Below are 115,343 nucleotides of genomic sequence, written 5' to 3'. Positions count from 1 at the left end.
GGCTGTGAAGATCGCTTTACAGAAGAAATGATTTCGGCTTTTAAGATTTGGTCGACCAAAGGTAGCTGGACATCAAGGTCCGCAGCAATTGGCCCCCAACCTAGATCGAAACCACTGTAGAAACTCTTAGGGTCAACACTCGGAGCATCTAATTCGGGCGGAACATGTTCGATCAAAGTGCTAAGGTATCGCTGGAGAGATTCACTTTCTCGCTTGACAGGGTCTGTGACGAAGCGGCGAAAGCTCGTTCCGGAGGATTCTGTTAAAGTTCCCAATTTTCTTAGTTCATAAGGAATACTGACATCTAGAGTTTTGAGAAGATTCTCGAAGGTGGAGTCGATTGCGATGACTCTCCGCTCCCTCCAATAGTCGGCCTCGAGTTCAAGGACGCCCTTGTTAACTATGTAGTGCCTAGGACGATTATCGCCTTCTGCGATTATATCCTCAAGGAGGCCACGTAAGTTGCTATCGTCGAAACTGTACCCGGCAAATATTATAGTTTTTGATTTCGCCCACTCAAGGAAAGTACCGAATTGTCCTAACCTGCCATCATTGTAACGAATATACTGTTCGGTACTTGCTATCATAGGTGGTTTCGTTTCGGAATGCCTACTGATACATCCGTGTAACTTGACATAAAGAATTCCGTCTGTGCCCACACGGTCCGTCGCGCCGTCTCCGTCCTTGGTATTAACTTCTACCCGCTTGATGGCTTTGGGTTCCTGTTCGTATGCCTTCTCGATCACCTGATCGTAATTCGTGCCAAGAAGTCCCGCCCAAGGAAACGTGGCAATCAGTCGATGAAACTCTGCTGGCTGCAATGGGTCAAATAGGTCAAAGAGTATCTTTTGTACGGTACGGACGTCTCTCTGATTACAGCAGAGGTCATACACTCTTTTGAGGTTCAAACCCTTATACTGTGGCGGCAAAAGACGCTCAGCTAGGATGTCCGCAAGGCCTTGGCCATCAGGAACGTTCCCACTTTCGAAGCCTGTAGCCCCTCTTGAAGCTCCAGAACCCATGAACAAAGCGGCTCGTCCCTCCCTAACCGCAGAAATCAATTCGTCTGGAATAGTTTTTGTCATGTTCCCCCGCCCCATAATCTAATAACTTATGACTCTGATTTCGCTTATTATTTATTAGCATCATCGAATCAGCGTAGGCGGTCATTCAACCACAAGCTCAGCCAGCCAAAAAGATATCGATCAAGAGTTTTATTCAGTGGGTCTAAAAAAAGCAGACGTCCCCCCAAGTACACGGACTTGACTTTCATCCCTATTTATTAGTTGCAAATCGGTAGACAGTAGATCGAGCTACTCCAAAGCTTTTCGCAACCTCCACCGGCTTGCGGCCATCGGCTAACGCGGCCCTTATTTTGTCACCGTCAACGGTCACCGGACGGCCCTTATATCGACCCTCCTCTTTCGCCTTCGCGATACCCTCAAGTTGCCGCTCTTTCCTGAGGTCAGTCTCGAACTCGGCAATGGCACCCAGCATGTTGAACATGAGGCGTCCAGTGGGTGTCGTGGTGTCGATGTTTTGCTCCGTGGCGATAAGGTCCACGCCCTTTGCCTGTAGCTCCTGAGAGATCGCGTGTAGATCAGGCACAGAACGCGCTAGGCGGTCTAGACGAGTCACAACTATGGCATCGCCCTTACGTGCGAACCGGATGGCCTCAGCAAGCTTTGTGCGGCCTTCGCGAGTGGTCCCGCTGGCTTTATCGATGAATACCTCTTCGACACCGTGGCGGGTCAAGATATCCACCTGAGCGGTTTCGTTCTGGCCGGTGGAGGATACGCGAGCATAGCCGATTTTCATGAGACACCTTTTTGTCCGATAAGGTCTAAGATTAAATCGAAATAGTGTCTCATAATTTGAAAGTCAATCCATATCGGACATAATTCAATTCGTTTAGATCGTCCGATGTGGGTATACCTTATGGGACACAGCCATTATCTAGGCAGTATGAGCCGTTGAGCCAATTCCTTGCCAGCCTTGGTGAGACGTATCTCAGGCGACTTAGAGCCTGCTATACCACTCCGCTGCTGTATAAGGTCCAGCCCCGGCTTCCCATGTCGATCAAACTTACCGAGAGCGTGAATGTTTCGCGACACGGAAGACTGACTAAGGCCGGTAATCTCTGCAAGATCGCATTGGCGAACACCCGGCTTCATGGCCACTGCCAGAAAGACAGAGACCATCTGTATGGGCATATTAGCCCGAAACTCCCTCAACACCTCTATACGCCTGCTCAGGGTTTGCAGCCCATGCGCTCGCTCGGTTGGCTTCCGTCTCTCAATCAGCAGTTCCATATGGCATGCAGCGTCTCTTCCTGAGTGCGTCTGATGACTTTCTCGTGGGCATCATTGATGACAGCCGTGAGGATGTTAAGAATGGTCATGGTGGCTTCGGCGGACATTTGGATTTCCTGATTGATGGTGTTGGGAGCGCACGACAGATGACGTGATCTATGGTGGGTGGTAATCGACCGCCGCGCTTTTTCAGGCGCTATCCAAGGCACCCAGCGCATGGCCGAACGATTGATTTCGGAATAGCTGTTCTCTGCGGTCAACGCATCGAGCGCACAACGTAGGATGCTATGGGCTTCCTCAACATAAAAGCTCTTGGGGCGGCTCTGCTTTTTCCGAGGACCTTCTAGCAAGAGCTTTGCAGCCGGGTTATGTGCCACAAGTTTCCCGCCCTGCGCGGTCATCCCATAGGCATAGACGGTGCTAATCGCAGCCCTGTACGCTTTTATGAATGTGTCATGCGAAACCGTACCCGCTTCGATAAGCTCACTGTGCCATCTAACGATATCCGCATCAGTCAAGCGGTCAGCGTCATCGTGACCGAGATAAGTCACAAGCTGCGTTATGATGCCGGTGTAGCGGGTCACCGTCTGCGGCTTTGGTTGCTTCAGACGTCCCGACCATGTGGAAAGGAGGCCGGTGATTTTGGTCTTTCCGCTTTCATCGACCTTAGATTGAGCATCGCCCATGTCGAACGTAGGAAACCGAGAGCCCGTTGTATCAGGGCTGAAATCGCCTTTGGCACGTTTTTCCAAAAGGTTCGCAATGTCCGAGGCCGCACGGTCGAATTCTTGTAGGAGGCGCTCGTAGGTGTCCTGAGTGACCGAGAGATGATGTTGGGCAAGCGCACCGTCAACCCACGAACCCAATCGGCTGCGGAGGTCTGGCAGAGGTTTGATCATCAACCCATAGCGCTCTGACCGCTGTAACGCACGGTCGTTAGTCTCCCACTGGCGGCGGCGCTCGGCCCACTCTCCTGCTTCCTTCGGGTCGTCTTCGAGGGCCTTGCGGATGGTATGGTACATTTCACCGGCTAGGCCAACGATTTGCCGCAGTGTAAGGGTCACCGGGCCTTTTTCGAAGCTCAACCAAACGCGGTCAAACTCCGCTTGCACCTCCGGGGCCAACCTCTTCGCGTCTGCTGGTAGCTTGGTCCTGAGCGATACCTTGATATCGTCCCCAATGGTCGGGCAGGAAACATATCCGTCAATGGTGACCGTGACCGCCTTCCCCTTCGCGAGTGATTTGAGTCGGGCAGGTACGCGCTGCCGATACCAATAAACGCCGGTCGCAGGATGTTTATATGGGGAGGGCATAGAAAGGACCATGTGTGCTACCTTTGTGTATCAAAAGCAGCAGGAAACTAATCAGCAAAATCAGATTATTGTTGTCCATCAAAGAGATGGAATGGCGCACCCGAAGAGATTCGAACTCCTGACCCCCAGATTCGTAGTCTGGTGCTCTATCCAGCTGAGCTACGGGTGCGTGCCGCAGAAACATGTTCCGTTGGCGTGGCGATCCTCTAAAACGTCCTCAGTTTGAATGCAAGCGATTTCGCTGAGAAATTGTCATTTTCCTGCAATGAATTTTCCAGGCCGTTGAATTAACTCGTTTTTTGACCCGGTCAAAACAGAGGCGCATATTTAAGCGATGCTTATGCGCCGTTTTGTTGACGAGGCTCGGTGGCTGGCCGGTCGGCGATTTCGATGCGGAATTGCGTTCCCTGGCCGGACTTTTCCACTAGCGCAATCGTGCCCTTGTGGGAAAGGACCAGTTCACGGGCGATGACGAGACCGAGCCCGGTGCCGCCAGAGCGAGCGGAGCCTTTGAAGGCAGAGAACAGATTTTCTCTGGCCCTCTGCGGCATGCCCGGTCCGTTATCGTCAATGACGACACTGACAACGTCTGCATTGCGCTGAGCGGCGATCGTCAGCCGTTTATGGGCATAGTCATCGCCGGTCGCCTGCTGCAGCGCCTGCACGGCGTTTCGACAGAGATTGTAGAGGACTCTGAACAGTTGTTCCGCGTCGGCGTCGATGCGCAAATCTGTTGGAACGGTATCTATGAATTCTATGCCGCTCGCGGGATCGATAGCGAGGACATCCTTTACGTCCTGTACCAGTTCATCCAGTTCGATCAGGCGTCGTTTCGGTGCACCCTCGGTTGCTTGCCCGTAGGCAAGAACCTCGCTGGTATAGCCGACAGCGCGGTCTATCGTACGAAGCAGTTTTGGCGCGAAACTGCGCACCATCGGGTCTTCGACGTCTACAAGGCGGTCGGACATCAACTGAGCGGATGACAGGATGTTGCGCATATCGTGGTTGATCTTGGAAACGGCGAGGCCCAGATCGGCAAGGTTTTTCTGCTGCTTCAATGTTTTTTGCAGTTGCGTCTGCATATCGGCCAGATGTCGACCGGCCACGGCCAGTTCATCGCTGCCGTCTTCCGGCTTGAACACACGCGAGGGGTCATCCGGTTGCTCGGAAAATCCCCGCATGCCAAGGGTCAGGCGGCGGATGGGGCGGATGAGGATGCGGTTGATCGACACGAAAATCAGGCTGGCCGTGATCAATGACAGCGCCACTGAAATCAAGAGGACGTTGCCCGCATAGGCGATCATCGCCGCGCGTAGCTTATGCTCGCCGATGACGATCTCGATGATCATATTGCTGTCGTCGATGACATCGAACACGCGGATGACTCGGTTGCCGCCGAATAGAAGAACGGAAAACGCATCGCGCACCGCCGCGAGTTGGGACACGTCCGACAGGTCATATTGTTCATCGACGCTGGGTGGCACTTCCGTGGCGGCAAGAAGCGTGGACGTCCCGTCCTTTTTAAGAGCGATGAGCTTTGCGCCCGTCGCCAGCAGCGTGTCGTTCTGAACGGTTCTGGGCAGTTCGGTCTGCAAGCCATCGATGACGATGCCAGCTGCCGCTGCCGTGTTCAGCCGGTCACGCAGCCATGACAGGCGCATATTGGCGACGGACGGCACGAAAATCAGGACTTCGGCGATCATCACGAAAATGACTGTCAGCAACAGCAGCCGACCGGACAGGCCTTGTGTCAAGCCGGGCGCTTCGCTGTGCGCGTCCGCATCCTGACGGTCTGTCCTGTTTATGACGGTCGAAAACACCGGGCCGGTTCCTGTCGATGCGAGGGCCTTTGATTTCATATCGGTGCAAAGCCGCAATTCCAAGCGATATTAGGGTTTTCCGCTCGATTTTCAAATGCTGTGCACATGGGTCGGCTTAACGAGCAACCCAGCCGAGGACATCGGCAGGGTTGGTTTCAGTTAGGCGCTGTCATGATCCGTGACTGCGCTCCGACGGTGAAAACTAGCCGTGCTTCGCCAGTCCAGCCAATGTTTTTACAAGGCCCTGCGTCGAGCTGTCATGACCTTCAGCGCTTTCCTTGCCTTCCACGACAGGCAGCAGGCCGGTTGCCAGTTCCTTGCCCAGTTCCACGCCCCATTGGTCGAAGGAGTTGATGCGGAACAGAACGCCTTCTACAAAGACACGATGTTCGTAAAGGGCGATCAGGCGGCCCAGCGCGAACGGCGTCAGCGTGTCGTAGACGAAGGTGATCGACGAGCGGTTACCGGTGAAGACGCGGTGAGGGGCGATGAAGTCGGCCTTTTTGTCCTCCATGCCCTTGGATGTCAGCTGTTCTTTCGCTTCCGCCAATGTGCGGCCCTTCATCAAGGCTTCCGATTGCGCGAGGCAATTGGCGATCAGCAACTGATGTTGGTGGCGCAATTCCGGCTCGAAACCGTTGGCGGCAATCATGAACTCTGCAGGGATGACGCTCGTGCCCTGATGGATCAGCTGGTAAAAGGCATGCTGACCGTTGGTGCCGGGCTCGCCCCACACGACCGGGCCGGACTGACCTTCGACAGGTGTGCCATCGATGGTGACGCCCTTGCCGTTCGATTCCATATCCAGCTGTTGCAGATAGGCCGGGAAGCGCGAAAGTCGCTGATCGTAGGGGAGAATGGCGCGGGTCGAATAATCCAGTACGTTGCGGTGATAAAAGCCGATGAGGCCGAGCAGCATGGGCAGGTTCTGGCGAACCGGTGCCTGGCGGAAATGCGTATCCATGGCGTGAGCGCCATCCAGGAACTTGCCAAAATTGTCGGGGCCTATGGCCAGCATCAGTGGCAGGCCGATGGCCGACCAGATGGAGTAACGTCCACCCACCCAATCCCAGAAACCGAAAACGCGCTCGCTGTCGATACCGAAGCTTGCAACCTTGTCGAGAGCGGTGGAAACGGCACAGAAATGGTGCTTGACGGCGTCTTCACCGAGCTTGTCGGCAATGAATTTACGCGCCGTTGCGGCATTCGTCATGGTTTCAATGGTGGTGAAGGTCTTGGATGCGATGATGAAAAGCGTGGTTTCCGCATCGACCAGCTTCAACGTATCGGCAATGTGGGCGCCATCGATGTTGGAAACGAAGTGCGCACGCGGACCGTCATGAAAGGGAGCCAGCGCCAGCGTTGCCATGACGGGGCCAAGATCGGAGCCGCCAATGCCAATATTGACGATGTCGGTGATCTTTTTGCCCGTCGCACCCTTAAGCGCGCCGGAGCGAATGGCATCGGAAAACTTGCCCATGGCGGTAAGTACGCCATTGACGTCAGGCATGACATCCTTGCCATCGACCATGACAGGCGTGTTGGAGCGGTTGCGCAGCGCCGTATGCAGCACGGCACGTCCTTCGGTAAAGTTGATCTCCTTGCCGGAGAACATCTCCTCGCGCTTCGTTTCGACGCCGCCCTCGATGGCCAGCTTTTCGAGAAGCGCAAGCACCTCTTCATTTACCGCGCATTTGGAATAATCCATCACCAGATCGTCGAAGCGGGCGCTGAAACGCTCGAAACGGTTATCGTCGGCGGCAAAAGCGGCGCGAAGGTCGGTGGCAGCGGTCCTCGCTGCCGTGGATTTCAGGTTTTCGACGATGGCCTGCATGGAATGCTCCTCATGCTCCGGGAAAGGATGAGGAAACTATTCTTTTTCATCAGGCTAAATCAAGGCGCGTTCGTCAAAGCGATTGAATTATCGCAAATTACACCAATCAGTTAGTCGGCTTTCGAAGCTCACGGCGCAGGATCTTACCGACATTGGTCTTGGGCAATTCCGCGATGAACTCGATATGCTTGGGGCGCTTGTAGTTCGTGAGGCTTATGGCACAGAAGGCTTTCAGATCTTCGGCGGTCAGTGCGGGGTCTTTTTTCACCACGTAAAGCTTTACCGCTTCGCCGGAATGCTCATCTGCTACGCCAACGGCCGCACATTCCTGCACACCGGGGTGGCCAGCCGCCACTTCTTCGATTTCGTTGGGGTAGACGTTGAAGCCCGATACCAGGATCATGTCCTTCTTCCGGTCCACGATCTTGGTATAACCGGCTTCATCCATGAGCCCCATATCGCCGGATCGGAAGAAGCCGTCTGGCGTCATCACCTTGGCGGTTTCGTCGGGGCGCTGCCAGTAACCCGGCATGACCTGCGGTCCGCGAATACAAATTTCGCCGACTTCACCGAGGGGTAGGCTGTTGCCGTCATCGTCACGAATTTCGATGTCGGTCGAGGGCACGGGCAAGCCGATGGTGCCGCTGAAATCGCTCCGGCCCAGAGGGTTCACCGTGGCGACGGGCGAGGTTTCCGAAAGACCATAACCCTCGCAAATGTGTGTGCCTGTCACCGATGCCCAACGCTCTGCAACGGGGCGCTGCACGGACATGCCGCCGCCCATGACCAGAACCAGGGAGGAGAGGTCCAGTTTGCGAAAATCCTCATTGTTCAACAGCGCGTTGAACAGAGTGTTGATGGCGGGGAAAACATGCGGCGTGTAGCCGGACAGTTCTTTGACGAAGCCCGGAATATCACGCGGGTTTGCGATAAGCAGATTGTGGCCTCCAAGCGCGATGCCCATCAGCGAATTCACAGTCAACGCGAAGATATGGTACAGCGGTAGCGCGCAAACGAAATTGAGCACTTCCGGCCGTTTTTTGTTCAGGAAGGCGGCGTCCATCCAGAGCGAGATTTGCTGCTTGTTGGCCAGGAGGTTGGCGTGGGTCAGAATCGCACCTTTGGAAATGCCTGTCGTGCCGCCGGTGTATTGCAGAAAGGCTATATCTTCCCGGCCGATCTGCATCGGCTTCAGTTGGAGATCACGGGATTGCTTGAGCACGTCCTTGAAGCTGACGGCCTGCGGCAGTGAGTATGCCGGAACCATCTTTTTGACCTTGCGCACCACAAGGTTGACGATGTGACCCTTCAGTCCAAGCAGATCGCCCATCGTGGCGACCACCACGTGCTTGACATCTGTATGCGGCAGGGTCTGCTGAACCACATTTGCAAAATTTTCCAGCACGAACAGCGCCTTGGCACCGGAATCCTTGAGCTGATGCGCAAGCTCTCGCGGTGTGTAGAGCGGGTTGACGTTGACCACCGTCAGCCCTGCCCGAAGGATGGCATAGGTCGCAACCGGGTTTTGCAGAATGTTCGGCATCATGACCGCAACGCGGTCACCTTTTACCAGTCCGATCTGTTGAAGCCAAGCGCCTACCTTGCGTGTCTGCTCCTCAAGCTGGCGATAGGTCAGCGACTTGCCCATGCTGGAGAAGGCTTTGCGATCCGCGTAAAGCGAGCAGCTTTTTTCCAGAAGCTCTGCGAGGGAGGAGTAACCGAGATCGGGAAGCTCCGCAGGGACACCCTGCGGGTAGGATGCAAGCCATGGTCGCTGCACGCGCGTTTCCTCACGGCCCAAATTCATGTCGCTCATTGTATCCTCCCATGCCGGCATTTGCACAACTCTGCAATCCTATCTGCCAGCTCCTCAGCCAAACAGTCATGCATTTACGAATTTTGCAATCGTAGATGAAGCCTCCAAAACCACCTACTCACATCAGCGTATTTAACTTTGACGTAAACGTCAACTATCGCGATTCAAATCTCGCATCGTCGCTTATCCGCGCGGATTGCCGCCAAAAAGATTGGCTTTTGACTTTAATCCTGAATTGAGCAATCAACAAACCGCACCAAAAAAATATGGAAATGACAATGTCTGGTATCGCCGCACTACAGCTGAACTCGATCGGAAAGCGCTTCGGTGACGTGGACGTGCTGACGGATATCCAGCTGACGGTCATGCCTGGTGAAATCATATGTCTGGTCGGTCGTTCCGGCTGTGGCAAATCCACGCTGCTGCGGATCATCGCGGGTGTCGAAACGCCGGATGCCGGTGCTGTCATGATGAATGGTCGCGAAATCGCAGGGCCGACGACTTTCATGGAGCCGGAAAAGCGACGCATTGGTTTCGTGTTTCAGGATTACGCGCTGTTTCCGCATCTGACGGTCGAGCAAAACGTACTGTTCGGTCTGAAAGGATTGCCGAGAGCCGAGGCGAAAGCACGGGTGGCAGACATGATCCAGCATGTGCGTCTGGCGGAACTTGCAACTCGCTATCCGCACACGCTTTCGGGCGGAGAGCAGCAGCGCGTGGCACTGGCGCGGGCGCTGGCGCCCAAACCGGACATTCTTCTGATGGATGAGCCCTTCTCCAATCTGGATCGCGGCCTTCGCGACAGTGTGCGCGAGGAAACGCTGCACCTGCTGAGAGGCTTGAAAACCACTGCCATCATGGTGACGCATGACCCGGAAGAAGCGCTCTCGGCGGGTGACCGCGTGGTTCTCATGCAAAATGGTCGTGTCGTGCAGAGCGGCACTGGCTATGACGTGCACGACAACCCCGTCAGTCGTTATGCGGCAGATTTTTTCTGTGCCTTCAACAAGGTCGAAGGTACGGTTAAAAACGGACATCTGGAAACACCGATCGGCACGTTTCCGCACGAAGGCGATCTTCGTGAAGGGTCGAGGGCTTTGGCTTATATCCGCCCCAGTGCGATAACGCTTTGCGAGGCTGACTCAGGTGCTCATATCGCCGGACGCATTACGAGCAGGATGTTCATGGGCGAGATTGAACAGGTTTCTGTCAGTGTTGTAGGTCTTGCACAGGACCTGCGCGTTCGCAGCATGCGGCGCAGCTCTGCAGACATGCAGGACGTACGCCTTTTGGTCGCTCCTGATCGTGTTCTGATATTTACCCTTGATTGAATATTAGAATTTTCTGCTTAAAAATGGCCCATTGTTCAACTCAAAGTGAGGCCTTTGCTCTAAAAACTAAGTCAGTATAACTTGATTTGTTGCGTCATGTATGATCATGCATCCGGATATTGTTTTCACGTTACCGGGGGATAGACATGACAATATCGACCTTTACCAAAATCGCACTTTTTTCCAGCACTGCGGCATTTGCCGCTGGCGCTGCAAATGCCGCAGAACTGAGCATCTACACAACGCGCGAACCTGCGCTGATCCAGCCCCTGCTCGAAGCTTTCACCAAGGAAAGCGGCGTCAAGGTCAACACCGTGTTCCTGAAGGACGGTCTGGCTGAACGCGTTCTGAGCGAAGGCGCAAGCTCGCCTGCTGATGTCTTGATGACAGTGGATGCTGGCAATCTGGTCGATCTGGCTGAAAAGGGTGTCACGCAGCCCATCGAATCCGAAGTTTTGACCAAGGCTATTCCAGCCAGCCTTCGTGATGCCAAGGGCAACTGGTTTGCTCTGTCCATGCGCGCGCGCGTTCTCTACGCTGCGAAGGACGTGGACGTTTCTTCGTTCAATTACGAGGATCTCGCTGACGCCAAGTGGAAGGGCAAGGTCTGCATTCGCGCTGGCCAGCATCCCTACAACACGGCTCTTTTTGCCGATTACATCGCCCACCATGGCGCTGAGGCAACCGAAAAGTGGTTGGCAGGCGTGAAGGATAATCTGGCGCGCAAGGCTGGCGGTGGCGACCGTGATGTTGCCAAGGACATCCTCGGCGGCATTTGCGATATCGGTATCGCGAACTCCTATTATGTCGGCCTGATGCGTTCCGGCAAGGGTGGCGAAGATCAGGTCAAATGGGGTGAGGCAATCAAGGTCGTTCTGCCGACCTTCAAGGATGGCGGCACGCAGGTGAACGTCTCCGGCGCGGCCGTCGCCAAGAACGCACCTAACAAGGCCGAAGCGGTAAAGCTTCTCGAATATCTGGTTTCCGATGAAGCGCAGAAGATTTATGCCGAAGCCAACTATGAATACCCCGTCAAGCAGGGCGCTGGCCTTGACAAGATCGTGGCATCTTTTGGTGATCTGAAAATCGACAGCAAGCCGCTGACGGAAATCGTTTCCCATCGCAAGGAAGCAAGCCAACTGGTCGATAAAGTCGGCTTCGACAACTAAGGACGCTTGCCTGTGAGGATACGGTTCCTCACATTCCGTCACCTCCGCTCGAAGTCGGAATGATGGAGCAGGACGTTTCCTGCCAAGTGGCTTACGCCATCTCAGGCACCCGTTTTCGAGCGGGTGCCTTGACTGTTTCCAGAGCCCCGTATTGTCAATCGGTCAAAACCTCAAGATCAGCATGGTATCCAGCATCGCTACCGCAACTCTTCTAAAACCAAGGCTGCGGATCAACCCGGCATTCTGGTGGCTGGTGGCATCCTGCGTGGTTGCGCTGCTGGCCATGTTGCCGGTTCTGGCGTTGCTGTCGCAGGCGGTTCAAGGGTCTGAAGGGTTGTGGGCGCATTTGCGTGACACTGTTCTGGCCTCGGCCCTTCCTGAAACATTGATTTTGTTGCTTGGCGTCGGTCTGCTGGCAGGCATCCTCGGTACGACGAGCGCATGGCTGGTCAGCGCTTATGATTTTCATGGTCGCAGGCTTTTGGAATGGGCGTTGCTGCTTCCGCTGGCCATGCCGACCTACATCGTCGCTTACGCCTATCTCGATATTCTGCATCCTCTGGGTCCGGTGCAGGGGGCGGTGCGCTTTGCCCTCGGCTACTCCAGCCCCCGCGAATTTCGTCTGCCAGATATCCGCTCAATGACAGGCTGCATCATTCTGCTCGGCTTCGTGCTTTACCCTTACGTCTATATCCCTGTCAGGGCCATGTTTCTGACGCAGGCAGGAAGTCTGCTGGATGCCGCGCGCATGCTTGGAACTTCGAGACACGGGCTTTTTGTAAAGGTCGCAGTACCGCTTGCCAGGCCTGCTATCGCTGTGGGTGTGAGCCTGGCGTTGATGGAGGCGCTGAACGATATCGGTGCCTCGGAGTTTCTGGGCGTCCGCACGCTGACGGTCTCCATCTATACCACCTGGGTCACGAAATCGGATTTGCCGGGGGCATCGCAGATTGCCCTGTGCATGCTACTTCTGGTCGTCGCACTTGTTGCGATGGAGCGATGGGCGCGCCGCAGGCAACGCTATTCCACGTCAGCCCAGAAAAGTTCAGTTATGGTCCCGCTTCGGATGCGTGGGTGGCGCGGGGAGCTGGCGTTCGGGCTTGGGGTCGTTCCAATCCTGATTGGTTTTGTCGCACCTGCCATCTATCTGGTTGTTGAGGCTTGGAAACGATTTCAGTTCAGCGGACTGTCATCGCGCTTTGCAGGTGAAGCCCTCAACACGATTACCTTTGCCGGAATTGCCACGCTTGCCACCGTTGGCGCTGGGTTGGTCGTCGCTTACGCCCTACGCCTTTTGCCGGGCAAGGCTTCACTATGGTCGTTTCGTCTGGCGACGATGGGGTATGCTGCACCGGGAACGGTCATCGCTATCGGCGTGTTGATCGTGCTGGGTGGTTTCGACCGGTTTCTCGACCAGACGATGCAGCAATGGTTCGGTCTGTCGACGGGCCTGTTGCTGATCGGCAGTGGATCGGCCTTGGTCTTTGCCTATGTGGCGCGCTTCCTCACCATTGCGGGCGGTGGCATCGATGCTGGTTTAAGCCGTATCCCGCTCTCCTTCGATCAGGCATCCCGCACGCTAGGTCGCACACCGACGGAGACATTTCGCGCCGTCCACCTGCCGTTGTCAAAGGCGACAATGGCCGCCGCGGCGCTGCTGGTTTTCGTGGATTGTGTTAAGGAGCTACCCGCAACGCTGCTGCTGCGCCCGATGAATTTTGAAACTTTCGCCACCCATCTTTATGGAGAGGCGGCACGCGGAACCTATGAAGAAGCTTCCCTCGCAGCACTTGCTATCGTGCTGATTGGCGTATTGCCTGTGGTGGTTCTTGCCCGTGTGGGGCGTATCAGGGCATAGGCGCGGACAGATTTTATCGGAACGATTTTTTGACCTCTGGGTTTACTAACCACAACCAATAAAAACCCAAGGAGGAATTATCCGATGGTACATCATGCACCCCAGGCTGGCCAGGACCCTTATGTCAAGGATACCCCAAGCTTCATTGCAAGTGATAAGGTTGAGGGCACCAGTGTGTACGGCGCCGATAGCAAAAAGATTGGCTCCGTCCAGCGCATCATTCTCGAAAAGCGCGGCGGCCGCGTTGCCTACGCAGTTCTAAGCTTCGGCGGTTTCTTGGGAATCGGTGACGATTACTACCCACTACCATGGGAAAAACTGCACTATGACGAAGAACTGGACGGTTACCGCATCGACCTGACGAAAGAGCAGATCGAAAATGGCCCGAAATATGCCAACCGCGACGATGACAGCTTGTTTGGAAACGACGACCGGAAAATCTACGATTATTACGGTGTCCCGCCATATTGGATGTAAGAGATAATGCAAGATGGCCCCTTTTGGGGCCATCATTGCGTTTGGTGACGCGCACTGGGGTTGTAGATAGTGTTCTCGACAAGACGCTGACATACCACAACAAACGGCCCCGTATGGGGCCATTCTCTACACTCAATATCTAAATCGTTTTGGATTTAATGTGGCTTTTGACGCCGTGCTTCCGACACCGCATCCTCGAAGCACTTGCGCGCCTCTTCGGGTGACTTACGTCCGTCAAGTGCTGCGCGGCATGCGCTGCGAGCACGGACGAAGTTAAGCCCGCGCGTATGCGGCCAGTCTTCGGTCAACAATGCCAAGGCATCGAAAGGCCCGGCAATGACGTTCTTGTTCGTCGTGTCGAAATTCACTTCGACTGGCTCTGTCCATCTTGTCAGTTTCATCGGACGCCTCCCTAACAGCCCACGTCAACGTTCTAAACATCGACATGGTTCCCGTTAGGGAGGATATTTCACTTTCGTAAAATTACAACGTTAAAGTTGTTATTAGCGGAAGCCGAAGAAAGAGAGAATGGCCAGGACGATAACGACGAGGCCAACAATGTAGATAATCTGGTTCATGGGAATATTCTCCGCGTTACGCGCTCGAGCTTACCGAGAAATTGTCTCGGTAGAGCGCAATGCTTTGATAAAAGACACTCACCGTAACGTGAGTATCTTTCCGAAGTTCCATGAACCTTCTATTTTTCGTTGTGCACGAGCATATTGCGTGCTCCGGGCGGTGCCAGATACTGCCGTCAAGATGCTTTCAACTGAAACTGCACGACATCGATTGTACCCTCCCGAAAACCCGCAGCGCAGTAGTGCAGATAATATTGCCACATCCTGCGGAAGCGCTCGTCGAAGCCAAGTGGCTCTATGCGCTGCCAGTTGTTGATAAAGGCGCGGTCCCACAGCATCAGCGTGCGATCATAGTCTTTTCCAAAGCGCAGCATGTCTGGAACCGTGAAGCCCTCGACGGCCGCCGCCTTGCGAAACGCGGTGACGGTTGGCAGCATTCCGCCAGGGAAAATGTATGTCTGGATGAAGTCGGCGTTGCGACGATAATCTTCGAAACGCGTTTCATCGATGGTGATGACCTGCACCATGGCATCACCGCCGGGGGCGAGCAATTCACGCACACGGCGGAAGTATGTCGGCCAGTTTTCCTCACCCACGGCCTCGAACATTTCGATCGAGACGATCTTGGAGTAGGGACCCGCGCAATCGCGGTAGTCCTCGAGACGAATGTCGGTTCGATCTGTCATGCCGGCGTTGGACAGGCGCGCCTTGGCGAAGTCCGCCTGTTCGCGCGAAAGCGTGAGGCCCGTCACGCGGCAACCCGTCTTACGCACGGCATATTCGGCAAAGCCGCCCCAGCCACAGCCGATTTCAAGCACGTGATCGTCAGGACCGATCTTCAACTGCTCTACGATACGGTCATATTTGGCATTTTGCGCATCTGCGAGGCTCTGACCCGGCGTCTCGAAAAGAGCCGAGGAGTAGGTCATCGTTTCGTCCAGCCAAGCCGAGTAAAAATTGTTTCCCAGATCGTAATGAAAGGAAATGTTGCGGCGGCTGCCGGATTTCGAATTGCGCCGCAGGCGGTGGCGAAGATAGGCGAATGCGGAAAATAGCTTGGATGGCTCCGACACCGACGACCAGTTCTTCTCATTGGCGATGGCGACTTCAAGAAGCGCCGCGATATCGGGAGTATCCCAGTCGCCATCGATATAGGCCTGTGCAAAACCGAGGCTTCCGCCCATCAACAACCGGCGCACGACGCGGCCACGGTTGAGCGATATCACACCGTGCGCACCAGGCTCCTGTCCCTTGACGACGTATTCGTAGCCACCCGGAAAAATGACGGTCAGGCGGCCCTGCGTGATGTTGTTTAGACGGCGGCAGATCATACGCTGCCAGAGAGGTGCATCTTTCATGGGAAACGGCGTCGTCTCCTGCTCAGCGTGGCTCATTTTTCAGGTCTCCCATGGTTCCACCGTTTTGCGCAGCTATCGAGCTGGCAACGCGGTTTTTCGCAGCCTTATGGCGATAAATTGGGTTGCCTTTTGCCCACAGCAAAAGTGCTTCCCAGTGAATGGCGCCCATGATTTTGAGCGTCATCAGCGGGTAAGATAAAAGTGCGCGCATGAGTGCGCCGCTGGTCAAGGGACGGCGCTCTCCGGCAAAGGAAGCAAACAGCAAATCGCCCTGTTGATCGCGCTCGTTGATGGCGACCAGAACCTTTTCGGAAGGTGGCAGAATGCGGAAATCATAGGTGCATTCCATCGGGACGAAGGGTGAAACATACATCTCTTTCGCGCAGGAATGACGGATCGTATTGTCTAAGCTCTGACCAGTCGGAATGATGTAGGTATGGCGCTCGTGAAAGGTGTTTCTGACCTCGTAGAGAATGGCCACCAAGCGGTCGCCATCATGGCAGAAATAGACGGTCAGCGGGTTGAAGACGTAGCCGAAAATGCGCGGGTAACAGAGCATATCAACACGCAAACCACCCTTGGGGACCTCGATATCCGCGTCTGACAGGTGCTTTGATACCCAGTCTTTCAAGCCACCCTTTTCGCCAACCCCGTGATCGGTATCGTGAAAGCTGAATAGCGCCCTGCGGTTGTGGCCGAAAAATCGCAGACCCTTGTCCAGGAGCGGCAGTTCGTCCAGATCCAGCAGCAGCGAGAATACACGATAGCGCATCTTGTGGGCATGCGGACGGTGTCGCGCATGCACGACATGTCCGGCATAGATCGAGGAGCGGAAGGTCATGGAGCCAGCGCCTTTTCAGGGGCAAGGAAAATACGACCGGATTCCTGTTGAACGTTCCAAGGGCGCTTTATCCCGCCCAGCGCTTCCGCTACCGCGAGACCCGATTGCAAACCATCTTCGTGGAAACCGCTGCCGAAATGCGCGCCGCAGAACCACGTGTTTCGCCGACCCTGCAAGCTCCACAGTTGCTTTTGCGCGTCGAGTGCTTTGGTGTCGAACAGCGGGTGGGCATAATCGAAAGCGCGGATCAGCTTGGCCGGATCAATGGCGCGAGACGGATTGAGCGTGACGAACAACGGTGTCTTCTCGTCGATGTTCTGCAGCCGGTTCATCCAGTAGGTCACGCACAACTGTTCGGCGCCGGTCGAGTTCGGTTCGCTGAGGTAGTTCCAGCTTGACCAGACATTGTGGCGCTTCGGCATCAGGCTGGCGTCGGAATGCAGCACAGCAGCGTTGCGGGTATATTCAAAAGCACCCAGCAGCGAGCGCTCCTGCACATCAGCATCCGACAGCAAAGTCAAAGCCTGATCGGCATGGGTCGCGATGACAATATCGTCGAAGCCCGAAAGCTGACCTGAACGGTCCAGAACCTTCACGCCGTCTTCGCTGCGTTGCAGGCCCGCTATCTGGCTGTTCAGGACAACGGTACCTTTGAACTGCGACATCAGCCGCGAAACATATTCGCGACTTCCACCCTTGACCGTGCGCCATTGCGGGCGATCTGCCAATTGGACAAGACCGTGGTTGACGAAAAACCGGATGAAAGCCTGCAACGGATAGGCGCGCATGTCGGCTGCCGTCGTAGACCAGATTGCTGCACCCATCGGTAACAGATGGTCGTCAACGAAGCTCAGCGAATAGCCGTTCGCGTCGAGATATTCACCAAGGCTGATCGTCTGTAGCGAAGGATCGTCCAAAAGGTCGGGGGCTTTTTTGTAAAACCGCATGACATCACGCACCATGTGCCAGAAGCGCGGGCGAAGAAGGTTGGACCGTTGGCCAAAAAGACCATTGATGCTGGTGCCGGAATATTCCAGTTGCCCACCGCGCAGGGACGCGGCGAAGGACATGTCTGACGCGGAAGTCTCGACGCCGAGGTGATCCAGCAGCGCGACGAGGTTTGGATAATTGCGCTCGTTATAGACGATAAAGCCGGTATCGACGGCAATTGTTGCCTCGCCCGGCTGTTCCACGAACGCAGTGTTGGCATGGCCGCCAAGCCGGCCCTCTGCTTCAAACAGCGTGACATCTGCCGACTTGTCCAGCAGCCACGCCGCCGAGAGGCCGGAGATGCCCGAACCGATGACGGCAATCCGGCGTCTTGCAGGCTTGTTGCTGGCAACTGTCGTGAAATCCATAATGTCGGTTCCGCATTTATTATGTTAGTCAATACGAGCGGTGCGGGGCAGTGGATTGCTGATCTCGCATTTTTTTGTTCGCGGTGATCCGCTCATGAGCCGATGGCGTAATCCGTTTCATGACAATAAACGTTTCCATAGCTGCCCCTGCATGGCAATATATGACAAGCAAGCGGAACAGTCCGGTTGCGGGCAAGCTATTTGGAAGCGGAGTGAAGCCGATCCGCATGAATGACGTCGACAGGAACACTATCGAAAGCGAATGTCCGGCCCTGATCAGGGCAGTTGCTTCTGAGCGAAGCGTCGAGGCTTTCGAGACGCTTTTCCGTTATTACGGACCGCGCGTGCGGACCTATATGTTACGGCAGGTGCGCGATGCACAGGCCGCCGAGGAACTGATGCAGGAAACCATGATAACGGTCTGGAACAAGGCTGCCTTGTTCGATCCCGCCCGAGGCAATGTTTCGGCGTGGATATTCAGAATTGCCAGAAATCTGCGCATAGACGCACACCGTAAGAACAAGCGTCCGGAATTCGATTTCAACGATCCGGCATTCGTTAAGGACGATGCACCCGCCGCCGATTTGCAGCTGGAAGAAATTCAGGATGCCGAGCGTCTTCACCGCGCCTTGGCGCAATTGCCGCAGGAACAGCTTGATCTGCTGAAGCGGTCTTTCTTCGATGAAGTGTCCCACAGCGCGATTGCCCAGCAGCTTGGTCTCCCCGTGGGTACCGTTAAATCGCGCATTCGGCTCGCCTTCGCCAAGTTGCGCGCGGCTCTGGAGTCACGCACATGAGTGTACGGCACCAGGTTAGCGATGAATTGCTGCTGGATTACGCTTCGGGAAGCCTTGGCGAAAGTTGGAGCCTCGCTGTTTCGACCCATCTGGCTCTTTGTCCCGAGAGCCGCCGGCGACTTTCCGCTATGGAAATGGCAGGTGGCGCCCTTTTAAATGATATCGAGCCGATGCAGGATACGTCTGGCGCTGATTGGCAGAAGATACGAGCACTGCTGCAGCCCGGCGCGCAGGTTTCACCGCCTGAAGCCGCAGCGAGGCCGTCTCTGAAAGCTGTGTTGCCGGAACCATTGCGCTCCTACGCCGGTGGCGATGTGGATGACATTAAGTGGAAGCAACTCGGCCCCGGCGCTTACCAGTTCCCGATCCGCACCAATGATGGTGAAGCCATCGTCCGGTTGCTGCGTATACCGGCCGGAAAGCCGGTGCCGGAACACAGCCATGGCGGGCGGGAGCTGACGGTCGTTCTGGCCGGATGCTTCATGGATGGCAAGGACGTGTTTCGTCGTGGCGATTTCGAAGAGACAGATGAAGACATCACACATCAACCGATTGCGGGTGAGGGTGAAGACTGCATTTGTCTTGCCGTGACCGACGCGCCCCTCAAGTTCAAAAGCTGGTTGGTTCGCCTGTTGCAGCCGGTTCTCGGTATTTAAGGAAATGAGACGATGGAAGTGATAACCGCCTATATCGGCACGGCCATCGTCTTTTTCGGTCTGGATTTCATCTGGTTGTCGAAGGCGGCAGGCTTTTACAAGCGCGAGATCGGCCCGCTCTTGTTGCCAAAACCCAATTTCGTCGCAGCTGGCATTTTCTATCTATTTTATGTTGCCGGTATCGTCTATTTCGCCGTCCTCCCGGCCTTCAATGGTGGCGATTGGCATGAGGCGTTAACGTCCGGTGCAGTCCTCGGCTTCATAGCTTATGCCACCTATGACATGACCAATCTCTCCACGCTGAAGGGCTGGTCGTGGCGCATATGTGTGGTCGATATCCTTTGGGGAACCTTTCTGACGGGCATCGCTGCCGTCGGCGGTCTCTGGCTGGTTCAGGCCATCTCTTAATCGGTGTCAACGATCTGCCGCCATTTGTCGTCGTAATCAGAGATGCCGTTCAGCGCTTGCACGGTGTGATAGGATTGACGAGGCGCGTTGCGGATGGCGAGCAGTGCCGCGCCAAGGGCCGTGCCTGAAGGGCTGTTGCTATCGGTGACCAGCACATCCGAGCCGGTGATTGCGGCCAGGGCCTGGGTGTAGATGCCGTTGCTGCCGAACGGACCCTCCACGATGGTTGTTTTGGCGTTACCGACCAGCGAGAGGCAGGAGGCCGTCATCATCGCAGCATAGAGGCTTGCGGCAACATGACGTTCCGTGTCACTGCGCGGTTCGTTCAGCCAGTGACCTTTGCGACCGGGGTACGGGCCGGACCCATCCACCGCATTTGGCAGATAAAGAATTTCCTCAGCCAAAACGTTATTCAGCGCCACCTCAAGCTCAGCGCCGGTCGGCGGCTTTATGCCTGCCGTCAACATTTCAAATTCCCGCCCACCCATGAAGCGCGCCGAGGGAACCGGCTTTCCGAAGGCATCGACATTGACCAGTGTATCACGCGTAGCGTCGAGCGTTTCCAGCTGTGCGCCGACGCCGAAACAGATGATCCATGTGCCACTGGAGACGACGGAAAACGGTCCCTTGCGCAACATCAGATGCGGGAGCAGCGACGCATTGGAATCATGCAGACCGCAATAGACCGGCATGTCGCCATCGACACCGATTTTGGCTGCGATATCAGGCAGGACCGGTCCCAGCGCATCGAAGGCGGAGCGCACCGGCGAGAGGATTCCAGCGATGCCGAGTGCTTCCGGTAGGCTCGAGACTGTAGCTTTGCCCGGTTGCCAGAGATCGGTGTGACAGCCCAGCGATGTTGCCTCGTTCGCCTTTACGCCCGTCAGCCGGAAGGCCCAATATTGCGGATAGGTTATGATGTCGGTGACATCAACGAAGGCCTCTGGGAAAGCAGTCTTCTGATAATGCAGTTGCGCCCCGACATTCAGCCCCATGGGCAGAGCAGGCGAAAAGGTTTCCTCGAAAGGCGGACGCAGAGCGGCATAGGCTTTTTGAATGTCCTCGGGATAGCTGTGTTCGTAATCCAGAACCGGCAGCGCTAGATCACCTTGGCCGTTCAGAAGCGCGGCACTCGCCCCGTGAGTGGTGATGGAAATGGCCTGATATCCGGGCTGCTCACGAAATGCCGCCAGCCCCTCGATGATGAAACTCCACAGCGTCTCGATATCGTAGTGAGGGTAGGGCGCCCCGGCCAAAACCCTGTTGGCAATCTTCCGCGACGCAATTTCCTCGCCGCTCTCGCCATCGACCACGATCAGCTTCGCATGGGTTTTGCCGATATCGATGACGGCGACATTCTTGATGGTCATGGCAGATGAAACAATGTGATGAGGTCGGTCGCAACCGGGGAGTCATCCGGGTTGGTATCCATCATGTCGGCCATATGCGCCCACCAGCGTTTCATCACCGGGTGGTCAGGTAGCGATGCTATGCCGTGTGTTTTCGGGCGGGTCAGAACGCCGAAGAGAATGTTGGTTTCAGGGTCGAGATGAATGGAATAATCGCTGATGCCTGCCTTGTGCAGCAGCGCGACCAGCTCCGGCCAGATTTCATCGTGGCGCTTCCGGTATTCGGCCTCCATGCCCGGAAAGAGCTTCATCTTGAAGGCGTGTTTTTCGAGTTCTGGCATGGTCTACCTCATGGCTCGCAGACGGCGCACGACGATGGGAATGGCAATGGTGATGATCAGGAGAAGGCCAACGAAAATCGACATGACGATGCCGGGCACGTTGAGAAGGCCAAGCCCGAAGGTGACGAGGCCCATGACGAAAGCCGCAATCACCACGCCGCCAATGGTGCCGGAGCCGCCCAGAATGGAAACACCGCCCAGCACCACCATGGTCACCACTTCCAGCTCCCAGCCTTGCGCGATGGAGGGGCGGGTGGAGCCGAGGCGCGAGGTGAGGCAGACGGCGGCGATACCGCTCATCAGGCCGGTCAGCAGAAACAGGATGAACTTCACCCGCTCGACCGGGATGCCGGAGAAGCGCGCGGCAAAGGGGTTTGTGCCGATAACGAAGACCTGGCGGCCGAAATTCGTCGCATGCAGCAGAATGGCGAAGATGACGGCCATGACCACGAACAATACGAATTCAAACGAGATGACCCAGAACACATAGCCCTGTCCGAAATAGGCAAAGCTTTCAGGATATTTACCAAAGGCCTGATCGCCCAAAACCAGATAGGAGATACCGCGAAACAGGCTCATTGTGCCGATGGTGACGACGATGGAGGGCAGTTTCAGCCCAGCGACCAGAAAGCCGTTGAAAGCACCGCAAACAAGACCGGTGCCGATGCCGATGGCAACGATAACAGGCGTGCCGACGCCCATCTGCACCGCATAGCCCATGGCGGTGGAGGCGAGCGCGATGATCGCGGCAACAGAAAGATCGATTTCACCGGCGATGATGAGAAGCGCCATGGCGAATGCGATCATCGCCTTTTCGGTAAAATTGAAGGTGGCGTCGGAGAGGTTATAGGCATCGAGGAAATAGGGTGACGCAAAGGAATTGACGATGAAGATGAGGATCGCAACGCCTAAAAGCAACACTTCCCAGCTGGCAATGATGCGTTTGAACGGCGTGCCGAGCTTGTCTGGAATGACGCGGGTTTCGGGTACGGTCGCGCTCATGCCGAAGCCTCCTTGGTAATTTCGGTCTTGGCCCTGTCACGCAGGATGATGCGGCCCTTCTTGGCTTCGGCGCGGGCGTTGAAGACCACTGCGAGAACGATGACGACGCCAGAAATCGCCATCTGCGCGAAGGGCGAGATGCCGATGACGGGCAGCGCGTTCTTGATGACGCCTAGAAACAGCGCCCCCAGCACAGCCCCTGCCACCGAACCGATGCCACCGGCAATCGAAATGCCGCCGATGACATTGGCCGCAACGCTGTCCAGTTCGAAACCCGAGGCTATATCAACATAAGCGACGGCATAGCGCGACACCCAGAGATAACTCGCCAGCCCCGCCAGAGCCCCTGATAGCACGAAGGCCAGAAAGCGGGTGCGTCCGACATCAATCCCCGCGTAAACCGCGGCGCCCGGATTGCCGCCGGAGGCATAGGCGGAACGTCCGAAGGAGGTGCGCGTCAAGACCAGCCATGCGCCTGCAATGATCAGGATCGCGACCCAGGACAAAACCGGCATGCCCAGGACGGGCGTGCGTGGAACGTTGAGAAACGTCGATGACATCTGATGCGCGTTGATCCATGCCCCACCCGAGAGAACAAAGGCCATACCGCGATAAATCGTCAGCGTTCCCAATGTGACCACGATGGAAGGCAGACCAAGCCACCAGACGAGAATGCCGTTGATCGAGCCCAGAAACGCGCCGATCACGACTGCCATCGCAATGAGGAAGGGCAGGGGAATACCGGGAAAGGCCGCATTGATCATGGCCACCGCCATGCCTGTGAAGGCGAGATTGGCAGCGACCGAGAGGTCGATAGATTTCGTCAGGATCACCGCCATCTGGCCCAGCGCCAGAATGATCAGGATCGACGTGTCATTGAAGATGTTGACGAGATTGGCCGGGCGCTCGAAGCCAGGGGAGCGCAGCGAGAAACCTGCGATCAACAGGATGATAATGCCTGCTAGCAGCCATTCGCGGTTTTTGAGCAGTCTTTTCATGGTGTGGCTCCTCTCACGCATTACCTGTGGCGGCGCGCACCAGCTTTTCGGCTGAAAATTCCGAGCGCTCGAAGGTGCCAGCCATCAGTCCTTCCCGCATGACGATGGCGCGGTCGGACATGCCGAGAATCTCGGGCAGTTCGGATGAAATCATGATGATCGACAGGCCCTCGGCCGCCAGCTCGCTGATGAAACCGTGCACGGCGGCCTTGGAACCTATATCGATACCCTTGGTCGGCTCGTCCAAAATGATGACCTTTGGCTGTGTTGCCAGCCATTTGCCGATGACCACCTTCTGCTGATTGCCGCCCGAGAGCGTGCCGACCGGCACGGAGAGCGCAGCGGCGCGCAAATCCAGCCGCGACGCATATTTGCGGGCCAGTGCAAATTCATTGGCCGCCGCCAAAAAGCCCTTGCGCGATGTGCGTGACAGAGATGGCAGCGACATGTTCTGATAGATCGGCAAATCGAGCGCCAGCCCGTGCCGCCCGCGTTCTTCCGGTACATAGACGATGCCAGAGCGGATCGCGTCTTCCGGCGAGCGGATGGAGAGCGGCTTGCCATTGAGCATGAGTGTGCCGGAGGCGGGGCGGGTGATGCCGAACAGGGATTGGCACAGCTCCGAGCGCCCCGCGCCGATCAAGCCGTAAAGGCCAAGAATTTCGCCCTTGCGCAGATCGAAGGAAATGTCGCGAAATTCGGTATCGTGGCAATAGCGCTGTACCGAAAGTGTGGTTTCGCCAATGTTGACCGCCTGTTTCGGGAATGCATCCTTCACATCGCGCCCCACCATCAGACGCACGATTTCATCCTGCGGTGTCTGTGCCAGATCGCCTGAACCGACCATCTTGCCATCGCGGAACACCGCATAGCTTTCGGCGATTTCGTAGACCTCATCGAATTTGTGGCTGATGAACAGGATGGCTTTTCCCTGCCGTTTCAGGTTTTCCACGATGCGGAAGAGGTCATCAATTTCCTTGCGCGACAAAGCCGCCGTCGGCTCGTCCATGATGACGATGCGGGCTTCGACGGAAAGCGCCCGCGCAATCGCCACCAGATGCCGCTGCGCAATCGACAGGTCTTTCAGCCGAATGGTCGGATCAATCTTGCTTTCCAGCCGCTCCAGCAGCGTGCGCGATTGTTCATTGATCGTTTTCCAGTCGATCAGCCAAAAACGCCCCTTTGGTGCGTGGCCGAGAAAGATGTTTTCACCCACCGACAGCTCATCAAACAGCACGGTTTCTTGATGAATTGCCGTGACGCCCGCATCGATGGCATCCTGCGCGCTTTGGAAGGTGACGGGCTGGCTATCCAGCAGGATTTCGCCTTCGTTGGGGCGGTAGATGCCGGTCAGGATTTTAACGAGCGTCGATTTACCCGCACCGTTCTCACCGATGAGGGCGGTAACCTTGCCGGGGTAGAGCGCAATGTTGACGCCATCCAAGGCTTTGACGCCGGGGAATATCTGGCTGATGCCGCGCATTTCGAGAATGGGAGCTGAACTTCCCATGGCTTGTGCGTGTGACGCTGTCGCGTCGGTGATTTTCTCTACAGCCATTGTCATTGTCAGAAGTCCGAACGCTCCTTGTGGAGCAGGGGCGACCCACACCCTCGACGTCATCCTCGGGCTTGTCCCGAGGATCTAACCACGTTGAAAGTCCGAGACGTCGCAGATCCTCGGGACAAGCCCGAGGATGACGTCGAGGGTGTGGATGCGACTTGAAATCCCCGGCAGCGATCATCGACCAATGCCGCCGGGAGAATCATTAAAGATCAGAAAATCTTCGAGAACTGATCGATATTGGACGAGTTGTACACAAACGGATCGGCCATCGCAGCCTCACTATTCTCACCAACCTTGATCTTGCCCATGCGTCCGGCTTCGATCTCTGTGCCTGGCTTGCCATCCGCATCACCCTTCACAAGGTGATAGGCGATTTGGGTGGCGGAATAGCCGAGGTCGATGGGGTTCCAGATGGCGAATTCCTTGGTGGCACCGGACTTGATGGCACCTGCCATTTCGGATGGAAGGCCAAGGCCTGTCACGAAGACCTGGCCGATCTTGCCTGCATCCTTCACCGCCTGCGATGCGGCCAGCACGCCGACCGTAGTCGGGGCGACGATGACCTTCACATTCGGCTGCGATGTGAGGAGGCCCTGAGCTTCGCGGTAGCTCTTGTCGGCCAGATCGTCACCGTAGACTGTGGTGACGAGGTTGAGGCCGGGGAAGTCCTTCAACTGCTTCTTCATCTCGTCGATCCAGATGTTCTGGTTCGTGGAGGTGGTGGTGGCAGAGAGGATAGCGAAGTCGCCCTTGCCGCCATCCAGATGGGCCGCAGCCAGCTGCAGGCACATCTTGCCGATCAGCGCGTTGGATGATGGATTCAGCTGGAGAATACGGCCTGCCGGTGCAACACCGCTATCCCAGGAGATAACCTTGATGCCGCGCTGTGCTGCCTTCTTGAGGGCTGGCACCACCGCGTCAGGATCGTTGGCGGAAATGGCGATCGCATCCACGCCCTGCGCGATCAGCGAGTTGATGACTTCGATCTGGCCTTCAGCCGTGGTCGTCGTAGGGCCGGTATAGATGATCTCGACACCGCCGAGTTCCTTGGCCGCTTCCTGCGCACCCTTATTGGCGGCTTCAAAGAAGCCGTTTCCGAGCGATTTCACGACCAGCGCGATCTTGATGTCTTTGGCCTGCGCCATACCGCCAAATCCGGCAACGCCGATGGCGACGCTAAGGGCCAATGCCTGGCTGAGTTTTCTGCGTGTCAGTTTCATGTTGGTTCTCCTCCCGATTAAACCTTATTCCCGCGGCGGTGCTCTTCAAGCGACCGAAACGGAATCCTCCTCGTCCGGTGGTCGCGTCTGCGCTGCAGCCGTTCCAGCCACGATCAACGTCACGCCCGCTGCCTCCACCATCCGTGCCGCCTCATCGGAAATGCCCTCATCGGTAATGATGGTGGAGACATTTTCCAGCGGGCAGAGAATGAGGCTCGAACGTTTGCGGAATTTGGACGAGTCGATCATCACGATCAGCTCTTCCGCTTGCCGCATCAATTTCTGTTCGCTCTGAATGACCAGCGCATCCGATTCCATGATGCCGAGCGCGCCAACACCCTGCGCGCCGATGAAAATTCTGCGCGCATAAAAATTGCGAATCGCGTCATTTTCGAAGGGCGACAATATCAGGCTCTGGTCGCGGTAGATCGCGCCGCCGGGCACACTGACATTGCACTTGGAATGCTTGACCAGATGCTCGGCAATCGCAAAGGAATTCGTCATGACCTGCAAACGTCGTGCCGAGAGATAATGGACCATCTGAAAGGTCGTGGTGCCGCCATTGATGATGATGGCGTCACCTTCTTCACAGAGATCCACCGCCTTGCGCGCAATTGCGCGTTTCTTGTCGATATTGACCGATTCAGACACGCGAAACGGCCGCGCTGCCAGGTTGCCCAGCTGTGGTGGATGCACCGCCTCAGCCCCGCCGCGCACCCGCCGCAACTTTCCCTGAACGTGCAGAGAGGCGATATCGCGCCGGATGGTCGCTTCGGAAGCGTCCGTCAACTCGGCAATATCCTGCACCGTCACCACAGGCTTTTCCTGTATAGCGCTCAAGATGATGCGATGGCGTTCGCTTTCGTGCATGGGGTCCTCCTGATGGTCAGTTATTCGTAAAGATCTGACGTTGTCAATCAAGTTCAATCAAAATAAACAATGGTGCGAATGCAGCATGAAAATATATGATCGTTTGTGATTGACATTGCCGTTTTGAATGCGCGATACCTGCCTGCATCGGGAGGCGGGCCGGTTCGATGGCCTGCAGATAAACGACATGGGAGGATATTGCGATGGGCCAGACGGGTCTTCTCGACAACCGCTGGGATGATGCCTATGCGGCAACACTCGATGAGCCGGGCAAGCTGCTGTATCGCTCCAATCTTTTGGGTGCAGACAAGCGCATCACCAACTACGGCGGCGGCAACACCTCCGCAAAAGTGCTGGAAACCGACCCGCTGACGGGCGAAAAAGTCCGCGTCATGTGGGTCAAGGGTTCGGGCGGAGATGTCGGCACCATCAAGCTGGATGGCTTTGCCACGCTTTATCTCGACAAGCTGGAAGCGCTGAAAAGCATCTATAAGGGTGTGGAAGACGAAGACCGCATGGTCGGTTTCCTGCCCCATTGCACCTTCAATCTCAACCCGCGCGCCGCCTCCATCGATACACCCCTGCATGGTTTCGTGCCGTTCGATCATGTCGATCACATGCACCCAGATGCTATCATCGCCATTGCGGCTTCCAAGAATTCCAAAGAGCTGACGCAACAGATTTTCGGGGCTGATATCGGCTGGCTGCCATGGCGCCGGCCCGGCTTTCAGCTCGGTCTGGACCTTGAAGCCTTCGTCAAGGCCAACCCCACGGCCAAGGGCGTCGTGCTGGAAAGCCATGGTCTGTTTACCTGGGATAATGATGCCAAGGCCTGCTACGAGCTGACGCTGGAGATTATCAACAAGGCCATCACCTGGTTTGCCAAGGAAACCGAGGGCAAGACAATTTTCGGTGGCGCTATCGCCAAAAGCCTGTCCGTTGAAGAGCGCCGCGCCATCGCTGCCCGTCTGATGCCGGAAATTCGTGGTCATATCGGTCGCGATGAGCGCAAGCTCGGCCATTTCGATGATCAGGAAGCCGTGCTCGAATTCGTCAATTCCAAGGATTTAAAGCCGCTGGGCGCGCTCGGCACGTCTTGCCCCGACCATTTCCTGCGCACCAAAATCCGCCCGCTGATCCTCGATCTAGACACCGCAAATCCTGATGTGGATGCGCTGCTTGCCGGGCTTGATCAGGCGCTTGCCGATTACCGCGCTGATTACGTCCGGTATTACGAAGCCTGCAAGCACGATAATTCACCGAAAATCAGAGACCCCAATCCGGTGATTTTCCTCATTCCCGGCGTCGGTCTGCTGTCCTTTGCCAAGGATAAGGCGACGGCGCGCATTGCCGGTGAGTTTTACGTCAACGCCATCAATGTCATGCGCGGCGCTTCCACGGTTTCCGAATATCAGGGCCTGCCGGAGCAGGAAGCTTTCGATATCGAATACTGGCTTTTGGAAGAGGCAAAGCTACAGCGCATGCCAAAGCCAAAGAGCTTGGCGGGCCGTGTGGCCTTCATCACCGGCGGCGCGGGCGGTATTGGCCGTGCCACAGCGGAGCGCTTGGCAAATGAAGGTGCCTGCGTCGTGCTGGCGGATATCGATGAAGCTGCGTTGGAAGTCACAAAAGGCGATTTCGAAAAGCGTTTCAGCGCGGATGCCGTGCGTAGTGTCAAGCTGGATGTGACGAAGGAAGACACAGTTCTCTCGGCCTTCACGCAGGCCAGCGTCGAATTTGGCGGTGTCGATATTCTGGTGTCGAATGCGGGCATCGCGTCCTCCGCACCCGTCGAAGAAACGACGCTCGCCATGTGGAACAAGAATATCGACATTCTTGCGACCGGCTATTTCCTCGTCTCGCGGGAAGCCTTCCGTCTGTTCCGTCGCCAGAATATCGGCGGCAACGTCGTCTTCGTCGCCTCCAAGAACGGCCTCGCCTCATCGCCCAATGCATCGGCCTATTGCACGGCGAAGGCCGCGGAAATCCATCTGGCTCGTTGCTTGGCGCTTGAAGGTGCCGACGCCGGAATCCGCGTCAATACGGTCAACCCGGATGCCGTGCTTCGTGGTTCGAAAATCTGGAATGGCGAATGGCGTGAGCAGCGTGCAGCGTCTTCCAAGATCGAAGTCACCGATCTGGAAGAACATTATCGCAAGCGCTCAATGCTCAAACTGAATGTTTTGCCTGAGGACATTGCCGAAGCGATTTACTTTCTCACTTCGGATGCCTCGGCAAAATCGACTGGCAACATCATCAATGTCGACGCTGGTAACGCGCAGAGTTTCACCCGCTAGGCGCGGGTGAAATAACGTTTATCTGCGCAGGATGACCCATATGGCGTGAATGATGCCAGGGATGTAACCGCAGAGCGTCAAAAGAATATTGAGCCAGAACTGAAGCCCAAGGCCGACCTGAAGAAAGACGCCGACTGGCGGCAGGAAGATGGCAAGAATAATACGAACAATGTCCACGATTGAATATCCCGTCTGTTTGTTTCCAAGCACATAACGTGGGGAGCACGGAATTGGTTCAATTGCGGGAGGCGAGGAACGGGAGGACAGCATGACCGAACTGAAAATAGCGGCAGAGATCGTTGACGGCGAAAATGAAAAGCGCGCGAGCGCCCATCATGCGGATTACGAGGCGCTGGGTACTAATCTAGCGCGTCGCGACATCGATATCGAGGCCATCACCGCGCAGGTGTCTAAATTCTTCGTCGCTGTTCCTTCCTGGGGCGTCGGTACCGGTGGCACGCGCTTTGCCCGCTTTCCCGGGAAGGGAGAGCCGCGTGGCATCTTCGACAAGCTGGACGATTGCGCCGTCATCAACCAGCTGACAGCTGCTACCCCCAATGTTTCCCTGCACATTCCATGGGACAGCCAAGACCCAAAAATGCTGAAAGCCCATGCCGATGCTCTTGGCCTCGGCTTCGATGCGATGAACTCCAATACGTTTTCGGATGCCGAGGGACAGCAGCATTCCTACAAATACGGCTCGCTGAGCCATGCAGACGCAGCAACCCGGCAACAGGCGGTGGACCACAACATCGAATGCATCGAAATCGGTAATGCCCTCGGCTCCAAAGCGCTGACGGTGTGGGTGGGCGATGGCTCCAACTTCCCCGGCCAGAGCAATTTCACCAAGAGCTTCGAGCGCTATCTCTCCGCTATGGCGGAGATTTATAAGGCTCTGCCGGATGACTGGCGCATCTTTTCCGAACACAAGATGTACGAGCCGGCCTTCTATTCCACAGTGGTGCAGGACTGGGGCACGAACTACCTCATCGCCAACACTCTGGGCGAAAAGGCCTTCTGCCTTGTGGATCTCGGCCACCATGCGCCCAACACCAACATCGAAATGATCGTCGCTCGCCTCATCCAGTTCGGCAAGCTCGGCGGCTTCCATTTCAACGACAGCAAATATGGCGATGACGATCTGGATGCAGGCTCTATCGATCCCTACCGCCTCTTCCTCGTCTTCAACGAACTGGTTGATGCCGACCATCGCGGCGTCAAAGACTTCCACCCGGCCCATATGATCGACCAGTCGCACAATGTGACCGATCCTATCGAAAGCCTCATCTCCAGCGCCAACGAAATCCGTCGTTCCTATGCGCAGGCGCTGCTTGTGGACCGCACGGCACTCGATGGTTTCCAACAGGAGAACGACGCGCTTATGGCATCCGACACACTGAAGCGAGCCTACCGCACGGATGTGGAACCCATTCTGGCTGAAGCGCGCAGAAGATCTAGCGGTGCCCTCGACCCCATCGCCACGTACCGCGCCAGTGGCTACCGCGCCAAGGTGGCAGCCGAACGCCCGGAATCCAGAAGCGGCAGCGGCGGCATCATTTGACGCCATTCTCGAGAGCCGCAAACACTAATAAATGAAGGCACGCGACGGCGTGCCTTCATTTATTTGTAACCAAATATGTCCAGCGTTAAAGAAATGTGTTTTCCGCCCCATCATCTTCACATTCACGTTTATGTTAGGGACGCATGAAGCAACCAATAGACAAATCAGGCCTGATTTTCGTAGCGCTTTTACTAGTGCTCGTGGGCATCGTGCTGAGCATCGCATTCCTCAACGGCGATAGGCAGCTTTCACCGCAAAGCCAGGACGGGACGTTGATACCCAGGACGACCACCCAGCCTCAGCAATGATTTCACTCGCATGTGAAAGTTTTTTGCGGTTCTGGGAGCGGTGAATGAATAAATGGTGTAGATGCCTGCCAAATATGGAAGGTGCCTAACCGCAATCAATCTCGCAGTATCCAATTGAACAACACGGGAAAATGGTGCCGCTTGCAGGACTCGAACCTGCGACCCCATCATTACGAATGATGTGCTCTACCACCTGAGCTAAAGCGGCTTACCAGGCGCCGATAGTTCCGGCGCCGTGGGATATGGCGGGCTGATACAAGCATTGAACCCGGATTTCAAGTCTTGAATGTCGCTTGACTTAAAAATCCGCAACGGTTCGCACCGCCTTCGTCAATGTCAGTTGCAAAGCCGCGCCTTGGCTGCGGTGTATTCGGAGGCGAGGCGGTCGACCAGAGCGGAGACTGGTTCGATGGCTTTGACGGCGCCCACGCCTTGGCCAGCCCCCCAGATGTCTTTCCATGCTTTTGCGCCGCTCGTCGCCACTCCGAAATCCATCTTTGACGGGTCGGCCACTGGCAGATTATCGGGGTCCATGCCAGCGGCAATGATCGAGGCTTTCATGTAGTTGCCGTGAATGCCGGTGAAATAGTTGGAATACACGATGTCGCTGGCCTGGGCGTCGACGATGGCCTGTTTGTACGCATCGCTTGCCCTCGCTTCGGTCGTGGCGATGAAGGGGGAGCCGACATAGGCCATGTCAGCGCCCATGGCCTGGGCGGCAAGGATTGCTCCGCCATTGGCGATTGCGCCTGCCAGAAGCAGGGGGCCGTCGAACCATTCGCGGATTTCCTGAACCAGTGCGAAGGGGGAGAGCGTGCCTGCGTGGCCGCCTGCACCTGTCGCAACGGCAATCAGGCCGTCAGCTCCCTTGCGAATGGCGGAACTGGCGTGGCGGTTGTTGATCACGTCATGCAGCACGATACCGCCGTAGGAATGAATGGCGGCGTTGACTTCAGGCACGGCTCCCAGCGATGAGATGACGATCGGCACCTTGTATTTGACGCACAGACCGAGATCATGCTCCAGACGCTTGTTTGAGGTGTGAACAATCTGGTTCACCGCAAAGGGCGCCGCCGGTCTCTCGGGGTTTGCCGCGTTATAGCTGGCAAGGTCGTCGGTCATCATCGCCAGCCATTCGTCAAGCTGGCTTTCCGGGCGGGCGTTCAAAGCTGGAAATGCGCCGACGACGCCAGCCTTACATTGCGCCAGCGTCAATTCGGGATGGGAGATTATGAACAGCGGCGAGGCAATCACCGGCAGTCGAAGATTATCGTTGAGTACGGCCGGCAGCATGTTTCCTCCCACGAATTACGTTTACGCACACGTAAGATGTAGCGAAGCTAACGCGGTCTGAAAAGCGAAAAAGAATGCAAAATGCTATCGTAAGATCACCCTGTGCATTCCACAGCCGGCTATCAGGGGTAGGAGCCGAGAAGACGGAAAAGGCTGCATTACGAGCCATTTCGAGTGCTTTTCCCCAAGCCATTGCGCTGTTTGTGAAATACATCGCTTGCGATTGCGCAAGCTAGTCGTTACCGAATCGTAAACAACATGGCGCAAGGCCGCAGACGCCTTTTGCATGGCAAGGTAAGGACGGGTCGTGAGCGGACTGGAAACGGCAATTAGGAATGCCCTCGAAAAATCGGACAGATCAAGCGCCGAAGTGCGCGCGCGGATCTACCAGTCGTCGCGGCAAGCGCTGGAAGCGGGTTTGCGCAAGCAGGGCATAGAAGACCCCGATGTGGTGGCGCAGCAGCGCCAGCGGCTTGAAATGCTGGTCCATGCTATCGAGAGTGAAGAACGCAACCGGCTGCTCAATGTCGTGGAAGATCATGTTCGGCGTGAAGCAGCCAGGGCGCCTGCTGCTGCGCCACAGGTTCCTTCGGTCACGCCATCTGTCTCGCCTGCGCAGTGGGAAGAGGAAGCAAACGACCTGCCGGTCGATGCGGAGGTGAGGGGTGAAACTCCGAATGCCGATCCCGCGGGTCACGATATAGAGGATTTTCGTGCCGAGCGCGGCGTGGTCGCGCCAGATGCCAGGTCTGCATCGGATTCGGATATGGGGTCTCTAGCATTCACGCCACAGCGCGCCGCAAAAGCGCGCCGTAAAAAGCGGCTGGTCGCGCGGTTGTTCATTTATTTTACCCTGTTGGCATTCCTGGGTTTTGGCGCATGGTGGGTCTACAGTTCCGGCCTGCTGCTTAGCCCTGCCGAACGTGACACCAGCGTCCCAAATCCGCCGCCGGAAGTGCAGTCGGAAGATTTCACGGGCACGGAGACCAAGCCGGAGCCGAGCCTTGAAGCAGGGCGTGGATTTTCTGATGCCTGGAACGAGATTTTCAATGCTGATCGTGGCAATTCAGGTCTTCAAGCAGGTTCTCTCGCCGCCATCGAGGACATCTCTACACCTGCTGGAAAAGCCGTGCGGCTGACATCACGCGTGGCGGAGGCTGATGGTAACGTCAGCATTGCCGTGCCGACAGAAGTGCTGCGCGAGATGGCCGGTAAATCCTCGACCATTGCCATAACACTACAATCCTCCAGCGACCGCCAGACGCAGCTGTCCATCAGCTGTGATTTCGGTAGCCTTGGAAATTGCGCCCGCCACCGTTTCACGGCAACGCCTGAGCGTGCGGACATGCTGATCAATGTGACGTTCGACCGGACGCTTGCTCCCAACAGTCCGGGCCGCATTGTCATCAACAGCGATGTCGATGGCAACGGTCGCCCGGTCAATCTCTACTCTGTCAGGATTCTGCCGGGCGAGTGATGCGAGGTGCTTTCTACTTCAAGAAATCCGGACCAAACCCCAGAATCTTGCCGTCGATATCGCCAATCGCCTTCTTGTCCTTGCCGTCATAGTCCAGCGACGCCAGGATGTGTTTGATCAGGTTAATGCGGGCGCGGCGCTTGTCATTGGCACGGATGACCGTCCATGGCGCTTCATCATTATGGGTTTTTTCGAGCATCAGGTCACGCATGGCCGTGTAGTCGTCCCACTTGGTCAGAGCGGCGATGTCCATGTCGGACAATTTCCAGGATTTCAATGGGCTATGACGTCGATCGTGAAAGCGGTCAAGCTGGGTTTCCCGGCCCGTGTCCAGCCAGAACTTGAACAGGTAGGTGCCTTCATGGACCACCATCTTTTCGAGGCGCGGCGTTTCCTTGAGGAAGCGCTTGTGTTCCTCCGGAGTACAGAAACCCATGATAGGTTCGACGCCTGCGCGGTTATACCAGGAACGGTCGAACATCACGAATTCTCCAGCGGTTGGAAAATGCGAGATGTAGCGCTGGAAATACCACTGTCCGCGTTCGGTTTCCGTTGGTTTGGTAAGCGCAACGACGCGCGCAGTTCGGGGGTTGAGATATTCCTTGATGACCGAAATGACCCCGCCTTTTCCGGCGGCATCGCGCCCTTCGAAAACCGACATCACGCGCTGGCCGGTGGCCTGCAACCAGTTTTGAACTTTCACTAGCTCGATCTGTAGCGCTTCCAGCGTCTTGTCATACTCGTCGCGGTTCATCTTCTTGTCGTAGGGGAACCCACCGGCGGAAAGTTTTTTATCTTCGACCCACTCCGGCAGAACGGGATCGTCGATGTTGAAGATTCGGGTTTTGCCTTCGATTTGAAGTTCAACCGAACGGTCCTTGGCGTTTTCGCTCATCATGGCTCCCTGGATGTGATGTTTGAGGTCGGCGTCTTGTCATTGCGTTGATACAGGCTGTGGAAAAGACATAGTGATGAATCTTTGTCATGAAAGAGGGATAAGAGGTTTCGATGCGCCGATTTCGGCGTAGAAGAAAAGTGGAAGACTATGGCAATCATGGAAGGTGGAGACGCAGTGGGGCGATATTTGCAGAAGCTTCGCAGAAGCTGGCTACCCATTATTGTCGTCACCTTGCTCGCCGCGGTCGCCCTGTCGGAGTTGCGCTCGCCCTATGTCCCGCTAGCACTCTGGTTGGGGGCGGTCTTGGCCATTCTGGCGATCAGCTCTGGTGTTGTCGCAAGATTGCCCCGGGAAAATACCGCCGAGGCAGAAAGAGAAGAGGAACAAGGTGTCAGCGAAAGCCTGATTGCCGGTGTTCGTTCCGGGCTTGCGGTTCTCGACACCCCGGTTTTCATTCTGGACCGTAATGCCAGCGTTCTCTTCGAAAACAGCGCCGCAGAAAAGGCGTTCGGAACACTTGCTGTCGGCTCGCACATTTCCGGACGACTGCGCTCTCCGGGTCTGCTGGATGTCATTCGCGAAACCATCGCCACAGGACAGCCCAATCAGGTCGAGCATTCGGAGCGATTGCCTTCCGAGCGTGTCTTCATCGTCCGCATTGCGCTGGCTGAAATGCAGGGGCAGGCAAGTGCGCCGCTTTACATTCTGTCTTTCCGGGATGTTTCGGAATTGCGCCGGATAGACCGGATGCGGAGCGACTTCGTCGCCAATGCCAGCCATGAACTGCGCACCCCACTGGCATCGCTTCGAGGCTTTATCGAAACCATGCAGGGCCCGGCCCGTGACGATCCAAAGGCGCGGGAGCGGTTTCTGGGCATCATGCTGGATCAGGCCACACGCATGAGCCGCCTTGTGGATGACCTGATGTCGCTGTCGCGGCTGGAGTTGCGCGCCAATATCGCACCCGATCAAAAGGTTGATCTGGTGCCGTTGCTGGGTCATGTCAGGGACTCGCTGCTTCCATTGGCGCAAGATCTCGACATCGAAATCAATCTTCATATGCCTGCGGAAAAGGTCGAGGTCATCGGCGACCGTGACGAGTTGGTTCAGGTGTTTCAGAACCTTGTCGAAAATGCCTGCAAATACGGTCAGGATGGCAAGGTGGTGGACGTGTTTTTGCGTGCCAATCCTGGAAAACCCGTTGAGGTCGGCGTTGTGGATAAGGGGCCGGGAATTCCGGCGGAACATGTCCCACGCCTTACGGAAAGATTTTACCGTGTCAGCGTGGCCGATAGCCGCTCGAAAAAAGGCACGGGTCTCGGGCTTGCCATCGTCAAGCACATCCTCACCCGCCACCGCGCCAGGTTGATTATCCGGTCGGAACTGGATGTCGGAACCGACTTCACCGTGAGATTTTGACATAAAACGCATATCGCGGATTCTATGAAGAAAAAAAATTTATAATAATCAGATATTTAGATTGTCACAAATACTTCATCGAAGTGACATAAAAGGGTGTGGCAAGACTGGTTATGAAGAGGTCGCCGGGGCAGCCCATAGTTGGGCAAGAGGGTAAAACTCCTGCCGGCAGCGTCCACAAATGCCCACCGCGGGCACCCTACGGGAGATTCACATGAATATCGTTAAATTGTCCGCAGCAGCCTTGGTGGCTTCAGTTGCCTTCGCAGGCGCCGCCTCTGCTCGCGACCAGATCCAGGTTGCTGGTTCGTCCACCGTTCTGCCTTACGCAAAGATCGTTGCTGAATCCTTCTCCGAAACATTCCCTGACTTCAAGGCTCCAGTTGTTGAGTCCGGCGGCACAGGCGGTGGTCTGAAGGCATTCTGCTCTGGCGTTGGTGAAGGCACAATCGACATTGCCAACGCTTCGCGCGCTATCAAGGCTGACGAACTTGCAGCTTGTAAGGCTGCTGGCGTTACCGACGTTCAGGAAGTGAAGATCGGTTACGATGGTATCGTCTTTGCGATGGACAAGTCCAACGCCGACGTCAAGCTTGAGGCAAAGGACGTGTACCTCGCTCTGGCCGCTGAAATCGTCAAGGACGGCAAGCTCGTTGCCAATCCTTACAAGAAGTGGTCGGAAGTCAACAAGGAGCTGCCAGACGTAGCGATCGCCGCTTACATTCCTGGCTCCAAGCACGGCACACGCGAAGTCTTCGAAGAGAAGATCATGGCTGATGGCTGCAAGGAAGCTAAAGCAACTGACGCTCTCAAGACCCTCGTTCCCGACGCCAAGCAGGCTGCTGCAAAGTGCATCGCAGTTCGTAAAGACGGCGCTGCTGTCGATATCGACGGCGACTACACGGAAACGCTGGCTCGCATCGCTGCAAACAAGACCGGCGTTGGCGTATTCGGCCTCGCATTCTACGAAAACAACATGGACAAGCTGAAGGTTGCAACCGTCGGCGGCATCGTTCCGACCACGGAATCCGTTGCAAGCGGCAAGTATCCAGTGTCTCGTCCACTGTACTTCTACGTCAAGAAGGCCCACCTCGGCGTTATTCCTGGCCTCAAGGAATATGTTGAGTTCTTCGTTTCTGACGAGATGATCGGTCCAGAATCTCCTCTGGCAAACTACGGCCTGGTTGCTGCTCCTGAAGCAGAACGCAAGGAAATCCGCGCCCAGTTCGAAACCGGTAAGGTCATGTAAATCCTGACGGAAGGCGCGGCACCACTGCCGCGCCTTTCATCTATCTGTCTGCCAAGGCACCCATGGGCTGACAGGCCCTATTTACCGGACGCTCAGACCCGATGAATAGGATCTATCAATCTGGAAAGTCGAAGCCGAGCAGGGGATACAGCGCCTGTCACGAAACCGTACGACCTCAAGGTCAGTCCGGTCTTCGGACGATCCGATGTGCAAATTACAAAGCTGCCTGATACCGCATCCACTTTTCTGATGCGCCGAGGAAAGTCTCCATGAACACATCCATACTTTTGCTTATATTGGCGCTGATCGGCACAGCCAGCTATTTGCTTGGCACACGTCGCGCAGTCGCAATGGTGGGCGCCAGCGCCACAAAGATGCATTCGCGGCCGGGTTATCACGGCTCCTATGTTCTCGTCTGGGCGGTTCTTCCTGCAGCGTTCATTCTCGCGCTTTGGCTGGTTATCAGCCCCTTCGTTATCACCTCTTCGGTGCGCGCCGCGTTTCCAGAAGATATCCGGGCGCAATCGGAAGCTCAGCAGAGCCTCAATTACGGCATGGTCGGCTCAATTGCGCGTGGCCTCGAGCGCCTGACACCGGAAGAATTTGCTGCGGCCAAGGCCGATCCGGCCACATTGCGGCCGCTGCTGGGGTCAAAGGGCGTTGCCATTGCCGGAGATCCGCAGCCTTACATGGTCGAAGCAGCTGAAACGCTGAATACCATGTCCGCGGCCAGTCAGGTCGGCATGGTTCTCGTCGTGCTCGTCGTGGCGATTGGCGGTGCAGTCTACGCCATGCGCGGCATTGCTCCACGGTTCAGGGCGCGTAACAATGTCGAGAAGGTCATTCTTGCCGCTCTGGTGCTGGCGTCGTCCATCGCCATTCTCACAACCATCGGCATTGTCTTGTCGATGCTGACGGAAGCCATTCAGTTCTTCAACATGGTGCCCGCCCATCAGTTCTTCTTCGGAACGGTGTGGGACCCACGTTTTGCCGCTGCCGGTTCTACCGATAGTGCAGGTCAATTCGGCCTTATTCCCCTTCTGGCCGGCACGCTCTATATCGGCTTCGTCGCCATGCTGGTTGCGGTCCCGGTCGGTTTGTTTTCAGCCATCTACATGGCCGAATATGCAAGCCCTCGTTTCCGCTCGGTCGCAAAGCCGCTTCTGGAAGTGCTGGCGGGTATCCCTACCATCGTCTACGGCTTCTTCGCGCTGACAACCGTCGGCCCGTTCCTGCGCGACATTTCCTCGCAGATCAACGGACTGGCGACTGGCGACTACACGAACTTCATCCAGGCGCAGAGCGTCATCACCGCTGGCTTCGTCATGGGCATCATGCTGATCCCCTATGTGTCTTCGCTGTCGGATGACATCATTACCGCAGTACCCGGCACAATGCGTGACGGTTCACTCGGCCTGGGCGCCACCCGTTCTGAAACGGTCAAGAAGGTCATCCTTCCGGCAGCCCTTCCGGGCATTGTCGGTGCGATCCTGATGACGGCCTCGCGTGCGATCGGTGAAACCATGATCGTCGTGCTGGCCGCAGGTGTGGCAGCACGCCTGCAACTCAACCCGTTCGAGCCGATGACCACCGTCACCGTCAAGATCGTCAGCCAGTTGACCGGTGACCTTGAGTTCACCTCGCCGCAGACACTGGTTGCCTTCGCGCTTGGCATTACCCTCTTTGCCATCACGCTTTGCCTCAATATCTACGCGCTCTACATAGTGCGCAAATACCGGGAGCAGTACGAATGACCGACGTCGTTACTCCGGGCACTATTGCCCCAGCCGCAACGAAGAAGGTCCGGCGCGATATCGGCATCAAACGCCGCTACGCCTCCGAGCGCCGCTTCCGCGCCTACGGTCTCGCAGCCATCACCTTTGGTTTGCTGTTCCTGTTTCTTCTGCTCTGGTCGGTCGTTGGCAAGGGTTACACAGCGTTCCAGCAGACCATGATTACCGTCCCGGTCGAGTTTTCTGAACAGATCATCGATCCGGATAATGTGCGTGCTCAGAACCCGGCCAAGCTCGTTACGGCCAACTATCCTCTCGTGGCCCGCAATGCGGTGGCCAAGGCACTTGGCGTTTCGCTGGATGACCGCACGGCTCTGCGCGGTGTCTCTGCGATGATTTCGGATGGTATCCGCGTTCAGCTCCGGGATGTCGTCGTCAATGATCCAAGCATCATCGGCACAACACGCACCGTCTCCCTTCTGGCGTCGGGCGATCTCGACAGCGCCTTCAAGGGCCAGGTCGATCTGACTGTCAATGAACAGAACCGTCGGATATCCGATCAGCAACTCGCCTGGGTCAAGCAACTCACCGATGCTGGCCAGATTGCCAAGCAGTTCAACACCGGCATCTTCTTCAACGGCGCATCCAGCCGTCCGGAAGCCTCTGGCGTTGGCGTTGCTCTCATCGGCTCGTTCTACATGATGCTGATCGTGCTGGTTCTGTCTCTGCCCATCGGTGTCGCAGCGTCCATCTATCTGGAAGAGTTTGCGCCAAAGAACCGCCTGACGGATCTCATCGAGGTCAACATCAACAACCTGGCTGCCGTTCCCTCGATTGTTTACGGTCTGCTTGGTCTGTCGGTCTTCATCAACTTCATGGGCTTTCCACGCTCGGCCTCGCTGGTTGGCGGTCTGGTTCTGACCCTGATGACTCTGCCAACCATCATCATCGCCACCCGCGCGGCGCTGAAGGCAGTGCCACCCTCCATCCGTGCCGCGGCTCTTGGCCTTGGCGCGTCGAAAATGCAGACCATTTTCCACCATGTCCTGCCGCTTGCCATGCCCGGCATTCTGACCGGCACGATCATCGGCCTGGCGCATGCTCTCGGTGAAACCGCGCCATTGCTTCTGATCGGCATGGTCGCCTTCGTCACGAACTATCCGACAACACCCATGGACCCGTCTACGGCCCTGCCGGTGCAGATTTACATGTGGGCGAACGAAGCAGAACGTGCCTTTGTCGAAAGAACATCCGGCGCTATTATCATCCTGCTTATGTTCCTCATCGTCATGAATGTTGGCGCAATTCTGTTGCGTCGCCGCTTTGAACGGCGCTGGTAGAGGAGCTTGAAAGCTATGAACATGTTGTCGGAAGCAGCAGTTGAAAAGGCGCTGGACAAGAAAATGAATGAAGTTTCGTACAAGATGATCGGCAAGGACGTTTCTGTCTATTATAGCGAGAAACGCGCCCTTTACGATGTGAACCTCAACGTTCGCGAAAACACGGTAACAGCTTTGATCGGGCCATCCGGTTGTGGAAAGTCTACTTTCCTGCGGACGCTGAACCGCATGAACGACACGATCGACGGTTGCCGCGTCACCGGCAAGATCACGCTCGATGAGGACGATGTCTACGATCCCGCGATCGACGTAGTTGAGTTGCGCGCGCGCGTCGGCATGGTGTTCCAGAAGCCGAACCCATTCCCGAAGACGATCTATGAAAACATCGCCTACGGCCCACGCATCCACGGTCTTGCCCGCAGCAAGGCTGATATGGACCAGATCGTCGAAGCCAGCCTGCAAAAGGCCGGCCTGTGGAACGAAGCAAAGGATCGCCTGCACGAATCCGGTACCGGTCTTTCCGGTGGCCAGCAGCAACGTCTTTGCATCGCCCGCGCCATTGCCGTTTCGCCTGAAGTCATCCTGATGGATGAGCCATGCTCGGCGCTGGACCCGATTGCGACTGCCAAGGTCGAGGAATTGATCCACGAGCTGCGCGCCAACTATACGATCGTTATCGTGACGCACTCTATGCAGCAGGCCGCCCGCGTATCTCAGCGCACGGCCATGTTCCACCTCGGCCATCTGGTGGAAGAAAATGACACCGACAAGATGTTCACCAACCCGGATGACCAGCGTACGCAGGACTACATCATGGGCCGCTTCGGCTGATCTGCCGTTGGTTCACAACATCAGCGCAAACCGCTTGAGCCCGGCTGGGCTTGCGGAATCGCACCGAAACTGGAGAGTAGAACATGCCGACCCACTCGCATATCATGTCCGCTTACGATGAAGAGCTGAAGTTCCTGACCCGCCGTATCGCCGAAATGGGCGGTCTGGCGGAGCAGATGTGCGCGGATGCCGTGCGCGCCCTCGTCAATTCCGACGCAGCCCTGGCCCAGAAGGTCATCTCGGATGACACGATCCTTGACAACGCCGAACGCGAAATCGGCGACAAGGCCATCGTCACCATTGCCAAGCGCCAGCCTATGGCAGCCGACCTTCGCGAAATCATTGGCTCGCTGCGCATCGCTGCCGATCTGGAGCGCGTCGGCGACCTCGGCAAGAACACGGCCAAGCGCGTTATAGCGGTTGCCGGAACCGGCGTTCCTCGCAAGCTGGCGCGCGGTCTCGAGCATCTGTCCGAACTGGCGCTGGTGCAGCTGAAAGACGTTCTGGACGTCTATTCCACCCGTTCGGCGGAAAAGGCACAGACCATCCGCGAGCGCGACGAGGAAATCGACGCGATGTACACCTCGCTGTTTCGCGAGTTGCTGACATATATGATGGAAGATCCGCGCAACATTACCACCTGCACGCATCTTCTGTTCTGTGCCAAGAACATAGAGCGTGTTGGCGATCATGCCACGAACATCGCGGAGACCATCTACTACATGGCCACCGGTAGCCAGCCGGAAGGCGAGCGTCCCAAGGACGACAGTTCCAACACGCTCGGTGCAGTAACCGAGTGAATTCCCTATAAGACTGGCGGAGTCCCTTAGCCATGGTGCCGAAAATAGCAGTTGTCGAAGATGAAGAGGCGTTGAGCGTTCTTCTTCGCTACAATCTGGAATCCGAAGGTTACGACGTGGACACGATCCCGCGTGGCGACGAAGCGGAAATCCGCTTGCAGGAGCGCACGCCGGATCTTTTGATCCTGGACTGGATGCTGCCGGGCGTTTCCGGCATCGAGCTTTGCCGCCGTCTGAGAATGCGTCCTGAAACCGAACGCCTCCCGATCATCATGTTGACGGCACGTGGTGAGGAAAGCGAACGTGTGCGTGGTCTGGCCACCGGTGCCGACGACTATGTGGTCAAGCCATTTTCAACGCCGGAACTGATGGCCCGCGTCAAGGCCATGCTGCGCCGCGCTCGTCCCGAAGTCCTGTCTTCGGTGCTGAAATGCGGGGATATCGAGTTGGACCGGGAAACCCACCGGGTTCACCGCAAGACCCGTGAAGTGCGGCTCGGACCAACCGAATTCCGCCTGCTGGAATTCCTGATGGTGTCTCCCGGTCGTGTTTTCTCGCGCTCTCAGCTTCTCGACGGCGTCTGGGGTCACGACATCTATGTGGATGAACGCACCGTGGACGTCCACGTCGGCCGCCTGCGCAAGGCGCTCAACTTCTCCAATATGCAGGATGTTATCCGCACCGTGCGCGGCGCGGGATACTCTATGGAAGCCTGATAGATATCAGACTTCCAGATTGATTGGGTAGCGCGCGTAAAGTCTTTCTTCTTGGCTCAGGCGCGCGCGCTGCAAAACTTCGACGTAGCGCTGTTTTGCTCGAATTCCATAACTCGTTTTCATCGCGCCCATCATTTCGATGTCCAGGTACATCCAGTTCCAACGAGATGGTAGGACACTTTTGCGGGACGTAAAGAGCGCTCCTTTTTGATTGCGTGCATCATAAGTTCTGTCGAATTCAACTCGAATGCGGCATCATCGATGTCCTCGGCTTCCCTGCGCCAGTATTCCTTGCCGCGCTCTTCACAGATGAGCCAATAGTGATTATTGGCCCACTCAACGTATACCCTTCCATCTCCACAAGACCGACGGGAGATGGATAGAAAAGGAGCTTCAATAACTTTGGACCATATGTCTGAGATATATTTTTCCAAGACGTCGATTGGGTCCAGGGGCACCTCTTTCTGATATAAAAGCCAACTGCCAGCATGCACCAAACGTACCCTTCGAGCAGCGCCATCGGTAGTCGATGTCATTATCTCAAAATTAAAGTTTGACTATCCGACGATAAACGTCTATCAATGTCATATCGATATTTTGCTTGCTGAGCTTTGGTTGCCGCGCGATTAGCACCGCGTTTTGAACTAACCCTTTCCTTCAAAAAAATCGCTATAATCGCACGCGGGACGCAAGTTCTGCGATCTATCTCTTATGCTTTGAAAGGGTTCATTATGACCACAGGCACAGTAAAATGGTTTAACTCCACCAAGGGCTTCGGCTTCATTCAGCCTGACAACGGCGGCACAGACGCATTCGTACACATCTCCGCTGTAGAGCGTGCAGGTATGCGCGAAATCGTTGAAGGCCAGAAGCTGAGCTACGACCTTGAGCGCGACAACAAGTCGGGCAAAATGTCTGCTTGCAACCTGCAGGCTGTATAATACGGACTCTGCTTTCCATTGACCACGGATGTACTGGCATTGTTGAAAGCATGAGACCAATCGAGGTCAGGCAGGTTGCCTGGCCTTTTTTTGTGCCGCTCGACGGCCAAACGCTTGAACGTATTGCATCGTCGAGATGCACGAATACGCTTCGAGCAATAAATCTGCGTATCGTCCTTTTTAAAAAATCGATTCCGATTTTCAGTGCGATGCGATAGGAAGGGAACTCCATGTCTGACGCTCACAGCAAATCTCGCAAGCAGGCCGAAATCGCTTTCGGCGCTACGCAATCGCAGTTTTTTGCACGCGGTCGTGCGGTTGATGAACTCAACTCCATTGCCCAGGCTCGCGACGAAAAGACCATCAGGCTGCGTGAAGCGCGCCTTGCGAAAGAACTTGACGACAGCATGAAACCCGCAGTCATCCCAACGAAACGCGCCAAAAAATCCTGACCCCGGTCGGCATGACGCATCAACTGGAATAGAGATTTGAGAAACACTAGAAATATCAAGAACAACGAAGTTTCCGAACGTCGCGGCGCCGCGGCCGACGCGAAGGCCGCTCTTTTGAAGGCCTATCGTGAAGCAAAGGAAGCTGCCGCACCGACACTCGAAGCCAAGCAGGCAGAGCAGATTGCTGTTGCCGAAGCACGCAGAGCGCGTCAGGCCGAAAGAGATGCGCAGAAGCGTGAAGAAAAACTTCGCCTCGAAGCTGAAGCTGCGCAACGCGAAGCCGAACTCGAAGCTGCCGCAAACGCTGAAGAAGACGCCCGCAAGGCGGCTGAAAAAAATCGTATTGCTCGCGTTGTCGAAGACGAAGCGGCCCGCAAGGCAGAACGCGATCGTCGTTATGCCAACCGCAAAGCCCGCCAAGGCTGATCCATTCGCCAAGATCCAGCAGCCGTTCAATCGAAGGGCTGCGATCTGGCGAGATGGATATAATCCAAAATCGTGCCTCCAAAGCACGTGACGCCCGCGGCTGAGTATCAGCAAGCAGGCTTGCGCCTTGCGCAAATCGTATTGGTGTTGCGCAGAAATTTCCCTCCATAAGTGGTCCGAACCATTCGCAAAGCATCCAATGTTTATGAGAGCTTTTGCAATCAAGATGTGAACGGCGGGGCGTGCGTTTAGCCGAGCGCAGAGATGTAGGTGCTGTTGGTGCGCTGAACTGCGGTGTCGACCATTCCGAAAATTCCAGGCAACAAAAAAGCGGGCCAATGACCCGCTTTTTTATATTCAGCAATGTGCGTGCGGCCTTTTAGGCTCTGCGACGCTCGCTCACTGGCTGGTAGGCCATCTTGGCGTGGAACTTGCAGTAAGGCGAGGACTCGTGGGACTCGCAACCGCAGAAGTGAAAATCATCCTTTAGCGGATCGCCCACTGGCCACTTGCATGTGCGCTCCGTTAGCTCAGTCAAGGTCAGACGAAGAGAGGTTGGCAGCGATGCGTTGCTGACGGGAACATACTCAAGAACCCGCGCTGTATCGGTGTCCATGTCGTCTTTCAACGCGGTCGAACCTGCAGTGCGGACGTTAGGGCGGGCAGCGGTTGGACGTGCCTGAAAATTTGCTGGACGCGGAGCTGTCGAGGCTGCTGGGCGCTTGGCTGCTGGACGTGTGGTTGCTACTGTCCCGCCAGCTTTCGCACGGCCTGGGAGATTCAAACGGTGCACTTTACCGATGACGGCGTTGCGGCTGACGCCACCGAGCTGCGCTGCGATCTGGCTGGCGCTCAGTCCTTCGGACCACAGGCGTTTCAGTCTTTCGACTCGTTCATCAGTCCAGTTCATGCCGTTTCTCCGCTCGTAGCGCAGGCAGAATCATCCCCGATGCCGTGGAGTGAACCACGCGCAGAGTATCCGCCAGATTGTAGGTGACTAGTTCCGCCGCTTGCAGTCTAGTAATTGAGAGTTAACCTAATCGTCGGCAGACTCCGTGACAAGAGTCGGGGGAATCATCTGGAATCGATTTCCCGGTTTTCCCCAACTTGCTTCGTTTCTGAGTCAGAAAGGCAACACTTTGTAGGTTGATAAAACGATTCTACCATCGCTTGAGAAAGCCAGCATATGTGGACATTTGTTGACATCGTCAAGGGAAGTGACAATAGTGCGCTCGACCTACCGAGAATATCCCAAGCCGCCGCGAGGCGGCATTTTTGATTTTCAGGCACGGGATGACCGATAAGCCCTATTGATAGCGCGTTTGCGCGGGAGTGCTGCAGCCATGGCCGACACCACGCCATTGTTCGATACGTTTTCCAGAGCCCCTTTGCGCTTCGAGCGCGGTGAGGGTGTATGGCTCGTGACGGAAAGCGGCGAGCGATATCTGGATTTCGGCGCAGGCGTTGCGGTGACCTCGGTCGGCCACAGCCATCCGCATATGGTGGAGGCTCTCAAAGGCCAGGCCGAGAAGGTCTGGCATCTCTCCAATCTTTATGAAGTGCCGGGTCAGGAAACGCTGGCCAAGCGGCTGACCGATGCAACTTTTGCGGATAAGGTGTTTTTTACCAATTCGGGTGCTGAGGCCTTGGAATGCGCGATCAAAACGGCGCGTCGTTACCATTATACCCACGGCAACCCGGAGAAGTTCCGTATCATTACCTTTGAAGGCGCGTTTCACGGGCGCACACTGGCCACCATTGCTGCCGGTGGCCAGCCGAAATACATCGAAGGTTTCGGCCCGAAGGTCGAAGGTTTCGATCAGGTACCATTCAATGATCTGGAAGCGCTGAAAGCGGCAATCGTTCCGGAAACTGCGGCGTTGCTCATAGAGCCTATTCAGGGTGAGGGCGGCGTTCGTCCGGTTGCACCAGAATTTCTGCGCGCACTTCGAGACCTTTGTGAAGAGCATGGCCTACTGTTGATTTTTGACGAAGTGCAAACGGGTGTCGGCCGTACGGGCAAGTTCTTTGCCTATGAATGGTCGGGCGTTACGCCAGATATCATGGCGGTGGCCAAGGGTATTGGTGGCGGTTTTCCGTTTGGCGCCTGCCTTGCAACGGCAGAGGCCGCATCCGGTATGACGGCTGGCGTTCACGGGACGACCTATGGCGGCAATCCGCTGGCCATGGCCTGCGGCAATGCAGTGCTGGATATCGTTCTGGCCGACGGATTTCTTCAGCAGGTACGTGATGTCACACTGGTGTTCCGCCAGGGCCTCGCTTCCCTGAAGGATCGTTATCCCGATGTGATCGAGGAGATCAGAGGTGAAGGTCTTCTGATCGGCGTCAAGGCAAAGGTTCCCTCCGCCGATCTGCTTCATGCCATCCGTGCCGAGCATCTTCTGGGTGTTCCAGCAGGTGATAACGTTATTCGTTTGCTGCCGCCGCTTGTTGTAACGGCAGAAGAAGCGCGCGAAGGCTTGGCGCGGCTTGAAAGAGCTGCGGAAGCCGTCACGACGAAAATGGCAAAAAGCGCCTAAACGCGCAATGGTTAGGCCAGCGCGCCGCGTGGCCTGCATCAATGGGACTATATTGAAATGGCATCAGCAAAGCATTTTCTAGATCTTTCGGCCGTTGGCTCGGATGACCTGCGGGTTATTATGGACGACGCCCGCGCACGCAAGATTGCGACCGAGAACGGGACAGCGGAAAAGCCACTGGCTGGCAAGATGCTGGCGATGATTTTCGAAAAGCCGTCTACACGCACCCGCGTCTCCTTCGATGTCGGCATGCGCCAACTCGGCGGCGAGACGCTGTTTTTATCAGGCACGGAAATGCAGCTTGGCCGTGCTGAAACCATCGGCGATACGGCCAAGGTTCTGTCGCGTTATGTGGACGCAATCATGATCCGCACGACAGACCACTCACGCCTGCTGGAGCTTGCAGAACACGCGACCGTGCCTGTGATCAATGGCCTGACGGATGATACGCATCCTTGCCAGATCATGGCAGATATTCTGACATTCGAAGAGCATCGCGGACCGATCAAGGGCAAGACGATTGCCTGGACCGGGGATGGCAACAATGTGCTGCATTCGCTGGTCGAAGGTTCTGCACGCTTCGGTTACCGCATGAACATGGCGGTGCCGATGGGGTCCGAGCCGCATGACCGGTTCCTGAACTGGGCGCGCAACAATGGCGGCGAAGTCATGCTGTATCACGATGCAGAACGTGCCGTTGAAGGTGCCGATTGCGTGGTAACCGACACTTGGGTGTCCATGAACCAGGAACACAAGGCGCGTGGCCACAATATCTTCCAGCCTTACCAGGTCAATGCTGGCTTGATGGCCAAGGCAAACAAGGACGCGCTGTTCATGCACTGCCTGCCTGCGCATCGCGGTGAAGAAGTGACGGATGATGTAATCGACGGACCACAATCCGTCGTTTTTGACGAGGCGGAAAACCGCCTGCATGCGCAAAAGTCCATCATCGCATGGTGCATGGGCGTCATCTGACGTCTGGGGCATGTTGCTAACGCAACGTGCCGTACCGAACGCTTGAATTTTCGGCAGGGCTACCCATTTGTAGCCCAAGTCGATGCTGCCATACAATTTGATGGCGGCTTTTCATCAACTATTCGCCGCATACTTCCCCGGACGGTGGTTCCGTTTTCACCTCCGCCGGTTTATCTATGCGAGAACGAATATCAGGCCCGTCGATCAATGCTGCTTGCGGCGCAGATCATGTGGCGCGGCAACGTGCACGGCGGGCATCAAGGAGTTAGTGAGATGGCAGATGTGACGGTAAATCTCGACACACTCGATTTTGCAGGTGACGACAAGGTCATTCCTTTTCAGGTAGAAGGACTGGACGTGCGCGGTCGTGCCGTGCAGGTCGGGCCGCTGCTGAATGCTATTCTCGAAAGACACGAGTATCCGCCGGTTGTCGCCCGCCTTCTGGCGGAAGCGGTTGTTCTGACTGCGCTAATCGGCACGTCGCTCAAGTTTTCCGGCAAATTGACACTTCAGACCAAGAGTGACGGCCCCGTGGATTTGCTGGTCGCAGATTTTTCAGCGCCTGAGAATATGCGCGCCTATGCGCGTTTCGACGAGGAGCGGTTGGCGGAAGCCACGGCTGCCGGCACCACGTCGCCAGAGCAGTTGCTTGGTGCTGGCATTCTGGCCTTTACGATCGATCAAGGCGTTGGCATGCAGCCCTATCAAGGCATCGTGCCACTGGATGGCTCCACGCTGGAAGATATTGCGGGCGTCTATTTTCGCCAGTCGGAACAACTGCCCACGCGTGTGCGGCTTGGCGTTGCCGAACTGTTCGACCGGGACGAAGACGGCAAACCACGCCATGGCTGGCGGGCCGGTGGGCTTATCGCGCAGTTTCTGCCGCAGGCGCCGGAACGGCTCCGTCAGCGGGATTTGCATGGCGGCGACGGTGACGAAAATAGCCTCGACGTGGCGGACGACGACGCCTGGAATGAAGCCGTCGCCTTGATCGACACTGTCGATACGGATGAGCTGACGGATCCACAAGTTCCAGCCGAGAAGCTGCTGTATCGTCTGTTCCACGAACAGGGCGTGCGCGTCTACGAACCGCAATTGATCCTTGATCGCTGCAATTGCTCGCGTGATAAGATCAAAGGCGTGCTTTCCGGTTTTTCCGCCGAGGAAATCCGCGAGAGTCAGGAAAACGAAGTTGTTTCCGTTACCTGCGAATTCTGCTCGACGACCTATCATTATCAGGTCGAAGAGTTGCCAGTCGCGGGCTGATATCGTGGGCGGGGTGATGCCCCGCCTGCTTTAGTTCAAGACGCGCAGCAGTCCCGGGCTATCTAAGGAAAACGCCGGAATGTCCACCGTGAACACTTCTCCGGTTTCCGCCTGCATCTCATAATGACCGAACATCAGGCCCGATGGCGTATCCAGCGGGCAGCCGGAAGAATATTCGTAGGAATCGCCGGGCTTGAGATGTGGCTGTTCGCCGATCACGCCAGGACCGGAAACCTCGTCCACCTGGCCGTTTTCATCGGTAATATGCCAATAGCGATTGACCAGAGTTACGGCAAGGTCGGAGTTGTTGGAGATGACAACCGTGTAGCCCCAGACATAACGGCTGTCATCCGGGTCGGACTGCTCGTCAAGATAATAGGGGTCGACTGTGACCTCGATATCTCTTGTCATTGCACGGTACATTACGGGACCCTAAGTATTGCTTCTCTTGGCACTATACACGAATAGCGCTGTATATCGTCAATAAAGCGCGTTTACATTAGCAGGTGTTCACGGATCTTTGCGCATTTCTGAAAGCTGACGGTCACTCTGGTTCCACGAACCCGGAATCAACGCCGAGGCGAGGCGTTAAATGTGGCCTGGGTGATCGGGCCACATCTGTTTCATCAGGCCGAGACTTTAGCCACTGCAGCAGCAAAGTCTTCCAGCAGATCGTCAGTATCTTCGATGCCGCAGGAGAGACGTAGCGTACCACCGGAAATGCCCAGTTCCGCACGCGCCTCATCGGTCAGGTTCTTGTGCGTTGTGGTGCCGGGATGCGTGATCAGGCTTTTGGCATCGCCGAGATTGTTGGAAATCTTGACGATCTCCAGCGCGTTCTGCAGCTTGAATGCCGCTTCCTTGCCACCCTTCAGCTCGAAGCAAACCAGCGTCGAGCCGCCCGTCATCTGCTTGGCGATGATATCGGCCTGCGGATGGTCGGCACGGCCGGGATAGATCACCTTGGCGACCTTGCCTTGGTCGGCAAGAAAATCGGCAATCCTGGCGGCGTTGGCCGTCTGCTGGCGCACGCGTAGCGGCAATGTCTCTATGCCTTTCAGCAGCGTCCAGGCGTTGAAGGGCGACATGGCGGGCCCCGTATGACGGAAGTAATCCTGAAGCTCTTCCTCGATCCATTTCTTGTCGGAGAGAACGACGCCGCCCAGGCAGCGGCCCTGACCGTCGATGTGCTTGGTCGCGGAATAGACGACGATATGCGCACCCAGTTCCAACGGCTTCTGGAAAAGCGGTGTCGCAAACACGTTATCGACCACCAGCTTCGCACCGATCTGGTTGGCAAGCTTGGCAACGCCAGCGATATCCACCACTTCCAGCGTCGGGTTCGTCGGGCTTTCAAGAAAGAACAGCTTTGTGTTCGGCTGGATGGCCTTTTCCCAATTTGCGAGATCGCGGCCATCGACCAAAGTGCATTCGATGCCGTATTTCGGAGCGAGCGTCTCGACAACCCAACGGCAGGAACCAAACAGAGCGCGGGCGGCAACTATGTGATCGCCTGCCTTCAACTGGCACAGAATGGCAGCGCTGACAGCGGCCATGCCGGATGCCGTAGCGCGCGCGTCTTCGGCGCCTTCCAGCAGGCACATGCGCTTTTCAAACATGTCATTGGTCGGGCTTGCATAACGGGCGTAAATGAAGCCTTCCGTTTCGCCTTTGAAGCGGGCTTCAGCCGCCTCAGAACTGTCATAGACAAAGCCCTGCGTAAGGTAGATTGCCTCGGACGTTTCGCCGTACGCAGACCGTAGTGTTCCACCATGTACCAGCTGTGTTGCCGGGCGCCATTTCTTGCTCATGTCATCACCTTACAAACAAAAAAACCGGTCGCAAAAAGCAGACCGGTTACAAGCGCACCCGGTCTTTTTAGCCACTTATTTAACGTGGCTGCAAGCCGACCGGCCAAATCACCACGGGATAAGATTGCCTTAACTCCGTTAACGACTTGCGTCAATGCCTTGCTTTTGGTTTTGTCGCCGTGAAAAGGGATGATGAAAAGATGACGAGAACAACGGGCATATTGGCGGATGGCGCAATCCGGGGGCTGTTCGGTTCTGGGCAGTTAAAGAGCGAACGCGCGCTGGATGTGGACCAGATTCAGCCAGCCAGCCTCGACCTGCGTCTGGGTGCCAAAGCCTACCGCGTGCGCGCCAGCTTTATGCCCGGCCCATCGACAAAAGTCATCGAGAAGCTCACGCGTCTCAGCCTGCACGAGATCGATCTGAGCGAAGGTGCGGTTCTTGAAACCGGTTGCGTCTACATCGTTCCGTTGATGGAGGCGCTTGCCCTGCCTGTGGATATGTCCGCTTCCGCCAACCCGAAAAGCTCGACGGGTCGCCTCGACATCTTTACCCGCGTCATCACCGACAATGCGCAGGAATTCGACAAGATACCCGCAGGCTATAACGGCCCGCTCTATCTTGAGATCAGCCCGCGCACTTTCCCCATCGTCGTGCGCCAGGGTTCGCGCCTGTCACAAATTCGCTTTCGCATCGGTCACTCCGTCCTTGCCGATGCTGAAATGCTGATTTTGCACGAAAAGGAAACGCTGGTCGCGAGCGAAACGCCCAATGTCTCCGGCGGTGGCATTGCATTATCGATCGATCTTCAAGGCTTTGGTGAAAAGGGCCTGATCGGCTATCGCGGCAAACATCATACCGCGGTGGTCGATGTCGACCAGAAAGCCGCTCACGACGTGCTGGACTTCTGGGAGCCGATCTACGCAAGGGGCCGTGCCGAACTCATCCTCGACCCGGACGAGTTCTACATCCTGGTCTCGCAGGAGGCCGTCCACGTCCCACCTCTCTATGCTGCCGAGATGACACCGTTCGATCCGCTGGTCGGCGAATTTCGCGTCCATTACGCTGGTTTCTTTGACCCCGGTTTCGGCCATGCCAGCGCCGGCGGCACCGGCAGCCGCGCTGTCCTCGAAGTCAGAAGCCACGAAGTCCCCTTCATTCTGGAGCACGGCCAAATCGTCGGTCGCCTGGTCTACGAGCACATGCTGACCAAGCCGGAAGGCCTCTATGGATCAGGACTAGGATCCAACTATCAGGCTCAGGGCTTGAAACTTTCAAAACACTTCCGCCCGGAATAACTCCTATCGCCAAGCTTGACAGTCTGTCGCAACTATCAGATTTTGATTTCCGCGCGGGTGTAGCTCAATGGCAGAGCAGCAGCTTCCCAAGCTGAATACGAGGGTTCGATTCCCTTCACCCGCTCCATTGACCTTTCCAACAAGATCAATGACGTCAAATAAATGCTGATGTTTCAGCGTTTTCGCCTCACGCGCGCGTATAAACGTGCAACAGTATGCAGTGACATCCAGCAATTTTGATGGTCGGGAACCGATGCCGGAAAATGAAACTGACAGGCATTCAGAACAAGAATGTGATCAAGCGTAGAAGTTTCACCTGATGAAGCGAATAGCGCCGACCCTCGGTCTTACGAATTAACGTTACGTCATCTTTTGCTACTTTCCAATGTGCTTTAGGATAAAACGGCTCAGCGTAAACACAACTCAAATCTACCGCCGAAATTCGGTGGATTTTTTGGAGAGCAAAAATCTGAGACCGTCTTTCATTTTTTTGGCGCTGCAACACCCGATGGTGTTGTCAACACCAAATTTTAACAATCTTGTATTTTCTGGAACAAAAGCTACTCAAGTCACGTTGGTTTTCCGAATAGAAAAAAAGGAATTACCAATGTCTAGGATGGTAAAACTCATTTCTCTCGTCGTTCTCAGCGTCGGTTTATCTGCGACTACTTCGATTCCTGCCCATGCACTTAGCATCATTGCTCCTGCATACGAGGGTCAGGCAGGCACGCAAGGCACCTACGATCACCCACCGGTCGCATTTACCGGAGGCTCATCAGATGCCGGGAATTCAAGTGGTTTATCGCTGTCTTCGCATGAAATCCTGCATGTGAAATGGTGCGCGCAGAACTACCCGTCATACCACGCCACCGACAATACGTATCAAATCAAGCATGGCGCGCGTACGGAATGCCGCTCACCTTATTGAATGACACCCTATCTGCTCTTCATCCTATATTTTGAAGAGCATGAGTTTTAATTAAAATTTCACTCAATTGTTCTTTGAGACCGGTTTGTGCGGCGTTTTATTCCAGACGAATGGTTTATAGCGCAGTTCAAAGACGGCACGCCAAGCGGCGGCAGACAGCAAGAGCCAATAAAGTGGTGTAGCGAGCCATCTTTTCCCGATCATACCCCGCTCATGCTTGATCATCGCTCGAGTCCCCATCAGCAGGAAGATGGCGTAACTCGCTACAATATTAACTGTGTCGATGCCGATAAGCGCGAGTTGCGTGGTGGAAAATACGCTTGGACCTTCCGTCCAGATTGTGTGACCAACGACCATCAAGTAGACGATAAAAAGCGGATGAGTCAGCGATGAAAGCAACATGCCACCGATCAACAGGTGGAAGACCAGATAGGCTTTCCATCCCATTTCCTTTGCGACACTGACTGGCGATCGCATCATCACCAGCCAGCTTTGCAGCCAGCCTTTGAACCAGCGGCTGCGCTGGGCAAGCCAGACGAATATGTCTGTCGGGGCATCTTCCAATGTCTGATAACTGATGACATCCGAGTAGTAGCCGAGCCGGTACAGGCGCATGCCAAGATCGGCATCTTCCGTGACGTTGTAGGGATCCCAGGCTCCGGCATGGCGCAGGATCGATGCGCGGAAATGGTTTGATGTGCCGCCCAGCGGAAGAGGCATTTGCATGCGTGCCAGCATGGGCAACATGCGCCTGAACAGCGCGGAATATTCCAGCGAAAAAGACGATGTCATCCAAGAAATATTGGCATTGCTGATAATCAGTGGTGCTTGCAGGCAGGCCAGTTTTTCACAACCACTGCGAAAACGAGTATGGGCCTCGCGCAATTGTTTGGGATGCGGCCTGTCCTCGGCATCATATACCGCGATGAACTCTCCACGCGCGCCGTATAGCGCATAGGTCAAAGCCTTCGGTTTCGTGCGCGGCAAGGAAGGCGGCACATGAACGATCTCGAAGTGCGAGCCGGGGTTAAGGCGTTCGATTGCAACGATAGTCGATGCATCATCCGCCTCGCAAACTAGCTTGATATCCAGCCTAGATTTCGGCCAGTCGAGCCTGTTCAGCGCGGTGACGAGTTGCTCCACGATTGCCTCTTCGCGGTAGAGCGCGACAAGAATGGTATAGACCGGTAGCTGATCTTCCTTCGATTGCTCCACCAGTGCCAGTGTTCGCCGGTCCGGTTTTAAGCGCAACGGTACAAGACGAAACAGGATGGCGGCCATGTAGAGCGCAGCGGTCAGGATATGCAGAAGATGAAAGGTCAACGACGGCGAAAGAAGCATCGAGCCTATGATTATGGTAAAACCGACGCCGAGCAGAAATCCCTGCTTTCCGTGCAAGGTAATGCGCGCCGAATAAAGCGGTGTCGCATCGAATAATGAATTCACAGTCTGTCGTGTTCGCCTTTCCGCACCTGCCTGCCAGACGGCGGTGCGAAGCGCCGATGGCGTCGTGACAACAAGATCTGCAGCAATGCCGGGCGTGCTTTCCAGCGCATGTTTCAGCCTTTCGATGCTGCTAATATCAGGAACGATGGCTATATAGGGTTTGGTATCCTTTGGAGAGAGGCGGACCATTCGCGTTTCCAGGAGCTGGATATCAAGCGACGGTGTATCGACCACGATGGCCCCATCCAGCTCAGCCACGAATGGCAGCCGCAGAAAGCGGGCAAAAGCGCCAAAATACGCGGTTTCCGTTACGGTTTCGCTCGCTAGAAGCTCCGCTTCGAAGGTCGATCCGTTGCGAAGCGCACGTGCCGTAAACTCCTCGATATAGGGTTTTCCCAATCCGAGGGTCTTGAGAAAAGCAGCTTCGTCACTCTCTGCCACCGAGCTATCGAGGAAAGAAAATGGATCGTCTTCGAGCGGATCGAATGAGACGATTTCACCCTGTACAAGCATCGCTTTTCGCGATTCTTGTGTATACTCGTCAATACGCGACATACATATACCAGCCACCGAACCGGTGGTGCCCCAACAATTCCCCAGCGGATCATATACATGCGTCCTTTAGTTGCACCCTTCAAATTAATGGGTATTTTAGGTTATTTTGTCTGCGCGAGTATTTTTTTGGCGTCGCAGCCAGTCCGTGCGGAAAATCTTGTCGAAAATGGCGGACTGCCTGTTTTGTTCGATAAGCAGGAGCGGTTGCCGGGTGCAGACCTTTCGACGGTCTCGCGCGTGCGGTTTCTGATGTCGGTCGATTTTCCTCCATTCAATTTTACCGATCAAAACGGACGGCTGGTCGGGTTCCATGTTGATCTGGCTCGCGAGATTTGCGCTCAGTTGAAAATCGAAAGTAAATGCCAGGTCCAGGCGCTTCCTTTCGATGAGCTGGAGGCCGCGGTGGAAATGGGTGAGGGCGAAGCCGTCATGTCGGGCATCGCCTCCAGCCCAGACCTTCGGAAAAGTTTCAGCTTTACAAGGCCGTATATACTTCTGCCCGCCCGCTTTGCCATCAACAAGACAACCAAGCTGGAGGGGCAGTCAGCGAGCGCACTTTCCGGCAAGAAAGTGGGCGTGATCAGCAATTCCCGTCATCAGGCGATGCTGAAAGCATTTTTTCCGACCGTCGCCATCAACGGCTTCGATGGTTACGAGCCGATGTATGAAGCGCTGAGGACCGGCAAGATCGACGCCATCTTCGCCGATGGCTTACGCTTGCCGTTTTGGGTCTCGGGAACTGCATCCGATGGCTGTTGCGCCATGTTCGATGGTCCCTATATGTCCGATCGTTTTCTAGGCGAGGGTCTGTCCATCATGACGGTCGATCCGGAAGACAAGCTCGTGCCTGCTTTCGATCAGGCCCTTGCCGCTCTGTCACGTAACGGCCGACTGGAGGAAATCTATCGCCGCTATTTTCCTTACGGAATGTTTTGAACCTATCGGATTATTGGCTGGCCCAGATGATGCGGGCCACCCACTCGACGTCCGCCAGATCAAAGCTGCGATTGGGATGTTCCGGGTTCAGTGAGAACAATTCGATAGTCTTGGCGGTTTGGCGTGCCAAGACTTTCGCCATGACCTCTCCATCCTTGCTTTTGACGACAACGCGGTCCCCGCGACGAACCTGCGCACCGGGCTCTACGATCAGCATATCGCCATCGCGATAAAGCGGCATCATGCTGTCGCCTTGCACTTCCAATGCATAGACACCAGCCTTGTTAGCGGGGGAGGCGGGAAAATCTACGACATCCCAACCTTGGCCAGCGGGGAAACCACCATCATCAAAAAAGCCGCCTGACCCCGCCTGGGCAAAGCCGAGCAGAGGAATGGCGCCCGTCTGTGGCGGAAAATTGCCGTCGGGTAAGGTGTTTTTGCTGGCATGGCCAAGGGCGTAACCGAAAAACTGGTCGATCGTCGCCCCGGTTGCATCCAGCACTTTGGACACCGATTCGGTGGAAGGCCAGCGTTGGCGACCATCAGGGCCTACCCGTTTGGATTTGTTGAACGATGTCGGGTCAAGTCCCGCTTTCCGTGCCAGACCGGAAGGCGTCAGCTGGTTACGGTCCGCGAGAGTATCGATCGCACTCCAGATATTATCGTGTGATAGCATAATTTACGGCCCGGATGGAGCGGCGTCGTCACGCGGCTCGCTTCAGTATCTGACGAAATTTAGCCAAACACGAAGAAAGAGTAAAGTAAAAAAGGAATAAAATCCTTATTGATTATGCGACCAATGTGGACATGTTGATCTTGGAAAGCTGGATGACGGCCTGGGTGCGACTATCCACCTTCAGTTTCAACAATATTGCCGAAACATGCGCCTTGATCGTGGCTTCGGAAACGCTGAGTTCATAGGCAATCTGCTTGTTGAGCAGGCCTTCGCCCAACATGCCCAGCACACGGTTTTGCTGCGGTGTCAGAGTGCGCAGCCGGTTGATGAGGTCTGCCATATCCGGGTCGTGATCCTGGCCGGACTGACAGGATGCCGGTATCCAGACATCACCCTCCAGCACTGCGCGGATACCGGCGCGCATATCTTCAATGCCTGAGGATTTGGAAATGAAGCCGGAGGCGCCAAGCTCGATGGCGCGGCGCATGGTGGCCGGATCGTCCGTAGCTGAAACGATGACGATGGGCAGGCTGGAAAACTCTGCCCGTAAAGCCATCAGCCCTGAAAAACCGCTGACACCGGGCATGGCGAGGTCCAGCAGCATGAGATCGGCATCGGGTTGGTAAGCGGCGGCCGTTTTCGCCGCTTCGAAGTCACCCGCCTCGATGATCGTGTTGTCGCCTTCAAGCCCTGTAACCGCCTGGCGCAAAGCGCCGCGGAACAACGGATGGTCATCTGCGATGATAATGGTGAGTTGTGACATGCAGCGCCCCCTCCCAAGAGCATTTCATGTGCGTCTCATTTTGGCGGAGTTCAACTTCACGTCAAGCATCCGCCAAATAAGGATTGCGTGAATACGGCTGCAATACAAGCTTTAGATTGCAGGTAATGCCTTGCGGGTGTCGTCCTGGGGCAAAAATCTGTGTGAGGCGGTGGACAAGCACCGGCATTTGCGGCAAACCGCCCGCAGTGAAGGAGACGCCGCATGAGTGAAACGCCCCCCGTCATCAACAATCTCGTCATCTACAAGATTGTCCCGACAGCCCTTTGGCAAAGGGCTAGAGACGCCGGTATTTTCCAAGGCGCGGCCATCGACCTTACGGATGGTTACATCCATTTCTCAACCGCAGCCCAAGTCAAGGAAACTGCACAGAAGCATTTCGCCGGTCAGGACGATCTTCTGCTGGTGGCCGTCGATGGTGGCGCGCTGGGAGACAAGCTGGTGTTTGAAACATCCCGTGGCGGCGATCAGTTCCCGCATCTCTATGCGCACCTGCCCTTGAGCGCGGTTTTGTGGGAAACACCTTTGACGATGGATGATGACGGCGCACACCAGTTTCCGGAGATTTCATGATGAGCGGATTTTTTTCCTCACTCGGTCGGCGCGGCCTGTTTCTGATGGACCCGGAAGTGGCGCATGGCATGTCGATCGCCGCGCTACGCAGTGGTTTCATGCCCACCTGCATGGTGCCGCACGATCCACGCCTGCAACAGACGGTGGCTGGCCTTGTTTTCCCCAACCCACTCGGCATGGCAGCGGGTTACGACAAAAATGCGGAAGTGCCCGGTCCGCTGCTGAAGCTGGGCTTCGGTTTTACCGAAATCGGCACGGTCACGCCGCTCCCGCAATCGGGCAATCCGAAACCACGCATTTTCCGGCTCTTGGAAAACGACGCCGTCATCAACCGTCTGGGGTTCAACAATGAAGGTCATGCGGTGGCGCTTGCGCGCCTTATCGCTGCTGGCCTGCGCGGCCTCGTCGGCGTCAATATCGGTGCGAACAAGGATAGCGAAGATCGTATCTCGGATTACGTGAAGGGCATCGAAACATTCGCTTCGGTCGCGTCTTATTTCACTGCCAACATCTCCTCGCCCAATACGCCGGGCCTGCGCGATTTGCAGGCGCGTGAGAGCCTGTCAGCCCTGTTGAAAGCCGTGCTGGAAAAGCGCGATGCCGAGGCACAGAAGCTGAACCGCCTCATTCCGGTATTCCTGAAGATCGCACCCGATCTGACGGAAGAGGGGCTGGATGATATCGCTGCCGAAGTGCTGGCCCATAATCTTGATGGCCTGATCGTCTCCAACACGACACTGTCACGTGATGGTCTGCGCCCCGGCCCGAACAATAACGAGACGGGCGGCCTGTCAGGCAAGCCGCTCTTTGATCTCTCCACGACCGTGCTTGCCAAAATGCGCAAACGCGTCGGCCCCGCTCTGCCCATCATCGGCGTCGGCGGCGTCTCGTCTGCCGAAACCGCGCTGGAAAAAATCCGTGCCGGTGCTGATCTGGTGCAGCTGTATTCCTGCATGGTCTATGAGGGGCCGGCTCTGCCCGGCCGCATCGTGCGAGGGCTTTCCACATTGGTCGCACGCGAGCAGGTTGGCAATATTCGGGAACTGCGTGATAGCGCGGTGGATCGTTGGGCCGAGCGTAAAATTTAAAGTCGCAACGGATTCATATACGTCTGTCATCCTGTACTTGATGCGGGGGTGACGGAGAGTTGTGGCTGCGGCCTTTACCCAAGCTCGTCACTTGCAAAGCACCATCGCCCAATAAGGCCTATTCTTAGCCGTTGCATCATAAGCAACCGCCACACCCAGGCCGCCGTAATTGCCCAGCATATTTTCCAGATGATGTGGCGAACTGATCCAGGCTTTTACCACGCGCTCGACCGTATCCTGTCCAGCTGCCACGTTTTCAGCCGCAGGCAGAGGCACGCCGCCGTCCCTCATGCGAATGAGAAAACTGTCGGTGAGGCCGATGAGATGCGCCATTTTTTGCGCTTTCACCATGCGGTTGGCCTGATAGGCGGCCGCCTGTTGAGCGGCGCTGTTGGCGGACAGCGTTGGGAGCCCCTTGGAGCGGCGAAGCTCGTTGACCATGGGAAGGGCTGATGCGGTCTCATCGCGCGTGCCGGAGGCGATACCCTTGTTGGTGCGCGTGGAAACGCAGGCGGAAAGTGCTGCACTTGCAGAAACCAGCACGAAGCCGCGCCGTGAAAACGTGAGCAGGGAATGTTGAGTCATATCAGCGGCGGAAGCTCAACAGGCGAAGGATGATGAAGACGGGGATGACGATGACCGCACCCGCCAGCAAATAATCTCCGATGCTGCCCAAGGCGCGGAAACCGCTGTGCCAGATGTCGAGCACGAAATCTCTGATGCCATAGATGATGTTCCACGGCGTCAAGCCGAAGACAGCCATGACGAAACCGACGATCAGTGACACGACAAGCAATTTGACGATTGTTCGCGCGACACTATCACCCAGCACCTTATCGACCTCACCCGCCATCAGCATATCTCCTAAATTCAGCCAAGACATAGAAAGCATGGCGCCTCTATGCAAGCCAAGACACATTCTAAGCGCTATATTTGCCGCTGCCATGAAATAGGAGTTGAGTTTTTTTATGGCCTGATGAAAGACAGTCCACCTCTTTCAGGAAAGCGTGCATGGCCCCACACCAGTTTTCTTCCGGCGACGCCATCGCAGACCGGCGCGCCGATTATGCCCGCATGCTGGCAGAGAGCGGAGATCCTGCGGCGGCCGCTGAACTGATGGAGCAGGCGCTGGAGCTAACGCCGTCATGGGCCGCAGGCTGGGTACAGCTGGGAGACTATTGTGACAAGGCGGGGCTGACCGAGAAGGCCATAGCCGCCTACGAGACCGTCAACAGGCTGGACCCGGAGGGAATTTTTGCTGCCCCCCTCAAACTCGCGGTGCTGGGCGCCGCCGAAACGCCGGAACAGCCGCCCAGCGCCTATGTCGAAGGCCTGTTCGATGATTACGCCGACCGTTTCGAAACCTCGCTGGTGGAAAAGCTGGAATACAGCGTCCCGCAAAAGCTGGCAGCGCTGATCGAAACCGCAAGACCGGCCACCGGCCAATTCACCTGCACGGTCGATATCGGCTGCGGCACTGGCTTGCTGGGTGCGGAAATCCACGGCTGGACACACCGCCTTGAAGGCTTCGACATTTCCACCAACATGCTGGCCAAGGCGCAGGAAAAGGCCATCTACCACCATCTGGCCCAAGCCGATCTTTCGATGCCAGCAGAAACATCCGGTCTCTTTGCCGATGACCTTCCCCGTCACCGCGCCGATCTGGTCGCAGCCGCCGATGTCATGATGTATCTCGGCAGTCTCGAAACCGTCATGCCGCTTGTCATGGCGCTGATGGCACCGGGTGGAACCTTCGCCTTTTCGGTGGAGGATGCAGGTGACGAGGGAGGCTTCATCCTCCTGCCATCCCTGCGCTACGCCCATTCGGAAGCCTATGTCCGCGCCTTGTTGGAGGCATCCGGCCTGCAAATGCTGGAAATACGTAAAACCACCATTCGCAAAGACGCTGGAAAACCCCTCGCTGGCATTCTGTTTCTTGCCAGAAAGCCCGCCTGATCTTTTCGTTTCTTGCCTTTTGATCGATAGGTCAGCCTTGCTTACATATCGATGTTGAAACCTGGCCTTTTGCAGTGCAAAATAGGCGCAATCGAGCGATCCATCCCGGCGGATGCGTGATGCGGCGATGCACATTCACACAGCATTGACAGTTCCATTTCGGGGTAGCGCGCATGGCATTCACGAGAAGCGTTTATGGCATGTGGAGTGCTGATCCGGCCAAGCATGCGCCGCTGGAAGACATTCAGGGCATCGTCACCGGCAGCATCGTCTCGGCGCTCGGTTTCTACCTCCTAGCGAAAGTCGGCCTGCTCACCGGCGGCACGGCAGGCGTGGCCTTCCTCCTGCATTACGCTTTCGGCATCAGCTTCGGCCTGTTGTTTTTTCTCGTCAATCTGCCCTTCTATTACCTGTCCTTCCGTCGCTTGGGTCTTGCCTTCTCCCTCAAAACCTTCATCGCTATCGGCTTTGTTTCGGTGCTGACGGAACTGGAAAGCCGCTGGATGGTGGTGGAAAGCATCAACCCACTCTGGGCGGCACTGCTCGGCGGTCTTCTCTTGGGCTACGGCCTTCTGGCGCTGTACCGCCACCGCGCCAGCCTCGGCGGTATCGGCATTCTCGCTATCTATATTCAGGATCGTTTCGGCATCCGCGCCGGTCTCATCCAGCTTGCCTTTGATAGCTGCGTCATGATCGCCGCCTTTGCCGTCATCAATCCAGAAACGGTGCTCTACTCCATCGTCGGCGCCTTCGTGCTCAACCTGTTCCTGGCTATCAATCACCGTTCCGACCGCTACATCGTCGTGCGCTGAACGCTTGAATTTTTGTCCTTCGCGGCGCAAAGAGTTAGACTGCAACGCGGGGACGATCATGAGCGACATAGCAGAGCGCAAGCGCAACAGGTTTTGGGCATCGACGTCTGATAAGCATTCTCTCGTGGAAGATGCGCAGGCCGTCATCGCAGGCAGCATGCTCGTATCGCTCGGCGTCGTGCTTCTGTCCGGCGGTGGCCTGCTGATCGGCGGTGTCGTCGGCGTCGCCTTTCTGCTGCATTACGCGACTGGTCTCAGCTTCGGCCTTCTGTTCTTCCTCGCCAACCTGCCATTTTATTACATCGCCCTGCGCCGCCTCGGCCTGGCCTTTACAGTCAAGACCTTTTGCGCCGTCGCACTGACATCGGTCCTGTCGGAATATCTGCCGCACCTCATCGTGCTGCAAAATGTCAATCCCGTCATTGCTGCCCTCTTCGGCGGGCTCACGGTCGCCGCTGGCATGCTGGCTCTGTTTCGCCACCGCGCAAGCCTCGGCGGTTTCGGCATTTTGGCGCTTTACCTGCAAGACCGTTTCGGCATCCGCGCCGGGCTGGCGCAACTGGCGTTCGATTGTACGGTCCTCATCTGCGCATTCTTTGTCGCCACCCCCTTCATCATTCTCTGCTCCATCCTCGGCGCGCTCGTCATGAACCTCGTCATCGCCGTCAATCATCGAAACGACCGCTATATCGCGATGTGAGGCCCTTCTTTTTCCGGCTGCTTTCCCTATTTTAGGGTTGTGAAACACACAGAGCCCCCCATCTCCGGCATAGACGTCGGCACCTTGCCTTTATCCTTCCAGAAATGGTTTGGGGAAAAGGGCTGGAGCCCGCGCGCGCATCAGCTGGAATTATCCGCCCGCGCTAGATCTGGCGAAAACATGCTGCTGATTGCGCCCACCGGGGCGGGCAAGACGCTCGGTGGCTTCATGGCATCGCTCACCGATCTCGCAGAACGCGGCAAGGTACCACCCGGTTCGGCCTTCGTCGGTGTCCACACGCTTTACATCTCGCCGCTGAAAGCGCTGGCTGTCGATATCGAGCGCAACCTGATGAAGCCGGTATCGGAGATGGGCCTGCCCATTTCGGTGGAAACCCGCACTGGCGATACGCCGCAATCCAAGCGCCAGCGCCAGAAACTGAAACCGCCGGATATCTTGCTGACGACGCCGGAGCAGGTTTCGCTGCTGCTCGCCAACAAGGAAGCCGAGCGCTTCTTCAAGGATTTGAAATATGTGGTGCTGGACGAGTTGCATTCGCTCGTCACCTCCAAGCGCGGTCATCTGTTCTCTCTGGCCTTGGCGCGTGTGCGCAAGCATGCTCCCGGCATGCGCACCATCGGCCTGTCTGCAACCGTGGCCGACCCGATGGATTTGCAACGCTATCTCAGCCCGCAGGCGCAAGGCGAACCCACCGCCGGTCTCATCACCGTGGATGGCGGCGCAAAGCCCGATATTGCGATTCTCGGCACGGAAGAGCGCATTCCCTGGTCCGGTCATTCAGCCCGCTATGCCATGCAGGATCTCTACCCGGCTTTGAAAGCGCACAAGACGACGCTCATCTTCGTCAACACCCGTTCTCAGGCAGAGCGCATCTTTCAGGAACTCTGGACCATCAACGACGACAATCTGCCGATTGCTTTGCATCACGGCTCGCTGGATGCGGGCCAACGCCGCAAGGTGGAAGCAGCGATGGCCGATAACAAGCTGCGCGCTGTCGTTGCCACCTCCACGCTTGATCTCGGCATCGATTGGGGCGATGTCGATCTCGTCGTGCATGTCGGTGCACCGAAGGGGGCGAGCCGCCTTGCTCAGCGCATCGGTCGTGCCAATCACCGCATGGACGAGCCCTCCAAGGCCATCCTCGTGCCCGCCAACCGTTTCGAGGTCATGGAATGCCGCGCAGCGCTCGATGCCAACTATGTTGGCGCACAGGATACGCCGCCGATTGCCGAGGGAGCACTGGATGTGCTGGCCCAGCATGTGCTCGGCATGGCCTGCGCCGAACCCTTCGATGCGGATGACCTCTATCGCGAAGTCACCACCGCCTCACCCTACGCAGACCTGCCGCGCGAAACCTTCGACCGTATCGTCGATTTCACCGCCACCGGCGGCTATGCCCTGCGCACCTATGAGCGTTACGCCCGCATCCGTCAGACCAAGGATGGCCTGTGGCGCGTCTCCAACCCGCAGGTCGCCATGCAATACCGCCTCAACCTCGGCACCATCGTCGAGGCGGCGGAACTCAATGTCCGTATGGTCAAACGCAATGCCAAGGGCACCATCGGGCGCGGCGGCATGACGCTCGGCAAGGTCGAGGAGTATTTCCTCGAACAGCTGGTGCAGGGCGATACATTCCTCTTCGCTGGAAAGGTGCTGCGCTTCGAAGGCATCCGCGAAAGTGAATGCCTCGTCAGCCAGGCGTTTTCCATGGACCCGAAAATCCCGTCCTATGCGGGCGGTAGGTTTCCGCTCTCCACCTATCTGGCAGACCAGGTGCGCTCCATGCTGGCCGATCCTGCCCGCTGGAACGCCCTGCCGGATCAGGTGCGAGACTGGCTCGCCATCCAGAAGGAGAAATCCATCATCCCCAAACGGGATGAGCTGCTGGTCGAGACCTTCCCCTTCCGCAAGCGCTTCTTCATGGTCATGTATCCCTTCGAGGGTCGCTTGGCGCACCAGACGCTCGGCATGCTCTTGACCCGGCGTCTGGAGCGGGCAGGGGCCAAGCCAATGGGCTTCGTCGCCACCGATTATTCGCTAGCCATCTGGGCGCTGGAAGATATCGGCATGCGCCTGCAATCCGACCGTCTGTCGCTGCCGGATTTGCTGGATGAGGATATGCTGGGCGATGATCTGGAAGCATGGCTGGACGAATCCTTCATGCTGAAGCGCACCTTCCGCAACTGCGCAATCATTTCCGGCCTCATAGAGCGCCGCCATCCCGGCAAGGAAAAAACCGGGCGGCAGGTCACTGTCTCGGCCGATCTTATTTATGACGTTCTTCGCAGCCATGAGCCGGATCACATCCTGCTGGAAGCCACGCGGCGCGATGCCGCATCGGGGCTTTTGGACATTGGCCGTCTTGGCGATATGCTGAGGCGAATCAAGGGCCACACCACCCATTGCGCTCTGGAGCATGTCTCGCCGCTGGCCGTACCGGTCATGATGGAAATCGGGCGCGAGACGGTGCCGGGTCAGGCCATGGACGATGTGCTGGCCGAAGCCGCCGATGAACTGATTGCGGATGCGATGTCATGATGCATCGACCCGCCGGACAAGAAGGACAAAACCGAAACGTGCTGAGCCGACTTGCCCTGAGCGACAAATTTGCCACCGGCTTCGAATGCCTCGGCTCGGAGACCGCCATCAACGGCGTTGCTGGCTGGTGCGATCCGCTGGGCGGACTTTATCTGCCTGATCTGTCGCTGCTGGTCGTCTCGGATTTGCACCTGGAAAAGGGCGCCGCCTTCGCCCGCCGCGGCCGCCTGCTACCGCCCTACGACACCATCGCCACGCTTAAAATCCTGTCCTCTCTGATTACCCGCTATGATCCTAAAATCGTCGTCAGCCTCGGTGATAATTTTCATGATCGCATCGGCTCGCAGCATCTGCCGTTGCCTTTGCGCGATCTCATCAAGGAAATGGCCCGGGGACGCGAATGGATCTGGATCAACGGCAACCACGATCCCGATGGCACGGTGGATTTGCCGGGCTCATCGTCGGATGAAATGTTCTACGGCAACCTCGCCTTCCGGCATGAACCAAAACCGGGCGCATCGCCGGGCGAAATCGCCGGCCACCTCCACCCCGCCGCCACCGTGAGACGCCGCGACAAATCGGTGCGACGCCCATGTTTTGCAACCGATGGCACCCGCATGTTGATGCCAGCCTTTGGCGTGCTCAGCGGCGGTCTGGATTTGCGTCACAAGGCGATGCATGGCCTGTTCGACCATCCGGCGCTGATTGCCCACCTGCTGGGTCGTGACCGGATTTACTCGGTACGATTCAGCAATCTTCTCGGCTAACTAATCCCTGCGGAACAGTAAGCTCGCGCCCCAGCCGGTGACGACCGCCAGCAATACGCATAAAAAGCCATAGACCACAGGCGTCTGGTGCGCTGCATCGGTTATTGCCTGTTCCATACCGGTTTTGACGACGCGAAGACGCAGTTCCTTTTGCGCAATCGGCAGGCCGCTTTTGAAGAGGAAGGCGCGGGCGGTGTGCACGCCATTCGGTACATTGGCGGGCAGACGAAGAGTGGCCCAGAACAGGCCCGTGCGCTCCAGCCGAACGCCCGTCGTGTCGTTGCGATAAATGCCGCTAGAAAGCTTCAGTCGGCGATAGGCATCCTGAAAATCATAGACATTGTCGGGCACGCCGGAAAACACGGCGCTGCGCAACGGTAGATGTTCGACCCCCAGACCCATGGCCTTCAACGTTCCAGCCGTGGCGATGTTGTCGATATTACGGGTGCTGGCCATGGAGTAGGATTCCGGCAGCGGCGCAAAGGTTATGGCGCTGGTGTTGATCCAGATACCTCCGACCCGACTTTTCTTACGCACGGTGGAATAGTCGTTTGGACCTTCCAGCGTCACGACGATGTCGTACTGTCCGATGGCCAGCAGCAACTGGTCGGCATTGTTCAACGCGCCGAACATGGTGAAATCCGCGCCGCGAAAATCGGACGCAATGGAGATTTCGGTCGTCGATGCGCCGATCTCGATGTTTTCCTGAAGGGTGCGGGTCTGGCCGTTCGCATCTGGTAAAATAGCCAGTGGCGGCGTTTGCGCCAGTGCGGTGCCGCACCAGGTGCCGAAGACGGTGGCAATGAAGGCTGTGCGCATCAATAGCCCAACCCTCCGACTGCCACTGAAAACAGGTCTTCCGGTTTTACGATCAGCCCGATGGCTAGTCGTATGCCGACGGCCAGCACCAGAAGCGCCAGCAAGGCTCGCAACTGTTCGCCGCGCAACTTCTGGCCCACGCGCACGCCGTATTGTGCGCCGATCACGCCCGCCAGCATCAGAATGAAGGCGAGCACGATATCGACCGAAAAGTTCGTCGCCGCCTGCACGATGGTCGTGTAGGCGGTGACGAAAATGATCTGGAACAGCGAGGTGCCGACAACGACATTGGTGGGAACGCGCAAGAGGTAGATCATGGCAGGAACCATGATGAAGCCACCACCCACACCCATGATGGAAGTGAGCACGCCGACGCCGAAGCCCAGTGCGATGATCGGAATGACGCTGAGATAGAGCTTCGACTTCTTGAAGCGCATTTTCAGTGGCAGACGGTGCACCCAGTTGTGATGGCCAGGGCGGCGAAGCGTCACGGTTTCATTTCGTGCGGAGCGGCGGATAGCCGAAATGCTTTCCTTCAGCATCAGTGCGCCCACGGTGGAAAGCAGGATCACGTAAAGCAACGAGATGATCAGGTCCAGTTGGCCGATGCTGCGCAGGAGCGTAAACAGCCAAACGCCAACCGTTGCCCCGCACAGGCCACCGATCAGCAGCACCCCTCCGAGCCGCACATCCAAAGTGCCACGCCTGAAGTGGGTGATGGAGCCGGAAACGGAGGAGGCAACAACCTGGTTTGCGCCAGTTGCCACGGCAACGACAGGGGGGATGTTGTAGAAGATCAACAATGGCGTGATGAGAAAACCGCCACCCACGCCGAACATGCCGGACAAAAAGCCCACAGCCGCGCCCATGCCGAGAATGATGAAAATATTCACCGAAAGTTCTGCGATGGGCAGATAGACAGTCACATCAGGACCTCGGGCATGGTTCCGTGCAAAACGGCAAAACCGCCGTTAGGCGGGCTTTTGCCACGAAGGGTGGTATCTCTGTCTGAATGGCGAAGGCAGGAAGCCTTGCGACCTTCATCGGTCATGCCCGTGGTGGGCATACCTGTCAATTACTCAACGGCAAATACGTTGATAATTTGAAAAGATCGGCAAAGAACCCACTTACTTGTTGCGAGCGAGCAATGCGGTGACCAGTTCGTCGGTAATGCGACCATCCGGCGCCTGCCCGATGGACTTCTGAAAGTCCTTGATGGCTGCTACCGTCGTGCGACCAAGCTTGCCGTCCGGTTCACCCGCTTTGAAGCCATTATTGTTGAGAATGGCCTGAATGTTGCGGATCGCCTTCTGCATGTCGACCGAAGACGTCTTGACCTCTTCACCGCCGGCCCATTCGGCTGGCGTGTTGACGGAATTGGATTCGTCATTCAGCGGCGTAACCTGCCATGCATCGACCTTCGCCTTGGCGCTGGCCAGTTGTTCAGGCCGCATGGCCTTTGCCACATCGTCGCGCTTCTGGCCTGCATCAGCATCGCCGTCCCGGGCGGCAATCGCAAACCACTTGTAGGATTCTTCCAGGCTTTGCGAAACGCCGCTGCCACGTGCGTAAAGAATAGCAAGATTGAACTGGCTGTCACGGACGCCGAGGTTCGATGCCTTGATGAACCAGTCGCCCGCCGCCTTGAAATCCGGTGCGCCTGCAGCGTCCGAAGCCAGCAGAACGGCGAGATTGTGCATGGCGCCAGCGTTACCCTGGTCCGCAGCCATCTGATAGTAGCGTTTTGCTTCTGAAAGATTGCGCTCTACGCCGTTTGCTTTCTCGTACATGTTGCCGAGACGGTATTGCGCGGGTGCCAGGCCACGGTCTGCGGCCAGCTTGTACCACTTGGCAGCTTCCGTGCGGTCGGCGGGAACGCCGCGACCATCGGTGTAGCGAGCGCCGATTTCAAACAATGCCTGACGGTCACCCTTGGCCGCTGCATCCGCCAATGACGGCGGTGCAATGCCGGCGGGAACGGTGATGGCCTCTGCCACCCGCAAATCCTGTTGGGTAAATACGGGCGCCTGGACGTCAGCGGGTGAGGCTGCTGGCTGCAAACGTTCAGCGGCACCAGAACTCCGCGATGCAGTTGGCGCAACGATGGTCGGTGTTTCCTGGGGAAGGCGGGCGCCACCGATCGGTCTGGTGTCGATCAAATGTTCACCCTTGTCCGCATCCACTTGCATGCGTTCCCCGGCAGCCTTCGCACTTTCGTCGATCGGGCTTTCGGACGGAATTGTCACCGCTGGTGGTTCGATGCTGGCCAGCTTTGGCTCTGCTGGCAGAGACGGTAGCGCGGATGTCTCTGCGCTCTTAGGCTCTGCGACGACAGGAGTAGGCGTCGTTTCGCCGCCGACCAGGGACTTGATGGCGGGCATCGCCATCATCGCCAGCAGAATGGCACCAATACCCAGCAGCAGCGGACGGCGGTAACGGGAAAGCGCAGAGCCTTCCTGTTCGGCGGCGGCTTTATTGCGCTGGGGGCGGGAGGTAGAGCTTCTGTCCGGCACGCTTTCCTGTGCTGCGGCCTGCGCCGCGCGGCGTGCTGCGGCGATGAAATCGGCACGGTTGTCGCTTTCGCCTGCACCGCTACGGGCCGCTGTCGTCTGGCTGGCGCGCACCCGCTCCAGAATTTTCTTGATATCAGGCGCGCCGGAGCCGGGCTCCAGCAGTTCTGTTTCTATATCGCCCTGCAACACATCCACAGGGTCAAGCGCTGGCGCGGGATCGACCTGCGTCCGTACCTGGACTTCGGTCGTTTTTGCCTCTTCGGTCTTTGCGGCGCTGGACTTGAAGCGACGTGTCAGGCCAGACAGAAGGCCACGTTTTTCCTGCGGTGCAGGTCTTTCGGCTTCCGGTGGCACAAGCATGTCGGTGCCGGATTGGTGGCCTGTCTCGCCTTCGAAAGCGCTATGTTCGTCCTTGGCGATCAATCCACCTTCTGGAAAGGTCGCCGTGGGCATGCGGGCGCCACTGTCATAATCTGCCCACTCACGGTCGGCATCCGGCGTTTGCGAAGAGCGCGATCCGTTGCGGCTATCCAGATTGTCGAGACGTCCGGCAATCTGAACCAGCGTTTCGTGCAGAGCTTCGAACGTGCGGTGCGTGCGTTCTTCGGTGTTGCGGCTCAAACCTTCGAGCTTACGCAGATCATTAGCAAGTTCAGTCAGAATGACCATGTCGGCGCTGTTTGCGGTCTGCGCCAGGTTGTTGCGCGAATGCGCTTCGAGAACGGCCTCCGCCGCCTGCCGGGCCGCTTCGATAATGTATTCGTCGCTTGACGCCATGTATTCTTCGATAGCGGACATGCGCTGGTCGAGTTCCGGAGACATGCCGACACTGTCGGCCGCGACTGGAGCCTTCGTCTCATCCAGCTTTGTGGCAATGTCACTCAAACGGTCTTCAAGTCGCTTGAAAGCCGTATCGTATGACAAAGCCTTTGCAGGCTTGGCTTCGATCTCTTCAATCCGACGCGCGATTTTTTCCAGCCGTTCGGCCAGTTTGTCGTTGACGGCGCCTGTACCGAGTCCATCGATCTTGCGCGAGATATCGGTGAGAAACGATGTCAGTTCAGGTTGGCTGGATGGGCGCTGGGAACGCTCCAGCAGCAGCGAAAGCTGATCGAGGCGTTCACCGAGTTGCGACACGCCACGCTCCGCAGAAAGCTCTTCGATACGGCTCGTCAGTGCATCCAGACGCGCACCCAGGGCATCCGTCGGCTTTTCCGAGGCGTCGTCCTTCAACGTATCGATTTGCGCAGAGAGCGTGTTCAAGCGATTTTCCAAGCGCTCGCCGAGTGCTGGATCGAAGGCGGCAGGGCGGTTTCCGGCAGCAGCGATGGCGCGGCTGATTTCGTCCAGACGCTGATCTAGGCCTGAAAAATGCTCGCTGTAAGCCTGATCATTGGGCTGCATGTGCCTGCCCATATGCTCGACAGCGCTGGCGATGGTCAGCAGCTTTTCTTCGAGAGCACGCACGGTCGTGTTGCCGCTCATGGAGCCAAGCTGGCCTTTGATGTCGTCCAGCCGGTAAGCGAGCGCGACGATTTCTTCCTGAAGCGGGGCCGTGTCGAAACCGCGCAACGTATTGTCCATGGTGTCGAAGCGCTGCTCCATACGGTGCATGCTGTCTTCGCGTGCAACCTGATCCATCAGGTTGCGCAATTCGTCAAATTCGATGCGTAGCGCTTCAGCGTCGGGCGACGTGGCGCCACCCATGCGCTCTATGCTGGCGGCAAGCCGTGCCACGTCCTCGCGAATATCCTCGGCAAAATCCTGATCTTCAGCAAAGGACCTGATGTTGCGCAGTTCAGAGCGCACGCCCTGCATTTCGCGGGCAACGCCTTCTGAAATCTCATGCTTCAGTTCCTGTCGCAGGCTGACAAGCGCCTCGGCCACTTCGCGCAAGGCAGCATCGCTTTGCACGGGTTCTGGGGCTGGGCGCTCGATGCGCGCTGTCGGGCGGGGGCGGGCTGCAGGAATGGCGGTCGAAGCGCGGTAATCGCGTTCGACATAACGGCGGTCCATCTCGCGTTCCGCAGCAAGGTCTGTGCCACGCGGTACATCCGCCTGTTGTCTTTCCCAGCGGGCATCCAGTGCCTGCTGACGTTGGCGAATTTCGTTGACGGGGTCGAAACGGGGTTTGAGGGGAGGTCTCAAGGGGGCAGTTTCGGAGCCTCCGCGACCATTTTCAGGCCGAGCAGGTTTCGCACCCAGCAAATCCTCGATCCGGGCTTCCAGACCTTCGATGGTGCGGTTGAGCGCATCCAGAGACGATCTGTCGTTTTGACGATGGGAATTCGATCGCAATCCGTTCATCTGCCTGCCCGCTTCATCGTTGCCCGGTTGTTTGCTCCACCGGGGACCAAAATGGTCTGGTGAAGCAAAGGTCTTCTGTGTTGATAGTGACTCCACGATTCGACGCGGTCCCTGAACAGGAACAATTGACCAAATGTGGTTAACAAATAGTTAATTAGCGACTTCTGTTTTAATACTTTCTTTAATATTTAGCTTGTGCGAGGCTTGCCCGCTACACGTTAAAATCGTGATAAATGTCGTTTGACGTTTACGCGCACGTCAAATATTGTGGCGTCATGTTAAAGCCGGAGCGGTCCGGCAAACGATGCGGAGGATCATCGGTAATGCCTGTTTACAAGGCCCCAGTACAAGACACACTTTTCATTCTGAATGACGTGCTCGGCATCGAGCGCTATAACAATCTACCCGGCTTCGAAGATGCAACGCCCGATATGATCGAGGCGATCACCGGCGAAGCGGCAAAGCTTGCCGAAGAACAGCTGTTCCCGCTGAACCTGTCTGGCGATCAACAGGGCTGCAAGCGCGCCGAAGACGGTTCGGTGTCGGTGCCGGATGGTTTCAAGCAGGCTTACGACGCCTATTGCGAAGGCGGCTGGACCGGCTTGGCCGTACCGCCGGAATATGGCGGGCAGGGGCTTCCCTACACGCTGCACGCGGCCATCGGCGAATATATGTCGTCGGCCAACCTGTCGCTGATGATGTATCCCGGCCTGACGCAGGGCGCGATTGCCGCTGTTCTGGCGCATGGTTCCGAAGAGCAGAAGCAGACCTATCTGCCGAATATGATTGAGGGAACATGGTCCGGCACCATGAACCTGACCGAGCCACATTGCGGCACCGATCTTGGTCTTCTGCGCACCAAAGCCGTGCCGCAGGGCGATGGTTCCTATAAGATTTCCGGCCAGAAGATTTTCATCTCGGCTGGCGAACACTCCATGACCAGCAACATCATCCATCTGGTTCTCGCCCGCATCGAAGGCGCACCAGAGGGGACCAAGGGAATTTCGCTGTTCATCGTGCCGAAGTTTCTCGTCAATGACGATGGTTCTGTGGGCGCCCGCAACGGCGTTATCTGCGGCGCGCTCGAACACAAGATGGGCATTCACGGTAACTCCACCTGCGTCATGAATTACGATGACGCAACCGGCTACCTCATCGGCGCGGAGAACAAGGGCCTTTCGGCCATGTTCGTGATGATGAACGAAGCCCGCCTCGGCGTTGGCCTGCAAGGCCTCTCGGTCGGTGAAATCGCCTATCAGAACGCCGTGGAATATGCTCGCGAACGCATTCAGGGCCGTTCTCTCTCTGGCGCCAAGGCTCCTGAGAAGAAGGCGGACCCGATCATCGTGCACCCGGATATCCGTCGCACGCTGATGACCATCAAAGCCTACAATGAAGCAGGCCGCGCCTTCCTTCTCTGGACCGCGCTCCAATCGGACATCGCCCACCGCGCAACCGACGAGAAGGAACGTCAGGCAGCAAACGATCTGCTCGGCCTCGTCACGCCAATCCTCAAGGGAGTGCTGACCGACAAGGGCTTCGACCACGCCGTCATGGCGCAGCAGGTCTTCGGCGGCCACGGCTATATCGAAGAACACGGCATGAGTCAGTATGTTCGCGATGCCCGCATCACCATGATCTATGAGGGTGCCAACGGTATTCAGGCGCTGGATCTCGTCGGTCGCAAGCTGGGCCTCAATGGTGGTCGTGCCGTGATGGCACTCTTCAAGGAAATCGGTGATTTCTGCGAGGAAAATCGCGCCGATGAAAGCCTCACGCTTTACACCAAGGGCCTCAAGAAAGGCCTGAACGACCTGCAGGCCGCGACCATGTGGTTCATGCAGCATGCGATGGCCAAACCTGACAATGCCGGTGCCGGTTCGACCGATTACATGCACCTCTTCGGCCTTGTCGTCCTGGGTTACATGCAGGCCCGCATGGCAAAGGCTGCACAGGCTGCGTTGTCTTCGGGTAGTGCGTCGGATGAGCAGTACCTCAAAACCAAGCTGGTCACGGCCAAGTTCTTCATGGAGCGTATTCTGCCGGAGACGGCACTGCGCAAGACCCGCATCGAAGCAGGTGCCGATACGATGATGGAACTGGCTGCGGAAGCGTTTTAATGTCGCAGCAAGAGGTAACCCCTCACCTAGAAAATCTACGACTTAGCAAAAGCTAATATGGTGATTTTCTTACCTCTCCCACAAGGGGAGAGGTAACCCGGAGCGGGCGCGGCACCCTTATCTCTCCCCTTGTGGGAGAGAAAGCGATTTCGAAATCTTAGCCGCAGGCTAAGTTTCAGAAATCGCAAGTGAGGGGTCGCCTTGCGCCACCCGAAAGTTTCAAGGCGCCAAAACGCCGACAGGGAGATGAGAAATGACTGACGTTTATATCTATGATCACGTCCGCACCCCGCGCGGGCGCGGCAAGAAGGATGGTTCGCTGCACGAAGTGCCGTCCGTTCGCTTGGCCGCCAAGACGCTGGAAGCGATCCGTGATCGCAATGGGCTTGATACCGCAACCGTCGACGACATCATCATGGGTTGCGTCGATCCTGTCATGGATGCCGGTGCCGTCATCGCCAAGGGTGCCGCCTTCGAGGCCGGTTATTCCACCAAGGCACCAGGCATGCAGATTTCTCGCTTCTGCGCCTCGGGTTTGGACGCCATCAATTTCGCAGCCGGAAAGATCGCAGCCGGTGCTGATGAGATCGTCATCGCTGGCGGTGTGGAAAGCATGTCGCGCGTTGGCATGGGCATGTCCGGCGGTGCATGGTACATGGACCCGTCCGTCAGCTTCCCGGCCTATTTCATGCCGCAGGGCGTATCTGCCGACCTCATTGCCACCAAATACGGCTTTACCCGTGATGACGTGGACGCCTTCGCTGTCGAAAGCCAGAAGCGCGCCGCCCACGCCTGGGAAAACGGCTACTTCAAGAATTCCGTCATTCCGGTAAAGGACCAAAACGGTATCACCATTCTTGACCGTGATGAACATATGCGCCCCGGCACGGATATGCAGGCGCTGGCCTCGCTCAACGCATCCTTCCAGATGCCGGGCGAAATGGGCGGCTTCGAAGCCGTCGGCATCATGGCGCATCCAGAGATTGAACGCATCAATTACGTCCACCATGCGGGCAACTCATCCGGCATCGTTGATGGTGCCGCTGCCGTACTTGTTGGCTCCAAGGCTGGCGGCGAGAGCATGGGCCTGAAACCTCGCGCCCGCATCCGCTTCTTCGCCAATATCGGCTCCGACCCGGCGCTAATGCTGACCGGCCCCGTGGACGTCACCGAAAAGCTTCTGGCCAAGACCGGTATGTCGATTGCCGATATCGACCTCTTCGAACTCAACGAAGCCTTCGCCGCCGTCGTGCTGCGCTACCTTCAGGCCTTCGACATCAGCCACGACAAGATGAACGTCAATGGCGGCGCGATTGCCATGGGCCACCCGTTGGGTGCCACCGGCGCGATGATCCTTGGCACGGTTCTGGACGAGCTGGAACGCCGCGATCTCAACACCGCGCTGGTCACGCTCTGCATTGGTGCAGGCATGGGTACGGCGACGGTTATCGAGCGGGTTTGATTGAGGCGACGAGCATGGCGGGCTATCAAAACGAGACGAAGCGCCACTTCCAGACGAGGCAACTCGACAAGGACATGGCCGAGGCTGCTGAAGCAGCCGGTCACGTTACGCCTGCCGAAAGCCACGCACGGATGAAAGCAGAGGGGCGAGGACTGATTATCGTTCTTGCTCTGCTTTTCGTTCTGCTTTGCTACCTGCTCGGCGTCTTCGGTTAGCACAAGAAATTCAGGGAAGAGGAATCCCAATATGAGCACTTACACCAATTTTACCATCCAAACAGACGCAGACGGCATTGCCCTCGTCACTTGGGATATGCCGGAAAAATCCATGAACGTCTTTACGGCGGAGGTCATGGAAGAGCTGAACGCTATTGTTGACGCGACGGTGGCGGATGCTGTGGTCAAGGGCGTTGTCTTCACGTCAGGCAAGAGCAGCTTTTCCGGCGGCGCGGATTTGTCGATGATCAAGTCCATGTTCTCTTTCTACAATGAAGAGAAAGCGAAGAACCCGGATGAAGCGTCCAAGAAGCTGTTCGATCTCGTCGGCAAGATGAACGGTCTTTTCCGCAAGATCGAGACCAACGGCAAGCCTTGGGTTTCCGCCATCAACGGCACCTGCATGGGCGGCGCGCTGGAACTGTCTCTGGCTTGCCATGGCCGTGTGGCTTCCAACGCAAAGAGTGTCAAGCTGGCGCTGCCGGAAATCAAGGTCGGCATCTTCCCCGGTGCCGGTGGCACGCAGCGCGTTTCGCGCCTCACAGATGCACAATCCGCGCTTCAGATGATGACGACCGGCCAGTCGCTGACGGCCAGTCGCGCCAAGTCCATGAACCTCGTCCATCAGGTGGTGGAGCCGGATCAGCTGATCTCCGCCGCCAAGCAGATGATCAAGGACGGCCTGAAACCCGTTGCCCCCTGGGATGAAAAGGGCTTCAAGGCCCCCGGCGGCGGCATCTGGACACCGGCTGCCGCCCAGCTTTGGCCCGCAGCCCCGGCAATCCTGCGTCGCGAAAGCGCTGGCAATTATCCGGCAGCCCTCGCCATTCTCAAATGCGTCTACGAAGGCCTGCAATTGCCTTTCGACACCGCCCTGAAGGTTGAGCAGCGCTATTTCACGGAAATCCTTCGCTCGAAAGAAGCGTTTGCGATGATCCGCTCGCTGTTCATTTCCATGCAGGAACTGGGCAAGGGTGCCCGCCGTCCGGCTGGTCAGCCGAAGAGTGATCTGAAACATGTCGGCATCGTCGGAGCGGGCTTCATGGGCGCGTCCATCGCTTACGTCACCGCCGTTGCTGGTCTCGATGTGACCCTCATCGATCGTGATGACGAAGCCGCCGCCAAGGGCAAGACCACCTGCGAAGGTCTGGTCAAGGACAGCGTCGGCAAGGGCCGCATGACGCAGGAAGAGGGTGCCGCCATCCTCGCCCGCATCACCCCAAGCTCCGATTATGCCTCGCTGAAAACCGCAAACCTCGTCATCGAAGCCGTGTTCGAAGACCGCGATGTGAAGAAGGCCGTGATCGAGGCTGTCGAAGCCGTGCTACCCGAAGGTGCCATCTTCGCCTCCAACACCTCCACTTTGCCCATCACCGGTCTTGCGCAGAATTCCAAGCGCCCATCCGATTTCATCGGCATCCACTTCTTCTCGCCAGTCGAAAAGATGATGCTGACGGAAGTCATTCTCGGCGAGGAAACGGGTGACAAGGCGCTGGCCGTGGCGCTTGATTATGTCGCGAAAATCAAGAAGACACCAATCGTCGTCAACGACACGCGCGGCTTCTTCGTCAATCGCTGCGTACTGCGCTACATGGCCGAAAGCTATGACATGCTGATCGAAGGCGTGCCTGCGCCCATGATTGAAAATGCCGCGAAATTCGCCGGCATGCCGGTGGGACCACTGGCGCTGAACGACGAAGTCGCCATCGACCTATCCTACAAGATCCTCAAGGCCACCGTCGCCGATCTCGGTGAGAAATCTGTCGATCCGCGGCATATGGAACTGGTCAAGAAGCTGGTGGAAGGCGAGGGCCGCTTTGGCCGCAAGAACGCCAAGGGCTTTTACGATTATCCGGCAAAGCCTGCGAAGAAGTCTCTCTGGCCCGGCCTCAAAGACCTCTACCCGCAGAAGAAGCCTGAAGATGTGGATATGGACGTACTGAAACAGCGCTTCCTCGTCACCATCGCTCTGGAGGCAGCCCGCACGGTCGAAGAAGGCATCGTCACCGATCCGCGCGAAGCCGATGTCGGCTCCATCCTCGGCTTCGGTTTTGCGCCCTACACCGGCGGTGCGCTGTCCTACATCGACGGCATGGGCGTGAAGACGTTCGTTGAACTGGCGGAAAAACTGAGCCAGAGCTACGGCCCGCACTTCGCACCGACACCATTGCTCAAAGATATGGCCGCCAAGGGTGAAACCTTCTACGGCAGGTTCGATCCTTATGGGGTTGCTGCAAAAGCTGCGTGAGATCAAAATCAATAAACCGACAACAGGCCCTCCGTGGCCTGTTTTTTTAATGCTTTATTTCCGCAATAATTGATAATTGTTGGACGATGTATAATTCGAGAAATTTTTACATGGATGAACGGCGTATGGCCTGTTAACTCTGGTCATCGCATTCTTCATTACTTGGGATTATTTGGGTGACAGAATAACGACTTTTCCTCTATACCAAATTTGGCAACGGGTGAGGCACCATTGCTACCCCGATAGTGCGCGCCTCGACCCTAGAGGACTTCCCAATGAAAAGAACCATTCTGGCTGCGGCCATCGTCCTGGCGCCGTTTTTTGCTCAGGCCGAAACACTCAAGTTTCCCAGTGATGCGCCTATCGCATCAGTAAAAATCCCTGATGACTGGGAGCCGAAGGAAACTGAATCCGGCATTGACGCCACATCGCCTGATGCCGCGATCTACTTTTCCATCGATGTTGCCAGCGACAAGACGATGGACAAAGTCATCGACGACGCCATCAAGTTTCTTACGGACAATGGCGTCGAGATTGATGCGAATTCGCAATCCGACTCTGGGGATGTCGAAATCAACGGCATGAAGTTCGGTAGCATCGAGTTCGACGGCAAGGATGCAGACGGTCCTGTGGAGGTCTCTCTCGGCTTTGCCTCCCCGAAGGATGGCAAAATGCTGGTCGTGACCTATTGGGGCACGAAAGCCACGCAGGATGCGCACCATAAGGAACTCGTCGGCATTCTGCAGTCGTTGAAGCCAGCAAAGTAGTCACTTTGGTTGCCATACGTCGGGCTTAGTTAAAGCCTTAATTCGCAGCTGTGTCCTGTTGAGCAAAACCCTGCATCCTTTTCCGTCTTTCTGCGTTTGCAATTTATCATCCGGCCGCAACTTTTGCGACCGGACGCGCAAATAAGAGGAAAATTGTATGAGGGCGCCAATACGTTCCCACGGTTTCGACAAGCCGTCAGACCTTGAAGACGAACTTTCTCAACTGGATGATGACGTGAAAGCAATAGCAAACAAACCCGCCGCCCGTGCCAAGCCGCCGGAAAAATCCAAGATAGATGCCTCTCTACGCAAAGAGGTGGACGAGTTGCGGCGGGAAGTGGATTCCATTCGTAAGCAAGTGGAAAAGCTAAAGGCCGCGCGTTCCAGCGCCTCGCAGCTTGGTTCATCCCATCAGCGTCATAGCGCCGATTTCGCTAACTGGCTTCCTGTGGTCCGCTCTGTCGCGATAACCTCACTGGCGGGTCGCATTTTTGCATCCTCGCCCATCATGGCGCTGCTTGTTGCAGCAGTCCCTTTCGCGCTGGGTTTGTCTGCAGGGTCAAAGTAAGAAAGTCATCCGTCGGCGTACATGAAATACGACCCGGCACTTGTGCCGGGGCTTCTCGCCCGATCTAGAAACAAAACGGCGCATCTTTTGACCATCCAAAGGTACCGCCAAAAAACTGTCAAAAAAGTTGCGGCGGGCGCTTGCCATGGCCGAACAAGATGTTATAACCCCGCTCACTTCCGGGGCAGAATGCTTCTCCGGCGCTTACCAAAAGCGAAGGTTCTACATGGACCTGCAGTGCCCGAATAGCTCAGTTGGTAGAGCAGCGGATTGAAAATCCGCGTGTCGGTGGTTCAAATCCGCCTTCGGGCACCATTTTTATTTCTAGGGTCACGATGTTTACACGAGGCGCTTCATTGAGTCGCGTACCTTGGCTCACGCCTGAGTAACGGGCTGATTGCGACCGTGTTGTTGGATCGCCTTGAGATGCGCCGTTGTTTCTGTGTTTGAAACAAAAGATGTGTGCGGGTCGGCGATTTGTGTCGCAGAAAATCTGCTGTTGAATGTCTGGGCGCTTACTGCTCCCTAGCTGTCATTCTTCGTATAGTTCACCAGCAGAGGTAATGATCTGCCATTTGCCTTCGACGTTACTCATGGACAGAAGGCGGCTTTCGTCGGGCAGCACGGAGCCGATCTGGACAAGGAACATTCCTGATTTGTCTTCGATGAGCGCGCGGCCGTTTGAGACGTGGAGAAGTTTAAAGCGCGTGCCACCGGGGAACGGTTGGGATTTGCCGTCGGTATTTGCGTTCTGAGCTTCGCCCGTCGTCTGTACCGTTGCAGTCGTCAGCGCGTCGATATCCGGTTTTGCCACGTCTGTGCGCCCATCTGAGGTCACCCCCTCATCGACGTGGGGAACGACAGCCATCACGCCACCACCGTCCTTTTGCGGCATGTTTTTCAACGCTTCCCAACCGGTGCCGCTGATACCGAATTTTTCAGGGTTGAAGAAAACATACCACGGCAGGGCGGCTGCGGTCGCAGCAACAACGATCAAGCTGCCCGTCAGCATCCGGTCGAAATCCCGGATGGACCTCTTTTTTCCGGCGTCGCGTTCTGATTTTTGCTTCATGAATTTCATCGTCATGGCCCCCGTCGCTGGACCGGCGCTGGCTGATTGTTACCCGGTGCGTTTCTCAATGCGTTCGCCAGTTCGGCGTAGGCGTCTATGACCGTGCGGTCGCCGGGAGATTGCTTGAGCACGTCGTAGACGAACGGCACCTGTTTGACGGCCATGTCGAGTTCGGCGTCGACCCCGGGACGATAACCACCGATCAGGCGCAGGTCCTTGGTTTCTTCATAGTTGTGAATCAATGACTTCAACCGAGACACTAGCTTTTGCTGATCCGCTGTCCACGCCTTGTGAGACAACCGAGAAATCGACGCCAGTGGATTGATAGGCGGATATCTGCCCTCATCGGCAAGGGAGCGGTCCAGAACGATATGGCCGTCGAGAATGCCGCGGGTCGAGTCGGCAATTGGGTCGTTATGGTTGTCACCATCGACCAGAATGGAGATGATCGCAGTGACCGTTCCGGTTCCCTCTGCGCCAGGCCCTGCGCGCTCAAGCAATTTAGGCAGTTCGGTGAAAACCGAAGCCGGATAGCCACGCGCAATCGGGGGCTCGCCAGCAGCAATCGCGACCTCGCGAATGGCGTGGGCAAATCGCGTGATACTGTCGGCAATGAAAAGAACGTTTTCGCCCTTGTCGCGAAAATGTTCGGCAATCGTCATGGCGACGAGCGGAGCCATCTTTCGCAGCATCGGGCTTTCATCGCTTGTGGCGACAATTGCAATGGATTTTTTCATGTTGTCACCGAGTGTATCCTCGATGAATTCGCGCACTTCGCGACCACGTTCGCCGACCAGAGCAATGACGACCTTGTCGAAGGCGTCGGCTCGGGCGAGCATGGACAGCAACGTCGATTTACCCACGCCGGATCCTGCAAAAATGCCCAGACGCTGGCCGAAGCAAAGCGGTGTGAAAATGTCGATGGCTTTCACGCCAGTGCGGAAACCCGTGACCACACGGCTGCGCGTCATGGACGGCGGCGGCAGCGTGTTGACGGAGCGATTTTTCGGTCCCTTCAGCAAAGGGCCCTTATTGTCGATGGGCTTGCACAGGGAGTTGATCGTGCGACCGCACCAGCTGTCATCCGGCTGCACACGAAATTCACCTTCGCGCAGGACTATGTCATTGACGCCGATTGGATCACCCGGTTCGATGGGGCAGACGTAGATCAAATCCGGCTCGACGCGAACCACTTCTCCCAAATGCAGTCCTGTCGTGCTCTTATGCACCACGAATTCGCAAAGACGGACATGCTCGGAGAGGCCGCTGACGGTGTAGTGGCCTGCTGCGATGGTTCTTACCCGTCCGCCCCGCGAAACTGGCGTGCCGGACGCAGCCTGCGCTTCCATCATGCGGGCCAGCGCATCCAGCTTGGAAAAGACATTCGTTGCCGGTTGAACCGGCGGCTGGGGAGGGGTCTCGATCAGGGTTTCCATCTACATCAAACGCCGCTTACTGCCCGCCGCCAAGGGTGCGGATGGCCTGGGAAAATGAATCCTCGGTGGATTTCATCAGCGAAGAAATACCTTCGAACGCGCGGTTTACCTGGACAAGCTGCGTCATCTGGCTGATTGCGTTGACGTTTGACTGCTCGACGTAACCCTGCATGACCCCGACTGCGGACGTATCAACAACGGGCTGCGGTGCTTCCGAGAAAATCACGCCGCTATTTTCGTAGCGGACGAATCCTTTTTTGGCGTCTGCGGTATAAAGGCCTAGCTGCGCAATTGTTGCACCGTTTTGAAGAATACGCCCATCGGAACCAACCGTCGGCTCGCCCGCTGCGGGATTGAGCTGGATAGGCGCGCCGCCAGCATCCAGAACCGGATAACCCTGCGTGGAGACAAGCTCTCCCGTTACAGCCATGGAGAAGCGGCCGTCACGCGTCATAACCTGACCGGCAGGCGTGTCGATCGCAAACCAGCCGTCACCCTTGACGGCAAAGTCGAAGGAGTTGCCGGTCCGGATCATTTCACCGTTGCGGGTGGAAAGATAATCGCTGCCCTGTGTAACAAAGGCGATGTCGGCCTTGAGATCGTTCCGCGTCTGGCTCATGACCTGGTCGAACTTCACTTCCGTACCGCGAAAGCCGACCGTATTCATGTTGGCAATATTGTCTGCGATAGTGGTGAGGCGACGTTCCAAGGCGATCTGGGAGGAAATGCCGACGTAAATACCAGATTGCATGTTGGTCTCCTGTCCGAATTCTAGAGCGAGGGCGCGCTCTGACACTGCAGAACCCTCATGTTTTCACTGAAACTAAGGATGCTTGCTTGTGCGAAGCTTTTGAGCCCGGACATATATAAGAGACTGAACATCGCCGTGAGGGCTGGATGCGACTTGCCACCCTTGCGGGATAAAGTCGGCAACACCTGCCTTCAAGCCAGCCTCGCACAAGGCATGTCGCCTATCCCTCAAGTGCGAAATTGGCATCAGACGCGAGCTTCAGATGAACATTATTATCGGATTAGTGATTACTTTCGGCTGTATTATCGGCGGTTACATGGCCATGGGCGGTCATCTGGACGTTCTGTTTCAGCCATTCGAGCTCGTCATCATTGGCGGTGCCGGTATCGGCGGCTTTATCATGGCCAACCCGATGAAAGTTGTGAAAGACAGCGGCAAGGCGCTTGGTGAAGCATTCAAGTACGCTGTGCCGAAAGAGCGCCACTATCTGGATGTTCTGGGCGTTCTCTATTCGCTCATGCGCGATCTGCGCACCAAATCGCGCAACGAAATCGAAGCTCACATCGACAACCCGGAAGAATCTTCCATCTTTCAAACCGCGCCATCGGTTCTGAAAAACAAGGAATTGACGTCTTTCATCTGCGATTATGTGCGTCTCATCATCATCGGCAATGCTCGTAGCCATGAGATCGAAGCGTTGATGGACGAGGAAATCGACACCATCCTGCATGACAAGATGAAACCTTACTACGCGATGACTGCGATGGGCGACTCTTTCCCTGCCATCGGCATCGTGGCCGCGGTTCTCGGCGTTATCAAAGCCATGGGCAAGATCAACGAATCGCCTGAGATTCTCGGTGGCCTTATCGGCGCGGCCCTCGTCGGCACCATGCTCGGCATCATCTTGTCCTACTCTATCTGTAACCCGCTATCAGCGCAGATAAAGATCGTCCGCACCAAGCAGCACCGCCTTTACATCATCGTGAAACAGACCTTGCTGGCCTACATGAACGGCTCGGTGCCGCAGGTCGCTCTCGAATATGGACGCAAGACCATTTCCAACTATGAGCGTCCGTCCATCGACGCTGTAGAGCAGGAAATGATGAACCCGGGTGGCGACCAGAAGGCGGCTTGATGATGGCGAATGCTGCACAATCGAACGTTACCCCCATGGACCCTGCGCTGCTCGCGAAGCTGACAGGCGGCCTGGGTGATGGCAAGAAACTCGCCAAGATCGGTGCCGAAATCGGCCAGATCTACAGCAACTTCCTGCCCGACATCTTCCACAGCGAAACTGGCATCGCCATCGGTGTAGACTATCTCGGTTGTGAATCGGGGCTGATGACCGACCTCGTTCAGAAGTTGGGCAAGGACTTTGCCGTTGCCGATTGCTCGCTGCGCAACTGGGCACCCAATTTTCTGCTGGCAACCGGCACGGCGTTTATCATGGCATTGATGGAGCGTATGCTGGGCGCCGCACCCGACACGATCATGGAACCGGAAGTTCGGGCTTTGTCTCATATAGAGCTCGATCTGGCATCGCTGGTCATGGGGCGTATCGGAGAAGTGCTTCGCTCATCGGTCAATGCGCCCGGCGGTTTTGAACCGACCATCGATCCGCCGTTCAACGGCAATGGCAAAACCATTTTTGAAGAGGCGATTTCCGCCCAATTCGGCTTGCTGATACGCCTCAAGGTCGAAATCGGCAAAGTCGCTTCCGAATTTGCGATGGTCATTCCGCAGCGCACGTTGCTGAAAACTGCCATCGTTGCGCCCAAGCCGTCTGCCCAGGCGCTGAAGAAGCAAGAAGAGTGGATGGAGATGATCTCCGAACAGGTGAAGCGCTCTCAGGTGACACTGGAAGCCAAGATCCGGTTACAGAGCCTGACGCTGAGAACGATCTCCCGGCTTGTGGCGGGGGATGTCATTCCCTTCCGCGATATACGCCAGGATGATATCTGCGTCGAGGTCAGCGCCAATGGTGCAAATATGTACAACTGCGAGTTTGGTCGCGCAGGCGACAAATACACGGTTCGCGTGAAGAATAACGTCAGCACGGACGACGAAATTCTTAGACATTTGATGGGTTGAATGCCGGGCATGCCCCGTTGCGGGCATGGGCAGCTTGACGCAAGTTTCAAAGGGAATAATTAGCGCATGGCTACGAGAAAGACACCAAAAACCGAAGATGATTTGCTGCCTTCGCTTGATGATACAGGCGATCTGGACCAGGCAATAGGTGATCTGCGCGGTGTACTGAAAAGTGATTCGGAAGGATCGCTGTCAGACTTTGGCGATTTTGGCGACTTCGGGTCGACAGCGGTTGAACCCGCGAGTGACGACCTTGCGGCGTTCGGTGGTGGAATGGACAGCTTTGGCGTATCGGATTTCGGCTCGACGGCCGCTCCGCTTGCCGCAACGCCCTCACCTTTGGGCAGTGGTCTTTCGGATAACCTTGACCTGATCATGGAAATCCCGATCGATGTTCAGATCGTTCTCGGAACCAGCCGGATGCTGGTATCGGGATTGATGGGACTGGAAGAGGGTGCGACGATCGCTCTTGAGCGTAAGATCGGCGAGCCTGTGGAAATCATGGTGAATGGCCGCTGCATTGCACGCGGTGAAATCACTGTATTGGAAGACGACGATACACGCTTCGGCGTGAAGCTGATTGAAGTAATGAGTACTCGGAAAGCCTAATCCCTGTGGGGACGGAGAGGAAAGACCATGATGGACTTTGAGGATTTCGGTAACCCTTTAGCAGGGAAACCGTTGTCTCAGGCTGATAAGGCCGCCGCCGTACTGCTGGCGATGGGGAAAGGCGTGGCTGGAAAACTGCTTAAGTTTTTCACCCAGGCCGAGCTGCAAACCATCATCAATTCGGCTCAGACGCTTCGCGTTATTCCGCCAGACGAGCTTGCGCTGATCGTGGCGGAATTCGAAGATCTGTTCACCGAAGGCACCGGCCTCATGGACAACGCCAAGGCTATCGAAAGCATTCTCGAGGAAGGTCTGACGCCTGAGGAAGTCGACGGTCTTCTTGGCCGCCGTACGGCATTCCAGGCTTATGAAGCCTCCATATGGGATCAGCTACAGGACGCGGACCCGCAGTTTATCGGCAAGTTCCTGGTGCGTGAACATCCTCAGACCATCGCCTACATCCTCTCCATGTTGCCGTCCTCCTTCGGTGCGAAGGTCCTTCTGACCATTCCAGACGAGCAGCGCGCCGACATCATGAACCGAACGGTCAACATGAAGGAAGTCAGCCCTGCCGCAGCCCAGATCATCGAAAAGCGTGTTATCGCACTGATTGCCGAACTTGAGACTGAACGCAATGCTGCTGGCTCGGCGAAGGTTGCCGACCTGATGAACGAACTCGAAAAGCCGCAGGTCGATACTCTGCTCAGCTCTCTCGAAACGCTCAGCAAAGAGTCCGCAAACAAGGTCAAGCCGAAGATCTTCCTGTTCGAAGATCTTCTGCACATGCCACAGCGCAGCCGCGTTTCGCTGCTCAACGACGTTTCTGCAGACATTCTTACCATGGCGCTTCGCGGTGCTACCAACGAGATCAAGGAATGTGTGCTTTCCAGCATCAGTCCACGTCAACGCCGCATGATCGAGTCCGATCTCGCCGTGCCGATGGCATCTCTCAACACACGCGAAGTGGCGATTGCCCGCCGCGCAGTGGCCCAGGAAGCTATCCGCTTGGCCAACTCCGGCCAGATAGTGCTGAAAGAGGCCGTCGTCGAAGGTCAGTCTGCCGCAGCGTGACGCTGCCGATGCTCGATAAAGCCTGTGTGTGGTCGGCATGACTGGCTTGCGGGTCACCGCCAGCGCCTATACCCTGACAAGAACGGCCTGCCGATTCCGGCGGGCCTTTTTTGTTCAGGGGACGTGTCTTGTCAGACGGCGAAGACAAAGACAGTAAAACAGAAGAACCAACAGAGAAAAAACTACGCGACGCGGAGGAGAAGGGAAATGTTCCTTCGTCCCATGAAGCGTCGCTGTTTACGTCTATGCTGGCGTTCTATCTGTATCTCGTTTTTTTCGTCCCCGATGGCATCAAAAGATTGGGCGAAACGCTTAAAGACATCGTTGAGCGCCCTGAACAGTGGAGGCTGAACACCGCGGCGGATATGGTGTCGCTCGGGCTTCATCTTTCCAAGGAAATCGGTGCGTTTCTTTTGCCCGCCGCAATCCTGTTCATCGTTTTCGGCCTGGGGCAGTCCTTTGCGCAGAACCTGCCGCAATTCGTGCTTGATAGAATAATGCCGAAAGCGTCCAGAATATCGCCGGTGGGCGGCTTTACCCGGATCTATAGCGTCGATGGCCTGGTCAACTTCGGAAAGTCACTTTTCAAGGTCGTCATCGTCGCCATCATCATGGTCGTGGTCCTGAAGAATGACTATTACCGCCTTCTGAATTCTCTGATTACCGATCCGCACAGCATCATGACGACCGGCTATGAGATATTGAAGAAAATGGTGACCGTCGTCCTTTTCTCAACGGGCATTCTGGCCGTTGCAGACTACTTCTGGGCCAACCACCGCTGGCACACCCAGCAGAAAATGACCAAGCAGGAAGTGAAGGACGAATACAAACAATCGCAGGGCGACCCTGTGGTGAAAGCACGCCAGCGCTCCATCGCCCGCGACCGTGCGCGTCGCAGAATGATGGATGGTGTTCCAAGAGCGACCCTGGTCATCACCAACCCGACCCACTATGCGATCGCGCTGCGCTACGTCAAAGAGGAAAGCGACGCGCCGATCATCGTTGCCAAGGGACAGGATTTGATCGCTCTGAGAATCAGAGAAATTGCCAAGGAAAACGGAATACCGATTTTTGAAGATCCGCCGCTTGCCCGCTCCATGTTTGCGCAAGTCTCGGTGGATAGTGTCATCCCGTCAGTATTTTATAAGGCCGTCGCGGAACTGATTCATAAGGTTTACGCGGCGCGCCAAAACAAAAGACGGGTAAACTGATCAATATGAAAAAATGCTCATATTCGGCTGAACGAGAAGAAATCTTGGCTCGCGCAATCAGCCCTGTGGCTGCCGAGCTTCGTTTAATCGATGCGGGAGATCTGATCTCTCTATTGAAATTCGAATACTATAGCAGCCTGTCGGATCTGGTGGATTCGGCTGCGGAGCTCTATTTCCATCCGGGAACGGTCTATTTCGGTATCGGCGGCGACTACAAGCTGGATTGGGACACCTATCCATCCATCACGCTGGATCTGGAAATCAAGCCAAAAGGCGTCACCATCTATGCGCAGCTGTTGCTGGCCAAGGATCATGCCTGCGTCAACATCAACTACATCAATTTTCAGAATCCATCGAGCGATCCGAACGAGAATACGGCATTTCTGGCTGACAGTCTGCGCCATGCAGCGTTTTACCGGAATACCGATGTGACCGCGATGAACGTGGCCCACTAGACAGCGACGCGTCCGCGCACTGTCCTTCCAAAACCCATGATATCGAAAGCTTTGCCACCGAAGATCGCTACCGATCCTCGGTGGTCGGGTTCTGGTATCATTTCTGCAAAATATAGCTTGCGAGGCGGTCTGCTGCGTCCTTTATCTGCGCGGGGTCGCGCAGGAAACAGGCGCGTAGGAACAGTTCTCCGCCAGCACCGAAAGCTTTGCCAGGTGCAAGGCCAACGCCAACCTTGTCAACGATGTCGAACGCTGCCGCACGGCTGTCCGTCACGCCATCGATCTTGAGGAAGGCGTAAAGCGCGCCGTCTGGCTTCAATGTCTCGACGCGATTGGTCGCGATCAGGGCGTCGCAAAGAATGTCCCGGGATTTGGCAGCGCGGGCGAAATTCTGCTTGATGAAGTCATCGCCGTGGTCAAGAGCTGCGATGGCTCCGCGTTGCATGAACTGCGCTACGCCCGACGTGGAATACTGGATGAGGTTTTCGATGACCTGACCGATTTCGGGCGGGGCCACCAGCCAGCCGACTCTCCAGCCGGTCATCGACCAGTTCTTGGAGAAGGAGTTGGCAAAAATGATGCGGTCGCCTTCCTCCATTATATCGAGAAACGACGGCGCACGGGTGTCTGCGTAGTGATAGAGCGCGTAAATCTCGTCGGCGATGATCCAGAGATCGTGCTTGCGTGCCAGAGCCAGAATCTCACGCAGATTATCATGCGTTGCCGTCCAGCCCGTGGGATTGGATGGCGTATTGATGAACAATGCCTTGGTCTTTGGTGTGATGGCCTGTGCCAGCTTGCCGACGTCGATATCCCACTTGCCGTTGGTGAAATCGATACCGACGGGGACAGCCTTGGCACCCGCCACGCCGATCGCAGCGACGATATTTGGCCAAGTCGGCGTGAGGTATACAAGCTCATCACCCGGTGAGGTGAGGGCCTGCACGGCAAGGACGATGGCCTGCATGCCGGAGCCGGTGACATAAAAATGGTCTGACGAAAGATCGGCTGCGAAATGCCGCTGGTAATAGCGGCTCATCGCTTCGCGAAGTTCAGGAATGCCACGCTGCCATGTGTAGAAGGTTTCCCCTCCGGTCAACGCGTCTGCCGCAGCCCGTGCGATAAAGGCTGGCGTGGGGAGATCACCCTCACCAACCCATAGGGGCAAGAGGTTTTCGCGGGCATGAGCGTATTTCTTGACCTCGACGATACCGCTTTCGGGTGTCGCCAGAGAGCGGGCACTTAGACTTTTCAGAACCGACATGAAAAAAGGCACTCCAGTGAGAGTGCCTTCTTAGCGCATGAAAAGCCTGCCGTGCATGATATTCCGTGAAGAAATCACGGATTTTTCTGATGGATCAGATGCGATTGGTATCAGCGGTTTTCAGCAGATCACGAATTTCCATGAGGAGACGCACGTCTTCCGGTGGTGGCGCTGGCTCTTTCTTTTCCTCGATCTTCTGACGTTCGACGGACGAGCGCAGCTTGTTCACGCCCTTGACCATCAAAAAGATGATCCAGGCGAGAATGACGAAATTAATGACGACGGTCAGGAAGTTACCATAGGCGAAAACTGCGCCCTGTTCGCGTGCCGCAGCAAGCGAGTTTTCCGTTACCTGGGAAGACAGCGGCAGGAAGTAATTGGCGAAATCGAAGCCACCGAATAGTGCGCCGACAATCGGCATGATCAGATCGTTGACCACGGAATCGACGATCTTGCTGAAGGCCGCACCAATGATGACACCGACCGCTAGGTCCATGACATTGCCGCGGGCGATAAAAGTTTTGAACTCGTTGAGCATTCCAGACGTCCCTCTTTGAAGCCCTCTCTCAGCCTGTGCATTTTGCAAAGCAGGCACACAATACCATTCAATTTCCGAATGTGCAGATATACGAAGCAAAAAGCGTATTGGTTCCGCGATCTTAAACTTTATGCCAAGTTCCGGGCCAATTCTCATTTCCCCGGAACTATCCTATGCTTGTGGACGAGGATGGTGGGAGAGAAAAGCCAAGTGCTTCCTGGGTGGATCATATTCGGATCGGCATTCGCCTATATTCTGCTGCTGTTTGCGGTGGCGAGTTATGGCGACCGCAAAAGTCGGCAGAAGCCCGTCCCGAACAAGGGCAGGCCGATCGTCTACGCGCTGAGCCTTGCGATCTACTGCACCTCATGGACCTATTTTGGCGGTGTGGGCCTTGCATCCGAGCGCGGTCTGGAATTTTTAGGGATTTATACCGGCCCCATTCTGGCCTTCACGCTTGGTATGCCTATTCTGCGGCGGATCGTGGAACTGGCCAAAGCCGAAAAGCTGACATCGGTCGCTGACTTTATCGCTGCCCGCTACGGCAAGAACCCGACAGTTGCTACGCTCGTCTCGATCATCGCCCTTGTCGGCGCTATCCCCTACATCGCGCTCCAACTGAAAGCCGTCTCCAATTCCGTGGCCGCCATGGTCGATCCGAGCGATTACGGGATTGGCAGCGGCAATCTTTATTTCCTTGACCTGCCATTGCTGGTGACGATCGTCATGGCTGGTTTTGCGGTTATTTTCGGCACCCGCCACACCGATGCGACCGAACATCAGGATGGCTTGATTCTGGCCATCTCGATGGAATCTGTGGTCAAGCTGGTGGCGATCTGCACGGCGGGCGTCTACGTCGTATTTTTCCTGTTCGATGGACCGTCGCAGTTGTGGCGGCTGGCCTCCGAGAACGAACAGGTCATGCAGGCGATGTCGTACCAGACGCCGATCAGCCGCTGGATCGTGCTGACGTTGCTGTCGGCCTTCGCGATCATCCTGCTTCCCCGCCAGTTCCATGTGACCGTGGTGGAGAACCGCACGCCGAACGAGTTGCGGATGGCGGGGCTGTTGTTTCCGCTTTATCTTATCGCCATCAATATCTTCGTTCTGCCGATTGCCATTGCCGGTCTGCTGACGATTGGTGGCAGTGGCGATGCCGACCTCTATGTCCTGCAGTTGCCGCTGCTCAACCAGATGTCGGTGGTTTCTCTCATCACATTTATCGGCGGGTTTTCGGCGGCCACCGCCATGGTCATCGTTGCGTCCGTCGCGCTGTCGATCATGGTGTCGAACGACATCGTGATGCCGATTTTTCTCCGGCAGAAATTGCTGAACCGCTCGGCGCACCGCGATGATTTCGCCAAGACGCTGCTTAACATCCGTCGCACGGCAATCTTCGCTGTCCTGTTGCTGGGATATGCCTATTACCGGGCTGCTGACAGCGCATCAGGGCTTTCATCCATTGGCCTTCTGGCCTTCGCGGCCATCGCGCAAATGGCGCCATCCCTGTTGGGCGGGCTCATCTGGCGTCGTGCTAATGCGCGGGGCGCCATAGCGGGCTTGAGTTCAGGTTTCATTATCTGGGGATATCTGTTGTTTTTGCCGAGCCTCGGCGGGCCGGACAATTCGCACATCGCCGCGACGATCTTGAGTTTTCTGCTGCCCGGCACGACGCTTTTCAGTGGGCCGGAGGCCGATCCGCTCGTCAATGCCGTCACACTCAGCCTTTTGGTCAACTGCATGGCCTTCGTGCTAGGCTCGCTGTCGCGCAATCCACGTCCGGTCGAACGCATACAGTCCGGTATTTTCGTCAAGCGCCATTCAAAATCGCAATTCGCCACGCGCGGCTGGAAAACGCGGGTTAGTGTCGGCGATATGAAAACGGCGGTTGCCCGCTATCTTGGTGAAGAGCGGATGCTGCGCTCGCTTTCAGCCTATGAGAAAACCGCTGGACGAAAGCTAGAGGATGACCAGCCAGCAGACATGGCGCTTATTCATTTCTCGGAGCAATTGCTTGGAAGCGCCATCGGTTCTTCTTCGGCGCGACTGGTCCTTTCACTGATTTTGCAGAAGGCGGAGGATACCAGCGCCGACACCGTCTGGCTGCTGGATCAGGCAAGTGAAGCACTGCAATATAATCAGGACATGCTGCAGACCGCTCTGGCCCAGATGGATCAGGGCATCGCGGTTTTCGACAGTTCACAGCAACTCACCATCTGGAACCGCCGCTTTCGCACCCTGCTTGATCTGCCGGAACAGTTCGGCAGGGTCGGCCTGCCGCTCAGTGAGATTGTCGCCATGCTGGAGGAGCGCGGTGATATCGTCGCCGGTCAGCAAAAGCAGACGATCGATCTTTTCCTGACGATGGATAGACCGTTTTCGCTTGTGCTGGCACAGGGCGCGCGGATCATCGAGGTGCGCTCCAATGCCATGCCGGACAAGGGCATCGTCGCCACCTTTACCGATATTACCCAGCGCGTTGCCAGCGATCAGGCGCTGAAGCAGGCCAATGAAACACTGGAACAGCGTGTAGAAGAGCGCACCGGGGAGTTGACCCGGGTCAACCACGAATTGGCGGAAGCGCGCGCGGCGGCCGATGAAGCCAATATCGGCAAGACACGTTTTTTCGCTGCCGCAGGTCACGACATTCTCCAGCCGTTGAATGCCGCACGACTTTATTCCTCCGCCCTCGTGGAGCGCATGGGCACGTCGGAGAACGGATCGCTGGTCGAGAACATCGATTCGGCATTGGAGTCAGTCGAATCGATCTTGGGAGCGGTTCTTGATATTTCCCGTCTCGATACCGGCTCGATGAAGCCGCGCTTGGCGTCCGTGCCGCTCAATGACCTGTTCAAGCGGATAGAGACGGACTTTGCACCGATGGCGCGGGAGAAAAATCTTGAGCTGATCGTTATGCCCACATCGCTCATCGTGAAATCCGACATCAATCTGCTTCGACGTCTCGTTCAGAACCTCGTTTCCAATGCGATCAAATACACGATATCCGGCAAGGTCGTTGTTGGCGTCAGGCGTCGCGGCAGGGAAGCGGTCATTCAGGTGACAGATTCCGGCATCGGCATCCCGTCCTCGAAGTTTCGGACGATCTTCAAGGAGTTCGCGCGGTTAGACGAGGGGGCAAAGACAGCGGCGGGGCTGGGATTGGGCCTGTCCATCGTAGACAGGCTCTCACGCATTTTGCACCACCCCGTTCACCTGTCGTCGGTTCAAGGCAGAGGCACGACCTTTCGCGTTCATCTGCCCCGCGAGGTCGCACATAGCCGCGCTGCCAGGGCGGCTGAGCGCAGCGTGCCGCAACCCATCGCCAATCAAATGCCGGGCTTTCGCATTCTGTGTATCGACAACGAGCCGAAGATACTGGAAGGCATGTCACTTTTAATGTCCGGCTGGGGCTGCGAGGTCAGTCAGGCGGCATCGCTTGCCGCGCTCGAGCGGATGCTGGAAGCTCCAATCGCCGCACCGGACATGATCGTTGTGGATTATCATCTGGACGATGGCGACGGCATCGACGCCGTGTTGCAGCTCAGGCGTTTCTATCAGGGGGATATTCCGGCGCTTCTCATCACCGCAGATCGAACGCCGGAGGTACGGGCGCAGGCGGAAAGGGAAGGTATTGCCGTGCAGCACAAGCCAGTCCGTCCGGCGGCCCTGAGAGCCTATATCAATCAGATATTCAGCGTGACACGCGCCGCTGCGGAATAGTGGCGGGAACGTTTCGCCGATGAACCTGACTGACACCCAAAGAAAAAGGCCGCCCGATTGGATCGAGCGGCCTTTTTGCATTTGGTCGAAATCAGATCGATCTTATGCAGCGCGGTTGTAGCGTTCCTGCTGCTGACCGGGCTGGCCGATGCGGAAGCGTTCTACCAAGCCGAGCAAAGCTTCGACTTCCTCTGACAGCATCTGGGTTGCGGCGCTGGATTCTTCGGCCATGGCGGCGTTCTGCTGGGTCATCTGATCCATCTGGTTGACGGAGCCGTTGACTTCCTGAAGGGCTGAGGACTGGTCCTGTGTTGCAGTCGCGATGGTTTCGACATGCTTGCTGACAACAACGATCTGCGTGCTGATGTCGGAAAGAACCTGCCCGGCTTCCTGAACCAGAAGCGCGCCTGTGCCGACTTCGTTGGTCGACTGATTGATCAGCGTCTTGATTTCGCGTGCGGCATCTGCCGAGCGCTGAGCAAGCTCACGTACTTCCTGAGCAACGACCGCAAAACCCTTGCCTGCTTCACCGGCGCGTGCAGCTTCGATGCCGGCATTCAAGGCCAGAAGATTGGTCTGGAAAGCGATGTCGTCGATGGTTTCGATGATTTGCTCGATCTTCTTGGAAGCATCTTCGATGCGGCCCATGGCGTCGATGGCATTTTTGACGACCGTGCCGGAGCTGTCGGCGCATTTCTGCGTAATGCGAACAGCCTGATTGGCTTCGCGAGCGCGGTCTGCGGAAGACTTGACGGTAACGGTGATTTCTTCGACGGCGGCGGCTGTCTGCTCGAGCGAAGCAGCCTGAGATTCTGTGCGGCGCGACAGGTCGTTGGAGGATTCGCGCATTTCCATGCCGTTGTGCTGAATGACCAGCGTTCTCTCGCGAATTTGCGCAAGAACGTCTTTCAGGTTGGACAGTGAGTTGTTGAAGTCCGTGCGCAGCTGTTCGAGGCGTCCGGAGAACGGCGTATCGATCGTCTGCGTCAGGTCACCTTGAGAAAGGCGGGCCAGGCCACCAGCGAGCTGGCTGACCGCATAGTCGATCTGGCGATCGGTTTCGCGCTTTTCAGCATCGTTGCGACCACGTTCTGATTCCGCTTCTGCACGCTCCTCGGCACTGCGGCTCTCGATGAGCAGCTTTTCATGGGCATTTTCACGAAACACCTCCAGCGCACGGGCGATATTGCCGAATTCGTTCTTGCGCTGCGTGTAAGGGATTTCGGTCTCCAGCTTGCCTTCGGACAAGGACTTGACAGCCGTCGTCAACAAACCAAGGGGACGCAAAGTGCGGTTGATGAGATAGTAACCGAGAAGGCCGAACACCAGCATGACGCCAAGGCCGCACCACAGGACGATGTTGCGCAGGCCGTCGATATGCGACTGATAGACAGTCATCGGTACGCCGACGAAGAGAATGCCGACAGCAGCACCCGACTTGGACAGAACCGGAACGTAACCCGTCATGTAATCCGTGCCGAACAGCTTTGCTTCGCCAAAATAGGATTCACCCTTAGCCATTTTGGAATAGGCAGGATGTTCGAGCGCCAGTTTTGTGCCGACGGCACGTTCGCCCTTTTCGTTCTTCACGTTGGTGGAGATGCGGACATAGTCAGTACCCTGTGTCTGAAACACAGTGGCGACGCCACCATTTGCCAGACCGGTACGGTCAACTAGATCAAAATCCCGCAATGTGCCAATGCTTGGTCTGTTAACGGACGTGAGTTCTCCGTTTTCCATAGCAACGGTCGCACCGCCAATCTTCATTTCATAGAGAATAGCCATGCTTCTGACGGCGCGCCGTGTATCCATAATGGCGCTCTGCATGACATCATCTTTCAAGCGGAGATATGTGGTAGTGCCGACAGCAAAAATGCCCAGAAAAATGAGCGCGATAGTCAGAAACACCATCTGGACCACTATCGATCTCGAAAAGAAACTCACCATTATATGTCCCCGAGAAATATTGAGTTTCATACTAATGGCGGAAAAGCGTTAAAATTCCGGGAATATTGAGAGGGATAACTGCCCGATTAGATTGAGCTTTTTGGTCGCTTTGACAGACGTCAAGTATAGGAAATCATTATCGTATTACAAAAATATCTGGGTCATAACGATAAAATCTGTTTTACAGCCTGTCGTATTTTGCGGCGACCGCGGAAAGCAGATGCCCCCAATCGGCCACAGTTTGGCCATGTGCTGATCTCTCCGGTTTTTCGACCTTACGTCTCAGAGACTTTGGCGGCTGTTGGGGTTCTGTTCGGCGCGGTCGCGGTAAAGGGCAGCACGGCCAAGCAACATCAGCGAGACAGGCGTCGTGATCGTCATGAAAATGCCGATGAAGATTTCGTGGAAGACCGGACGCTCGCCCGAGACCGAAAAATATATGATCGAGGCCATGACGACGCCGCCTGTTCCCCAACTGGTGCCGAGCGTCGGCGCATGCAGGCGCTCATAAAAGCTTTGCAGTCTTGCAAAGCCGATGGTGCCAGTCAGCGCCAGGGACGAGCCGAGCAAAACGAAGAAGGCAACGAGTATGGCGGCCCAAAGGGGAAATTCTGCAGCATCACTCATTCTATGACCTCTCCGCGCATCATGAATTTTGAAAGGGCGACTGTTGATACAAATCCCAGGATCGCAATCAACAGGGCCGCGGCAAAATAGACATCATTGCCCGTGCGAAGTCCAAAGACGAGGACCAGCAGCATGGCATTGACGTAGAGCGTGTCCATACCCAGCACGCGGTCTTGCGCGCGTGGACCGATGGCGATGCGATAGACGGAAATTGCCATGGCGGATGCGAGGAACAACTGGGCAATCGAAAATGACCAGAAAAGGATAACCGAACTCATTCGAATATCTCCATCAGTAATTTTTCATATCGGCTTTTGATGAGGTTTTGCCAATGCGCCTCGCTCACTTCATCAAGAACGTGAATGAGCAACGTGCCTTGCGACGAATTATATTCCAGCCACGCGCTGCCGGGCGTTGCGGTCAACACGACAGCAAGAACCGCAAGGCCCATCGGATCACGCAGATCGAGCGGCACCGTCATGAAGGCCGCGCGAGTCTTTCGATTGCGCGGAAACAGGATGATGCTGGCCACGGCAATGTTGGAGCGTACAATATCGTAGATCACGATCGCGATAAGCTTTATCAGCAAATGCCAGTTGCGAATGCGTGGTTTTGGCGGACGCAGCGAGGCCATGGCCCAGGACGCGATCATCGCGACACCTGTTCCGAGCAACAGGTGCCCCGGCGAAAAGCTGTTGATCGTCATCCAGAAAACAGCAAGCGATATCGTCAGCAAGGGGTAGGGAAGAATGCGGCCGATCATGGTGCTGCCTCCGAACCTCTGTCAACCCGTGGGGCTGTGATAACACCCTGAATATAGCTTTCAGGAAGGCCGCCTATGCGGGCAGTTTCCTGCATGTAACGCATGATCGGGCCTGCCGCGATCGTCATGGCGAGCGTCATTCCCAAAAGCAGAAGAATCGGAGCAATTTCGATGACGAGGACACGTGGTACCGTTCCCTCGAGCGAACCCCAGAAGGTACGAATTCCGGCTCGGGTCATCGAAATCAGTGACGCAAGACCGGAGAATACGATGAGGAACACAAGCCACCATGACAGCGTGGAAATGGTGTCGTTCGCGCCAAGGCCCGATGGGTTGAGAATGGCCGACAGCATGGAAAACTTGGCGATAAAGCCGGAAAGCGGCGGCAAGCCTGCCAGCAAAATGCCACAGGCGGCAAAGCAGACACCCAGTACAGCCATCGTTCCGGGCATCGTGACGCCGACCTCATCTTCAGCCTCATCCTCGTCGCCGTCGCCATAGGCTTCCATCGTCACGGCAAGAACGTTGGCACCGGCATCCTGTCCACGCTCAACAAGTTCGATCAGCAGGAAAAAGGCACTGATCGTCAGCGTTGAGGAAACCAGATAGTAAAGCGCACCGGCAGCAACCGTCGGATTGCCTGTACCCATGGCGGCGAGAAGGGTTCCGGAAGAAACGAGAACGGAGAACCCGGCCAGGCGGCCGAGCGCCTGTGAGGCGAGAACGCCAATTGTGCCGAAGACGATAGTGGCAATACCACCCACTAGAAGCGCGTCGTGACCAAAACCGGCAGATGCTCCCGCGGTCTCTCCGAAGAGCAGGAAGGACAGTCTGGCGATCACGTAAATACCGACCTTGCTCATGATGGCGAAGATGGCGGCAACGGGTGCCGATGCTGCGCTGTAAGCGGACGGTAGCCAGAAGTTCAGCGGCCACATGCCGGCTTTGACGAGAAACGCCACGCCCAGCACGGCGGCACCGGTTTCCAGCAACATGCGCTGATCCGGGTTGAGCCCGGCGATGCGCTGCGCGAGATCGCCCATGTTGAGCGTCCCGGTCACGCCGTAGATCAGGCTGACGCCAATGAGGAAGAACAGGGCGGCAACGAGGTTTATCGCGATGTAATGGAGCCCGGCTTTTACACGCAGTTGCCCGGAGCCATGCAACAGAAGGCCATAGGATGCCGCCAGCATAACCTCGAAGAACACGAAGAGATTGAACAGATCACCGGTCAGAAACGCGCCATTGACGCCCATCAGCATCAGATGGAAGAGCGAGTGGAAATGCGACCCGGCCTTATGCCATTTTGCCAGCGAATAAATCAGCGAAGGGATGGCCAGCAGTGCGGCGAGTAGCACCATCAATCCTGAAAGCCGGTCTGCGACGAGAACGATGCCGAAGGGCGCGGGCCAATTTCCAAGCAGGTAGACACCATTCGAGATGACGGCGGCGACTTCCGTATTGACCGTTGAGTTCACTTCCAGAAACAGGCCAATGGCCACGGCGAGTGAAACGAATGTCGCGATGACGCTGACCACAGCCTTGGTGTTACGCTTTCGCTCATCGATGAACAGCAGGATGGCACCGGCAATCAGCGGCACCAAGATAGGGGCAACCACGATGTCAGCAGGGAAGTAGTTCAATTCCGCTCCCTCCCGTCCACATGGTCAGTGCCGGTCAGGCCACGCGCCGCCAGCAGCACCACCAGAAACAGCGCGGTCGTTGCAAAGCCGATGACGATGGCCGTCAGCACCAGAGCTTGCGGCACAGGGTCCGTCAGCGTCGAGGTAATCACACCATCCAGCAGCAAAGGTGGCGCATTTGTCTTGATGCCGCCGACGCCGAAGATGAAAAGATTGACGGCGTAGGACAGGAGAGAAAGGCCGATGATGACCTGATAGGTACGCGGACGTAGGATCAGCCACACGCCAGATCCCGTCATGACACCGATGCCGATGGCAAGAATAAGCTCCATTACGCTTCCTCCGCTTTTGCGGCGTCGGGCGTACGTACCTTGTAGTTACGCAGCGATTGGTGCGCCAATGCTATAAGAATAAGAACGGTCGCCCCGACGACCAGAGAAAAGACACCAAGGTCGAAAAGCAAGGCAGTCGCTGTCGGCATTTTCCCGATATAAGGGATGTCCGTATACTGGAAATAGGATGTGAGGAACGGGTAGCCAAAGGCCCAGGAACCCATGCCGGTTGCCGCCGCCATCAATAGGCCGAAACCCATCCAGCGCAACGGCAGGATGCGGATGCGATCTTCCGCCCAGCGTGTCCCACCGGCCAGATATTGCAGTAGGAAAGCTACAGCCATGGTTATGCCGGCGGAGAAGCCTCCACCGGGAAGATCATGGCCACGGATAAACAGAAAGATCGAAAACGTAACGATAACCGGGAACATCCACTGCATGATGACGGATGGCACCAGCAGGTAGTCGCGCACTGTTTCGCCTTTGCTCCGCTCTGGGCTGTCGGCATCGAATGCGTTCTGGATCAACTGTTGTTCCGGCAAGCCAATGCTTTCCTGCGCCGGACGGAAACGACGCAAAAGGGCAAAGACGGTGAGACCGACGATGGCAAGCACCGCGATTTCCCCCATCGTGTCGAAACCGCGGAAATCCACCAGAATGACGTTGACGACGTTGGTTCCGCCGCCTTCCGAGTAGGCCTTATCGAGGAAATAATTGGCGATGGTGTTAGGAACGGGAAGCGTCATGACCGCATAGGCGATCACAGTCATGCCAATGCCGCAGGCAACCGCCAGCAGGAAGTCACGTCCACGGCGAAGCTGAGACGGAAGTTCGTTGTTGTTATCGACCTTCACCATACGCTTCGGCAACCAGCGCAAACCCAGCAGAATAAGGACGAGGGTAACGATTTCGACCAGCAATTGCGTGATGGCCAGATCAGGTGCCGATAACCACACGAAAGTAAGACAGGTGACGAGACCGGATACGCCGAGCATGATGAGCGCTGCCAGGCGATGATATTTAGCCTGCCACGCAGCACCCATGGCCGCAATCATGCCGATCGCCCACAGGATCGCAAAAATCGGATCGAAGGTCGTCACGCCCGGTAGCGTTAGAGAAAATTCCGACGATGCGAGCGGAGAGAACCCGGCAATCAGTGCAACCAGTATCAGCATCCGCAGTTGCGGCTGCAGACGGCGGGTGCCAAGCGTACTTTCGAGCCAGCGCGCCCATTTCCACGAAACCGTAACGATGATGCGCTCGAAAATGCGCTGTCCACGCAGATGGCGAAAGAAGGGAGGCCCGTCATCACAACGCGAGAAGTATCCGCCCAGTGCGGCATAGATCACGATGCCGCCGATGAGGGCGACAAGGCTCATCATCAGAGGAAGATTGAACCCGTGCCAGATCGACAGGCTGTAGACCGGTGTTTGCGTTCCCAGAACCGAAATCACCGCCGAGTGGAGAAACGGACCGATGGACAGGCTCGGCACGACGCCGACGATGAGACAGGCGAGAACCAGAAACTCGATAGGGAAACGCATCCAGCGCGGCGGTTCGTGCGGTTTCGGGTTGGGAATATCGTGTGGCGGCGGGCCGAAGAAGACGGTATGGATGAACCGCAGCGAATAGGCGACGGCAAATGCACCGGACAGTGTTGCGACATAGGGAAGCGCCTTGTCCAGAAGCGAATCCGCGTGGGTCTCGACCGACTCGGCAAAGAACATTTCCTTGGACAGAAAGCCGTTGAACAGCGGGACGCCCGCCATGGCCGCACTGGCCGCCATTGCAAGCGTGGCTGTGGCAGGCAGGAACCGGTATAGCCCGCTCAAACGCCGCATATCACGGGTGCCGGTCTCATGATCGATGATGCCAGCCGCCATGAACAGCGACGCCTTGAAGGTGGCGTGGTTCATCATGTGGAAGATGGCAGCAACCGCAGCCAGCGGGCTCCCAAGGCTCAAAAGCGTGGTGATGAGGCCAAGGTGGCTGATGGTGGAATAGGCGAGAAGCCCCTTCAGATCCTGCTGGAACATGGCGAAGTATGCGCCAATCAGTAGGGTGGTGATACCGCAAAATCCTAGCAGCCAGAACCATTCCTGCGTTCCCGCAAGCACCGGCCATAGGCGCACCAGCAGAAACACACCGGCCTTTACCATCGTCGCCGAATGCAGATAGGCGGAGACAGGCGTCGGAGCCGCCATGGCATTGGGAAGCCAGAAGTGGAACGGGAACTGCGCGCTCTTGGTCAGTGCGCCAATCAGAATAAGGACGAGCGCCGGGACGTAGAGAGAATGCGCTCGGATATCTCCACCCTTTGCCAGAATATCGTCCAGATCATAGCTGCCAGCCATGTGGCCAAGGATCAAAAGACCGGCAAGCAGGCAGAAACCGCCGATGCCCGTCACAGTCAGAGCCATACGCGCGCCATCACGGGCCGTCGCATTGTGGTGCCAGTAACCGATCAGAAGAAACGAGAATACGCTGGTCAATTCCCAGAAGATCGACAGAAGAATGACGTTGCCAGACATCACGATGCCGAGCATCGATCCCATGAAGGATAGAAAGAACGCGAAAAAGCGCGGAATAGGATCATCCGCAGACATGTAATAACGCGCGTAGAGCACCACCAGAAAGCCGATGCCGGTGATCAATACCAGGAACATCCAGGCAAATGCGTCTAATCGAAGCGTGAAGTTCAAGCCGAGTTGCGGCAGCCATTCCACATCATACTTGATGACGGCACCGCCAGCGACGCTGGTGTAGAGAAATATGGTCGTCACAAAGCTGAACAGGGCGATGCCACCTGCGACGGATGCAGGTGCACGAGCAGCACCGTCTCTCGGCATCATGGCAGTGGCAACACTGCCGATGAAGGGGAGGGCAATCAGAATGGGTAGGAGAACGTCAAGACTCATACGGGGCGGCAGTTTTCTCTGGCGTTAAGATTTGGCGGTTCTTGTGCCCGTCAGCTTCGCCAGTTCCGTCGAAAAAGACGGATAATTTGGCCGCGACGGCTATGATATCGTTGAAGGTGGGCCGCGAGGCGACGCCGTTCCGGTGAGGTGAAAGCCATGCAAGACGTGCGGCATGTTTTCGAGCGTGATCTGGGTTGCCGTATAGTCCGTTACCAGTGCAGATACAGATAAACTTGAACAAACAAAGTCGTGATCAGGCGATTGCTGGTAAAGTGCTGCAAAGCACTGATGAGCGCGCGCGACCGAAGCCTGAGGGGATGCAACTGCGTTTTGCTGAGGCAGATGCGAGCGCTCGAGACGATGCGCTTTCAAAACCGGGGTCGCGTTGGCTGTGGCCTGAATGCCCATGAAAACGAGCATGCCTGCGACAAAGACGTCGATCAGTCTTTTGGAATGGCGCGGGCTCCAGTGGCTTTTCCCGGTCCATGGCAAAATCATGTCTCCTCAGTCGTCGTCAGTGTTCCGTTAAAACATCACCATGGAAGCGAATATTGTGTGGTTTTGTTTTAGGGGAACGGTGTTGCGCTTGTCCAGCGCAGCACGGCTAAAAATCGGAAATCTTTTCCAAAAATCTAATTTGTCGCATCCCGTATCGATACAATAAACCGTCAGATTAGATAGGTTATATAACAAATTTTAGCATTTATAGGTGAAGCTGTGGTTTCTTAACCTTCGAGCAAGGAATTAACCATAAAGATTGGACGTATTTCACGGCGGAATGGAGTTTTACCAAACTTCTTCCAGGCATGACGCCGCCCTGCCGTACCGGGTTGATCCGGTATTATCGTTAGATTGCAGAAGGCTCAGCAGCGTCGGTGCGGCATCAATCTTTGGTGTGCATATTCGTGACATATCCCCCCGGATTCTGACATTCTCAATCGGTCAACTGCCGGTGATTGCCGGTGTAGCATTTGGGGACGTCGCTTGGGGCAGGACTTGCCAACAGATTATTCGCGAAAGGCCACAGGCAGCAGCCTGGGTGGCCGTTTGCGATTCGCTGGTCTTGATCAAGACCAGTGCGATCTGCTGCGTCGCTATCGAACAATGCTGGAACCGCATGTGAAGGCAGGTCTGCGTGACCTGATGGTTCGCTTCCAATCCATGCCGGACTGTTCACCGTCCTTCGAAAGCGAAAACCAGCTCGATAGGCTGCACGATCTCCAGACCGCGCATTGGAGCGTCTTGACCGATGCGCGTTTCGACGCCGTTTACGCCGAGCGGATCAAGGTTCTGTCGGATACCGAAAGCCGCATGGGGCTAGACCCCCGCTGGCATGTGGCCGGTCATGCGGTCGTTCTGGAAAATCTTCTCGGCGGTCTGATTGCCGACCAATCGCCACGCTCTCTTCTTCCCGGCGCACGCAAGCGCCAGAAGGAACTGGCCGACACCGTCAGGGCTGTCGTGCGTCTGGTGATGGTCGATACGGAAATCGCCGTCTCGCTCCGCTTCAACGAATTGCGCATTCGCCATACTCAGGAACTGGCAAAGCAGCGTGAAGACGATCAGGCTGATGCCAAGCGTCTTCTGGGCGATGCTTTGAATGCGTTTGCGACAGGCGACCTCACAGCACGCATCACCGGCGACATTCCCGAAGCCTACCGCGATCTGGCCGACGCCTTCAACGCTGCGCTGGAAAAGATCGGTACTTCGATGTCCACGGCGCAAGCGGGCATTCGTGATGCACACGCAGCAACCGAACGGTTGATGGGTGAGGGCCGGATGATGGCGTCTGCTTCATCCACTCATGCACAGCGGCTCACCCATGCTTCCGATACACTAGGATCGGTCATCGATGTCGTGCGCAACAGCAGCGAGCGTATCTCGGCTGCCGAAAGCGCTGTCTCGCAGGCACGCAATGCGGCGACTGAAAGCGGTACGGCTGTCGGTGAGGCGATCAGCGCCATGGCCGGGATCGAACAATCGGCCGAACAGATCGGCCGCATCATCGGCTCCATCGACGAGATCGCGTTCCAGACCAATCTGCTTGCATTGAATGCCGGGATAGAAGCGGCGCGCGCTGGAGAAAGCGGTCGCGGCTTTGCTGTCGTTGCTCAGGAAGTTCGTGCCTTGGCACAGCGGTCGGCAGATGCCGCCCGTGAAATCAAGAATCTCGTCAACGGCACCAAGACGCAGGTGGATGCTGGCGTTCGCATGGTCAATCGCACGCAGGAAGCCATTGGCGGTGTCGTCCGTCAGGTCTCCGGGGTCAGCGATATGATCGGTGATGTTGCCCGTCGCACAGGCGAAAACGTCGCCAGTCTGCAGACCGTTGCGGTGGAGCTTGGCTCCATCGGCGCTGAGACGGACAGATCCGCAGCAAAGATGACATCGGCAGCCCAGGAAGCTGACGATCTGCATACCGTTATTCTCGAACTGGGTCGTACGGTGCGGGAATTCCGCATAGCGCGCCAACAGCATACGGCACCCGAGCCGGTTGCGAGACAGTATCAGGGCTACGTTGCTACCACGCCTGGGGAAAGCGTGGATTATGGCTACGAGCACCAACAATTCAGACGCCAAGGAGTGATTTGATGGCAGGCAGGAAAGCAGCGCAGTCGGCATTGAAATTGTCACCCGTGCTGGACCTCAATCAGGCATCCGTCTTGCACGGAAAACTGATGGAAATGAGGGGTGCCCCGCTTGCGGTGGATGCCTCCGAGGTAGAGCGCATAGGCGTGCAATGCGCCCAGGTCTTGATGGCAGGTATCAAGGCTTGGGAGGCCGATGGCAAGCCATTCACTTTTTCCAAGGCATCCGATGCCTTTGACAAAACCCTTAAACTGATCGGCGTGGACATCGATCATATGCTCCCGAAGGAGACCTCGAAATGAAAAAGAAGGTTCTGACTGTCGATGACTCCAGAACGATCCGCAACATGTTGCTGGTCACGCTGAACAATGCCGGTTTCGAGACCATTCAGGCTGAAGACGGCATCGAAGGGCTCGAAGTTCTCGAGGGCTGTGAGCCTGACGTTATCGTCACCGATATCAACATGCCGCGTCTCGATGGCTTCGGCTTTATCGAGGGTGTTCGTCGCAACGAGAAATACCGCGCGATACCTATTCTCGTGCTGACCACCGAAAGCGATGCCGAGAAGAAAAATCGTGCCCGTCAAGCAGGTGCTACCGGATGGATCGTCAAGCCGTTCGACCCTGTGAAGCTGATCGATGCCATTGAACGCGTAACTGCTTGATACGGGACTACTCACGATGGATATGAACGAAATCAAAGAAATCTTCTTCCAGGAGTGCGAAGAGCAACTCGCTGAACTGGAATCGGGTCTTCTGAAATTGAACGACGGCGACCGTGATCCGGAAACCGTAAATGCTGTGTTTCGTGCCGTTCATTCCATCAAGGGTGGAGCGGGCGCATTCGGCCTCGACGACCTCGTGGCTTTCGCGCACGTTTTCGAAACGACGCTTGATTGCGTACGTTCGAACAAGCTCGAACCTGACCAGGAAGTCCTGAAGGTCATGCTGAAATCGGCCGACGTTCTGGCCGATCTGACCAATGCGGCCCGTGATGGCGGCAGTGTCGAGGAAGGCCGCACACGCGGTCTGGTCAAGGAGCTGGAAGCGCTGGCCAATGGCGAAAAGCCGGCCCCCGGTTCGTCAGCGTCGGAGCCGGTCGTGGCAAAGGTCGCAGCACCTGCGCCGACAGATGACAGCGGTTTTCAGCCGGTTGCCTTCTCCTTTGGCGACTTCGAGGACGACACCGTCCCGATGATGGAAACGCCGTCTTTCAACGTCGTTTTCAAGCCGCAGACATCGCTCTACACCAAGGGCAACGAGTCGGCCTTGTTGCTGCGCGATCTTTCCCGCATTGGCGAGATGAGCATCAACTGCGACATGAGCACCTTGCCGGCGCTCGAAAACATCGAGCCAGAAGCTGCCTATTTCTTCTGGAATATCTCGATCAAGACGGACAAGGGCGCCGCTGGCATCCGTACCGTCTTCGAATTTGCCGAATGGGACTGCGATCTGGAAATTTCCGAGATCGTATCCGAGGCGCCAGCCGAAGAAGAACTGCCGATGATACCGGTGCCGTTCGATTTGTCGGTTCTGGACGAAGTTGCCGACGAGCCTGCCGTTCAGTCCGCTGAAGCAGAAGAGAGCGTGCCTGCAAAGACCGTGGCGACTGCCGTTGCCGCGACCGAAGTCACGCGCTCCGTTTCTGCTGCCGCAGAAAAGAAGGAAGCACCGGCCGCAGCCGCTGCAAACGCAAGCGCCGGTCAGACGATCCGCGTTGATCTCGACCGCGTCGACCGCCTTATCAACCTCGTGGGCGAGCTTGTCATCAATCAGGCGATGCTGTCGCAAAGCGTGATCGAGAACGATGCGACCGGCACATCGGCCGTCAACATGGGTCTTGAAGAACTTCAGCAACTGACGCGTGAAATCCAGGATAGCGTCATGGCCATCCGCGCGCAGCCGGTGAAGCCGGTCTTCCAGCGCATGTCGCGTATCGTCCGCGAAGTGGCTGATATGATTGGCAAGCAGATCCGTCTGATCACCGAGGGTGAAAACACCGAAGTTGACAAGACGGTCATCGACAAGCTGGCAGAGCCGCTGACACACATGATCCGTAATGCCGTCGACCACGGCATCGAAACCCCTGAAAAGCGCGAAGCTGCTGGCAAGAACCCTGAAGGCACCGTCAAGCTGACGGCGAAACATCGTTCCGGACGCATCCTGATCGAACTCGCCGACGATGGCGCAGGTATCAACCGCGAACGCGTTCGCCAGAAGGCTATCGACAACGATCTGATCGCTGCCGATGCAAACCTGACGGACGAGGAAATCGACAACCTGATCTTCGCACCAGGCTTCTCTACCGCCGACAAGATTTCTGATATCTCAGGTCGTGGCGTTGGCATGGACGTGGTCAAGCGCTCGATCCAGGCACTCGGCGGTCGTATCAGCATCACCTCGCGTCCGGGCCTCGGCTCGACCTTCACTATGAGCCTTCCGCTGACACTCGCCGTTCTCGACGGCATGGTGGTGACGGTTGCCGGCCAGACGCTCGTCGTGCCTTTGACTGCGATTGTCGAAACATTGCAGCCGGAAGCCGTGAACATTCACTCCTTCGGCTCCAATCAGCGCCTGATCTCCATCCGCAACTCCTTCTGCCCGCTGGTGGACGTGGGTCGTATCCTCAACTTCCGCGCCACCCAAGCAAACCCGGTCGACGGTGTTGCGCTTCTGGTGGAATCGGAAGGTGGTGGCCAGCGCGCTCTGATGGTCGATGCCATCCAGGGGCAGCGTCAGGTCGTGATCAAATCGCTGGAAGCCAACTACACCCACGTTCCGGGCATTGCCGCCGCAACCATCCTTGGTGATGGCCGCGTCGCGCTTATTCTCGATGTGGATGCCGTTGTCGGCGCGTCTCGTGGTCAGTCGCTCAAGCAAGAGATGTCTCTTGCGGCGGTCGGTTGAAAAGTGGTGATGAATGACAGCGCTCAAGTTTAACGATACACGCCTATCCCCGGACGAAGTGCTTGCCAGCGGAGAATATCCGCTGACACGCCGAGATCTGTCCGAAATCGCCGCGATGATCTATGCCGATGCTGGCATCTATCTGAACGACACAAAGGCGTCGCTCGTTTATTCGCGACTGTCCAAACACATCCGCAATCTCGGTATTTCCGGCTTTCGGGAATATTGTACTCTGGTTTCCTCGCAGGAAGGCGCGCATGCCCGCCGTGAGATGCTGTCGCATCTGACGACGAACTTCACGCGCTTCTTCCGCGAAAACCACCACTTCGAGCATTTGCGCGATGAAGTTCTGCCGGGGCTGATCAACCGGGCAAAGTCCGGTGGTCGTGTGCGTATCTGGTCTGCTGCCTGTTCCGACGGTCAGGAGCCGTACTCGATCGCATTGACGGTTCTCGGCATGTTCCCCAATGCCGCCGAGCATGATTTCCGCATTCTGGCGACGGATATCGATCCCAAGATTCTGGCGCAGGCCAGAGCCGGGGTCTACGACGAGAACGCGCTTGAAACGGTTAGCCCCGCCATGCGCAAGCAATGGTTTCAGGACGTCGAAGTCGGTGGCCGCCGTAAGCATCAGATCAGCGACAAGGTCAAAAAGCTGATCACGTTCAACGAGTTGAACCTGATGACGCAGTGGCCCTTCAAGGGCAATTTCGATGTTATTTTCTGCCGTAACGTCGTGATTTATTTCGATGAGCCGACACAGGTGAAAATCTGGTCGCGTTTCGCGGGCCTTCTGCCGGAAGGTGGACATCTCTACATCGGCCATTCCGAGCGTGTCTCGGGAGATCCGAAAGCTTTGTTCGATAATACCGGCATCACGACATATCGCTATATCGGCAAACCCGGCGGGAGAAAAGCATGACTGCACCCGCTAGAGTTCTTGTGGTCGATGACTCACCGACGATGCGCGGCCTGATCTCTGCTGTCCTGAAAGCCGACCCTGATGTTCAGGTGGTTGGTCAGGCGGGCAACGCTATGGAAGCGCGCGCAGCGATCAAGGAACTCAACCCGGATGTGGTGACGCTTGATATCGAGATGCCGGAGATGAACGGCCTCGAGTTTCTGGAAAAGATCATGCGGCTTCGGCCCATGCCCGTTATCATGGTCTCGACATTGACGCATCGTGGTGCTGGCGCATCGCTTGCGGCACTGGAGATCGGCGCTTTCGACTGCGTGGGGAAACCCGCGCCGGGCGACAGCAGGCCGTTTGGCGATCTGGCTGAAAAGGTAAAGGCTGCGGCGCGTTCACAGCATCAAACTTACCGTAACATGGCGACCGAAAGACCGGCGATTGCTGCACCGATGGCGGTCAGCGATTACCGCGTTGGCCGCAAGATCGTCGCTATCGGTTCTTCGACCGGCGGCGTTGAGGCGTTGATATCGGTTTTACAGAAGTTTCCTGCCAATTGCCCGCCTACGGTCATCACGCAGCACATGCCTTCGACATTCACGAAAAGCTTCGCAGAACGTCTCAATCGCTTATGCGCGCCAGTGGTGGAAGAAGCGACGGACGGCGCACGTCTCCAGACGGGTAAAATCTATCTGGCGCCGGGCGGAGAGCGCCATTTGCAGGTCGTTAATCATTCCGCACCAAGTTGCAGGCTTTTGGAAAAAGAACCTGTTAATGGCCATCGTCCATCCGTGGATGTTCTGTTCGATTCCGTGGCCGAGCTCGCCGGACGCAATGCTGTTGGCGTTATCCTGACCGGGATGGGTCGTGATGGTGCTGCCGGGTTGCTGAAGATGCGCCATGCAGGTGCGCGTACGATCGGCCAAAACGAAAAAACTTGCGTCGTTTATGGAATGCCGCGCGTTGCTCATGAGCTTGGTGCGGTTGAACAACAATATCCGCTCAACGCTATCGGCGAAGAAATTCTGAAACTTACTGCTGCCCGAAAAGAAGGTTCCGACTAATGTCTCTTGCAGAAAAAATCAAAGTTCTGATCGTTGACGATCAGGTTACCAGTCGTCTGTTGCTCAGTGACGCACTGACGCAGCTGGGCTTCAAGCAGATCACCTCTGCTGGTGATGGCGAACAGGGCATGAAGATCATGGAGCAGCAGCCCCATCATCTCGTGATCTCCGACTTCAACATGCCGAAGATGGATGGTCTTGGCTTCTTGCAGGCGGTTCGCACGAACCCGACCACCAAGAAGGCGGCCTTCATTATTTTGACGGCACAGGGCGATCGTGCGCTGGTTCAGAAGGCCGCCCAGCTGGGTGCCAACAACGTTCTGGCCAAGCCATTCTCCATCGACAAGATGAAGGCGGCAATCGAAGCCGTATTTGGATCTTTGAAATGATCGAAACCGCAGCCAAGCGCGTACATATTATTCAGGGCGAGTATAAAATCGCCAATGATCCCGAGGTGGTTTTAACGACCATTCTCGGTTCGTGCGTGGCTGCATGTCTCAGAGACCCTGTTGCGGGCGTCGGCGGCATGAACCATTTTCTGCTGCCGGGGACAGGGGGTACGGGGGGTGGAGATGCGACCCGTTATGGGGTGCATCTCATGGAATTGTTGATCAACGGCCTGCTCAAGCAGGGGGCACGCCGTGATCGTCTAGAAGCAAAGATTTTCGGTGGGGCGAAAACCATTGCCAGCTTCTCGAATGTTGGCGAGCAGAACGCCGCATTCGCGGTGCAGTTTCTAAAAGACGAAGGTATTCGTCTTCTCGGGCAGTCAACCGGAGGAGATTCAGGCCGCAAGGTGGAGTTCTGGCCGGTTTCCGGCCGTGCCCGCCAGCATCCTCTCAGTGGTGCGGAAACGCAGTCGACGGTTGCTCTGGAAAAGCGTCCAGCCCCAGCTCCGAAGCCAGTGGCCAACGATATCGAGTTTTTCTAAAGCAGCGTACAAAAGCAGGTTTGCCTCGCTGTTCGTTCATTTTGTTTCAGCATCGAACCGAAAACATTTTAGGGTTTCAGTTCGGCGCGCTGGTCACGGAGTATGTTATGCAGATCGCCGAGTACGCTGAACTTCAAGCGTTCGAAGAAGCACTTCCCGACGTGTTGATGCGGGTTGTTTCCGAACTCCATGACGTGGCCTATCTTATCGAACGGATTGAACCGCAACTGCTCGAGGCCACCAATGGCGCTGTCACGACCGAAGGTATGCGGTTGTTGCAGGGCATCGACCTTGCCGTTCAGAAAACACGCGGTCTCGCTGAATTCATTGACACGATCACAGGCTCCATTCCGCTTGATTGGGCCGTCGACGTGTCCACCGCGCTTAGTCTCGTCAAACTTGCGGAAATGCAAAAGGCGCTGGGTGCTGGCCTGCGCCACGGACATTCGCAACCTTTGGACAAGGCCTCCGGCGATTGTGATTTGTTTTAGGTCGAACACCGAGCGCCGACCGCGCCTGATAGCAAGGCAATATTGACCCTGGCCGAAGACCATTTCAGTTGCCTGAAGTCCGCATAAAACAAAATCTGTTAAATAATGAGCGGCGAAGCACCATTTTTGTGCAAGTAAAGCGCCGCGCAAGCTTCAAAGTATTAATCTGCACACCGGTTTATAACAGCGAGCGGTTTTGCCGTTCGACGCGCCAGTCCCGGGGTCTTAATTGATGAACAGTGTATCGAACGGTGGTTTTTCCAGCTCGCTTTTCCCAAATCTGCTGGAGCTGGCGAAATCGCAACGCCTCGCCTTGATGGACCTGTTCAAATTCGCCGAGGGTTTCAGCGCGGAAGGCCGCAGAAGCGAGGCGGTTGAGCTATACAAGACATGGTTGGCCTTCAATGATGGCCACCCCGGCCTACAGATGGTCTATTTCAACTATTCCGTGACGCTGCGCCAGACCAACGATCTCCCCGGTTCGATGAACGCCCTTCGCGCCGCGCTGCAAATCGATCCACTTTTCGGTCCTGCCCACATCAACATGGGCCGCGCCTATGAAGACGGTGGCGCTGCTCCTCAAGCCATCCAGCAATGGCAGAGTTTCGTGGACAGTACATCCGAAACGACGCCAGACCGACTTTCCTACCGGTTGATGGCATTGCAACATATCGGCCGTGTCATGGAAAACGCAGGCTTGCTCGATGAGGCCGAAGCTGTGCTCTGGCAGGCGATGGAACTGCGGCCCGAAAAGACGGAGTCGGGACAGCACTGGACCGCAATCCGTCAGCGCCAGTGCAAATGGCCGATCATCATGCCATCCAGCCATATTACAACGCGCCAGATGGTCGATTCCATATCGCCATTGACGCTGGGTTGCTATTCGGATGACCCGATGTTCCAGCTTGCCAAAGCCCACCAGTACAGCAAGAGCTTCGTTGGTCGTCTCGATATCAAGAGTTTCCCGCGCGCAAAGGTCAAGCAGAAATCGGGTACGGGCGCACGCCTGCGCGTCGGCTATGTTTCGTCTGACCTGCGCGACCACGCGGTCGGCTTTGCGCTTCGTGAAGTTCTCGAGCTACACGACAAAAACAGCGTTGAAATTCACGCCTATTATTGCGGTGATGCGGTTTCCAACGATGCGACGCAAAACCGGATGAAAGCTGCGGTCGATGCCTGGCACGAACTTGGTGCGCTGTCTGACGAAGCGGCTGCGCGCCAGATTGCCAGCGATGAGATCGATATTCTCATCGACGTCAACGGCTACACCAAACATGCCAGAACCGGGATTTTTGCCTATCGTCCGGCTCCAGTGATCGTCAATTTCTGTGGCTATCCGGGTTCGATGGGTGGTCCTTTCCATCAGTATATGATCGCCGATCAGCAGATTGTGCCCGAGGAAAGCGAAATCTACTATTCGGAAAAGGTGCTGCGGATTGCCTGTAATCAGCCAATCGACCGTAAGCGCATCATTGCCGCAAAGCCAACACGCGAGCAGGCGGGCCTGCCGAAAGACGCCTTCGTGTTTGCCTGCTTCAACGGCATGCAAAAGATCAACGCCAGCACTTTCGATCAATGGATGAAGATACTGACGGCGACCCCCGGTAGCGTGCTGTGGCTGCTCAGCGGTAACGAGAAAGCCGACCAGCGTTTGCGGCAGTTGGCCGTAGAGGCCGGTGTTGATGCCGAGCGCATTCTTTTTGCGCCCAAGGCTCAGAATGCCGAACATCTGGCACGTATTGCCGTGGCCGACCTGTTCCTCGATACATTCCCCTATGGCGCGCATTCCACCGCAGCGGATTCGCTGACCGTTGGGCTACCCGTTCTGACATTTCCTGGAAAGAGCTTTGCCGCCCGTTTCTGCAGCAGCGTTGTGGCTGCAACGGGTGTGCCGGAATTGATTTGCGATGGCCCTGACGATTATGTTGCCAAGGCCATCTCCTATGCAAACAACCCGGCAACCCTGAAGACGCTAAGAGACAAAATTCAGGCCAACCGCGACACAAGTGCGCTTCGCGACATTCCGGCACTGGCACGTCGTCTGGAAGAGCTGTTCTGGCAGATGCAGGCAGAAGCCGAGCGCGGAGAAACGCCCGTTCCCGATTTAAGAAATATGGACGTGTATTACGAAATCGGCGCGGAGCTCGTGCTGGAAAATCTCGAATTTGTCGATGAGCAGGCCTATCGCCAGCGGTATCTTCAGAAACTGCGCGAATGGCACGACTATTCTCCGATACCGTCCGACAACCGGCTGTGGACAAGCGCCGCCGCGGCTGCGTCTTAAATTCTGATACGGCGCAATCAATTTCAGCCGGTCCGGGCGCTTCACTCTATGAGCCGAAGCGCTCCAACACCTCATAAAGGCAGGTCGAGTGTCTCAATCCAAAAAGATCGCAATTGTCGGAGCAGGGCTTTCAGGAGCCGTTATTGGTCGTGAGCTTGCACAAGCGGGGCATCAGGTCGATATTTTCGACAGGCGTGACCACATTGCGGGCAATTGCCATACGGAACGGGACGCTGAAACCGGCGTGATGGTTCACGTCTACGGCCCGCATATTTTCCACACGGACGACGCAGAAGTCTGGGATTACGTCAATACGTTTCAGACCTTCATGCCGTATAAGAACCGGGTGAAGACCACGAGCCGGGGTCAAGTTTTTTCGCTTCCCGTCAATCTGCACACCATCAACCAGTTTTTCGACAAGACGTTTCGCCCTGATGAAGCGAAGGCTTTCATCGATGAACAGGCCGACAAGACCATTGAAGACCCGCAGACCTTTGAAGAGCAGGCGCTTCGTTTTGTGGGGCGCGATTTATATGAGGCATTTTTTCAGGGCTATACGCAAAAGCAATGGGGTTGCTCACCAACCGCTTTGCCAGCATCGATCCTCAAGCGCCTGCCTGTGCGTTTCAACTACGACGACGATTATTTCTTTCACAAATTCCAGGGCATGCCGGAAACCGGGTACACGCCGATGGTGGAACGTATTCTCGATCATCCCGGCATCCGCGTTCACCTGAGCAGCAATTTCGGACGTGCCGACATAAGCGGTTACGATCATACGTTCTACTCCGGCTCGCTTGATGGCTACTTCGATTACACCAATGGAAGGCTGGGATACCGCACGCTCGATTTCGAACGTTTCACCTATGATGGCGATTATCAGGGTTGCGCGGTCATGAATTACGGTGAAGTCTCCATTCCCTACACCCGTATTACCGAACATAAGCATTTCTCGCCTTGGGAAAAGCACGAAAGCTCCGTCTGCTACCGGGAGTTTTCACGCGAATGCGGGCCTGACGATGTTCCTTATTACCCTATCCGGCTCGTCGAGGAAAAAGAGCAGCTCGCTCAATATGTCTCGCTTGCCAATGACGAGAAAGCTGTGACCTTTGTCGGTCGCCTCGGCACCTATCGTTATCTGGATATGGATGTGACGATCCGCGAAGCGCTCGATACGTCGCGCCTTTTCCTTTCGTTGGTAGAAAAGGATGAGACGATGCCCTCATTCCTGAACCCACCGCTGTAACCCGATTAGGGTCAAACCACATCGAAAGAGGCCGGTAATAGCCTTTCCTGTTTTCGGGAGGGAGCTGCTTTGCTGTGGCCGCAGAGCCATGGCGGCTTTCATATCGAAATAACTGAAAGCCTCGCGCAAGCAACGAAACCTAGGATTGTCGATGTCGAATGCTGCCCTGATTTCTATTCCAGGGCCGCAAGCGTGGGGCGCTCTGGCTCCAACGAATTCGTTTTCGATCATTGAACTCGCGATCAAGGCCTGCAAATGACGTCGATCATACCTACTCTCTCTGCCAGCCAAATTTCGAAACTTTCGACGGCTCAGGTTTCAAGTTGGTCATCCGAGGATATGGCAGCGCTTTCGACTGAGCAGGTCAAAGTTCTATCGTCAAAACAGATCAGCGTTCTCTCGTCGGACCAAATCTCAGCGCTAGAAACTGAAGATGTCGAGGCAATGTCGACGAAACAGCTGAGCGCGATTTCGACAAGCGCGATCGTCGGCTTGTCCATGGACCAGATCGAAGTTCTGAACAAGATTTCGGTCGCTGGCTTCAGTGCCGGTCAGGTGGCGGCTTTGACGACCTCCCAGCTGCAATTTCTGACGACGGATCAGGCCGAAGCCCTGACGCCGGCACAGATTGGAGCGATGAGTTCCGATCAGATCGCCGCGCTCGACTTTGATGACCTGATGACATTTTCAACGTTAGATATGGCTGCGATCTCCAGTAAGGGCATAGCGGGCCTCTCAACCGGAGCCATCCTTATTCTGTCAGCCGAACAGGTCGCA

At 56.3% G+C, this 115,343-nt stretch carries 103 protein-coding genes, 4 tRNA genes and 1 riboswitch (2 of these 108 running past the window's edge); of the genes, 60 read left to right on the top strand and 47 right to left on the bottom strand.

The genetic code is table 11. The features are described from left to right. The 7 genes from ATO67_RS12105 to ATO67_RS12070 form a co-directional block, all read right to left on the bottom strand. A protein-coding gene (locus tag ATO67_RS12105; RefSeq protein ID WP_158667353.1) for a P-loop NTPase crosses the window boundary here: on the bottom strand, positions 1 to 1,085 show its 5' end (the start). It extends 2,047 nt beyond the left edge of the window; the window shows 1,085 of its 3,132 coding nt (coding positions 1-1,085); the start codon lies at positions 1,083 to 1,085; its stop codon lies beyond the left edge, outside the window. 190 nt (positions 1,086 to 1,275) lie between these two features. Then, the gene (locus tag ATO67_RS12100) at positions 1,276 to 1,818 is read right to left on the bottom strand and encodes a recombinase family protein (protein ID WP_067648986.1); all 543 of its coding nucleotides are present in this window, start codon (positions 1,816 to 1,818) and stop codon (positions 1,276 to 1,278) included. 481 nt (positions 1,819 to 2,299) lie between these two features. Beyond that, positions 2,300 to 3,625: a DUF6538 domain-containing protein gene (locus tag ATO67_RS12090; RefSeq protein WP_158667352.1), complete on the bottom strand. Its 1,326-nt coding sequence runs from the start codon at positions 3,623 to 3,625 to the stop codon at positions 2,300 to 2,302. A gap of 92 nt (positions 3,626 to 3,717) precedes the next feature. Further along, a tRNA-Arg gene (locus tag ATO67_RS12085) sits at positions 3,718 to 3,794 on the bottom strand. A 169-nt stretch (positions 3,795 to 3,963) separates the two neighbouring features. Beyond that, positions 3,964 to 5,328, bottom strand: a complete 1,365-nt coding sequence (locus ATO67_RS12080; RefSeq protein WP_245303971.1) for a sensor histidine kinase — start codon at positions 5,326 to 5,328, stop codon at positions 3,964 to 3,966. A gap of 319 nt (positions 5,329 to 5,647) precedes the next feature. Further along, positions 5,648 to 7,279, bottom strand: a complete 1,632-nt coding sequence (pgi, locus tag ATO67_RS12075) for a glucose-6-phosphate isomerase (protein WP_067648977.1) — start codon at positions 7,277 to 7,279, stop codon at positions 5,648 to 5,650. A 106-nt stretch (positions 7,280 to 7,385) separates the two neighbouring features. Continuing rightward, positions 7,386 to 9,095 (bottom strand): long-chain fatty acid--CoA ligase, encoded by a 1,710-nt coding sequence (locus ATO67_RS12070; RefSeq protein ID WP_067648973.1) that lies wholly within the window; start codon positions 9,093 to 9,095, stop codon positions 7,386 to 7,388. A gap of 278 nt (positions 9,096 to 9,373) precedes the next feature. Here ATO67_RS12070 and ATO67_RS12065 point away from each other — a divergent pair, with 278 nt between their 5' ends. From ATO67_RS12065 to ATO67_RS12050, 4 genes are all read left to right on the top strand, one after another. Continuing rightward, positions 9,374 to 10,426 carry an ABC transporter ATP-binding protein gene (locus ATO67_RS12065; protein WP_067648970.1) on the top strand — a complete coding sequence of 351 codons (1,053 nt, stop codon included), beginning with the start codon at positions 9,374 to 9,376 and terminating at the stop codon, positions 10,424 to 10,426. 146 nt (positions 10,427 to 10,572) lie between these two features. Beyond that, positions 10,573 to 11,595 (top strand): Fe(3+) ABC transporter substrate-binding protein, encoded by a 1,023-nt coding sequence (locus ATO67_RS12060; protein ID WP_173645934.1) that lies wholly within the window; start codon positions 10,573 to 10,575, stop codon positions 11,593 to 11,595. Between the two features lie 283 nt (positions 11,596 to 11,878). Then, positions 11,879 to 13,453: an ABC transporter permease gene (locus ATO67_RS12055; RefSeq protein WP_067649105.1), complete on the top strand. Its 1,575-nt coding sequence runs from the start codon at positions 11,879 to 11,881 to the stop codon at positions 13,451 to 13,453. 84 nt (positions 13,454 to 13,537) lie between these two features. Next, positions 13,538 to 13,930, top strand: coding sequence for a PRC-barrel domain-containing protein (locus ATO67_RS12050; RefSeq protein WP_067648967.1), 393 nt, complete (start codon positions 13,538 to 13,540; stop codon positions 13,928 to 13,930). Positions 13,931 to 14,085: 155 nt separating this feature from the next. On the opposite strand, the gene ATO67_RS12045 is transcribed toward ATO67_RS12050, so the two are convergent. From ATO67_RS12045 to ATO67_RS12030, 4 genes are all read right to left on the bottom strand, one after another. Beyond that, a complete protein-coding gene (locus ATO67_RS12045; protein ID WP_067648964.1) occupies positions 14,086 to 14,331 on the bottom strand; it encodes a DUF982 domain-containing protein in 246 nt (81 codons plus the stop codon). A 353-nt stretch (positions 14,332 to 14,684) separates the two neighbouring features. Continuing rightward, on the bottom strand, positions 14,685 to 15,902 hold the full coding sequence (locus ATO67_RS12040) for an SAM-dependent methyltransferase (RefSeq protein WP_067648961.1): 1,218 nt from the start codon (positions 15,900 to 15,902) through the stop codon (positions 14,685 to 14,687). Next, positions 15,889 to 16,707 carry a DUF1365 domain-containing protein gene (locus tag ATO67_RS12035; protein WP_067648957.1) on the bottom strand — a complete coding sequence of 273 codons (819 nt, stop codon included), beginning with the start codon at positions 16,705 to 16,707 and terminating at the stop codon, positions 15,889 to 15,891. The genes ATO67_RS12040 and ATO67_RS12035 overlap by 14 nt, the downstream gene beginning before the upstream one ends. After that, a complete protein-coding gene (locus ATO67_RS12030; protein WP_067648954.1) occupies positions 16,704 to 18,065 on the bottom strand; it encodes an NAD(P)/FAD-dependent oxidoreductase in 1,362 nt (453 codons plus the stop codon). The genes ATO67_RS12035 and ATO67_RS12030 overlap by 4 nt, the downstream gene beginning before the upstream one ends. Before the next feature lie 161 nt (positions 18,066 to 18,226). Between ATO67_RS12030 and ATO67_RS12025 the strand changes: the two genes are divergently transcribed. From ATO67_RS12025 to ATO67_RS12015, 3 genes are read left to right on the top strand one after another with little or no spacing between them, the layout of a single operon-like run. Beyond that, complete coding sequence (locus ATO67_RS12025) at positions 18,227 to 18,862, top strand: sigma-70 family RNA polymerase sigma factor (protein WP_342585715.1); 636 nt, start codon at positions 18,227 to 18,229, stop codon at positions 18,860 to 18,862. Further along, complete coding sequence (locus tag ATO67_RS12020; protein WP_067648951.1) at positions 18,859 to 19,518, top strand: ChrR family anti-sigma-E factor; 660 nt, start codon at positions 18,859 to 18,861, stop codon at positions 19,516 to 19,518. The genes ATO67_RS12025 and ATO67_RS12020 overlap by 4 nt, the downstream gene beginning before the upstream one ends. Positions 19,519 to 19,530: 12 nt before the next feature. Continuing rightward, positions 19,531 to 19,926: a DUF2177 family protein gene (locus tag ATO67_RS12015; RefSeq protein WP_067648948.1), complete on the top strand. Its 396-nt coding sequence runs from the start codon at positions 19,531 to 19,533 to the stop codon at positions 19,924 to 19,926. On the opposite strand, the gene ATO67_RS12010 is transcribed toward ATO67_RS12015, so the two are convergent. The 7 genes from ATO67_RS12010 to ATO67_RS11980 all read right to left on the bottom strand — a co-directional run bounded on the left by ATO67_RS12010 (position 19,923) and on the right by ATO67_RS11980 (position 27,270). Next, the gene (locus tag ATO67_RS12010; protein ID WP_067648945.1) at positions 19,923 to 21,296 is read right to left on the bottom strand and encodes an FGGY-family carbohydrate kinase; all 1,374 of its coding nucleotides are present in this window, start codon (positions 21,294 to 21,296) and stop codon (positions 19,923 to 19,925) included. The two genes, ATO67_RS12015 and ATO67_RS12010, sit on opposite strands and share 4 nt — an antisense overlap. Beyond that, complete coding sequence (gene rhaM / locus ATO67_RS12005; protein WP_067648941.1) at positions 21,293 to 21,616, bottom strand: L-rhamnose mutarotase; 324 nt, start codon at positions 21,614 to 21,616, stop codon at positions 21,293 to 21,295. The genes ATO67_RS12010 and rhaM overlap by 4 nt, the downstream gene beginning before the upstream one ends. 3 nt (positions 21,617 to 21,619) lie before the next feature. Then, complete coding sequence (locus ATO67_RS12000; protein ID WP_067648938.1) at positions 21,620 to 22,618, bottom strand: ABC transporter permease; 999 nt, start codon at positions 22,616 to 22,618, stop codon at positions 21,620 to 21,622. Further along, positions 22,615 to 23,616, bottom strand: coding sequence for an ABC transporter permease (locus ATO67_RS11995; RefSeq protein ID WP_067648935.1), 1,002 nt, complete (start codon positions 23,614 to 23,616; stop codon positions 22,615 to 22,617). Before ATO67_RS11995 ends, ATO67_RS12000 begins: the two co-directional genes overlap by 4 nt. Before the next feature lie 13 nt (positions 23,617 to 23,629). Further along, positions 23,630 to 25,126 (bottom strand): sugar ABC transporter ATP-binding protein, encoded by a 1,497-nt coding sequence (locus tag ATO67_RS11990; RefSeq protein ID WP_067649099.1) that lies wholly within the window; start codon positions 25,124 to 25,126, stop codon positions 23,630 to 23,632. 263 nt (positions 25,127 to 25,389) lie between these two features. Further along, positions 25,390 to 26,400: a rhamnose ABC transporter substrate-binding protein gene (gene rhaS, locus ATO67_RS11985; protein ID WP_067648932.1), complete on the bottom strand. Its 1,011-nt coding sequence runs from the start codon at positions 26,398 to 26,400 to the stop codon at positions 25,390 to 25,392. A gap of 45 nt (positions 26,401 to 26,445) precedes the next feature. Beyond that, complete coding sequence (locus ATO67_RS11980; protein WP_067648929.1) at positions 26,446 to 27,270, bottom strand: DeoR/GlpR family DNA-binding transcription regulator; 825 nt, start codon at positions 27,268 to 27,270, stop codon at positions 26,446 to 26,448. Between the two features lie 203 nt (positions 27,271 to 27,473). Here ATO67_RS11980 and ATO67_RS11975 point away from each other — a divergent pair, with 203 nt between their 5' ends. Next, the gene (locus ATO67_RS11975; RefSeq protein WP_067648926.1) at positions 27,474 to 29,567 is read left to right on the top strand and encodes a bifunctional rhamnulose-1-phosphate aldolase/short-chain dehydrogenase; all 2,094 of its coding nucleotides are present in this window, start codon (positions 27,474 to 27,476) and stop codon (positions 29,565 to 29,567) included. An 18-nt stretch (positions 29,568 to 29,585) separates the two neighbouring features. Here ATO67_RS11975 and ATO67_RS22365 read toward each other — a convergent pair whose 3' ends face one another. Further along, positions 29,586 to 29,744 carry a YqaE/Pmp3 family membrane protein gene (locus ATO67_RS22365; protein WP_082760245.1) on the bottom strand — a complete coding sequence of 53 codons (159 nt, stop codon included), beginning with the start codon at positions 29,742 to 29,744 and terminating at the stop codon, positions 29,586 to 29,588. A gap of 91 nt (positions 29,745 to 29,835) precedes the next feature. Here ATO67_RS22365 and rhaI point away from each other — a divergent pair, with 91 nt between their 5' ends. Then, the gene (rhaI, locus tag ATO67_RS11970; RefSeq protein WP_067648923.1) at positions 29,836 to 31,128 is read left to right on the top strand and encodes an L-rhamnose catabolism isomerase; all 1,293 of its coding nucleotides are present in this window, start codon (positions 29,836 to 29,838) and stop codon (positions 31,126 to 31,128) included. Between the two features lie 440 nt (positions 31,129 to 31,568). Here the strand turns inward: rhaI and ATO67_RS11965 are convergent. Together ATO67_RS11965 and ATO67_RS11960 are read right to left on the bottom strand one after the other, a co-directional pair. Continuing rightward, positions 31,569 to 31,644: transfer RNA gene (locus ATO67_RS11965), tRNA-Thr, on the bottom strand. A gap of 128 nt (positions 31,645 to 31,772) precedes the next feature. Continuing rightward, positions 31,773 to 32,729: an NAD(P)H-dependent flavin oxidoreductase gene (locus ATO67_RS11960; protein ID WP_067648920.1), complete on the bottom strand. Its 957-nt coding sequence runs from the start codon at positions 32,727 to 32,729 to the stop codon at positions 31,773 to 31,775. 307 nt (positions 32,730 to 33,036) lie between these two features. Here ATO67_RS11960 and ATO67_RS11955 point away from each other — a divergent pair, with 307 nt between their 5' ends. Beyond that, positions 33,037 to 34,206 (top strand): hypothetical protein, encoded by a 1,170-nt coding sequence (locus ATO67_RS11955; RefSeq protein WP_067648915.1) that lies wholly within the window; start codon positions 33,037 to 33,039, stop codon positions 34,204 to 34,206. 13 nt (positions 34,207 to 34,219) lie between these two features. Here ATO67_RS11955 and ppk2 read toward each other — a convergent pair whose 3' ends face one another. After that, positions 34,220 to 35,101 carry a polyphosphate kinase 2 gene (gene ppk2 / locus ATO67_RS11950; protein ID WP_067648912.1) on the bottom strand — a complete coding sequence of 294 codons (882 nt, stop codon included), beginning with the start codon at positions 35,099 to 35,101 and terminating at the stop codon, positions 34,220 to 34,222. A gap of 150 nt (positions 35,102 to 35,251) precedes the next feature. Here ppk2 and phoR point away from each other — a divergent pair, with 150 nt between their 5' ends. From phoR to phoB, 7 genes are all read left to right on the top strand, one after another. Next, positions 35,252 to 36,523, top strand: a complete 1,272-nt coding sequence (phoR, locus tag ATO67_RS11945) for a phosphate regulon sensor histidine kinase PhoR (protein WP_067648909.1) — start codon at positions 35,252 to 35,254, stop codon at positions 36,521 to 36,523. Positions 36,524 to 36,737: 214 nt separating this feature from the next. After that, a complete protein-coding gene (locus tag ATO67_RS11940; RefSeq protein ID WP_067648906.1) occupies positions 36,738 to 37,772 on the top strand; it encodes a substrate-binding domain-containing protein in 1,035 nt (344 codons plus the stop codon). Between the two features lie 269 nt (positions 37,773 to 38,041). Further along, positions 38,042 to 39,526 (top strand): phosphate ABC transporter permease subunit PstC, encoded by a 1,485-nt coding sequence (pstC, locus tag ATO67_RS11935; RefSeq protein WP_067648903.1) that lies wholly within the window; start codon positions 38,042 to 38,044, stop codon positions 39,524 to 39,526. Next, positions 39,523 to 40,845, top strand: a complete 1,323-nt coding sequence (gene pstA / locus ATO67_RS11930) for a phosphate ABC transporter permease PstA (RefSeq protein WP_067648900.1) — start codon at positions 39,523 to 39,525, stop codon at positions 40,843 to 40,845. Before pstC ends, pstA begins: the two co-directional genes overlap by 4 nt. 15 nt (positions 40,846 to 40,860) lie before the next feature. Next, complete coding sequence (gene pstB, locus ATO67_RS11925) at positions 40,861 to 41,676, top strand: phosphate ABC transporter ATP-binding protein PstB (RefSeq protein ID WP_067648897.1); 816 nt, start codon at positions 40,861 to 40,863, stop codon at positions 41,674 to 41,676. 83 nt (positions 41,677 to 41,759) lie between these two features. Beyond that, positions 41,760 to 42,476: a phosphate signaling complex protein PhoU gene (gene phoU / locus ATO67_RS11920; protein ID WP_067648894.1), complete on the top strand. Its 717-nt coding sequence runs from the start codon at positions 41,760 to 41,762 to the stop codon at positions 42,474 to 42,476. A gap of 32 nt (positions 42,477 to 42,508) precedes the next feature. Further along, positions 42,509 to 43,192 (top strand): phosphate regulon transcriptional regulator PhoB, encoded by a 684-nt coding sequence (gene phoB, locus ATO67_RS11915; protein ID WP_045229896.1) that lies wholly within the window; start codon positions 42,509 to 42,511, stop codon positions 43,190 to 43,192. A 6-nt stretch (positions 43,193 to 43,198) separates the two neighbouring features. Here the strand turns inward: phoB and ATO67_RS23110 are convergent, their stop codons facing one another. Next, entirely contained in the window at positions 43,199 to 43,345 is a 147-nt protein-coding gene (locus ATO67_RS23110; protein ID WP_157940937.1) for a hypothetical protein, read from the bottom strand. 578 nt (positions 43,346 to 43,923) lie between these two features. Here ATO67_RS23110 and ATO67_RS11910 point away from each other — a divergent pair. From ATO67_RS11910 to ATO67_RS11900, 3 genes are all read left to right on the top strand, one after another. Continuing rightward, complete coding sequence (locus tag ATO67_RS11910) at positions 43,924 to 44,133, top strand: cold-shock protein (RefSeq protein WP_067648892.1); 210 nt, start codon at positions 43,924 to 43,926, stop codon at positions 44,131 to 44,133. A 230-nt stretch (positions 44,134 to 44,363) separates the two neighbouring features. Beyond that, entirely contained in the window at positions 44,364 to 44,585 is a 222-nt protein-coding gene (locus tag ATO67_RS11905; RefSeq protein WP_067648889.1) for a hypothetical protein, read from the top strand. 36 nt (positions 44,586 to 44,621) lie between these two features. Further along, complete coding sequence (locus tag ATO67_RS11900; RefSeq protein ID WP_067648886.1) at positions 44,622 to 45,011, top strand: DUF6481 family protein; 390 nt, start codon at positions 44,622 to 44,624, stop codon at positions 45,009 to 45,011. Between the two features lie 379 nt (positions 45,012 to 45,390). Here ATO67_RS11900 and ATO67_RS11895 read toward each other — a convergent pair whose 3' ends face one another. After that, a complete protein-coding gene (locus ATO67_RS11895; protein WP_067648883.1) occupies positions 45,391 to 45,921 on the bottom strand; it encodes a GcrA family cell cycle regulator in 531 nt (176 codons plus the stop codon). Between the two features lie 433 nt (positions 45,922 to 46,354). Between ATO67_RS11895 and ATO67_RS11890 the strand changes: the two genes are divergently transcribed. The 3 genes from ATO67_RS11890 to ATO67_RS11880 all read left to right on the top strand — a co-directional run bounded on the left by ATO67_RS11890 (position 46,355) and on the right by ATO67_RS11880 (position 49,792). After that, positions 46,355 to 47,551, top strand: a complete 1,197-nt coding sequence (locus ATO67_RS11890) for an aspartate aminotransferase family protein (RefSeq protein WP_067648880.1) — start codon at positions 46,355 to 46,357, stop codon at positions 47,549 to 47,551. A gap of 57 nt (positions 47,552 to 47,608) precedes the next feature. Next, entirely contained in the window at positions 47,609 to 48,526 is a 918-nt protein-coding gene (gene argF / locus ATO67_RS11885; protein WP_067648877.1) for an ornithine carbamoyltransferase, read from the top strand. Positions 48,527 to 48,799: 273 nt separating this feature from the next. Continuing rightward, a complete protein-coding gene (locus ATO67_RS11880) occupies positions 48,800 to 49,792 on the top strand; it encodes an Hsp33 family molecular chaperone (RefSeq protein ID WP_067649094.1) in 993 nt (330 codons plus the stop codon). Positions 49,793 to 49,822: 30 nt separating this feature from the next. On the opposite strand, the gene apaG is transcribed toward ATO67_RS11880, so the two are convergent. Beyond that, positions 49,823 to 50,215 (bottom strand): Co2+/Mg2+ efflux protein ApaG, encoded by a 393-nt coding sequence (gene apaG, locus ATO67_RS11875; RefSeq protein WP_067648874.1) that lies wholly within the window; start codon positions 50,213 to 50,215, stop codon positions 49,823 to 49,825. A 203-nt stretch (positions 50,216 to 50,418) separates the two neighbouring features. Then, on the bottom strand, positions 50,419 to 51,603 hold the full coding sequence (locus ATO67_RS11870; RefSeq protein ID WP_067648871.1) for an O-succinylhomoserine sulfhydrylase: 1,185 nt from the start codon (positions 51,601 to 51,603) through the stop codon (positions 50,419 to 50,421). Between the two features lie 46 nt (positions 51,604 to 51,649). Further along, positions 51,650 to 51,728: riboswitch (SAM riboswitch) on the bottom strand. Positions 51,729 to 51,803: 75 nt separating this feature from the next. On the opposite strand from ATO67_RS11870, the gene ATO67_RS11865 reads away from it, so the two are divergent. The 3 genes from ATO67_RS11865 (at position 51,804) to ATO67_RS22360 (ending at position 53,829) form a co-directional block, all read left to right on the top strand. Then, complete coding sequence (locus ATO67_RS11865) at positions 51,804 to 52,901, top strand: 2'-deoxycytidine 5'-triphosphate deaminase (protein WP_067649091.1); 1,098 nt, start codon at positions 51,804 to 51,806, stop codon at positions 52,899 to 52,901. A 53-nt stretch (positions 52,902 to 52,954) separates the two neighbouring features. Next, positions 52,955 to 53,028 (top strand) — tRNA-Gly (locus ATO67_RS11860). A gap of 318 nt (positions 53,029 to 53,346) precedes the next feature. Beyond that, a complete protein-coding gene (locus ATO67_RS22360) occupies positions 53,347 to 53,829 on the top strand; it encodes a BA14K family protein (RefSeq protein WP_245303965.1) in 483 nt (160 codons plus the stop codon). Between the two features lie 63 nt (positions 53,830 to 53,892). On the opposite strand, the gene ATO67_RS11855 is transcribed toward ATO67_RS22360, so the two are convergent. Then, positions 53,893 to 55,788 (bottom strand): glycosyltransferase family 2 protein, encoded by a 1,896-nt coding sequence (locus tag ATO67_RS11855; RefSeq protein WP_106404940.1) that lies wholly within the window; start codon positions 55,786 to 55,788, stop codon positions 53,893 to 53,895. Between the two features lie 216 nt (positions 55,789 to 56,004). On the opposite strand from ATO67_RS11855, the gene ATO67_RS11850 reads away from it, so the two are divergent. Next, positions 56,005 to 56,766: a transporter substrate-binding domain-containing protein gene (locus tag ATO67_RS11850; RefSeq protein ID WP_067649088.1), complete on the top strand. Its 762-nt coding sequence runs from the start codon at positions 56,005 to 56,007 to the stop codon at positions 56,764 to 56,766. Between the two features lie 10 nt (positions 56,767 to 56,776). On the opposite strand, the gene ATO67_RS11845 is transcribed toward ATO67_RS11850, so the two are convergent. After that, positions 56,777 to 57,442 (bottom strand): S24 family peptidase, encoded by a 666-nt coding sequence (locus tag ATO67_RS11845; protein WP_067648864.1) that lies wholly within the window; start codon positions 57,440 to 57,442, stop codon positions 56,777 to 56,779. Between the two features lie 112 nt (positions 57,443 to 57,554). Then, positions 57,555 to 58,205 carry a response regulator transcription factor gene (locus tag ATO67_RS11840; RefSeq protein WP_067648861.1) on the bottom strand — a complete coding sequence of 217 codons (651 nt, stop codon included), beginning with the start codon at positions 58,203 to 58,205 and terminating at the stop codon, positions 57,555 to 57,557. Positions 58,206 to 58,427: 222 nt separating this feature from the next. Between ATO67_RS11840 and ATO67_RS11835 the strand changes: the two genes are divergently transcribed. Beyond that, positions 58,428 to 58,796 (top strand): DUF952 domain-containing protein, encoded by a 369-nt coding sequence (locus ATO67_RS11835; protein ID WP_067648858.1) that lies wholly within the window; start codon positions 58,428 to 58,430, stop codon positions 58,794 to 58,796. Beyond that, the gene (locus ATO67_RS11830) at positions 58,796 to 59,884 is read left to right on the top strand and encodes a quinone-dependent dihydroorotate dehydrogenase (RefSeq protein ID WP_067648855.1); all 1,089 of its coding nucleotides are present in this window, start codon (positions 58,796 to 58,798) and stop codon (positions 59,882 to 59,884) included. Before ATO67_RS11835 ends, ATO67_RS11830 begins: the two co-directional genes overlap by 1 nt. An 87-nt stretch (positions 59,885 to 59,971) precedes the next feature. Here ATO67_RS11830 and ATO67_RS11825 read toward each other — a convergent pair whose 3' ends face one another. Further along, positions 59,972 to 60,469: a CAP domain-containing protein gene (locus ATO67_RS11825; protein WP_067648852.1), complete on the bottom strand. Its 498-nt coding sequence runs from the start codon at positions 60,467 to 60,469 to the stop codon at positions 59,972 to 59,974. A 1-nt stretch (position 60,470) separates the two neighbouring features. Next, on the bottom strand, positions 60,471 to 60,737 hold the full coding sequence (locus ATO67_RS11820) for a DUF6460 domain-containing protein (protein WP_067649085.1): 267 nt from the start codon (positions 60,735 to 60,737) through the stop codon (positions 60,471 to 60,473). A 158-nt stretch (positions 60,738 to 60,895) separates the two neighbouring features. Here ATO67_RS11820 and ATO67_RS11815 point away from each other — a divergent pair, with 158 nt between their 5' ends. From ATO67_RS11815 to pdeM, 5 genes are all read left to right on the top strand, one after another. Continuing rightward, positions 60,896 to 61,840 (top strand): class I SAM-dependent DNA methyltransferase, encoded by a 945-nt coding sequence (locus tag ATO67_RS11815; RefSeq protein WP_067648849.1) that lies wholly within the window; start codon positions 60,896 to 60,898, stop codon positions 61,838 to 61,840. Between the two features lie 200 nt (positions 61,841 to 62,040). Further along, complete coding sequence (locus ATO67_RS11810) at positions 62,041 to 62,652, top strand: YitT family protein (RefSeq protein ID WP_062450943.1); 612 nt, start codon at positions 62,041 to 62,043, stop codon at positions 62,650 to 62,652. A gap of 58 nt (positions 62,653 to 62,710) precedes the next feature. Further along, the gene (locus ATO67_RS11805) at positions 62,711 to 63,352 is read left to right on the top strand and encodes a YitT family protein (protein WP_067648846.1); all 642 of its coding nucleotides are present in this window, start codon (positions 62,711 to 62,713) and stop codon (positions 63,350 to 63,352) included. 39 nt (positions 63,353 to 63,391) lie between these two features. Beyond that, positions 63,392 to 65,911, top strand: a complete 2,520-nt coding sequence (locus ATO67_RS11800) for a ligase-associated DNA damage response DEXH box helicase (protein ID WP_067648842.1) — start codon at positions 63,392 to 63,394, stop codon at positions 65,909 to 65,911. A 38-nt stretch (positions 65,912 to 65,949) separates the two neighbouring features. Next, positions 65,950 to 66,678 (top strand): ligase-associated DNA damage response endonuclease PdeM, encoded by a 729-nt coding sequence (gene pdeM / locus ATO67_RS11795; protein WP_067649082.1) that lies wholly within the window; start codon positions 65,950 to 65,952, stop codon positions 66,676 to 66,678. Here pdeM and ATO67_RS11790 read toward each other — a convergent pair whose 3' ends face one another. From ATO67_RS11790 to ATO67_RS11780, 3 genes are all read right to left on the bottom strand, one after another. Beyond that, positions 66,679 to 67,497 carry a TIGR02186 family protein gene (locus tag ATO67_RS11790; RefSeq protein ID WP_067648838.1) on the bottom strand — a complete coding sequence of 273 codons (819 nt, stop codon included), beginning with the start codon at positions 67,495 to 67,497 and terminating at the stop codon, positions 66,679 to 66,681. Further along, positions 67,497 to 68,423 carry a sulfite exporter TauE/SafE family protein gene (locus ATO67_RS11785; protein ID WP_067648835.1) on the bottom strand — a complete coding sequence of 309 codons (927 nt, stop codon included), beginning with the start codon at positions 68,421 to 68,423 and terminating at the stop codon, positions 67,497 to 67,499. The genes ATO67_RS11790 and ATO67_RS11785 overlap by 1 nt, the downstream gene beginning before the upstream one ends. 201 nt (positions 68,424 to 68,624) lie before the next feature. Beyond that, the gene (locus ATO67_RS11780; RefSeq protein WP_067648832.1) at positions 68,625 to 72,317 is read right to left on the bottom strand and encodes a peptidoglycan-binding protein; all 3,693 of its coding nucleotides are present in this window, start codon (positions 72,315 to 72,317) and stop codon (positions 68,625 to 68,627) included. Positions 72,318 to 72,640: 323 nt separating this feature from the next. Here ATO67_RS11780 and ATO67_RS11775 point away from each other — a divergent pair, with 323 nt between their 5' ends. From ATO67_RS11775 to ATO67_RS11745, 7 genes are all read left to right on the top strand, one after another. Beyond that, on the top strand, positions 72,641 to 74,437 hold the full coding sequence (locus ATO67_RS11775; protein WP_067648831.1) for an acyl-CoA dehydrogenase C-terminal domain-containing protein: 1,797 nt from the start codon (positions 72,641 to 72,643) through the stop codon (positions 74,435 to 74,437). A 253-nt stretch (positions 74,438 to 74,690) separates the two neighbouring features. Continuing rightward, positions 74,691 to 75,899: an acetyl-CoA C-acetyltransferase gene (locus ATO67_RS11770; protein WP_067648830.1), complete on the top strand. Its 1,209-nt coding sequence runs from the start codon at positions 74,691 to 74,693 to the stop codon at positions 75,897 to 75,899. 14 nt (positions 75,900 to 75,913) lie between these two features. After that, entirely contained in the window at positions 75,914 to 76,114 is a 201-nt protein-coding gene (locus ATO67_RS11765; protein ID WP_067648829.1) for a hypothetical protein, read from the top strand. A 31-nt stretch (positions 76,115 to 76,145) separates the two neighbouring features. Continuing rightward, a complete protein-coding gene (locus ATO67_RS11760; protein ID WP_067648828.1) occupies positions 76,146 to 78,362 on the top strand; it encodes an FAD-dependent oxidoreductase in 2,217 nt (738 codons plus the stop codon). Between the two features lie 275 nt (positions 78,363 to 78,637). Then, positions 78,638 to 79,129: a histidine kinase gene (locus tag ATO67_RS11755; RefSeq protein ID WP_067648827.1), complete on the top strand. Its 492-nt coding sequence runs from the start codon at positions 78,638 to 78,640 to the stop codon at positions 79,127 to 79,129. A 157-nt stretch (positions 79,130 to 79,286) separates the two neighbouring features. After that, positions 79,287 to 79,697, top strand: coding sequence for a coiled-coil domain-containing protein (locus ATO67_RS11750; protein WP_067648824.1), 411 nt, complete (start codon positions 79,287 to 79,289; stop codon positions 79,695 to 79,697). A gap of 239 nt (positions 79,698 to 79,936) precedes the next feature. After that, positions 79,937 to 80,012: transfer RNA gene (locus tag ATO67_RS11745), tRNA-Phe, on the top strand. 217 nt (positions 80,013 to 80,229) lie between these two features. On the opposite strand, the gene ATO67_RS11740 is transcribed toward ATO67_RS11745, so the two are convergent. From ATO67_RS11740 to flgF, 3 genes are all read right to left on the bottom strand, one after another. Beyond that, complete coding sequence (locus ATO67_RS11740; protein ID WP_158667351.1) at positions 80,230 to 80,769, bottom strand: flagellar protein; 540 nt, start codon at positions 80,767 to 80,769, stop codon at positions 80,230 to 80,232. 11 nt (positions 80,770 to 80,780) lie between these two features. Beyond that, positions 80,781 to 82,121 (bottom strand): flagellar protein export ATPase FliI, encoded by a 1,341-nt coding sequence (gene fliI, locus ATO67_RS11735; protein WP_067649079.1) that lies wholly within the window; start codon positions 82,119 to 82,121, stop codon positions 80,781 to 80,783. A gap of 100 nt (positions 82,122 to 82,221) precedes the next feature. Then, positions 82,222 to 82,956, bottom strand: coding sequence for a flagellar basal-body rod protein FlgF (flgF, locus tag ATO67_RS11730; RefSeq protein WP_067648818.1), 735 nt, complete (start codon positions 82,954 to 82,956; stop codon positions 82,222 to 82,224). 262 nt (positions 82,957 to 83,218) lie between these two features. Between flgF and motA the strand changes: the two genes are divergently transcribed. The 6 genes from motA (at position 83,219) to ATO67_RS11700 (ending at position 88,393) form a co-directional block, all read left to right on the top strand. Beyond that, on the top strand, positions 83,219 to 84,091 hold the full coding sequence (gene motA, locus ATO67_RS11725; protein ID WP_067648815.1) for a flagellar motor stator protein MotA: 873 nt from the start codon (positions 83,219 to 83,221) through the stop codon (positions 84,089 to 84,091). Continuing rightward, complete coding sequence (locus ATO67_RS11720; RefSeq protein ID WP_067648812.1) at positions 84,091 to 85,047, top strand: FliM/FliN family flagellar motor switch protein; 957 nt, start codon at positions 84,091 to 84,093, stop codon at positions 85,045 to 85,047. Before motA ends, ATO67_RS11720 begins: the two co-directional genes overlap by 1 nt. 66 nt (positions 85,048 to 85,113) lie before the next feature. Next, entirely contained in the window at positions 85,114 to 85,656 is a 543-nt protein-coding gene (fliN, locus tag ATO67_RS11715) for a flagellar motor switch protein FliN (RefSeq protein ID WP_067648809.1), read from the top strand. Positions 85,657 to 85,683: 27 nt separating this feature from the next. Next, complete coding sequence (gene fliG / locus ATO67_RS11710) at positions 85,684 to 86,727, top strand: flagellar motor switch protein FliG (RefSeq protein ID WP_067648806.1); 1,044 nt, start codon at positions 85,684 to 85,686, stop codon at positions 86,725 to 86,727. Between the two features lie 128 nt (positions 86,728 to 86,855). Next, on the top strand, positions 86,856 to 87,938 hold the full coding sequence (gene flhB / locus ATO67_RS11705; RefSeq protein WP_067648803.1) for a flagellar biosynthesis protein FlhB: 1,083 nt from the start codon (positions 86,856 to 86,858) through the stop codon (positions 87,936 to 87,938). A 5-nt stretch (positions 87,939 to 87,943) separates the two neighbouring features. Continuing rightward, the gene (locus ATO67_RS11700; RefSeq protein ID WP_067648800.1) at positions 87,944 to 88,393 is read left to right on the top strand and encodes a hypothetical protein; all 450 of its coding nucleotides are present in this window, start codon (positions 87,944 to 87,946) and stop codon (positions 88,391 to 88,393) included. Positions 88,394 to 88,490: 97 nt separating this feature from the next. On the opposite strand, the gene ATO67_RS11695 is transcribed toward ATO67_RS11700, so the two are convergent. After that, the gene (locus ATO67_RS11695; protein ID WP_067648797.1) at positions 88,491 to 89,657 is read right to left on the bottom strand and encodes a pyridoxal phosphate-dependent aminotransferase; all 1,167 of its coding nucleotides are present in this window, start codon (positions 89,655 to 89,657) and stop codon (positions 88,491 to 88,493) included. Positions 89,658 to 89,751: 94 nt separating this feature from the next. Beyond that, positions 89,752 to 90,195 carry a large conductance mechanosensitive channel protein MscL gene (gene mscL, locus ATO67_RS11690; protein WP_067648793.1) on the bottom strand — a complete coding sequence of 148 codons (444 nt, stop codon included), beginning with the start codon at positions 90,193 to 90,195 and terminating at the stop codon, positions 89,752 to 89,754. A gap of 210 nt (positions 90,196 to 90,405) precedes the next feature. Between mscL and ATO67_RS11685 the strand changes: the two genes are divergently transcribed. After that, positions 90,406 to 93,915, top strand: a complete 3,510-nt coding sequence (locus tag ATO67_RS11685) for a hybrid sensor histidine kinase/response regulator (protein WP_067648790.1) — start codon at positions 90,406 to 90,408, stop codon at positions 93,913 to 93,915. A 102-nt stretch (positions 93,916 to 94,017) separates the two neighbouring features. Here the strand turns inward: ATO67_RS11685 and ATO67_RS11680 are convergent, their stop codons facing one another. From ATO67_RS11680 to ATO67_RS11645, 8 genes are all read right to left on the bottom strand, one after another. Continuing rightward, a complete protein-coding gene (locus ATO67_RS11680) occupies positions 94,018 to 95,862 on the bottom strand; it encodes a methyl-accepting chemotaxis protein (protein WP_067648788.1) in 1,845 nt (614 codons plus the stop codon). Positions 95,863 to 96,144: 282 nt separating this feature from the next. Next, on the bottom strand, positions 96,145 to 96,489 hold the full coding sequence (gene mnhG, locus ATO67_RS11675; RefSeq protein ID WP_067648785.1) for a monovalent cation/H(+) antiporter subunit G: 345 nt from the start codon (positions 96,487 to 96,489) through the stop codon (positions 96,145 to 96,147). After that, entirely contained in the window at positions 96,486 to 96,767 is a 282-nt protein-coding gene (locus tag ATO67_RS11670) for a K+/H+ antiporter subunit F (protein WP_067648782.1), read from the bottom strand. Before ATO67_RS11670 ends, mnhG begins: the two co-directional genes overlap by 4 nt. Continuing rightward, positions 96,764 to 97,252, bottom strand: a complete 489-nt coding sequence (locus ATO67_RS11665) for a Na+/H+ antiporter subunit E (protein ID WP_067648779.1) — start codon at positions 97,250 to 97,252, stop codon at positions 96,764 to 96,766. Before ATO67_RS11665 ends, ATO67_RS11670 begins: the two co-directional genes overlap by 4 nt. Beyond that, positions 97,249 to 98,895, bottom strand: coding sequence for a monovalent cation/H+ antiporter subunit D (locus tag ATO67_RS11660; RefSeq protein ID WP_067648776.1), 1,647 nt, complete (start codon positions 98,893 to 98,895; stop codon positions 97,249 to 97,251). Before ATO67_RS11660 ends, ATO67_RS11665 begins: the two co-directional genes overlap by 4 nt. Further along, entirely contained in the window at positions 98,892 to 99,227 is a 336-nt protein-coding gene (locus ATO67_RS11655; protein ID WP_067648772.1) for a Na+/H+ antiporter subunit C, read from the bottom strand. The genes ATO67_RS11660 and ATO67_RS11655 overlap by 4 nt, the downstream gene beginning before the upstream one ends. Then, positions 99,227 to 102,145 (bottom strand): monovalent cation/H+ antiporter subunit A, encoded by a 2,919-nt coding sequence (locus tag ATO67_RS11650; RefSeq protein WP_067648769.1) that lies wholly within the window; start codon positions 102,143 to 102,145, stop codon positions 99,227 to 99,229. The genes ATO67_RS11655 and ATO67_RS11650 overlap by 1 nt, the downstream gene beginning before the upstream one ends. A gap of 99 nt (positions 102,146 to 102,244) precedes the next feature. Then, positions 102,245 to 102,643: a hypothetical protein gene (locus tag ATO67_RS11645; RefSeq protein WP_067648766.1), complete on the bottom strand. Its 399-nt coding sequence runs from the start codon at positions 102,641 to 102,643 to the stop codon at positions 102,245 to 102,247. Positions 102,644 to 103,129: 486 nt separating this feature from the next. On the opposite strand from ATO67_RS11645, the gene ATO67_RS11640 reads away from it, so the two are divergent. From ATO67_RS11640 to ATO67_RS11585, 12 genes are all read left to right on the top strand, one after another. Further along, entirely contained in the window at positions 103,130 to 104,737 is a 1,608-nt protein-coding gene (locus ATO67_RS11640; RefSeq protein ID WP_082760241.1) for a methyl-accepting chemotaxis protein, read from the top strand. After that, complete coding sequence (locus ATO67_RS11635; RefSeq protein ID WP_067648763.1) at positions 104,737 to 105,036, top strand: STAS domain-containing protein; 300 nt, start codon at positions 104,737 to 104,739, stop codon at positions 105,034 to 105,036. The genes ATO67_RS11640 and ATO67_RS11635 overlap by 1 nt, the downstream gene beginning before the upstream one ends. After that, the gene (gene cheY1 / locus ATO67_RS11630; RefSeq protein ID WP_045229833.1) at positions 105,033 to 105,398 is read left to right on the top strand and encodes a chemotaxis response regulator CheY1; all 366 of its coding nucleotides are present in this window, start codon (positions 105,033 to 105,035) and stop codon (positions 105,396 to 105,398) included. Before ATO67_RS11635 ends, cheY1 begins: the two co-directional genes overlap by 4 nt. A gap of 16 nt (positions 105,399 to 105,414) precedes the next feature. Then, complete coding sequence (locus tag ATO67_RS11625) at positions 105,415 to 107,640, top strand: chemotaxis protein CheA (protein WP_067648760.1); 2,226 nt, start codon at positions 105,415 to 105,417, stop codon at positions 107,638 to 107,640. A gap of 13 nt (positions 107,641 to 107,653) precedes the next feature. Then, positions 107,654 to 108,562, top strand: a complete 909-nt coding sequence (gene cheR / locus ATO67_RS11620; RefSeq protein WP_067648757.1) for a protein-glutamate O-methyltransferase CheR — start codon at positions 107,654 to 107,656, stop codon at positions 108,560 to 108,562. Further along, entirely contained in the window at positions 108,559 to 109,614 is a 1,056-nt protein-coding gene (cheB, locus tag ATO67_RS11615; protein ID WP_067648754.1) for a protein-glutamate O-methylesterase CheB, read from the top strand. Before cheR ends, cheB begins: the two co-directional genes overlap by 4 nt. Continuing rightward, positions 109,614 to 110,003: a chemotaxis response regulator CheY2 gene (gene cheY2 / locus ATO67_RS11610; protein ID WP_042618009.1), complete on the top strand. Its 390-nt coding sequence runs from the start codon at positions 109,614 to 109,616 to the stop codon at positions 110,001 to 110,003. The genes cheB and cheY2 overlap by 1 nt, the downstream gene beginning before the upstream one ends. Then, complete coding sequence (cheD, locus tag ATO67_RS11605; protein ID WP_067648750.1) at positions 110,000 to 110,545, top strand: chemoreceptor glutamine deamidase CheD; 546 nt, start codon at positions 110,000 to 110,002, stop codon at positions 110,543 to 110,545. The genes cheY2 and cheD overlap by 4 nt, the downstream gene beginning before the upstream one ends. 107 nt (positions 110,546 to 110,652) lie before the next feature. Then, on the top strand, positions 110,653 to 111,036 hold the full coding sequence (cheT, locus tag ATO67_RS11600) for a chemotaxis protein CheT (RefSeq protein WP_067648747.1): 384 nt from the start codon (positions 110,653 to 110,655) through the stop codon (positions 111,034 to 111,036). A gap of 232 nt (positions 111,037 to 111,268) precedes the next feature. Next, complete coding sequence (locus ATO67_RS11595; protein WP_067648744.1) at positions 111,269 to 113,320, top strand: O-linked N-acetylglucosamine transferase, SPINDLY family protein; 2,052 nt, start codon at positions 111,269 to 111,271, stop codon at positions 113,318 to 113,320. An 88-nt stretch (positions 113,321 to 113,408) separates the two neighbouring features. Next, positions 113,409 to 114,566, top strand: coding sequence for a UDP-galactopyranose mutase (gene glf, locus ATO67_RS11590; protein WP_067648741.1), 1,158 nt, complete (start codon positions 113,409 to 113,411; stop codon positions 114,564 to 114,566). A 255-nt stretch (positions 114,567 to 114,821) separates the two neighbouring features. Further along, positions 114,822 to 115,343, top strand: partial view of a beta strand repeat-containing protein gene (locus ATO67_RS11585; protein ID WP_082760240.1) — the beginning only. It continues 6,654 nt past the right edge of the window; only the first 522 of its 7,176 coding nucleotides appear in the window; the start codon lies at positions 114,822 to 114,824; its stop codon lies beyond the right edge, outside the window.

This window comes from Agrobacterium bohemicum (assembly GCF_001562555.1).
GTDB classification, from domain to species: Bacteria; Pseudomonadota; Alphaproteobacteria; order Rhizobiales; family Rhizobiaceae; genus Agrobacterium; species Agrobacterium bohemicum.
This window is presented reverse-complemented; position numbering and strand designations above follow the sequence as displayed.

Excerpts from the sequence above, each read along its gene's own strand:
- ATO67_RS12100 (WP_067648986.1), bottom strand. The coding sequence starts at position 1,818 with ATGAAAATCGGCTATGCTCGCGTATCCTCCACCGGCCAGAACGAAACC.
- ATO67_RS12090 (WP_158667352.1), bottom strand. The coding sequence starts at position 3,625 with ATGCCCTCCCCATATAAACATCCTGCGACCGGCGTTTATTGGTATCGG.
- ATO67_RS12080 (WP_245303971.1), bottom strand. The coding sequence starts at position 5,328 with ATGATCGCCGAAGTCCTGATTTTCGTGCCGTCCGTCGCCAATATGCGC.
- pgi (WP_067648977.1), bottom strand. The coding sequence starts at position 7,279 with ATGCAGGCCATCGTCGAAAACCTGAAATCCACGGCAGCGAGGACCGCT.
- ATO67_RS12070 (WP_067648973.1), bottom strand. The coding sequence starts at position 9,095 with ATGAGCGACATGAATTTGGGCCGTGAGGAAACGCGCGTGCAGCGACCA.
- ATO67_RS12065 (WP_067648970.1), top strand. The coding sequence starts at position 9,374 with ATGTCTGGTATCGCCGCACTACAGCTGAACTCGATCGGAAAGCGCTTC.
- ATO67_RS12060 (WP_173645934.1), top strand. The coding sequence starts at position 10,573 with ATGACAATATCGACCTTTACCAAAATCGCACTTTTTTCCAGCACTGCG.
- ATO67_RS12055 (WP_067649105.1), top strand. The coding sequence starts at position 11,879 with ATGTTGCCGGTTCTGGCGTTGCTGTCGCAGGCGGTTCAAGGGTCTGAA.
- ATO67_RS12050 (WP_067648967.1), top strand. The coding sequence starts at position 13,538 with ATGGTACATCATGCACCCCAGGCTGGCCAGGACCCTTATGTCAAGGAT.
- ATO67_RS12045 (WP_067648964.1), bottom strand. The coding sequence starts at position 14,331 with ATGAAACTGACAAGATGGACAGAGCCAGTCGAAGTGAATTTCGACACG.
- ATO67_RS12040 (WP_067648961.1), bottom strand. The coding sequence starts at position 15,902 with ATGAGCCACGCTGAGCAGGAGACGACGCCGTTTCCCATGAAAGATGCA.
- ATO67_RS12035 (WP_067648957.1), bottom strand. The coding sequence starts at position 16,707 with ATGACCTTCCGCTCCTCGATCTATGCCGGACATGTCGTGCATGCGCGA.
- ATO67_RS12030 (WP_067648954.1), bottom strand. The coding sequence starts at position 18,065 with ATGGATTTCACGACAGTTGCCAGCAACAAGCCTGCAAGACGCCGGATT.
- ATO67_RS12025 (WP_342585715.1), top strand. The coding sequence starts at position 18,227 with ATGACAAGCAAGCGGAACAGTCCGGTTGCGGGCAAGCTATTTGGAAGC.
- ATO67_RS12020 (WP_067648951.1), top strand. The coding sequence starts at position 18,859 with ATGAGTGTACGGCACCAGGTTAGCGATGAATTGCTGCTGGATTACGCT.
- ATO67_RS12015 (WP_067648948.1), top strand. The coding sequence starts at position 19,531 with ATGGAAGTGATAACCGCCTATATCGGCACGGCCATCGTCTTTTTCGGT.
- ATO67_RS12010 (WP_067648945.1), bottom strand. The coding sequence starts at position 21,296 with ATGACCATCAAGAATGTCGCCGTCATCGATATCGGCAAAACCCATGCG.
- rhaM (WP_067648941.1), bottom strand. The coding sequence starts at position 21,616 with ATGCCAGAACTCGAAAAACACGCCTTCAAGATGAAGCTCTTTCCGGGC.
- ATO67_RS12000 (WP_067648938.1), bottom strand. The coding sequence starts at position 22,618 with ATGAGCGCGACCGTACCCGAAACCCGCGTCATTCCAGACAAGCTCGGC.
- ATO67_RS11995 (WP_067648935.1), bottom strand. The coding sequence starts at position 23,616 with ATGAAAAGACTGCTCAAAAACCGCGAATGGCTGCTAGCAGGCATTATC.
- ATO67_RS11990 (WP_067649099.1), bottom strand. The coding sequence starts at position 25,126 with ATGGGAAGTTCAGCTCCCATTCTCGAAATGCGCGGCATCAGCCAGATA.
- rhaS (WP_067648932.1), bottom strand. The coding sequence starts at position 26,400 with ATGAAACTGACACGCAGAAAACTCAGCCAGGCATTGGCCCTTAGCGTC.
- ATO67_RS11980 (WP_067648929.1), bottom strand. The coding sequence starts at position 27,270 with ATGCACGAAAGCGAACGCCATCGCATCATCTTGAGCGCTATACAGGAA.
- ATO67_RS11975 (WP_067648926.1), top strand. The coding sequence starts at position 27,474 with ATGGGCCAGACGGGTCTTCTCGACAACCGCTGGGATGATGCCTATGCG.
- rhaI (WP_067648923.1), top strand. The coding sequence starts at position 29,836 with ATGACCGAACTGAAAATAGCGGCAGAGATCGTTGACGGCGAAAATGAA.
- ATO67_RS11960 (WP_067648920.1), bottom strand. The coding sequence starts at position 32,729 with ATGCTGCCGGCCGTACTCAACGATAATCTTCGACTGCCGGTGATTGCC.
- ppk2 (WP_067648912.1), bottom strand. The coding sequence starts at position 35,101 with ATGAGCGAAAACGCCAAGGACCGTTCGGTTGAACTTCAAATCGAAGGC.
- phoR (WP_067648909.1), top strand. The coding sequence starts at position 35,252 with ATGGCAATCATGGAAGGTGGAGACGCAGTGGGGCGATATTTGCAGAAG.
- ATO67_RS11940 (WP_067648906.1), top strand. The coding sequence starts at position 36,738 with ATGAATATCGTTAAATTGTCCGCAGCAGCCTTGGTGGCTTCAGTTGCC.
- pstC (WP_067648903.1), top strand. The coding sequence starts at position 38,042 with ATGAACACATCCATACTTTTGCTTATATTGGCGCTGATCGGCACAGCC.
- pstA (WP_067648900.1), top strand. The coding sequence starts at position 39,523 with ATGACCGACGTCGTTACTCCGGGCACTATTGCCCCAGCCGCAACGAAG.
- pstB (WP_067648897.1), top strand. The coding sequence starts at position 40,861 with ATGAACATGTTGTCGGAAGCAGCAGTTGAAAAGGCGCTGGACAAGAAA.
- phoU (WP_067648894.1), top strand. The coding sequence starts at position 41,760 with ATGCCGACCCACTCGCATATCATGTCCGCTTACGATGAAGAGCTGAAG.
- phoB (WP_045229896.1), top strand. The coding sequence starts at position 42,509 with ATGGTGCCGAAAATAGCAGTTGTCGAAGATGAAGAGGCGTTGAGCGTT.
- ATO67_RS23110 (WP_157940937.1), bottom strand. The coding sequence starts at position 43,345 with ATGTACCTGGACATCGAAATGATGGGCGCGATGAAAACGAGTTATGGA.
- ATO67_RS11910 (WP_067648892.1), top strand. The coding sequence starts at position 43,924 with ATGACCACAGGCACAGTAAAATGGTTTAACTCCACCAAGGGCTTCGGC.
- ATO67_RS11905 (WP_067648889.1), top strand. The coding sequence starts at position 44,364 with ATGTCTGACGCTCACAGCAAATCTCGCAAGCAGGCCGAAATCGCTTTC.
- ATO67_RS11895 (WP_067648883.1), bottom strand. The coding sequence starts at position 45,921 with ATGAACTGGACTGATGAACGAGTCGAAAGACTGAAACGCCTGTGGTCC.
- ATO67_RS11890 (WP_067648880.1), top strand. The coding sequence starts at position 46,355 with ATGGCCGACACCACGCCATTGTTCGATACGTTTTCCAGAGCCCCTTTG.
- argF (WP_067648877.1), top strand. The coding sequence starts at position 47,609 with ATGGCATCAGCAAAGCATTTTCTAGATCTTTCGGCCGTTGGCTCGGAT.
- ATO67_RS11880 (WP_067649094.1), top strand. The coding sequence starts at position 48,800 with ATGGCAGATGTGACGGTAAATCTCGACACACTCGATTTTGCAGGTGAC.
- apaG (WP_067648874.1), bottom strand. The coding sequence starts at position 50,215 with ATGTACCGTGCAATGACAAGAGATATCGAGGTCACAGTCGACCCCTAT.
- ATO67_RS11870 (WP_067648871.1), bottom strand. The coding sequence starts at position 51,603 with ATGAGCAAGAAATGGCGCCCGGCAACACAGCTGGTACATGGTGGAACA.
- ATO67_RS11865 (WP_067649091.1), top strand. The coding sequence starts at position 51,804 with ATGACGAGAACAACGGGCATATTGGCGGATGGCGCAATCCGGGGGCTG.
- ATO67_RS11855 (WP_106404940.1), bottom strand. The coding sequence starts at position 55,788 with ATGCTTGTACAGGGTGAAATCGTCTCATTCGATCCGCTCGAAGACGAT.
- ATO67_RS11845 (WP_067648864.1), bottom strand. The coding sequence starts at position 57,442 with ATGCTATCACACGATAATATCTGGAGTGCGATCGATACTCTCGCGGAC.
- ATO67_RS11840 (WP_067648861.1), bottom strand. The coding sequence starts at position 58,205 with ATGTCACAACTCACCATTATCATCGCAGATGACCATCCGTTGTTCCGC.
- ATO67_RS11835 (WP_067648858.1), top strand. The coding sequence starts at position 58,428 with ATGAGTGAAACGCCCCCCGTCATCAACAATCTCGTCATCTACAAGATT.
- ATO67_RS11830 (WP_067648855.1), top strand. The coding sequence starts at position 58,796 with ATGAGCGGATTTTTTTCCTCACTCGGTCGGCGCGGCCTGTTTCTGATG.
- ATO67_RS11825 (WP_067648852.1), bottom strand. The coding sequence starts at position 60,469 with ATGACTCAACATTCCCTGCTCACGTTTTCACGGCGCGGCTTCGTGCTG.
- ATO67_RS11820 (WP_067649085.1), bottom strand. The coding sequence starts at position 60,737 with ATGGCGGGTGAGGTCGATAAGGTGCTGGGTGATAGTGTCGCGCGAACA.
- ATO67_RS11815 (WP_067648849.1), top strand. The coding sequence starts at position 60,896 with ATGGCCCCACACCAGTTTTCTTCCGGCGACGCCATCGCAGACCGGCGC.
- ATO67_RS11810 (WP_062450943.1), top strand. The coding sequence starts at position 62,041 with ATGTGGAGTGCTGATCCGGCCAAGCATGCGCCGCTGGAAGACATTCAG.
- ATO67_RS11805 (WP_067648846.1), top strand. The coding sequence starts at position 62,711 with ATGAGCGACATAGCAGAGCGCAAGCGCAACAGGTTTTGGGCATCGACG.
- ATO67_RS11790 (WP_067648838.1), bottom strand. The coding sequence starts at position 67,497 with ATGCGCACAGCCTTCATTGCCACCGTCTTCGGCACCTGGTGCGGCACC.
- ATO67_RS11780 (WP_067648832.1), bottom strand. The coding sequence starts at position 72,317 with ATGAACGGATTGCGATCGAATTCCCATCGTCAAAACGACAGATCGTCT.
- ATO67_RS11775 (WP_067648831.1), top strand. The coding sequence starts at position 72,641 with ATGCCTGTTTACAAGGCCCCAGTACAAGACACACTTTTCATTCTGAAT.
- ATO67_RS11770 (WP_067648830.1), top strand. The coding sequence starts at position 74,691 with ATGACTGACGTTTATATCTATGATCACGTCCGCACCCCGCGCGGGCGC.
- ATO67_RS11765 (WP_067648829.1), top strand. The coding sequence starts at position 75,914 with ATGGCGGGCTATCAAAACGAGACGAAGCGCCACTTCCAGACGAGGCAA.
- ATO67_RS11760 (WP_067648828.1), top strand. The coding sequence starts at position 76,146 with ATGAGCACTTACACCAATTTTACCATCCAAACAGACGCAGACGGCATT.
- ATO67_RS11755 (WP_067648827.1), top strand. The coding sequence starts at position 78,638 with ATGAAAAGAACCATTCTGGCTGCGGCCATCGTCCTGGCGCCGTTTTTT.
- ATO67_RS11750 (WP_067648824.1), top strand. The coding sequence starts at position 79,287 with ATGAGGGCGCCAATACGTTCCCACGGTTTCGACAAGCCGTCAGACCTT.
- ATO67_RS11740 (WP_158667351.1), bottom strand. The coding sequence starts at position 80,769 with ATGAAGCAAAAATCAGAACGCGACGCCGGAAAAAAGAGGTCCATCCGG.
- fliI (WP_067649079.1), bottom strand. The coding sequence starts at position 82,121 with ATGATGGAAGCGCAGGCTGCGTCCGGCACGCCAGTTTCGCGGGGCGGA.
- flgF (WP_067648818.1), bottom strand. The coding sequence starts at position 82,956 with ATGCAATCTGGTATTTACGTCGGCATTTCCTCCCAGATCGCCTTGGAA.
- motA (WP_067648815.1), top strand. The coding sequence starts at position 83,219 with ATGAACATTATTATCGGATTAGTGATTACTTTCGGCTGTATTATCGGC.
- ATO67_RS11720 (WP_067648812.1), top strand. The coding sequence starts at position 84,091 with ATGATGGCGAATGCTGCACAATCGAACGTTACCCCCATGGACCCTGCG.
- fliN (WP_067648809.1), top strand. The coding sequence starts at position 85,114 with ATGGCTACGAGAAAGACACCAAAAACCGAAGATGATTTGCTGCCTTCG.
- fliG (WP_067648806.1), top strand. The coding sequence starts at position 85,684 with ATGATGGACTTTGAGGATTTCGGTAACCCTTTAGCAGGGAAACCGTTG.
- ATO67_RS11700 (WP_067648800.1), top strand. The coding sequence starts at position 87,944 with ATGAAAAAATGCTCATATTCGGCTGAACGAGAAGAAATCTTGGCTCGC.
- ATO67_RS11695 (WP_067648797.1), bottom strand. The coding sequence starts at position 89,657 with ATGTCGGTTCTGAAAAGTCTAAGTGCCCGCTCTCTGGCGACACCCGAA.
- mscL (WP_067648793.1), bottom strand. The coding sequence starts at position 90,195 with ATGCTCAACGAGTTCAAAACTTTTATCGCCCGCGGCAATGTCATGGAC.
- ATO67_RS11680 (WP_067648788.1), bottom strand. The coding sequence starts at position 95,862 with ATGGTGAGTTTCTTTTCGAGATCGATAGTGGTCCAGATGGTGTTTCTG.
- mnhG (WP_067648785.1), bottom strand. The coding sequence starts at position 96,489 with ATGAGTGATGCTGCAGAATTTCCCCTTTGGGCCGCCATACTCGTTGCC.
- ATO67_RS11670 (WP_067648782.1), bottom strand. The coding sequence starts at position 96,767 with ATGAGTTCGGTTATCCTTTTCTGGTCATTTTCGATTGCCCAGTTGTTC.
- ATO67_RS11665 (WP_067648779.1), bottom strand. The coding sequence starts at position 97,252 with ATGATCGGCCGCATTCTTCCCTACCCCTTGCTGACGATATCGCTTGCT.
- ATO67_RS11655 (WP_067648772.1), bottom strand. The coding sequence starts at position 99,227 with ATGGAGCTTATTCTTGCCATCGGCATCGGTGTCATGACGGGATCTGGC.
- ATO67_RS11650 (WP_067648769.1), bottom strand. The coding sequence starts at position 102,145 with ATGAGTCTTGACGTTCTCCTACCCATTCTGATTGCCCTCCCCTTCATC.
- ATO67_RS11645 (WP_067648766.1), bottom strand. The coding sequence starts at position 102,643 with ATGATTTTGCCATGGACCGGGAAAAGCCACTGGAGCCCGCGCCATTCC.
- ATO67_RS11635 (WP_067648763.1), top strand. The coding sequence starts at position 104,737 with ATGGCAGGCAGGAAAGCAGCGCAGTCGGCATTGAAATTGTCACCCGTG.
- cheY1 (WP_045229833.1), top strand. The coding sequence starts at position 105,033 with ATGAAAAAGAAGGTTCTGACTGTCGATGACTCCAGAACGATCCGCAAC.
- ATO67_RS11625 (WP_067648760.1), top strand. The coding sequence starts at position 105,415 with ATGGATATGAACGAAATCAAAGAAATCTTCTTCCAGGAGTGCGAAGAG.
- cheR (WP_067648757.1), top strand. The coding sequence starts at position 107,654 with ATGACAGCGCTCAAGTTTAACGATACACGCCTATCCCCGGACGAAGTG.
- cheB (WP_067648754.1), top strand. The coding sequence starts at position 108,559 with ATGACTGCACCCGCTAGAGTTCTTGTGGTCGATGACTCACCGACGATG.
- cheY2 (WP_042618009.1), top strand. The coding sequence starts at position 109,614 with ATGTCTCTTGCAGAAAAAATCAAAGTTCTGATCGTTGACGATCAGGTT.
- cheD (WP_067648750.1), top strand. The coding sequence starts at position 110,000 with ATGATCGAAACCGCAGCCAAGCGCGTACATATTATTCAGGGCGAGTAT.
- cheT (WP_067648747.1), top strand. The coding sequence starts at position 110,653 with ATGCAGATCGCCGAGTACGCTGAACTTCAAGCGTTCGAAGAAGCACTT.
- ATO67_RS11595 (WP_067648744.1), top strand. The coding sequence starts at position 111,269 with ATGAACAGTGTATCGAACGGTGGTTTTTCCAGCTCGCTTTTCCCAAAT.